Genomic DNA, 115343 nt, shown 5'->3' on the forward strand with positions numbered 1-115343 from the left:
GCGTGCACTGTGGCCTCGCCCTGGCCGTAGATCTTCTTGAGGTCGCGGACCTCGAGGACGGGCTTGTTCATCGGCCGCCACCGCCGCCCGGCATGCCGCCGCCGCCCACGTTGCCGCCTCCGCCACCGAAGCCGGTGCCGCCGCCGGGGAAGCCGCCCTGCTGGTTGCCGCTGGTGGTGGTGGAGGACGATGTCGTCTTCACGACGACCTGCTCACCGGCGGTCAGGCCGGAGGTGATCTCGGTGGCCGAGTCGCCTTCCAGGCCGATCTCCACCGAGCGGGTCTCCTGCACGCTGTTCGCGACCACGGTGACCGTGTGCCGGTTGCCGACCGTGGTGAGCGCGGCCGGGTTGACGTAGATCGCGTTCTCCTTGGAGCCGGTGGTGACCGAGACCGCGACGGTCTGCCCGACCTTCGCGCCGGTCGGCACCTTGTCCAGGGTCAGCGTGACGCCGTAGGTGACGACGCTGTTCGAGGTGGTCGCGGAGGGGTCGATCGCGGTGACCTTGGCGCTCTGCTCGACGCCGCTGAGTGCGTTCCAGGTGACCGTGGCGGCCTGCTTCTCCTTGAGGCTGGTCGCGTCGGCCTCGGCGAAGGCGGCGCTGACCTGCATCTTGGTCAGGTCGGCGATCTCGACGAATCCGGAGCTGGAGCTGGAGCTCGACGAGGAGCTGGAGGAGGAACCGCCGCCGGTGGAGCCACCGGAGGACGACGATCCTCCGGAGGAACTTCCCAGCGTCCCGCTCACCGCGGTGACCGTCCCGGCCATCGGCGCCTTCAGCACGGTCCCGTCGACGCCGGCCTCGGCCTCGTCGACGGCCAGCTCGGCGGTGTCCACCTGGTTCTCCGCCTCGGACGTGTCCGAACCGGCGTCCTCGGCGCGGTCGACGGCGTCCTGCGCCGCGTCCAGGTCGGCCTCGGCCGCGTCCAGGGTGCGCTGCGCGGCGGCCGGGTCGACCTTCGCGAGGACCTGCCCCTTCTTGACCTTGTCACCGACCTTCACGCTGATCGAGGTGACCGTGCCACTGGTCTCGAAGCTGGCGCTGGCGGTGCTGGCGCTCTCGAGGGTGCCGTCCGCCGTCGCGGTCTTGGTGACCGTTCCTTGCTGGACGGAGACCGTCCGCTCGGAGGCCACGGCGGCCGTCCCGTCGTCGGAATCGGAAAATGTCTCGTACACCGTGAATGCTCCGGCGACGAGCGCGACGCCGATCACGGCGTTGACCACCAGCGACGGGTGGCGGCTCAGACGTACCTTCATGGCTGCACACTTTCGAGGTTTGGGCTAGGAGGAGCTTCGGCGGAACCTGGGAGATAGCTCGGAACCTCACAGGGAGTCACTGACAGCGGGCAGCACGACCCGGAAACAGGCTCCGCCGCCGGGCCTGTCCACCAGTTCCACCCATCCGCCGTGGCTGTGCACGATCGCCGCGACGATGGCCAGGCCGAGCCCGGATCCACCGCCCTTGGTGCGGGAACGGCTGGAGTCGGCCCGATAGAGCCGCTCGAAGACACGATGCGCGTGCTCGGCCGGCACACCGGGCCCGTCGTCACTCACTTCGAGGAACGCCACCGGCACCTCGTCACCGATGGTGACCGGCCCGGAACGCACGGCTCTGTCGTGAGGGGTGAATCCATAACCCACGCGTACCGTCACGGTCGTGCCCACCGGGGTGTGGTTCAGCGCGTTCGCCACCAGGTTCGCGGCGACCTGACGCAGGCCGTGGTCGTCGCCGAGCACGGTGGCCGGCTCGAACTCGTCGGCGAACCGGATGATCCGCCCGGGCGCCCGGGCGTGCCCGTCCCGGATGCTGTCCGCGGCGATCTCCAGGAGGTCGACGCGGCGGATCTCCAGGGTGCGCTGGCGGTCGAGGCGGGCCAGCATCAGCAGGTCCTCGACGAGCACACCCATCCGGCCGGCCTCGCCCTCGATCCGGGCCATCGTCTCGTCGAGCTCGGCGGAGCTGTGGACCCCGCCCCGCCGGTACAGCTCGGCGAAACCGCGGATCGAGGTCAGCGGGGTACGCAACTCGTGCGAGGCGTCCGCGACGAACTGCCGGAGCCGCTGCTCGGACTGCGTACGCGCGTCGACCTCCGCCTCGATCCGGGTGAGCATCGCGTTGAGAGCCAGGCCGAGCCGCCCCGGTTCGGTATGCGGATCAGGATCGGGCACCCGGCCGGAGAGGCTGCCGGCCGAGATGTCGGCGGCCACCGACTCCATCTCGGTGAGCGGCCGCAGCCCGAGCCGGACCACGAACGCGGCGCCGGCCCCGAGGAGGCTGAGCAGCAGCACCATCACACCGGCATCGATGAGCAGGAGCCGTTCGGTGGTCTGTTCGACCTCGATGAGCGAGGAGCCGACGACGGCGTACCCACCGGTGTCGCCGACCGCGACCGCGATCATCCGCCAGTCGGCGCCGTCAGCGGTGGAGACGGTGTAAGGGCCTGTCCCCGCGAGTTTTGTGATCTCGCTGAGAGGTGACACCGCCGGCCGATCACCCGCTGTCGACGAGCTTCGCGTCGGGTCGAGGGTTCCGTCCGTACGGTAGAAGTAGTTGACCTGATCGGCGCCCACCCGGAAGCGGCCCGCGCGCGGCGCGAAGCCCTGCTGCCAGGGCGATATCTCCGACATCGGCCGAGAAATCCCGACCAGCTGCTCGTCGATCCGGTCCTGCAAGTAACTGCGGATCAACAGCAGGCCGGCCACGTTCGCCACGATCAGGGCGACCCCGGACAGCGCGGCGACGACCAGGACGAGGCGCGAGCGCAGCGTCCAGTGGCGCCAGCGCCTCACTCCTCCCCGCCGCGCGGCAATCGCAGCGCGTAACCCACCCCGCGGACCGTGTGGATCAGTGGCGGATCCGTCCGGTCGATCTTGCGGCGAAGGTAGTAGACGTAGGACTCCACGATGCGGCCGTCGCCACCGAAGTCGTATTTCCACACCCGGTCCAGAATCTGTGCCTTGCTCACCACCCGGCCCGCGTTCGTCATCAGATAGCGGAGCAGGTTGAACTCGGTCGGGGACAGTTCGATCAGCCGGCCGGCCCGCCGCACCTCGTGGGCGTGCTCGTCCATCTCCAAATCCGCGTAGCGCAGCACGCCAGTGTCCGGAAGGGGCTCGTCCGGCTGGCTGCGCCGCAGGATCGCGCGTATCCGTAGCACGACCTCCTCGAGACTGAACGGCTTGGTCACGTAGTCGTCGGCGCCGGCCGAGAGACCGAGGATCCGGTCCTCGACCGCGTCGCGGGCGGTGAGGAACAGGACGGGGACGCGGTGCCCGGCGGCACGCAGCCGCCGGGCCACCTCGAAGCCGTCCAGATCCGGGAGCATCACGTCGAGGACGATCAGGTCCGGTTCGAACTCCTGCACCGCGACCAGGGCGCCGTGGCCGGAGCCGGCGACACGAACGTCGTAGGCGACGAGCCGGAGCGTCGCGCTGAGCAGCGCGGAGATGTTCGGCTCGTCGTCGACGACGAGGACGCGAGCGGGTCGCGCCGCGGGGTCACTGACGGTGGCGGAAACACGGGTCTCGGATAGCACGGAGTTAGAAGTACCAACCGATTCTTTGAGCCAGCTATGAACTCACCATGATTTGGCGACCACTTCGCCCTCGGCCAGGCCCGACGTGATCTCGGTGTACTGATCGCCCCGCAGACCCAGCTTCACCTGCGTCGGGACGCCGTTCTTCGCCACGGTTCCGGTGGATCCGCTGACGTCGTGCACCGCCGTGCTGGGCACCCGCAGCACGTCCTCCTTGCTGCCGGTCGTCACCCGGACGTTCGCGCTCTGCCCCACCAGCAACTCCTCGGGGGCGTCGTCGAAGGAGAGCACCACGCCGAACCGGGTCAGCGTGCCGTCGCTGGTGCCGACCGGGTCGACCTGCACGACGGTCGCGTCGAAGTTCTGCCCGGCCTTGTCGGCGAGCGTGATCACAGCCTTCTGACTGACGTCCAGGTGGTCCGCGTCGGCCTCCGGGAAGTCCGCGCTGATCTGCATGTCGTACACGTCGGCCAGGCTGATGAACGCCGAACCGGAGCTGACCTGGCTGCCCACCTTGCCGCTCACCGAGAGGATCTTGCCGGCGATCGGCGCGGTGATGGTGGCGCCCTCCAGTGCCTCCTCGGCCTCCTCCAGGTTCACCTCGGCCTGGTTCACCCGCTGCTGCGCGGTGAGGATCGCGTCGCCGCTGGAGCTGCTGCCGCCCTGCTGGCCGCCGCTGCTGCCACTCCCGCTGCCACTTCCGCTCCCGCTCCCGGAGCTGCTGCCGCAGCTGCCGGAAGATCCTCCGGTGGTCCCGCCACTGCCTCCGGGGACCTTGGTGGTGGGAGACGCCGCCGCCTTCGAGGTACGCGTGGACGACGGCGATGTGGTGGCCGTAGCCGTGGCCGTGGCCGTAGCGATGGCCGTCGGAGAGGCCGTGGCCGACACGGACGGCGACGCCGTAGCGGTGGCCGACGCCGTGGCGGTGGTGGTGTACGCGGCGGCCACGTCACACCCGGTGGTCTCGGTCGACGTGGCCGACGACGCGTTCTCCTCGGCCTCGTCGAGGTTGTCCTGTGCCTCGTCCAGCGCGTCCTCGGCGTCGTCGACCGCCTCGGCGGCGTCCGTGTCGTCGACGGTCGCGAGGACCTGTCCCGCGGTCACCGTCGAGCCGGACCGGACCTTGATGGTCTCGACAGTGCCCTTGACCGAAAATGACAAGCTGCGCGTCTGTGCCGCCTGCAGCGTGCCGGTCGTGGCGACCTCGGTGGTCACCGCGCCCTTGTCGACCGTGGCGGTCTCGGCCGCCTTCGTCTTGTCGTCCGCGGCGCCCGCCGTCAGCGCACGCACCACGCCGAAGGCGATCAACGCGAGCACGACGGCCGCCACGAGGAGCCAGATCAATCGCCGGCGACCGGCCAGTGCAACACCCATGGCCGAGGAGTCTGGCGAGCCCAACTCGCCGGGGCCTCGGTCCCGCCTCGGAGTTCGCTAGGAGCCGTACCGGCCGCTCTTAGGTAATTCCTAGGGTCGTCCGACGTTGCGCACAGCTCCGGCCGCTTTCCTCTGATCCGGGCTTCCACCCACATTCTTGGCTTGCATCGACAGGAGACTCAACGTGCCGGTAGTCAGTTCGAAGACGCGTCTCCGCGCGGGCGCTCTGCTCGTGGCTTCCGTGGCCGTGCTGTTCACGGCGGCCTGCGGTGGCGGCTCGGACGACAGCAGCAGCACGAGTGGCACCAGCAGCGAGCAGGGTGGCGGCAACTCGGCGTTCGCCGCGTACATCAGCTGCCTGAACGAGAACGGCGTGACCATCACGATGCCGTCCGGCGGCGCCGGCATGGGCAACGGCGGCGCCCGGCCGTCCGGAGCACCCGGCGGCGTCATGCCGTCCGGCGGCCCCGGCGGCGGTGGCCAGCCCGGCGCGATGCCGTCCGGCCAGCCCCGGCCCTCCGGCAGCGCCGGCCAGCGCGGTGGCGGCGGTTTCCCCGGCGGCGGCGGCTTCTCGCAGCCCGAGGGCGTCGATGACGCGACCTGGGAGAAGGCACAGACCGCGTGCGCCTCGGTGCGGCCCAGCATGGGCGCCGGCCGCGGCAACGGTGGCGGCGGCAACAACGCCGGCGGCGGCGCGGACGCGGCGTACACCAACTGCCTCAAGGAGAACGGCGTCACCGACACCGCCAACCTCGACGAATCCAACGCGGCGACCAAGAAGGCCGTCGAGACCTGCTCGGTCCTGAAGCCGACGGCAGCCGCCACCTCGTAGGTAACCCCCGAAGTTTCCGTGCCGGCGTCGCGCTGCCCCCCGTTGTAGCGACGCCGGCACGGTTCTTTTTCAGCGCACCGCGGCTTCGGCGAGGATCTGTTCCATCAGGTCGACCGGCAGGTTGGGGTTCGCCGAGGCCGCGCTGGTGGTCTGCCGCTCCGCGAAGAGTTCGAGAGCCCGCTCCGGGGTCAGCCGCTCGTCGCCGGCCACCCATTTCCGCACCGCGGAGTCCTCGTCGTGACTGAGCCGCTCGATCAGCTCAGCCGGCGCGCGACGGTCGAGCACCACGATGGCCCGGGCGTTCCAGTCCGGCGAATCCGCGTAGCCGGTCAGGTCCGCACCGGCCAGCGCCGGGTGCCAGAGCAGGTCCGTACGGGTGATCACCTGAGCTTCCAGATAGGTGTCCACCACCAGCGCCGCGGGCACGCCCGCGTGCTGCTCGCAGAGCAGCAGCCGGACCGGGAAGTCGTCGTCCGCCCCGAGCAGTTCGATCTGCGCCGGCGTGAGCCGCTTGTTGCGGGCCGCGCTGCGACGCAGCCCCGGGTGGGCCGACCGAACGCAGCGATCCAGCAGGTCACCGCCGGCGTCGAGGACCCACCCGAGCAACGGTATCCGGTCATCCTCGGTCACCGTGCAGGCGATCGCGGCCCGCTCCGGCTCGGTCAGGCCCGGCCGCATCGACAGGTGCAGCCGGACGTCCGGATCGGGGTCCGCCGCCAGCGTGCCGATCCACCGGGCCGGGAGCCCCGGATGGCCGGCCGCCGCGCGGCGATCCCCCGCCGAAGCGCTGCTCGCGAGCCGGTCCAGGTCCACTGCCGGCGCCGCCGTCTCGCTTCCGGCGCCCGGCAGGAGCGGGTCACCGAGCTGCCGGAGCGCGTCGAGCACATCGGGCGGCAGGAGATCCGGCCGCTCGGCGAGGAACATCCGGACCAGCCGTCGCGGATCCCGGGCGAGCTTCCGGTACGCCCAGTCCGGCAACGTCGGCGCCCACCGCGCGTACGGCCCGTCGAGGAGCTCGATCACCACGGACGTGCTCGGGTCATCGATCAGACGGGCACGCTGCTCGGGCGCCGGGCCGGAGGTTCGTGCCAGGAACTGCCGGATCCTGGCGTCGGGGTGCGCCGCCAGGAAGTCGAACGTCTCGTCGGACCACCGCCGGCGTGTCAGGTCGAGTGGCCGGACGTCCGGATGGCCGATCACCCGCCGCAGGAGATCGAGCGGAAGTCCGGGGTTGCCGGCCAGGCCCCGAAGGCGGGAACGGTGGATCTCGTCGACGCGCAGGTTCACTCCTCGGTCCGGCATCGATGGCACGCACCGACCTTACGGACGCTGGGCCGGCGGTGTGATCACCGCCGGCCCAGCGTCATCTCACGGTCAGATCAGCGGGCAGCTGCTGCGGTAGTCCGAGATGGAGACGCTGCTCGGGCCCGGGCAGATGAACTGGTCGTACCGGGTGTCGTTGTCGACGAAGCGCTTCAGCCAGGACACCGCCTGCACCGCCGTCCACGTGTCGGTGCTCTGCGGGAAGAAGTGGCTGGCGTTGTTCAGCTCCACGTACGACTTCTCGGCCGACGCCGGGATGCTGTTGTAGAACGGGATCGAGTGTGACGCGACGGGCGCGATCGTGTCCGACTCGCCACCGATGATCAGGGTCGGGACCTGGAGCTCGGACCAGGTCTTGTCGGTGTTCCACGGCGCGAGCGGGATGGCCGCCTGCAGGGACGGCCGGTCGCTGGCCGCTTCCAGGCTGCCACCGCCGCCCATCGAGTGCCCGGCCACGGCGAGCCGGCTCGCGTCGATGCGGGTACGCACCGAGCTGGACCGGGTCAGGTAATCCAGCGCCGCCAGGAGCTGGGTGCCCCGCGACGCCGGCTGGTCGGCCGTGGTGTTCGTCTCGATCCCGATCACCACGAAGCCGTGCGACGCCAGGCGCGGACCGAGCCAGGAGATGCTGGACCAGTACGCGGTGAAGCCCGGCGAGATCGCGATCGCACCGAACGTGCCGGAGCTGGTCGACGTCGGATAGTAGATCTCGCCGCCGCCGAACCCGCTGGCCGCGAGCCGGGAGACCGAGGTCTGCGAGACGGCGAACGGGCCGCGGGAGGCCTGCAGCGCGCTGAGCGTCGGGGCCGGACCCCGCTCGTAGGGATTGTCGGCGGCCTGCGCGGCGGTCACGCCCAGCCCTGCGGTCAGGGCGAGGGTGGCGGCGGCGGTGAGCAGGAAACGTCGGGTGCGAGAGGGAACGGTTGACTTCACGTCGATTCTCCTTAGACCGGGGGAATGGATCGACGAGCGTCAGTCTCAGCCGGTCCGGGACGGTCAGGCATCGGCGAAATCACCGGTGTTGTCATCAGTCGGCAATGTCCCGGAAATTTCATCAACCGAAATGGCCCTTTCGCGAAGCCGTCCGGCAGGCCAAAATCGCCCCATGTTTGCTGCACCGTTAGTGCAAAAACTTCCGCCGGCCGTCGCGGGTCTGCTCGCCGCCGCCGAGGCCGGTCACCGTGGCGCGCTCGTCGTCCAGGGTCTTCCCGGCGCCGGCCGCACCACGCTCGCCGGCGCGGTGGCCCGCTCGGCGCACGACTGGACCGTCCTGTCCGCTCCGGGACATCAGGACGAGTCCGGTCTCGCGTACTCGGGCCTGCAACGTCTCCTGACCACCTCCGGTGACGTGACCGGAGAGCTGCAACGCGCTCTGCGCGGCGCGTCACCGCAGGTGGAGCGCCTTGCGCTCGGTCTTTCCCTTCACGATCACTTGGGTACGCTCAACGCACGGCAACCCCTGCTCTGCGTGATCGACGACGCGCACCTGATGGACGAGGCGTCCTGGCGGGCCGTGCTGTTCGCGGCGCGGCGGATGCCCCGGTTCGCGCTGCTGGCGACCATGCCGGCCGGCGCCGATCCGGGCGGGCTGCCGGTGTTCCACCTCGATCCGCTCCCCCGCGACACGGCTCGTGACCTGCTGGCCCGGCACGCACCGGACCTGGCCCGGGAGGTAGCCGACGCGGTGATCGACCTGGCCGGCGGCAACCCGGCCGCCCTGATCGAGCTGGCCGGGGCACTGACGCCGGAGCAGCGCCGGGGCTACGCGCCGCTGCCGGAGACGCTGCCGCCGGGGAGTCCGCTGCTGCTCCGGCACCGCGCGCTGGTGGAGTCGCTGCCGGCTGTGACGCGGGATCTGCTGCTGCTCGCGGCGGCCCGGCCGGCCGTGACCCTGCCCGATCTGCTGGCAGCGGGGCGCCCTGCCGCCCTGGATGACCTCGCACCTGCCGAACGGGCCGGGTTGATCACGATTGACGGAGCGGCTGTCCGTTTCGGATCACCACTGGCGCGCGATGGCGCGTACGCCGGGAATGTGGTGAGCCGCCGGCGAGCCGCCCACCTCGCGCTGGCGCGGGTTCTGGATGCCGGCGGTGACCGGCTGCCGGCGCTGCTGCACCGGGCCGCGGCCTCGATCGGGCCGGACCCCGCGCTGGCGCGTGACCTGACCTGGGCCGCGCGCACCGCCGAGCCGGAGGCCGCGGCCGAGGCGCGCCGATGGGCCGCCGAGCTGTACCGGGACCCGGGTGATCGTGGTGAGGCGCTGCTCGACGCGGCCCGGTTCGCCTGGCTGACCGGGCATCCGCACGACGCCGGCCTGATGATCCGCAGAATTCCGCGGGCCGCCGGCACCGCCCGGGTACGCGCCCGCGGCCTGACCGCCGAGATGGGCCTGCCGGACGGCCGGCCCGGCGCCCGCGACCTGCTGCTGGACGTCGCCACCGAGCTGGCCGACAGCGACACCCCCACCGCCCTGGAAGCTCTCGCCCTGGCCGGTGAGGCCGCCGCCCGGCCCGGCGAACAGGGCCGGTACGCCGGCGTCGCCCGCCGCGTCACCGCACGTCAGCGTGGCGACGAACCGGCCGCCGTGACCCTGGCGTTCCATCATGTCGCCGGATTGGCCCGGATGGCCGACGGGGACGAGCCGGCCGCGTTCGCCCGGTTCCGCCGCGCCCTCGACGCGGCCGACCGGGTCACCGACCCCGGATCACTGGTCCGCGCCGCCACGGCCGGCATCCTGGTCGGCGACGTCCGCCGGGCCGCCGCCGTCGCGGGGCGCGCCGCCGTCCTGGCCCGCGAGTCGGGCGCGACCGTCCTGGTACCGCAGGCCCTGGAGATGGCCGCCACCGCCGAGCTGGCCTCGGGCGCTTACGCGTCCGCGCACACGGCCGCGCTCGACGGCGCCGCGATGGCCCGCGCCACCGGGCAGCCCGCCCTGGCCGCCGTGCACAGCGCGGTGCTCGCCGTGCTGGCCGCGCTCGTCGGTGATCGGGAGACCGCGCTGACCCGGATCGCCGCGGCCGGCGGCGGACCCTCCCGGGCACTCTGCGACTGGGCGCTCGCCCTGCTGGATCTGGTGGACGGGCGCGCACCCGCCGCCGCCGAGCGGCTGGGCCGGGTGGTCACCGCCTCACCGGGGTACGGGTCGGCGTTGCTGCAGGTGGCGGTGGTCCCGCATCTGCTGGAGTCGGCCGCGCAGGCGGGTGCGGGTTCTTCTGGCGCGGGTTCGTCTTTCCAGGCGGGCGCCGGCTCGCTGGGGCTGGACGCTGTGGCGGCCGGTTTCGACCGCTGGGCCGGGCGCACCGGGCAACCCGTCTGGCTGGCGCTGCGGGATAGATGCCGGGCGCTGCGGGCCGACGACGCCGAGGCGGCCGAGATCCATTTCCGGGAGGCGTTGCGGCACACCGGCGAGGCCGGGTTCCCCCGGGCGCACACCGAGCTGCTGTTCGGCAGGCTGCTGCGCCGGCGGCGACGGCACGTCGAGGCGCGTACCCACCTGCGGCGGGCGGCGGAGACGTTCCGGATGCTGGATGCGGAACCGTGGGCGGCGCAGAGCGTTCGCGAGCTGCGCGCCGCCGGTGAACGCGTCGAATCCCGGAAGATGTCCCTGGACGGCCTGGAGCTGACCGCACAGCAGGAACGGATCGCGGCGCTGGTCGCGGGCGGTGCCACCAACCGGGAGGTGGCGCAGGAGCTGCACCTGAGCCCGCGGACCGTCGACCATCACCTGCGCAACGTCTTCGCCCGGCTGGGCGTGCGGTCGCGCACCGAGATGGCCCGGAAGCTCTTATAGAATGGCCTCGATGTGGTCCCAGCGCTCGGCCAGCTGGCGGCGGCGGACCGCCACCAGGTGGCCGGCCAGGATCGCCGGGTGGCCGCCGCGCACGCAGACGTCGGCCCCCGCGGTGAGCACGCCGGAGACCAGCTCCACCGCCGCCCAGTCGTCGATCAGCGCGACGATCCGGGTCTCGGACGGCAGCACCGCGCGGGCCACCCGCACGTCGTGCACGGTGGCGCCGCTGAGCACCACCAACTCGTCGGACCGGACGTCCTCCAGGCCGGGCGCCAGCCGCATCGACCAGCCCGACGGCAGGTGCTGCGGAAGGCTCGCCACCCGGCTCCGCTGCCCGAGCACAGCGACGACCGGGTGCGGCGCCGGAGCCGGCGCGGATTCTGGGTTGAGCTGCGTGAGCATGGTGGTCATCCCCTCATTGGGTCCCTCGTGTAAGTCCACGATTGGCCCCGCGCCTGTGGGTCACCATGTGCCGTGCCTGTGTGTTGGATGTCAGGCGTTCCAGGAGCTGATCACCGGGTCCACCGTGTGCTCGAAACCCAGGGTGGAAAGGGTGCCGGTGTCCAGTTTCAGCAGGCCACCGGCGCTCGGCGGCAGGCCGACCCAGCGCGCGCCGGTCACCCGCAGGGTGTGCCCGTGCGCGACCAGGGCGACGTCGCCGTCGTACTCCTTGGCTTTCGCCAGGACGCGATCGATCCGGACTTTCATCTGCTCCGGGGACTCACCGCCCGGGCAGCCGTCGGTCCAGAGCGACCAGCCCGGCCGGGTCTCGTGGATCCGCTTGGTGGTGATGCCCTCGTACTCGCCGTAATTCCACTCGGCCAGGTCCTCGGTCACCTCGGTCACCGTGAGACCGGCGAGCTCGGCGGTCCGCAGCGCCCGCTTGCGCGGGCTCGACAGCACCGCGGCGAAAGTGCGGCCGGCCAGGCGCTGGGCGACGGCCTGTGCCTGCCGCTCACCCTCCGCGGTCAATTCGAGATCCGTGTACGAGGTGTGGCGCCCGTTGGCACTCCACTCCGTCTGCCCGTGCCGGATCAGCACTATCTCCGCCATCGGCGCTCCCTGGTCATCACCTGATCTTTGTACCCGTGATCTTTCTACCCGGTGACGCCGGCCGATTTCCTTATTTACCGCTCTTTATGACCAAGCTCCCGGTCGGTCGTCCCAGCGCAGGGTGAGCGGGTGGCGTTCTTCGTCACGGGCCGCCAGGTTCTCCACGGCCCGCAGGTACTGCCGCTGGGAGATCTCTCCGCTCAGGAGCTGGCCGGCCAGGATGCCCTCCAGAGTGGCCGGTCCGGCGGACGGCTCGGCATGACTGCCGGGTGGCTTCACCGGCGCCGAGCCCCGGAATCTCTGTGGGGACCGCGGCTTCTCCGAGGAGAGCGGCCAGAGGGCGAGAATCGCGGCCAGGAGCAGGCCGATCACAGCCACGAACAGAACCATCATCACAACCACCCCCTGGGTGACATCTTCGCTACAAGCCCGGCTGATCACGAGTCGGCCGGGTGAAGTTTCGCCCTCGTCCCCAGCATGAGCAGGCCTTTTGATCGTGTCAGCGACCCGACTCAGTTCAGATGGCGCGAGATCGGCCACGCAACGTTTACGACTGCTCAATGACCGTCGATGCCTCATAGGACTTTCGGCCCGGGGACCGGTGTCCTCAGGCACCGGTGCGCGGCGCCCGCACGGCGAATAGTCATCGGTGAAGACACCACCTGAGGGAGGACCAGATGACCACCATCACCCACCTGGAGAGTGTGGAGGCGCCGGGCTCCATGCTGACTCACACCGCCGCTCGTTCGCTGGCGGTCCTCCGGATCGCCACCGGCTTCGTCTTCCTCTGGGCGTTCCTGGACAAGACCTTCGGCTTCGGATACGCCACCCCGTCCGCCCGCGCCTGGATCAACGGCGGCTCCCCGGCGAAGGGTTTCCTGGGTTCCCTGGAGACCGGCCCGTTCGCCGACGCTTTCCACAGCATGGCCGGCAACCCGGTTGTCGACTGGCTCTTCATGCTCGGCCTGCTCGGCATCGGCGCCGCCCTGATCGCCGGCATCGGCCTGCGCATCAGCGCGGTGGCGACAGCACTGATGATGGCCTTCATGTGGGTCGCCGAGTGGCCGCCGGCGTCCGGGTCGAGCAACCCGATCGTCGACTACCACGTGATCTACGCGCTGGCGGCGGCGGTGCTGGCCCTGACCTACGCCGGCCACACCTGGGGCCTGGGCCGCCGATGGGCCACACTCCCCCTGGTCCAGCACAACCCCTGGCTGCTCTGACCCACAACCGCCTCGGTTCCCCCGCTCCCCGGTTCCCCGGTTCCCCGGTTCCCCGTTCCCTGGTTCCCCCGCTCCCCGGTTCCCCGTTCCCTGGTTCCCCCGCTCCCCGGTTCCCCGTTCCCTGGTTCCCCGGTTCCCCGGTTCCGCCGCTTCCCGCTTAATCTCCGGTTCCCCCGTTCCCCGGCCTTCCCGCTTCCCCTGTTCCCCCGCTTCCCGCTTCCCGCCTCATCCCCGGTTCCCCCGGCTTTCCGGTTCTGCACGAACCACCCGCACCCGCTCCTTCCCACTCCCCCGCCCGGCCGGAACCCTCCGGCCGGGCCGCTCCATATCCCGGACCGTTCCCAGGCCCTCACCCCTTCACGCGATCTTGGCGACTCCCGCCCAGCCGGGTTTCGCCACGCTGGGGATCGGCAGAAGGTTCGGGCGGCGTGGTGGCTCTCGTTGCGAGGCGTCGTGCACAGATCTTGTGCGGTTCGGCCCTCTGCCCGACCACAAACGCACGAGTTTCCGGGCCGGCCGTCCGTGGCGTGTCGACTTCGGGTGGCCTGCGAGCGCCCTGATCACGCCCTGTCACCACAACGTCGGGCGGCCCCGGGACCGTGGAGACTTGTGGGGCACAGGGCACCTGCGAATATCCAAGGTCGGGCCGGCGACGACGGCATCCCTTGCCTGACGCTCGCCCTCCGTGACGACCGGTGAGACGAGAGCCCACATGGCAGCCGTTGCGTACCGAAGTCCGGTCGCAAGGCGGGCCGGGGCCGATGCAGCGCGGGGCCGGGCCGCCCAGAACGATGCAAACGCAGGGCAGGGCCGCCCGACCCTATGCAGCTCAGGGCCGAGCGGCCCGAAACCCGTGCAGCTCAGGGCCGAGCGGCCCGAAACCCGCGCAGCTCAGGGCCGAGCCGCCCGAAACCCGCGCAGCTCAGGGCCGAGCCGCCCGAAACCCGCGCGACTCACGGCCGAGCCGCCCGAAACCCGCGCGACTCACGGCCGAGCCGCCCGAAACCCGCGCGACTCACGGCCGGGCCGCCCGGTCCGGGCACGGCCGCTTACTCCGGGCGGAGCACGGCGACCAGGAAGTCGGCGTCCGGAGTCGACGGCCTCAGGTCCCAGGTGCTCAGCAGCAGGTCGGACCGCAGGCCCGCGCCGGACGAGTCCTTCAGGAAATCGTCGAACTCGTAGCCTCGGCCGGCACCGAAGCCCACGACGGCGCGCCCTCCGTCGGCGAGGTGCTCGCGGAAGCGGACGAGGATCTTCGCCCGGCTCGACGGACCGGCGAACGTCATCACGTTCCCGGCGCACACCACGACGTCGAAGGTCTCGCCCAGCGACAGCTCCGACAAGTCACCCACCTGCCAGCGAACGCCCGGATGGTTGCGCCGGGCCTCCTCGATCAGCTCCGGGTCAAGGTCGACGCCGGTGACGTCGTGCCCGCTCGCGGCGAGGCGGCCACCGACGCGGCCGGTGCCGCAACCGGCGTCGAGGATCCGAGCACCCCGGGGCACCATGGCGTCGATCATGCGGGCCTCGCCGCCCAGATCGTCACCCCGGGCGGCCATCTCCCGGAAGCGGTCGATGTACCACTGGGAGTGGCTCGGGTTTTCGGCGATCTGGCGAAGCCACAGGTTGTCGGTGCTCATCCGGCAACCTTACGAACCCCTGCCCGGACCCGCGCACGATCACCCCGCGAAGGAGACCTTCGCCGTCTCCGCGGTCCCAGCGGTACGCCCCGGCGCGCTCTGCCACTGCCAGTACAGATTCGTGTGGGCGATGACCTGCTCGGGGGCCGGCGCACCGTACGCCGAAAGGTCCTCGGTGGTGTGCGCGTCGGTGACCAGAGTGACGTCGTAACCCCGGACGAACCCGCCGTGCAGGGTCGACCTGATGCACGCGTCGGTCTGCGCCCCGGTGACCACGAGCCGGCCCACCTTGCGCTCTGCCAGCTGCTCCTCGAGATCGGTGGCCTCGAAGGAATCGCCGTAATTCTTGTGGATCAGCGGCTCGTCGTCGCGGCGTTTCAGCTCCGGAACGTATTGCCAGGCCTCGCTGTCCCGGGTGAGGCCGTCGTCGGAGTGCTGCACCCAGATCACCGGCACATCCTCGGAGCGCGCCCGGTCGAGCAGCGCGTTGATGTTCGTGATGACCTCGTCACGGTTCGGCGAGCCGGCCACCACACCGTTCTGCACGTCGATGATCAGCAACGCGGTGTGAGGCCGATCGGTCAATGTCGTCATGCTCCGCACAGTAGACCGGCCCCCTGACAAAAACTCGGCGGCGGAAATGTCGTACCCCGGGAGGAAGATGCGGAGCATGACAGCGAATCCCGCCCTCGCCGATGTGGCCCGCCGCGCCGGGGTCTCCACCGCGACCGCCTCCCGGGTGCTCTCCGGGCGGGGCCCTTCCTCGGCGACCAGCCGCGATGCGGTCCGCCAGGCGGCCATCGACCTGGGTTACGTGCCGCACCCGGTCGCTCGCAGGCTGGCCCGGCAGTCCGGCACCCGCATCGTGTTCGCGGTCCGTGACGAGCGGGCCGACATCCTGCGCGACCCGTTCGTCACCAGGGCGGCCTCCGCCATGGCCGCCGCGACCGAGCCGGAGGGCCTCGGCACGGCCCTGCTCCGGCTCCCGCTGCACGCCACCGCCGAGCTTGAGCGGCTGGCCGCCGACCGCAGTGTCGCCGCGCTGGTGCTGGCCGGCCACGACCGCGACCTCGTGCGCGGCCTGCCCGCCGGTCTGCGAGGCCGCACCGGCATGATCGGCGCGGGCGGCAGCGATGTCGACAGCGCCGCCGGTGTCGGGGCACTGATCCGGCAGCTCCATCGCACCGGGCGCCGCCGCATCGCTCTGGTCGCGGGTCCGCGCTGGCTGGCCGCCTCCCGGGCGCCGCTGGCGGCATATGCACGGTTGATGCGCGAGGCCGGCCTTCCGGTGCGGGTGGTGCACGGCGACTTCACGACGGCCCGGGGCAGGGCCGCCGCCCGCGAGATCCGCCGGCGATGGCCAGGCACCGACGCGATCGCCACCGTGAGCGATGCCATGGCGCTCGGTGTGTTGCAGGCCCTGGCTGCTGACGGTGTCCGCGTGCCGGACGACGTCGCCGTGACCGGCTTCGACGACAGCCCCATCGCCGACGTCGTGCACCCGGGCCTGACCTCGGCCACCCATCCGGTCGAGTTGATCGCGATCTCGGCCGTTCAGGCGGCGCTGGGCGTTCCGGCGGCGGGCCGCCTCTTCCCGAGCCGTCCGGTGCTGCGGAGGTCCTGCGGCAGCTCACCGTGACCACAGCAGCTCCTGCGGCAGCTCATCGTGACCACAGCAGCTCCTGCGGCAACGCGGCCGCGGCGGCCCGTCCTGGTTGGGTGCCCGTCCGTGAGGCTGTGCAGTGCTCACACCACAGGCAGGCGACGGCCCTGGGCGGGACCTCACCTGCGGGAGTTGATGCCTAGATAGGTGAGCGGGCCCGGGTCGGGGACCGGGAGTTCGGTGAAGCCGAGCCTGTCGTAAAAGGCTCTGGCCTCCACGTTCTCGGTCAGCATGCCCACGTGGACGCCCGGCGCCGGTACCACGGACAGGAACCGCTCGATGAGGCGGCGGCCGTGGCCCTGGCGCTGATACTGCGGCAACAGGTCGATGTGCAGGTGCGCCGGAAAGCCCTCCAGGCCCGCGACGATCATGCGCTCGGGATAGTGGTGCAGGGCGTGCATGTCCTGGTCGGCGGTGCGCGGCGGAGGCGGCGGGACCGGGTAACGATCGGCCAGAAGCGGGATCCACTCGTCCCGGTAACGGCGGGCGAATGCGGTCGTGTCGGCGGTACCGACGACGTAACCGACCGCCTCGCCCTCGTCCTCCAGCACGAACGCCAGCTCCGGCGCCAGGTGGACGTAAGGGGCGGCGAACAGGTCGCCCATCAGGGCATCGGTCGAGTAGTGACCACGGGCATCCCCACCGGCGGCCGCGGTGCGGACACAGATGTCGTAGAGCGCGGGCAGGTCAGCGGGCTGAAAAGCGCGGATCTCAGGCACGGCCGGACCCTAGAACGTGGAAGCGGTTCCACCGCAAGGATCACCCGAAAAGCGCCTGGCCGGCGTCGCGCTCGCTCTTGTACGATCGTACAAGTACGAACGTACAAGAAGGGTCCACCCGTGCCTTACGTCTACTTGTTCACCGCCATCGCGGCGGAGCTCATCGGCACCAGCCTCATGAAGGCGACCGAGGGCTTCACCCGCTTGTGGCCCACCGCCGCGTGCCTGATCGCCTACGGAGCGTCATTCGTGCTGCTCTCGCAGGCTGTGAAAGGCATTCCGGTGGGCATGGCCTATGCGATCTGGTCCGGGGTCGGGACGGCGGCGATCGTGGCGATCGGCGCGGTGTATCTCGGCGAACCGGTCACAGCGGCTAAAGTGGCCGGAATTTCGCTGATCATCGCCGGAGTCGTGATGCTGAATCTGAACAGCGGGACGGCGCATTGACCGGGCGCCGCACCCGCGATCCGGAAGCCCGGCGCGCCGCGCTCGCCGCCGCCACAATGGAGGTGATCGCGGAGGCCGGCGTCGGGCGGACCACGCACCGCGCGGTCGCCGCCAAAGCCGACCTGCCGCTGGGCGCGACCACCTACTATTTCCCGACTTTGGATGATTTGATCGCGGCCGGACTCCGGCACGCCGTCGAGACGCTGCAGACCGATCTGCATCAGTGGGAAGACCGGCTCCGGGACGCGCCCGACATGGCCGTGGCGCTCACCGAGCTGGTCCGCGACTACCTCACCGACCGCCGTCAGGTGCGCCTGGAGTACGAACTCTGCGTCGCCGCAGCTCGGGACGCCGCGCTGCGGCCGCTCGCCGACGTCTGGATGCGCGGGCTGCCGGAGATCCTCCAGCCGTACGTCGGCGCGGACGCCGGCCGCGACATCTGCGCACTGATCGACGGCATCATCCTGCTGGCCCTGACCACCGAGACCGATGTCGACGAGCCCGGCCTGACGTCGGCGATCCGGCGGCTAGCCCGCGACTAGGGCACGGACACCGTTCACGTATTGCGTCCGGTCCACGTTGCCGATCAGGATGCGCTGCAGGATGTAACCCTGGATCAGCCCGAACAGCGCGCCGCCCACACCGACCGGATCGGCGTCGGCGGAGAGCCGCCCGGCGGCCTGGGCGCGCTCCGCGATGTGCACGGCCCGTGACCGCACTCGCCCATAGATCTCGGCGACGATTGCGGCCACTTCCGGGTCGTGCACGGCCTCACCCCAGACCTGCACGGCGATCCGCACCGGCCCGCCACCGTCGATCGACCGGTCGACCAGCTCCAGAACCCGGTCGATGATCTCCGGCACCGGCGGCATCGGATCCGCTTCGAGGACCGCGTCGAGCACCGAGGTCACCTCGCCGATCTTCTCGCCGGCGATCGCGGTGATCAGCTCGTTCTTGCTCTTGAAGTACCGGTAGAAGGCGCCGACCGACAGGTCCGCCTCCTTGATCACGTCCTGCATCGAGGACTGATGGAACCCCTTGCGGACGAAGCACCGCACTGCGGCATCGATGATCTGCTGACGGCGGGCGGCGAGATGAGCTTCGGAAACGCGGGGCACACGCCCATCGTAAGTTTAGGATCAGCCCCCATGACGAACAGGCCGCCGCTGGCGGAGCAGCTGGACATGGAGCCGCACCCCGAGGGTGGCTGGTTCCGCGAGACGTGGAAGTCGCCGATCACGTTCGAACCGGACGGCTACGACGGTCCGCGCGCGTCGGCGACCGCGATCTACTTCGCGCTGCATCCGGGCGAGGAGTCGGCCTGGCACGTGGTGCGTTCGGACGAGCTGTGGTTCTGGCACTCCGGCGGCCCGATCGAGCTGCGACTGGGCAATCCCGGTCAGGAGACGTCGATCCTGCTGGGTGCGGACATCGCCGCCGGTCAACGTCCGCAGGTCCTGGTCCCGGCCGGCGTCTGGCAGACCGCACGCCCGGCCGGCGACGAACCGGCGCTGGTGAGCTGCGTGGTCGCGCCCGGTTTCGAATATGCCGACTGGCGGCTGCTCACCGAACCTGACGCAGCTGACCCGGCTGATAGGTGACCATGCCGGAGTCGTCCAGCTCGTAGGTCCCGGCCGGCCCATCGCCGGTCACCCGCAACCTGTTCGCGCTGACCAGGTGGCATGTGATCGGTCCCGTGGAGATCGCCAAGGACGGCACCGCCACCCGGATCGCGGTCACCCGCACCGGCCCCGACTCGATGGTCAGCCCGAGGTGCCGCACCGCCCAGAACAGGAAGATCGGCGACCCGGCGAGCAAGATCAATGCGGACGGATCCAGCTCGGCGGGCGGCGGCCCGGCTTCGCCGAGGCCTTCCCTGGTGGTCACCCATCCGTCGCCGGTGCGGCGCATTTCGAGGGTACGCGTCCAGCCGGCGCCCTTGCAGCTCGCGGCAAATTCGGTCACGGCCGAGTCGTCGTCGAGGCCGGCCCGCCAGTCGAGGGTGTACGGGTCAGCGCCGGTGACCACGGCGGTGCCGCCCGCACCCGCCGTCCCGGGGAACACCAGTTCGGTGCCGACCGCGCTCGTACGCTGCCAGGCCACCGGGCCGGTCAACGCGATCCCCGGCGCACGGGTACCGATTGTGGTCAAGACGCCTCCTTTGCCGCGTCTCATCCTGGCATCCCGTAAACGCCGTTACCACCCATTCGTCCGTACGCGGTGATCACATCCTTGTGCGTATCGCCCATCATGGGGCTGGTGACCGATCTTGAGCAGGCAGTGGCGAAGCTCGCGGCCCGGCGGCACGGCGTCGTGGTCGCGACGATCACCGGCGACCGGGTCGAGGTACGCGGGACGGCCGGCCTGGACGCGTCCACCCGGTTCGAGATCGGCTCGGTCACCAAGGTCTTCACCGCTCTGACCCTGGCGCGCCTTGTCGTCGCGGGCGCCGTCACGCTGGACGAGCCGCTGCGTGATTTCGGCTTCCCGGTGCCGACCCGGGGCGGCGCGCCGATCACGCTGCGGCACCTGGCGACGCATACGTCGGGACTCCCGCGGCTGCCCACCGGGATGCTGCTGGGTGCGCTGCTGCGTCCGTCGCAGCCTGACCCGTACGCAGGGTGTTCGTCCTTGATGTTGTCGAAGTCGCTGGAACGCACGCGCTTGAGCGCGGAGCCGGGGCGCAAGTTCCGGTATTCGAATTTCGGGGCCGGGCTTCTCGGCCTAGCGCTGTCCCGCCGGACCGGCCTGAATTACGAGGCGCTGGTGGCGCGAGAGATCAGCGGCGTACTGAGGTTGACGGCCACGTCGGTGGCCGGTGCTGTCACGCAGGGCTATCGGAAGGTCGGCCGGCCCGTTCCGCCGTGGAATCTCGCAGATCTGACCGGGGCCGGCGGTCTTCGTTCCACGGTCGCCGACCTGGCCGTTGTGGTGCGGGCGCAGTGGGACCCGGAGAGCGAGCTGGCGCCGGCGGCCGAGGCGGCGCTGGGCGTGGAGCACCGCGTCAACCCGTTCCTGACCGCGAGGCTGGGCTGGTTCTCACGGCGGGTGAAGGGCAGTTCCGAGCAGTTCTTCCACAACGGCGGGACCGGCGGTTTTGTTTCGTTTGTGGGGTTTGACCGCGAGAGGAGAGTGGGGGTGGTCGCGCTGAGCGACACACGACGGCCGGTGGACGGGGCCGCGTTCGAACTGCTGACCGCCCTCCCATCGGGTCGTTGAGGATCAGTCGTCCTCGAACATCCGCCGGATATGCGGTGGCGTGTTGATCGGAATGTCAAGCATCGGCGGATCGTCGGGCGGCGGTCCCCACGGTGTCGGCAGTGAACCCTCCCGCTGAAGCCGCCGGCTCTTCCGGCTGTTGTGATACTCCAGCGGAATCTCGCCGAGGTCGATCGGATCCCCTGTCGACCCGCGTTTGGCCGCGACAATGCCGACAAGGGGCCGGTGCTCGCCAGGTCCCGACGCGATCCACTGAGTCAGAGTCGGATGACCGTCGCCCCAGGGATGGGCAACCGTGACGATGATGTCGTCGTAATCCAAAGGATCGATCATGTCGCCGCCCAGGGTGCTGGTGGTAACGGGAACGGATTCGGCTGCGTGCTCACCATGTAATCCGCAAGATTCCGGCCGTCCATGCCGTCGAACAGTACTTCGCCCTCCATCCGGGACAGCTCGTTCTGCGGGTGAACGATCATCTCGTTCGGCACGCGGAAGAGGCTCAGGTCAGGCGCTCGACCGACGTTGGAGTGTCCCGGGAATCCGGTGGCGATGGTCGACAGCTGCGGTTCCGGGCTGGCGGCGGCGAGGTGCGGATCCGTCGTCAGGCTGAGGAATGGGCTGTGCTGGTTAGAGCCGGCGGCGTGCGACTCGGCGCGGCCGAGATAGTTCTCGCGGCTCGCGGTGGTGACGTCCATGACGTACTTCTGATCCTCGATCGAGTCCAGCGTAAGACTTGGCCGCAGGGATTGCGGGTCGGCCAGGGTATGGAAACGCCACAGGTGCGTCATCCCCTCGGCGGCGTCCCGGGCTCCCGGGCTACGGATGACGCCACCGCTGAGCAGGTCAGATGCCAACGCTTTCGGACTGAAGACATTCCCGCCGGTCAGGCCTCGGTCGATCCCGCCGCTCACGATGGACTCGGCGCCGTTGACGACGAGCTCCCGGACGAAGGGATTGGTACCCGCCAGACGGAACGAGCCGCCCACCGCAGCCGCGGTGCCCGCACCGGCGGCACCCGTCGCAGCGCCGATCAGGGCGGTCTTTCCAACTTCGGCCCAGTTCACCTCGCCGGTCGTGAACTTCTGGATGCCCGCACTCGCGCCGCCCGCGATCAACCCGCCGGACGCCGCCATCAGCGCGATCCCCGCCGGCCCACCCACCCCGGTGAACATCAGCGCCACCCCGCCGACCACCATCGCGCCCGCGGCCAGGTACTCCCAGTTCTCCCCCACCCAATCGGCCGCGTCCTCGAAGAACCCGCTGCCCATCCCATCCCGATAAGCAGCCATTTCCGCATCGGTGATCGGCCGCAACCCTGACGGATCCGCGCGCCCCAGCGGATCATTCCCCGCGTAGTGATACGGATTCCCCGACCACGCCGTCCCCGGCACGCTCGGCAATGGATCCGGGCTCAAGAAAGCCCGCGACGACGGGTCGTAAACCCGATTCCGCAACCAGGTCAGCCCGGCGAACTCCAGCTCACCGCCGAACCCGATCCCCGGCTCCACCAGCGCCGGCGCACCCCACTCGTCGCGCGCCGGGCCCGGCGTCCCCTGCCAGTCAGGTTCCAGCCGCGCCGCACCTGCCTGCCACGGCACGCCCGGTCCCGCCACCGCCTCGCCGCCCAGCCAGCACGGCGCACCGTCCCAGAGCACCGCCTGCCCGTCCACCTCGGCAAGCTCACCGGTCGCATCGACGCGGACCGAAACCCGCCGATCACCCACGCTCACCGCGGTGAGACGCCCAAACCCATCCCATTCGTACGCACGAACAGCGTCCCGAAGTCGCCGACCGGATCCGTCGTATTCAGCGTCGTCGAGCTGACCGGCCGCGTCGTAGCCGTAAGCCTCTGATCCATCCCGGACAAGCCGGCCGGCGGCGTCGTAGGCGAGCTCCCTGCCGCCGGCCGAGATCAGCTGACCGGCCGGGTCGTAGCCGAAGGACCGCTCCCCCACTGCCGTGATCCGGCCGCCGGCGTCGCGGGTCAGCCTGGTCGCACGGCCTCCGAACGAGTACTCGACGAGCCGCCCGTCCGAGTAATCCCAGGTGGCGCGCCTGCCGTCGGCCCCGTCGACGCTGACGATTCGTCCCAGCGCGTCCCGTGTGACAGCGAGATGACCGATCAGCGGGCTTGTCACACCGGACAAAAGCCCACCGGCGTCGTAGCTGTACGACGTCGTGGAACCGTCCGGCAGGATCAGCGCGGTCCGTTCACCGTCCGGGCCGTAGTCACGGCCCAGGACCAGCCCGTCGCGATCACGGGCAACGAGCCGGCCGGCCTGATCCCAGACCAGGCGTTGCCGGTACGGTCCGTCGTCGATCGCAACCGGACGGCCGAGCGTGTCCCGCCGGAACGCCACCGTCGAACCGTCACCCGCCGCCATCGTGACGACCCGCCCGGAGACGTCATAACGCCAGGTGACGGTACGCCCGGCACCGTCGGTACGGCTGATCAGACGACCCGAGGCGTCCCAGCTGAACGTGGTGGTCCGGCCCAGCGGATCGGTCTCCGCGACGACTCGTCCCACCTCGTCGTGACGGCGGGTGACCACGCCACCGAGCGGATCGGTGACCGTGGTGAGCCAGCCGCGCGGGTGGTACTCGTAGGCGGTCCGATGGCCGAGCGGGTCGACCGCCGCCACGACGCGGCCGGCGAGGTCACGCTCATAACGCCGGGTGCCGCCCGCCGGATCGGTGACCGCCACCAGGCGCCCGACCGGATCGTAGGAGTAGCGGGTGCCGTCCCGCTCCACCAGACGCCCGGCGTCGTCATAACGGAAGGCAACAAACTGACCCGCACCGCCAGAGTCCACGGCCTCGTGGAGCCGAGGGGGCGCCGCATCCGCGTCCGCCCGATCGGCCGCGCGTGGCTGCGCGGCAGGAGACGCGCCGGCAGGTGACGCATCGGCAGGTGACACTGCTCCGGCGGCGATCATCGCCCCGTCCGCGTCGTACCGGAACTCGATTCGCCGGCCCGCGCCGTCGATCCGGGCCACTCTGCGCCCCGCCGCGTCGTATTCGAAAACGGTCACCCGGCCGCCCGGGGAAACGAGGCGGCGGATCCGGCCGGCCGGGGTGTACGCGACCCGCGTCACCCCGCCGACCGGGTCGGTGATCGAGACCCGGCGGCCGCACCGGTCGTACCCGGCTCTGGCCTCCGTGCCGTCCGGGCGCAGGTGGGAGACCGTGCGGCCGAGCTGGTCGTACGCGAACGTGCTGCCGGTCAGGCCGTCGCTGAGCCCGGCGATCCGGCCGGTCTCATCGACGGTGACGGTGCGGTGGACGCCGGCCGGGTCGACGGTGCCGATCGGGTTGCCCTCGGCGTCGTACTCGCGCAGCCAGGTCGCGCCCGCCGGATCGGTCGTGCCGGTCAGCCGGGACAGCGCGTCATAGGTGAAGTCCCACTTCGCGCCGCCCGGGGCGATCAGCCGGACCAGGTTGCCGATGTCGTCGTAGCGACGGCCGGTGATCTCGCCGAGCGGTCCGGCCGTCTGCTCGACAGCGCCGTGCTCGCCGTAACTGGTCTCGCGACGCGCTCCGGCCGGATCAGTAACGGACACGATCCGGCCGCCCGGCGAGTAGGCGTAGCGCCACACCCCGCCGCCCGGGTCCTCTCGCTCGACCAGGCGGCCACTGCCGTCGTACCGGAAAAGGGTCTGCCGCCCGAGCGGCGTGACCGTCGCGACCAGCCTGCCCTCGTCGTCGCGCCGCAGCAGCGCGGTGTTGCCGAGCGCGTCGGTCGCCGAGATCAGGTCGCCGGCCCGGTCGAAGCCGAAGGTGATCGTGACCCCGTCAGGATCGGTCACCCGGTGAACCAGGCCGTCGCGCACGTCGAACCCGGTCACCCCGCCCTCGGCATCGATGATCTCGGCCGGTGTCCGCTCGTCACCGAGGTATCGATATCGGACAGTCGCGTCGCCCGCCGCGACTTCGAGGACGCGGCCGGCATCGTCGTAGCGGTAGTCGACGACCTCGCCGGCGGGCTGGGTCCGGCGCAGGAGCCGGCCGTGGTCGTCCCAGCGCGAGATGGTCACCGCACCCTTGCGGTCGGTCACCGTGACCGGATTTCCCCACTCGTCATAGGTACGGCTCAGCCGTTCCCCATGACCGTCGGTGACCGACAACAGCCGCCCATGCTGATCATGAACATAGGTGTTCGTGACGCCGGTGAAGTCCCCGTCGCCGACGACGGTGACCCGGCCGGGCAGATAGACGTACCGGGTGCGCCGGCCGAAGGACGACACCTGCTCGACCACCCGGCCGCTGGTGTCGTAGCTGTTCCGCGCCTCGGCCACCCCGTCGGCGTCGACCACGGCGACGACACGGGCGTGCTCGTCCACCTCATAGCGGTGATCACCGCCCGCGACCAGAACACCATCCGCATAAACGAAATCCACATCGCCGACCGCCACGATCCGATCGCCGGCCCAGGTGACCGTGACCGTGCGGCCGCCACGCGCGGTGACACTGCTCAGCAGGCCATCGGTGTAGCCGAACGTGAGCGTGTCCGCTTCCAGCAGCCGCCCCACCGCGTCGAAAACCCACACCCGGCCGTCAAACCACCGCAACTCCAGCCCACCGTCAGCGCCATCTCCGGCACCGCCGTCGCTGGCTTCGGCTCGCGGCACGACCTCGGCCGCGATCCCGACCACCCAGCCGTAACCCACGCCCTGCCGCGGGAACACCGCCCGCTGCCCATCCGGCCCGGCATAAACCGCACCCTCCGGCGACACCAGCAACCGGCAATCCGCCCACGACGACCAACCCAGACCGAACGCGCCCACCTCACCCGAGCGACTGTTGTAGACACGACGCCACTGACGAGAATCGGACACCGCGATCAAGAAATTGCCGGTGGCCGTGTTCACCGGATCATCGGCGAACCCACTGGTGGGCGGAAAACCGTACCCAATGGGATCGTCGAAAGTCACCGAAGAACGACCACCGCCCAAGCCCGCAGCCCGCAGGGATGCGCTGATCGCCGCATCCGGAAGCGTCGCAAGATCACCGTCGCCACCCGCCGCCCGGAACGCCTGCGAAATCCGCGCCACCCATCGGGAGTCGACCTCGTTGAGATCCAGATATTGACCCAGGGCATTGATCAGCGACGTAGCGTCCAGCCGGCCCCAGACGTTGCCGTCCTGAAACTCACCGTAAGCGGCCCGCAGCCTGGCGAGACGCCCGCGCAACTCGTCGTCGGCCGCGCGATTGCCACGGACGAACGCGTCCAGATCATCCGGCCGAGCCGAACTCGTCGCCACGTCACACCCGGCCAGACATATCGATCATCGCCATCCCCCGAATCTGGCAAGTGATTGCGATGATAGGCCGGATGTGCGGACAATGTCAGTCCAGAATGAGCTGCGCCGAATTCGATCAACGATTGCGGGGAATGGTCACGATGGCGGCACGGGTACTCTCGACCGATCAGGCGAAGACGTCGATTCAACAGGTCCAATCGATCATCAACGGCGGTCTCACCGACCAGATCGCCCAGCTCGACGCCCAGGGAAAAATGCTCTCCAACCCGGACGTGTGGGACGGTCCGCTGGCGCAACAATTCCGCGACCAGACCTGGCCGGAGACAAAGGCAGCCCTCGACAAGGCAAAACAGGAATTGGATCAATTGCGCGACCAGCTACAGAAGATCGCCGCCAACATCATGACCGCCGGCGGCGGCTACTGATCAGATACGGACGCCGGGGCCACCCACGGCCCCGGCATCCCGTTCACCGCGGCCGAATATAAATGATCTCCCAGTAGTCGCCGCCGTCAGCGTGCCGCCCCCGGTTCAACCGAATGTCCTCATCGGGCGGCGTGAAGCCGACCCGCTCCACCCACGCCTCAAACTCACGGATCATCTCGTCCCGTGTCCGCCCGGACGCCACCCGCTCCCAGCCGTCACCGCTCACGGCTCGACAATGAGGTAGGCCTCGTTCACGCCGGCCCACAGGTCACTGGAACTCTGCGTGACCGACTCGATGACGTTGTCCCGGATTGCGATGTCGTACAACCACTCGGGCTCGTCGCCACAGGCAGAACACAGTTCCGGGTATCCCATCACCCGGACCAGGTGCGCCGGCACACCCTCGTCGTTGACGCCCCACCGCAAGGTATCGCCGACCTCGTATTCGAAGGCTCGGCGCGCGCCGTACTTGAACTGCACCCGTCTGCGGATCTTGTTGCCGCAGTTCGGACACTTCTCGTCGGCCGGCACGGTGACGACGTTGAATGCGCTCATTAGAAGGGCTCCACCGAATAGGGGTACTGCTGAAGGAAATTGGTGAGCTGACGGTCATTGGTGATAAGCGGGACCCCGTCACGCATCGCTGATGCCGCCACCCGGGAATCTTCCTCGCCCAGTGCACGGGTGTTGCCGAACTGATCCGTCATCTGCGAGGCCCGTTCCTGCAGCGCTTTGGCCTCTTCCTCGGTCGCCGCGGCACCGATTCGGCCGTCCCTCGCCTCCATGAACGCGTCGAACCGAGCTTGGTCCCCACCGCGAAGATACTCGGACGCCGCCTGCGGCGACACGACTGGAGCGCGGCCGGCAAGGGCCGTGTCAAGGCGCGCGAGTTGTCCGTAGTCGAGTCCCTGAATGATGGGGTTCGCGTCCACGCCGACTTCGGGTGGCCGGGGCGGCGGCGGAAGATCAGGTGTGCCCAGGCGATTACCCGGAGCCGGAGCAGCGCCGCCAGTCAGAAGATCAGCGGCAAGCGCCTTGGGATTGAAGATGTCACCGCCGGTCAGGCCCCGTTCCAGGCCGCCGCTGACCAGTGCCTCCGCACCGTTCAACACCAGCTCGCGGGCGAACGGGTTTGTTGCTGCCAGGCGGGCTGTGCTGCCCAGGGCCGCAACCGTGCCGGCACCCGCTGCGCCGGTCACCGCGCCGACCAGGGCGTCCTTGCCCACCTGGCCCCAGTCGACCTCGCCGGTGGTGAATTTCTGGATGCCCGCGCTGGCGCCGCCCGCGATCAGGCCGCCGGACGCCGCCATCAGCGCGATCCCGGCCGGGCCGCCGACGCCGGTGAACATCAGCGCGACGCCGCCGACGATCATGGCGCCGGCGGCCAGGTACTCCCAGTTCTCACCGACCCAGTCGGCGGCGTCCTCGAAGGCGCCGCTGCTCATGTCGTCGCGGTAGGCGGCCAGCTCGCTGTCCGTTATCGGTCGCAGGCCCAGCGGGTCCGCGTGGCCTAGCGGGTCGTTGCCGGCGTAGTGGTACGGATTGCCCGACCATGCGGTCCCCGGCACGGCCGGCAGCGGGTCGGGGCTCAGGAAGGCACGGGACGACGGGTCGTAGACGCGGTTGCGCAGCCAGGTCAGCCCGGCGAACTCCAGCTCGCCGCTGAACCCGAGACCCGGATCGGTCAGCGCCGGTGCGCCCCACTCGTCGCGGCGGTCGCCGACGGTGCCCTGCCAGTCCGGCGTGAGCTGCGACGATCCGGCCTGCCAGGGCATACCGTGTGCCGCGATCGGGGTGTCCCCGATCAGACACGGCCGGCCGTCCCAGAGAACCGCCTGGCCGTCCACCTCGGCCAGTTCGCCCAGCGGATCAGTGCGCACGCTCATCACGCGGCCGCCGGCCGAGACCGCCTTCAGCCTTCCGAACCCATCCCATTCGTACGCACGAACGGCATCCCTGAGCCGCCGCCCGGAACCGTCGTACTCGTGGTCGGAATCGGACAGCTGGCCGGCGGCGTCGTAGATGAACGTGCGATCGCCGTCGCGGACCAGCCGACCGGCCGGGTCGTATTCCAACGTCTTGGCGTCCACCGTGACGAGCTGCCCGGCCGCGTCGTAGCCATAGGTGCGCGTCCCGTCCCCGGTGATCCGCCCACCCGCATCCCGGGTCAGCCGCGCGCGCCGGCCAGCCCGGCCAGCCCGGCCAGCCCGGTCAACCCGGTCAACCCGGTCAACCCGGTCAGCCCGGCCGACTCCGTCTGCTTCGTCGGCTTCGTCGGCGAGCGCATAGCCGGTTAGATGGCCGTCGGCGGCGTACTCCCAGGTGGCGCGGCGCCCGTCGGCCCCGTCCAGAGCGACGATTCGTCCCAGGGCGTCCCTTGTGACAGCGAGATGACCGGTCAGCGGGCCTGTCATGCCGGACAAAAGCCCGCCGCCGTCGTAGGTGTAGGACGTCGAGGAGCCGTCCGGCATGGTCAGCGCGGTGCGCTCACCATCCGGGCCGTAGCTGCGTCTCATCGCGAGGCCGCCGCGGCGCCGTTCGACCAGGCGTCCGGCCCGGTTCCAGCTGAGCGTCACCTCGAGGTCGCCCTCGCGCACCGCGACCGGCCGCCCGAGCAGATCACGGCGGAACGTGATCCGGGAACCGTCCCCGGCCTCGATCGAGACGACCCGCCCCGAGCCGTCGTACGCCCAGCGCACAGCTCGCCCGGCCCCGTCGACCCGCCCGATCACCCGCCCGGCCGGGTCGTAGCTGAACCTGGTCTGCCGGCCCAGCGGATCGATCGCCTCGACGACCCGCCCGGCCTCGTCGTGGCGGTAGCTCGTGGACGCGCCGAGCGGATCGGTGATCCGGGTGAGCCAGCCGCGCGGGTGGTACTCGTAGGTGCTGCGGTGGCCGAGCGGATCAACGGCGGCGACGACCCGCCCGGCCGCGTCACGCTCGAAACGGCGGGTGCCGCCGGCCGGGCCGGTGATCGCGACGACGCGGCCGGTGGCGTCGCGGGTGTACTGGATGCCGTCGCGGGAGGCGAGCCGGCCGGCCTCGTCGTACGTCATCCGGGCGAGCCCGGCCGTGACCATCGCGCCGTCGGCGTCGTAGGAGAACGCGGTGCGGCGGCCCGCGCCGTCCACACGGGCGGTGGTGCGGCCCGCCGCGTCGTGTTCGAAAACGGTCGCCCGGCCGCCCGGTGTGATCACCCGGCGGACCCGGCCGGCCGGGGTGTACTCGATCCGGGACCGGCCGCCCTCCGGGTTCTCGATCAGGGTGCGGCGGCCGCAGCGGTCGTACCCGGCGCGGGCGGCGGTGCCGTCCGGGCGCAGGTGGGCGAGGGTGCGGCCGAGCCGGTCGTACTCGAACGCGCTGCCGGTGACGCCGTCGCCGAGCCCGGTGACCCGGCCCTCGCGGCCGACCGTGGCGGTGTGCCGGGTGCCGACCGGGTCGGTCGCGGCGACCAGATTGCCCTCGGGGTCGTACTCACGCAGCCAGGTCGCGCCGGCCGGGTCGGTGGTGCTGGTCAGCCGGGACAGCGCGTCGTAGGTGAAGTCCCACTTGGCGCCGTCGGAAACGGTCAGCCGGGCGAGGTTGCCGAAGTCGTCCCAGCGCAGCGCCACCACGTTGCCGAGCGGATCGATCTTCGTTTCCGGCTCGCCGTGGTCGCCGTACCGGGTCTCCTGGCGGGCGCCGGCCGGATCAGTGACGGACAGCAGGCGGCCGGCGGGCGAGTACGCGTACCGCCACAGGCCGCCGCCCGGGTCCTCCCGCTCGACCAGGCGGCCACTCCCGTCGTACCGGAAGAGGGTCTGACGACCGAGTGGGGTGACCGTCGCGACCAGCCTGCCCTCGTCGTCGCGCCGCAGGCGTGCGGTGTTGCCGAGGCCGTCGGTGACCGAGGTGACCTCGCCCGCGGTGTCGAAGCCGAACGCGAGGCTGACGCCGTCAGGATCGGTCACCCGATGGACGAGGCCGTCGCGCACGTCGAGGCGGGTGACGCCGCCTTCCGGGTCGACGATCTCTTCCGGGATCCGCTCCTCGCCGGGGTATCGATATCGGACAGTCGCGTCGCCGGTGGCCACTTCCAGGACTCGGCCCGCGTCGTCGTAGCGGTAGTCGAAGGTCTCGCCGCCGGGCAGCATCCGGCGCAGCGGCCGGCCGTGGTCGTCCCACAGGGCGGTGCTGACGGCGCCCTTGCGGTCGGTGACCGTGACCGGATTTCCCCACTCGTCATAGGTACGGCTCAGCCGCTCTCCATGACCGTCGGTGACCGACAACAGCCGCCCATGCTGGTCGTGCACATAGGTGTTGGTGACGCCGGTGAAGCCGGCGTCGCCGGTGACCGTGACCCGGCCGGGCAGGTAGGCGTACCGAGTCGTCAGCCCGAAGCGCGACACCTGCGAGACGACCCGGCCGCTGGTGTCATAGCTGTTCCGCGCCTCGGCCACCCCGTCGGCGTCGACCACGGCGACGACACGGGCGTGCTCGTCCACCTCGTAGCGGTGATCACCGCCCGCGACCAGAACACCGTCCGCGTAAACGAAGTCCACATCGCCGACGGCCACGATCCGATCGCCGGCCCAGGTCACCGTGACCGTGCGGCCGCCACGGGCCGTCACACTGCTCAACAGGCCGTCGGTGTAGCCGAACGTGAGCGTGTCCGCTTTCAGCAGCCGCCCCACCGGGTCGTAGGTCCACACCCGGCCGTCGAACCAGCGCAGTTCCAGCCCGCCGTCGTCCAGCGGCACGACCTCGGCCGCGATCCCGACCACCCGGCCGTAACCCGCGCCCTGCCGCCGGAACACCGCCCGCTGCCCATCCGGCCCGGCATAAGCCGCACCCTCCGGCGACGCCAGCAACCGGCAATCCGCCCACGACGACCAACCCAGACCGAACGCGCCCACCTCACCCGAGCGACTGTTGTAGACACGACGCCACTGACGAGAATCGGACACCGCGATCAAGAAATTGCCGGTGGCCGTGTTCACCGGATCATCGGCGAACCCACTGGTGGGCGGAAACCCGTACCCAATGGGATCGTCGAAAGTCACCGAAGAACGACCCCCGCCCAGGCCCGCAGCCCGCAGGGATGCGGTTATCGCCGCGTCCGGGAGCGTGGCGAGATCACCGTCGCCGCCGGCCGCCCGGAAGGCTTGCGAAATCTGCGCGACCCATCGGGCGTCGACCTCGTTGAGGTCGAGGTATTGGCCGAATGCATTGATCAACGACGTAGCGTCGAGCCTGCCCCAGCGATTTCCGTCCTGGAATTCCCCATAGGCGGCTCGCAGCCTGGCAAGGCGCCCGCGCAACTCGTCGTCGGCCGCGCGATTGCCGCGGACGAATGCGTCCAGATCATCCGGTCGTGCCGAACTCGTCGCCATGTCATTCCCGGGCGGCCACGGCCGGGGGCGGCGCCGTGTAGACCGGAGGGGTGATCGGGTCCGGCACCGGCGGAAGGTCGTCCTCGCCGAAGAGGAAGTCGCCGATCTTGTTGAGGACGCTTTCCTCGTCCTGCTGGCGCTGCCATTCGCGCGCTTTCTCCCGGCGGGCCTGCTCCTCGCGGGCCAGCCGGGCCAGCTCGTCCACCTGGCTCGCCGCCTGCCGCATCGCGGTGGCGAGGCGCTGCGCGTCGGTGACGCAGATGCCCATCCGGGTGGCGAACTGACGTGCGTAAACACCGCGCCACTCGTCCGTCGCGACGGTGGCGGCCGCGGTGCGCCGGGGAATCACCCCCTCGCAGTCGTCAGCGCCGTCGCGCAACTGGGCAGCGAGCCGGGTGGCCGCGTCCCAGTCGAACGGAACGTCCTCGGAAATCCCCCGTAGATCGACCATCGCCATCCTCTGCGTTTGACACGCCGGTGAACCGAACTCGGCGTCGCGCGGTTTTCAGGTATGGAAGCAGCGGGCCGAGGCCCGGTCGACACGTTCATGGCGATGATAGGCCGCCGGCGCGGACAATGGCGGCCCGAGAAAGAGAGTGGACAGATGGCGGCACGCGTACTCTCTACGAATCAGGCGAAGACTCCCATTTGATCAATTGCGCGACCAGTTGCCGAAGAACGCCGCCACCATCATGACCGCCGACGGCGGAAACTGACGGATCGAGCTTGAGGAGGGCACGGGGCATGGCCGATCAAGAACCTCTCGGCCGGGAATACCTCCTGCACGAGGAGATCGGCCGGGGCGCCGTGGCAGTGGTGCGCCGGGCCACCCGGCGGACCGGCGGCGCCGAGGCGCTCGCCGCGAAATTGCTGCGCCCGGAGTACGCGTCCGACCGCCGCGTCCGCGAGCTGTTCCTCCGTGAGGAGGCCGCGCTGCGCGATCTGGACCATCCGAACATCGTGGGCCTGCGTGATCTGGTCGTCGAGGGCGAGACCCTCGCTCTGATCATGGATCTCGTGGACGGCCCGAACCTGCGGCGGTACCTGGAGTTCCGCGGTGGCCGCCTCCCGGCAGCCGAGGTCGCGGCGATCGCCGGGCAGACCGCCGCCGCGCTCGCCGCCGCCCACGCGCAGGGTGTGGTGCACCTCGATCTGAAGCCGGAGAACATACTGGTCGTGCCGGGTGCCGGGCCTCCGCGGGTGCGGATCACCGACTTCGGGGTGGCGGTGCTGCTGCACGACGCGGAGCGGCTGGCGCCGGGCGGTACGCCGGGATACACCGCGCCGGAGATCTTCATCGGCGGGCCGCCGACCGCGGCGGCCGATGTGTGGTCGCTCGGAGTGCTGATCGCGGAGTTGTCGACCGGGAGCCCGTCGTTCGATCCCGGGCTGCTGCCGCCGCACCTGGCGGCGGTCACCAGGGACTGCCTGGCGAGTGACCCGCGACAGCGGCCGCCGGCCCGGCGGGTGGCGGCCTACCTGCGCAACGCGGGTGGCAACGCCGGGGCAGAGCCCACGCCGATTGCCTCGGCTTTCTCTCCGCCGGCTCCGGTTGGGCTCAACGACACCCGGCTGCGGCCCGGGGTCACGCCGCCCGCTCCGCCCCCGCCGCCCGAGCCGGTCGCACCGCCCTCGCGCTGGCGGCGCGGGCCGCTGATCACGCTCGGCGCGGTGGCCCTGATCGCGGCGACCCTCGCCGGGATCAACGCGGCCGCCTCCGCCGGCGAGCGCGGCAGCCAGGCCATCCAGCAGATCAGCGTCCCACCCAAGATCACGCCGCAGACCACTGACGCCACCGTCGAGCCGACCGCCGGGATCACCACCACGCCGGTCGCCGAGCGGCTGCGGGTCACCCTGGCCGGGAAGGTCGAGGACGGCGCCGGGACCCTCGCCATCTCGATCCGGGACGGCAGGGCGATCGCCTACATCTGCGACGGCCAGCGGGTCGAGTCGTGGCTGCAGGGCACCGCGAAAGCCGGCAAGCTCGCACTCAAGGGCAAGGACGGAAGCACCATCACGGGTACGTTCGACGCCGACTCGGCCGAGGGCGACGTGACAGTGGCCGGCGACACCCACGCGTTCGAGGTCGGCAAGGTGAAGAAGGGCTCCGGCCTCTATCGCACCGCCGCCCGGGTTCGCGGCGCCGAGGTCGAAGGCTCGTGGATCGTGCTGGACGACGGCAGCCAGGTGGGCGTGCTGAGCCGTGACGGCGTACCGGGTCCGGCCCCGTCACTCGACGTCACCGGCGGCACGGTCACCATCGACGGCTCGACGCTCGGGACCACGTCGATCGACGTCGACTCCGGGGAGGGTTTTTGACCGTGCGAGCGGGCACGCTGCGGCGGCCCCACGTCTGGCTTCCCGTGGTGGCCGGCGTCGGGGTCGCTGTCGCGCTCGGCGTCTACGGCCGCCTGCACGACCCGGCCGGCACGTCCGGCATCGGCGACGCGCTGCGCCTGCAGTCCGGCAAGGTGTGGCTGGCCACGGCGGTCCTTCTCTTCGCCGTGGTCCAGCTGATCTCCGCGCTGTCGATGTACGGCGCCCTGCCCTCCGCACCGTGGATCGCCACCGTGCACCGATGGAGCGGCCGGGTCGCGGTGCTGCTGTCCCTGCCGATCGCGGTGCACTGCCTCTACGCGCTCGGCTTCAGCTCGGCCAGCCTGCGCGTTCTGGTCCACTCGGTGCTGGGCTGCGTGTTCTACGGCGCGTTCGTCACGAAGATGCTGCTGATCAGCCGGCCGGGCGACACCCGCGCCTGGGTGCTGCCACTCGTCGGCGGCCTGCTGCTGACCGCGATCACCGGACTGTGGCTGACATCGTCACTATGGTTCTTCGCCACCGTCGGTTTCTAAGGGCACTTCGCGACGGTGCGCAGACTCTTGATCTGCTCGGCCGGCAGCTGCGGCGCGAACGACTTCGTATCCGCCGGAACACACAGCGTGCGCCCGTCGGTCCAGGTCACCAGCAGCGACTTCGCCTGGCGCGGTGCGTACCAGGCGGTGCCTACGGCACCGATCAGCAAGATCAGAGCGATCAGCGCCAGCCACCGAGAAAACCGCAGCCTGTGTACGCTCGAACGACGCTCCACTTCGGTCCGTGCGGCGATCGCATCGGGTGTCGTCCACGTCGCCTCGATCCGGCCCTGTGCCGCGAGGGTGCCGTACGCCACCGCCGCCAGCACGGCGACCAGAGCCAGCAGCGCGAGCACGCCCACGGTGGCCCGCGCCCATGCCGGGATCGTGGTGAGATCCTCGGGTCCTTTGAAGAACGTGACGACACCGAAGAACCCGGTCACCGCGGTCAGCGTGGTCGTCCAGGCGAGAGCGGCGGCCCGGGTCCGCTCCAGCGCGCCCCGGCGGTACTGCTGGGCCTGCTGCTGCCAGTACCGGTCGTCATCGGTGACCGGGCGATCCAGCGGCGTCATCCGGGCCATCAGGGTGCTCCGTCCAGCGTCACCGTGAGCCACCCGCCACGTCCACATCCGGAGCGATCGGCGGGCCGGCCAGGATGCGGCGACGTGCACGAGCAGAGCACCAGCACGTCGAGCGTCGGGGACACCGCACCGCCCGGCCCCTTGACCCCGGTGGTCAGGTCCACCACGGTCACCGAGTCGCAGTCACACTTCGGGCAGCGCCCCCACAGCCGGATGCGCGTCGATGACTCGCTGATCTGCCAGGTCTCGGACACCTTCCGCGACCAGCCGGGTTCCCGCTCCTCGCTGTAGTCGACCACGGACCCTCCCCGTTGGACCATCCCGGAGTACAGTGACTCGGCGTAACGACAGGGTAGCCACAAACACGGGGTGCCGATGACCGGGGTCGAAGCGCGGCTGGCGCTGCTGGTGGGAATTCCTGAGTACCGGTCGCCGGACTTCCCGGCAATATCCACCGTGGACGCCGACCTGGTCCGCATGCGCACGGTTCTCGAGGCGTCCGGCTACCAGGTCGTCGAGGTCACCGATGCCGACACGACCCAGGGCTATCTGGACGGCCGGATCCGCACCTTCGTCGAGTCGGCGCCCGAGGACTCCACCGTGGTCGTGTACGTCAGCGGGCACGGTCTCGGCATCGGCGGCAGCGACTATCTCGTACCCAAGGATGCCTTTTCCCGGGAGCGGATGACCGGCAACCCGGCCGCGATGGTCGACCTGGACCTGACCGACGCGGTACGCCGTTCGAACGCCACAGCCGTGATCCTGCTGGCGGACTGCTGCCGGGAGCAGGCAGCGCCCGAGGCCAAGGCGACGATGAGACCGGCCTTCGGCGCCTCCCTCGGCCGGGCGAGAGAGCCGTCCCGCCTCGCGTCGGTCTTCGGCTGCCAGCCCGGCGAGTACTGCTATTACTCCGACGACGCCGGGTACAGCCTCTTCACCGAGGCGCTCGCCACCACGATGGCCCCCGATTCCGCGGAACGCACCGTCCGCGAGGTGGTCGAGGCGACCGATCGGGAGCTGCAGAAGCTGATCGCGCATCACCTCCCCGGCCGGCGTCAGCACGTCAACTCGGCGATCAACGACCTGGACGTGCTCGACCTGGTGATCTGCGAGGGCCGGCCGGACCGCTGGCGCCCGGTGGTGGCGCAGAGCAAGCTGTGGGCCCGGGTGGACGGCGAGGTCGACCCGCGGGTGGTCGCCGCCGTCGAGGAGATCGCCTCGGCGGCATGGGACCAGTTCCAGGCCGCGGCCGCCGCCCTACCGCACTTCCCGTGGGGGGACGCCGGCTTCCCGGAACGCTGTCTGCACCTGGTCGACGATCTGCTCGCTCCGGACGCCCGGCTCAGCGCCGCCGAGGTCGCGGTGCTGCTGGCAGCGCCGTTCCTGCGCGAGGCGGTGCTCTGCGCCGGCCTGACCGAACTCGCGCCGGACGCCCCGCTCGACCTGACCACTCCGGTCGGTCCGGAACTCGACGTGACGTTCCAGATGTATCCCCGCCTGGTCGCGAAAGCGCTGGCGCTTCCCGGTCCCGAACAGGCCGCGGTGGCCGGGTGGCTGCTGAACCGGCATCTGCTGCGCCGCGTCGAGTTGTGGAATCAGAACGTCGCCGGCGAACTCTGCCGGCAGCTGGCCCGCGCCCTGGTCGTCCCGGGCAGTGCCAACCAGGCAGCCCTGCAGATCCGGGCCGTGGCCGCCCACGTCGCCGCGGCCCGGGACGACTTCGACCGGGAGGCGGACAGCGACAAACCGCAGCTCCTCGACGAGGTCAGGTGGAACAGCCCAGGTCACCGGCAGGCGTACCCGGTCCGGCAGAGGCAGCTCGCGATGCTGCTCGCCGTCGCCGGGTCGATGGCGTTCGACCCCCGCCAGGCCGACGAGGCGATCGTCAACCACATCGGCATCCGCGACCGGATCCACCCGGTCGACGTGCTCAGCACCCTGGACGAGGCGAGCTGGACCATCGCCGAGGACCGGCAGATCGTCGAACTGGCCGTGGCGTGCCCGCACCCGGCGGTCGACCTCGCCTGGCAGAGCCAGGCGGCCCAGGTCGACGGCCTTCTCGGCCTGGGCGGTCCGGGCCTGCCCCGCCGGGTCTCCACCACCCGGGTCGAGCCGCAGTTCGACGACGAGGGCCAGGCCGGTTACGAGCGGCCACTGCTCGGCTTCCGCCTCGACCACGACGAGATCCGCGAGCTGCTCATGGGCGTCCGCCTGTACGGAGACCCCAACCTGGCCGTCCGCGAGCTCTACCAGAACGCCTTGGACGCCTGCCGGTACCGGCAGGCCCGGCACGCCTTCCTCGACGAGGAGTACCGGGGTCAGATCGTGCTGCGGCAAGGGGTGGCGGAGGACGGCCGCCCCTATCTGGAATGCGAGGACAACGGCGTCGGCATGGGGCGCCGGGAACTGGAGCAACTGTTCAGCCGTGCCGGCCGGCGATTCGTGACATCACCGGAATTTTTGTGGGAGCAGGCACGGTGGCGCACCGAGAAGCCGTCCGTCAAGCTCTGGCCCAACAGCCGCTTCGGCATCGGCGTCTTCTCATACTTCATGGTCGCGGACGAAATCACGATCACCTCGGCCCGGGTCGATCGGCGGACATTGGCGCCCGGCGAGGTCCTGCGGGTGGACATCTCCAGCAGCGGCAGCCTCTTCCGGATCCGGACAGCACCGGAGGTGACATCGCGCGGGGGCACGACGATTCGGCTCTACCTACGGAATACCGACGTATCAGCGCTGAGGACGCTCCGGTCGCTGCTGTGGTTCTCGGAGTTCAGTGTCACCTGCGTCGAAGACGACGAGCGAGAAACCTGGCCCGCTGTCGAGCTGCACACACCGACTGGTCCCGAGTCGCTCTCCGCCGGCCGCCCGGACGATCTCTGGTTCGTCGATGGTACAGGGCGCATCCTCGCGGACGGCATCGCGACCGACGAGGAACCTTTCGGCTACGTGGTCAATCTGGCTCGTGAACACGTCCCGGTGCTGTCCGTCGATCGCAACAGGCTCGAATCCTGGGATCGTGATTGGACACAGACCCGGTTGCTCGACGCGGCAAGGGAATTCGCGGTTCGGACAGAACCGAACCTCCGTTGGCTGTTCGAGATCGTAAGTACGAACCCAATTCTGGGCAACGCCATCTGGAAAACCCTCGCGGACCGTGACGCACACCTGACCACGCGTGGAGTGACAGCACGTCCCCTCTTCATCACCGATGAGGATACGCCAGCTCCGCAGCAACGTCTCGCGGTCCGGGAAATAGGCGCTTTCCCCTTCGACGCCGCAGTATTGGCGGACCAAATCTCTTTCACCGTCACCAGAGCGACAAGACTGGTAAAAGGTATTGATCTCGAATCCGTGGTACTGGCTCGCCTCGCCGTCTTAAAAGACCAGGGAGCCGAGGTGATACCTTTTGGTAGGGCTATCGCAAATGCCCGGGAAACTGAAGCTCTGCACCTTCGCGTGGAAGTGGAATACGCTACCTATCTTGACACGCCAGGAGCAATAGAAAACCTGCGACCCAAACACGTCGCTCAATTACCAGTATTCGACCCCATCATTCACGCCCTCATGTCCAGCGTTATCAATTCAGAGACCACTGAAAATCAGCGTTCGATCCAGCCATACAATACGGATCTCTCATTCCGGCCAAACTCACATATTCCCGCGTGGGCACAGCGAGTAAACGCGCTGGCCGCATCAACTGATTGGCCCATCGAGACCCTCCTTCAACGCGCTCGTTCTCTCGTCATCTTCGGCTTCCCGACCCCAGGACCTCAGCGGATTCCGCACGGAGCCGAAAATCCGCCATCATTCGATGATGACGAGATTTCGACCGCTTACAGAAACGTGGCGTCTCTTTTCATCGTCATGATGTCCGTCAGCAAACGCGAGCGTTCACCGCTCGGCGAAGTAAGCCGAGGTTTTGGTTTCCTGCATGACATTGGCTTGCCCTTGCCGAAATTCACTCTCCCCTCCGACCTGAACGACCATGTCTGCTCAACCGACATTGATGCCGAAGGTCAAAGACTTCCTTTACAGGAGCTATCCGAAACGGATCCGGCCTGGTTCAACCTCGTCCCTCTCGTGAAACTGGCCCACCAAACTGAGCAAGCCCTCGGAGCATCCATCCTCTTGCGACTCTTGAACCCTCCCACCGAAGCCCTCTCAAGAGCACGGGAATGCGTAACACGGAACGAGGATCTCACGGCACTTTCGATTAATCTGGACGGCAGTTGGCCGTGGATAAGTTCCGATGTATCCATCCCTCGAATAGGGTTCATCGCCTCACACCTAAGGCTGACCCCAAGACAAGTCATCAGCCACCTACGTCAATACGAAGCTGACTTCGAACTCCACCTTCCGGAGATCAGTGAGGTCAGTGGAATCGACGAGGTGCCACCCGAACTCCCCGATCGAGATCGCCGGAACGTCATTTACGGAGACTTTTCGTTTACGAACAACTTCAACTTTCCACCTCTCCTGGACAGAGATACCTACTTCTCCCCTGAAGATTACGAGACTCCGCTAACTGAATTGGACAGAATTCATCTATCCTCGGCAATTGGCCGAGACAACGGAGCGCTCCTTCGCCATATCGCACCTGGACATCTGGCGAGAGTGGCGTGCTTTCTGGACCAGACCATCGGACAGGTCCTCGGTCGCATGCGAGCACTGACGCAGGCCTTCCCCGTCACCGTCACTCCGATCGACGCCTCTGCCACGGATCTCAAACCGACCAGGGACGACCTCGCCGTTCTCTCCGTCGGGAACAACGGCCAGGCACCCTGGCTGGAAGTCGCCCCGTCACCCCTGCAGGTCGCCACCATGGCTGCCCGGACCCGCAAGCCCCTCGGCTGGGTGTGCCGGCGTCTCACTGAACTACGAGTGCTCGTCCCGGACTTCCCGCAGTTCGACGACCAGGTCATCGATTCACTTTCGTCAGTCGTCGCCGACGTACGTGATCTGCTGTGCCTCTCCGTCGACCTGCGCATCGGAGGCGTCTCGCTGGCCGGCGCGGTTTCGCCCCTGCATGTCGTCCGGGTCGCGGCCCGTCTGTCCACCGAGTGCTCCGAAGTCGTAGGCCGGCTTCGCCCTTACGCTGCCCTCGGTCTGGATCTCTCCGCCTTCCACGACGGGCCTTGGCTGGACCACGTCGCCACCTGGCATGACCTCATCCTGCTGACCGTTGAGTGCCGGGCTCAGGAAGCGCTCCCGCCCGGGCCCCTCCCCGAGCAGCACATCCAGTGGTCGGCTTGGAGCATCGGCGAGAGCGAGGACTTCGTTACCGAGCGGCTGCGGCTCTACCAGCCGCTGTTCGGTTACGTCCTGCCCTGAGGTTCGTTGATCACTGTGTGGTGACGGATTGGAAATTGATTCCCTGCCTGCTCTCGCTGCGGGGTGAACTCGATCGGCTCGCTCCCGGGCGGGACAAGCGGACGGACGGGGCGGTCGGCGACGCCGGGCACGCCTCGTCGAGTGATCACACGCCGGATGAGGACTCGACCGTTCTGCGGGACCGGGACTCCGACCGGGTCAACGAGGTGCACGCCGTCGACGTGGACTCGTCGGGGCCGTGGCCGGACGGGTGGTCGATGGAACGTGTGGTGGAGACCGTCGTGGGCCGGCACCGGGCCGGGCGCGACGATCGGCTGCAGAACGTCATCTACCGGCGGCGGATCTGGTCGCGGAGCTGGGGGTGGAGTGAACGGGCCTACACCGGGCCCAGCCCGCACACCGAGCACGCGCACTTCTCCGCCCGGTACACGACCGCCGCCGAGAACGACACCGGCCCGTGGGGCTTGCTGACCCCGACGGCCGAGAAGCAGGAGGACACGACGATGACCAAGGCCGAGTTCCTGGCGCTGCTGCGCGACCGGGACGTCCGGGCGGCGCTCTGCTCGGCGGTGCTCACCACCGACGACGTGATCACCGCGCCGCCGGGGATGCGGGAGAAGGACGGCTCGCCGAACACGCACTGGTCGGCCACGTCGTATCTCCAGCAGACGTACGGCGCGGCCCGCGCCGCCGGTAACCGGCCGGAGCCGGCGGTCCTCGCGCTGGCCGGCGGGATCGGCGCATCGGACGCCGAGCTGGCCGCCGCGCTGAGGGACGCCCTCGGCGAACGGGCCGCGGAGATCGGCCGGCTGCTCAGCGAGCCGAGCATCACGGCGCCGGCGCAGTTCACCGGCGCTCTTGGCTGAAGAGCGCAACCATGCACCGGTAGCGAAACGGGCGCAGCGGCCTGGTGTGGTGACCAGGCCGCTGCCGGACTCTCGGAGCACGTACGGTTACGCGTACCAAAAAGGTTTTAGAGGTTTTTGAGCATGTCCTCGAAGTTGCTGGTGAGGGCGAACGGGTCGGTGACCACCGCGGGTTCGCGGCGTTCGACCTCGCGGGCGAGTTCGGCGGCGGCGCGGTCGATGCGGCCGCGCAGGGGGCCTTCGACGGAGTTGGCGCCCCAGTCGTCGCTGGCGGCGAAGACGCCGGTGGGCAGGATCGACGCCCGCATGTAGGCGAACAGTGGCCGCAGCGCGTGCTCGATGACCAGCGAGTGGCGCGCGGTGCCGGCCGTTGCGGCGAGCAGGACCGGCTTGTCGACCAGGGCGTCCTTGTCGAGGACGTCGATGAAGGACTTGAACAGGCCGCTGTAACTGGCACTGAACACCGGTGTCACCACGATCAGGGCGTCCGCCGCGGTGACCGCTTCCTGCGACTGCTTGAGCGCGGCGGGAGCAAAACCGGTCAGCATGTTGTCGGTGATCTCGTGGGCCAGGTCGCGGAGTTCGATCACCTGGACGTCGAGGTTCACGCCGAGCCGGGCGGCGGCGCCGACCGCCGCCGCGGACAACTGGTCCGCGAGCAGGCGGGTCGACGACGGCTGGCTCAGGCCCGAGCTGATGACGACGAGCTTGCGGGGTTTCATGCGTTGACCTCGTCCTTCTTGCTGTCGCGAGCGGCCACCCGGGAAGCGTGCGTCGGCGCGTCCGGCACGTGGGCCGGCTTGAGGGCGGCGAACTCCTTGCGGAGCACCGGCACGACCTCGGAACCGAGCAGGTCGAGCTGCTCCAGGACCATCTTGAGCGGCAGGCCGGCGTGGTCCATCAGGAACAGCTGGCGCTGGTAGTCGCCGACGTACTCCCGGAAGCCGAGCGTGCGGTCGATGACCTGCTGCGGGCTGCCGACGGTCAGCGGCGTCTCGCGGGTGAAGTCCTCGAGGGTCGGGCCGTGGCCGTAGACGGGGGCGTTGTCGAAGTAGGGGCGGAACTGCTTGACCGCGTCCTGACTGTTCTTGTTCATGAAGACCTGGCCGCCGAGGCCGACGATGGCCTGGTCCGCGGAGCCGTGGCCGTAGTGCTCGAAGCGCTGGCGGTACAGCTGGACCATCCGCTGGGTGTGCGACGCCGGCCAGAAGATGTGGTTCGCGAAGAAGCCGTCGCCGTAGTAGGCGGCCTGCTCAGCGATCTCCGGGCTGCGGATTGAGCCGTGCCAGACGAACGGCGGCACCTCGTCGAGCGGACGCGGCGTCGAGGTGAAGCCCTGCAGCGGTGTGCGGAACTTGCCCTGCCAGTCGACGGTGTGCTCGCGCCACAGCTTGTTCAGCAGCGCGTAGTTCTCCAGCGCCAGCGGGATGCCGGCGCGGATGTCCTTGCCGAACCAGGGGTAGACCGGCCCGGTGTTTCCGCGACCCAGCGTGAGGTCGACGCGGCCGTCGGCGAGATGCTGCAGCATCGCGAAGTCCTCGGCGATCTTCACCGGGTCGTTCGTGGTGATCAGCGTGGTCGCCGTGCTGAGCTGCAGAGTCTTGGTCTGCGCGGCGATGTAGGCCAGCGTCGTGGTCGGCGAGGACGAGAAGAACGGCTCGTTGTGGTGCTCACCGAGCGCGAAGACGTCCAGCCCCACCTCCTCCGCGTGCTTCGCGATCGTGACGATGTCCTTGATGCGCTCGGCTTCGGTCGGGGTGTGCCCGGTGGTGGGGTCGGTGGTGATGTCTGAAACTGAGAAGATTCCGAACTGCATGACCCGCTCCTGGTGCTCTCCGGCCGGGGCTTTCATCGTCCCGATCTGACCTGCACAACTTCCTTGACGCCAAAACTATTTCAGATTCAAACAACTTCCGCTGCGGCGGGGGTCACACCTTTATCGGCTGCGGCTGAGCGGTGGTCAATCTTTCAGGATTTAGTACGATTCAAGAGGAGCAACCGTGCCAGTCCCCGCGACCTGACTGCCGGGTCGCGGCCGCAGGGCCGGCATCCGGCCATGCGCGGGGTTGCGCCAGGACGCCCCCTTGAAGGGCCTACGGCTGGTCGTCCTCGAAGAGCCCGCGCTCCCTGGAGGCCAACGCGTCACGCACCGCTTTCTCCCCGAAGTCCCGGACCTCAGCCGAGACCGCGTCCCAGCCGGCCCCGGAGGGGTCCCGGCCGGTGACGAGAAGAACCAGCGGCCGGCGGCCGGGTCCGCGCGGAGGCAGCCGGGTCCAGGGCGAGCGTCCGGATCAGCCGGGTGATGCCGCCGCCGACCTCTGCCAGGTGGGACTCCATCGCGGCCGACTCGTCGGCCTGGCCAGGCCGACGGTCGTCTCAGCGGCCTCGTAGAGCACCAGGCCGGCCGCCATCGTGACGGCCGTCCATTGGAGCCACTCGCGGTGGGTCCAGAAGCTCTCGTCGGGGAGATGAAGCTGGGCAAGGGCCACCACGGCTCCGGAGCACGCGAGGGCCGCCGCCCTCGCCAGCCGACCGATCAGCACCCCCGCATTATCGGACGCGGAGGGCTGCCACCAGGGGTGTGACCACTCGTTCGAGGAAGCCGGGGCTGTGGCCGCCGGGTTGCAGGTTGAGTTCGCCGATCGTGGCGCCGAAGAGGTCGGCGCTGCCGTAGGTGAGGCCTGCGGCTGTCAGGGCCTGCTCGGCGAGCTCTCGGGTGGCGGCCGGGAGGGACGCCACGTCGGCGGCCACCGACCAGCCGCCGTGGGCGCTGTTCGTGGGTGCGCGCCGCTCGTGGTGGAAGCGCCAGACCGCGTGGACCGCCCGCCCACCGACGACAGTGACCGACAGATCCGCTCGACCGGCGCGGGAGAGCGGGTGGATGTCCTCTTCGATCAGGCACAGACGGCCGTCGGGGGTGTCGCGCATCGCGGACCGCACCGGCTTGTCGATGCCCTCGCCGTGGGCTACGAAGTGGACGCCTCGGCCGTGGGTGTCGTTCGGGGATTTCACCCATACGTCGCCCTCGCTGACACCGTGCCTCACCAGCGACGGATCGTCGCCGGGGGTTGCCACGGCCCACCTCGGCTGTGGGAGGTGGCCGTCGAGCAGGTGGCGGGTCCGGTTTTTGAAGGTCACGTTCAGGACCGACTCCCAGGGGATGGTGCCCACCTGCCGGTACAGCCCTTCGAACTCCAGCCTCCGGTCGATGTCGATCGCGTCGATCAGGACAGCGTCGATCAAAACAGCGTCGATCAGGACAGCGTCCACCCGGACAGCGCCGGCCGCTCCCCCGCCGCCGGCCGTGATCAGCGGGACGGCGGTGGCCACTGCCACCGCGGGTGTGCCGTCCAGCAGCCGGTGGTGGCCCTCCAGGCGCGCGACGGTCTGGACCACGGCGCCCGGTGAGCACCGGACCGACCCGTCGGCATAGAAGCAGAGGCCGGCCCGGAACAGCTCCGCGTCGACAATGACCGGGGCGTGGCCGGCCTGCCGCAACGCACACGCGAACAGCGCCAGCTTCGCGCGCTCCTCGCCGTCCAGCCGGCCGATCACGGCGACCCTTGCCACGAAGGGAAGGTCAGGCCGGGACTGACGCCGCTATCCGCAACGCCTCGACCAGGCGGCGGTAGAGGTCGTCGGTGGCGTACAGCTCGGGGTGGGTTCCGGTCGCGCGGATGCGGCCGTTCTCCATGACCACGATGCGGTCGGCGTCCAGGACGGTGGACAGGCGGTGGGCGATCGTCACCACGGCGCCGGTCGAGGCCCGGGCGCGTACGCAATCCTGGACCGCCGCCTCGGTCAGGCCGTCGACCTGGGCGGTGGCCTCGTCCAGCAGCAGGACGTCAGGGGTACGGAGCAGGGCGCGGGCCAGGGCGATCCGTTGCCGCTGGCCGCCGGAGAGGTCCGTGGAGTTCAGGGACGTCTCCACCCCGTCCGGCAGCTCGTTGATCTTGTCGTCCAGGCGGACCGCGCGCAGGGCCGTGAGCAGCTCGTCGTCAGTGGCGTCCGGGTGGGTGTAGCGCAGGTTCTCGGCGATCGTGCCGGGGACCACCGGGGTCTCCTGCTCCACATAGGCCAGGCGGGCGCGGACCTGCTGGTGGGAGTAGTCCGCGTAGGGGCTGCCGTCCAGCAGGATCTCGCCGTTCACCGGTTCGAGGAAGCGCAGCAGCAGCGAGAACACTGTGGTCTTGCCGGCGCCGGACGGGCCGACGATCGCCAGGTGGCCACGGCGGGGGATCTCCAGGTCGATGCCGGTGACGGCCTGCGGGGCGTCCGGGCCGTAGCTCGCCGACACGTTGCGCAACTCGAGGACGGGGCCGTTCGTGCGTACCCCTGAAGGAGCCGGCGGCGAGTCGCCCTGCTCGGCCACGATGTCGTTGAGTTCGTTGATGCGGCCCGCGGCCGCGATCCCGGCCTGGAGGGCCGTCAGGTTCTGGGTGAGCTCGCTGATCGGGCCCATCAGCTGGAAGACGTAGAGCAGGAACGCCACCAGCGCGGACACCTGCAGCAGGCCTTCGCTGGCGCGCCAGGCGCCGACCGCGAGGATCAGGATGATCGCGAAGTTGATGCCGGACCAGGAGATCGTCCACACCGCGGCGGAGATCTTGGCGGCGCGGAAGCCGTGCTCGGCCGCGTCCTGGGCGTTGCCGACGATCCGGTCGCTCTGGCGCTGCTCCGCGCGGCTCGCCTTGACCGTGCGGATCGCGCGCAGGGCGCCTTCGAGGTTCGCGCCGAGCTGGCCGACCGACTCCTGCGCGGCGGTCTGTGCCGCACCGATCCGCGGCAGCAACCGGGTCATCAGGATCGCGACCACGATCACCGAGGCCAGGGTGCAGCCGAGCAGGGTCAGATCAAGAACACCCATGAGTACGATCGTGCCGGCCAGCCCGACACTCGCGTTGATCAGGCCGACGATGCTGCCGGACGCCTCGTGCAGCAGACCGGTGTCCGAGGTGACCCGGGTGACGAGCTCGCCGGTCGAGCGGCGCTGGATGTCGTGGATGCGGGCCTGGAAATAGCGCTTGATGATCGATGTGCGGGCGTCGAGCACGATGCGCTGCGCGAGCCGGCCCATCAGGATCCACTGCCAGAGCGTGATCACCGAGCCGGCGATCACCAGGACCAGCAGCGTGCCGATCGGGGCGCGCAGGTCGAGGCCGCCGCCGAACGAGTCGAGCACCCACTTGGTGACCAGCGGAGTGGCGAGGCCGGCCGCGTTACCGATCAGGCCGAGAACCAGGCCGAACAGCATGGTGCGGCGGTGCGGGCGCAGGTAGGCGAGGAGGGTACGCAGTCGGGTGGGCTCCGAGATGGCCACAATGGAACACTACTGTTCCCGCGCGACCCGGCGGCGCCCGGCGATCAACATCCACCTGAATGGATATCTCCGGTTAGCCTGGTCCTCACGACGAGGGCGGGGTGGTCGTGCACATCATCTTTGCGCCGGGTGGCGAGGCAGGCCCTCCGGGCCTTGCGGGGGTCGAGGTCGCGGTTCGCCCACGCAGCCGGGACGCCACCCTTGCGGACCTCTTTCGTACGCTCGGAGCACCCGACCCCGGGCTCGCGGTGATCGACGGGCGGCCGGTGGAGACGGTCACGCCGATCGCCGAGTCGGGGCTGCACGAGGGCGCCGTGCTCGGCGCGGCCTCCGGGCACCTCGCGCGGCAGGACCCGCCGGCGGACTTCACGGCGGTCACCGTCGCGGGGCTGAGCGCCGGGCGGGTGTTTCCGCTGCCGCCCGGGCAGTGGCTGGTGGGCCGGAGTCCGCAGGCCGCGATCCGCCTCGACGACGAGACCGTGTCGCGGGAACACTGTGTGCTCACCGTGGCGCCGGACGGCGTGACGGTCGGTGATCTGGGTGCCGCCAACGGCGTACACATCAATGGGGTGCGGGTGTCCGAACCCGCCTCGCTCGCGCCCGGTGACGTCGTCGAGGTCGGTGCCGTGGCGCTCGCGGTGCGCCGGGCCGGTGACGCGGACCGGCCGGCCGGGCTGGACCTGCGGCGGCATCTGGGCCGGGGCGGGACCGTGTCGTTCAACCGGCCACCGCGTACCGCACCGCCGCCGCTGCCCGCCGAGACGACCGCGCCGGCCGAGCCGAAGGAGCCGTCCAAGGCGCACTTCAGCGTGGCGTCGACGCTCGGGCCGCTGGTGATCGCGGTGCTGATGGTGGCGATCACCCGGGATCTGCGGTTCGGGCTGTTCGCGCTGCTGTCGCCGCTGATCGGGATCGGCACGTACCTGGAGTCGCGGCGGCGCAACCGCAAGGAGTCCGCCGAGGGGAAGAAGAAGTTCGCCGAGGGCCTCGACGAGCTCGACACCCGGATGGCCGACGCCGGGGCGGCCGAGCGCGACCGGCTGCGGCACATCCTGGCCGACCCCGCCGAGACGCTGCGCCGCGCCGAACTGCCCAGCACCCGGCTGTGGGAACGCCGCCCGCACCACGAGGACTACCTGCTGCTCAACGCCGGGATCGCCGCGCTGACGTGGAAGCCACCGGTACGCGCCGAGGGCGGCCCGATGCCGGAGGCGGTCACCGAACGGATCGACGCGGTACGCCTGCCGGCCGCCCCGGTCGAGGTCCGGCTGAACCATGGCGGGGTGGTCGGCATCGCCGGTGACCGGGCCGCCGCCCTCGCCGTGGCCCGCAGCCTGCTCTGCCAGGCGGCCGTCCACCACGGGCCGGCCGACCTGACGATCGGTGTCTTCGCCGACGACGGCCGCGAACCCGGATGGGATTGGTGCAAGTGGCTGCCGCACACCCGGCTCGGTGACGACAGCGGGCAGTGGCTGTCGCACCGGCGGGACCGCAGCGACGCCATGCTCCGGCAGCTGGCCGCCGGCGGCGCGGCCGGAACCGCCCTGGTCGTGCTCGACTCGGACGTGCTGACCGAGGGGGTGCACGCCCCGGGACGGGACCTGCTGAACGCGGCCCGCGTTCGCAAGACCAGCGTGTTCGGACAGGCCGATCCCCCGGTGCCGGTCGCCGGCATCGTGCTCGCGTCCACCCCGGACCGGCTGCCGGCCGCCTGCGACACGGTGATCGAGATCCTGGGTCCGGACGGCGACGCCACCGTACGCCGGCCGGCTGACGGCACCGCTGTGGAGAACGTGCTGCTCGCCGGGCTGTCCCCCGTCGAAGCTCGAGCCTGTGCGCGGCATCTGGCCCGGTTCGACGACCCGGAGTTGCGGCGTACCGGTGCCGGGATCCCCGACGGGGTGCGGCTGCTGCCGATGCTCGGGCTGGCCGGCATCGACGCGACGGCCATCCGGGAACGCTGGCAGCGCGCCGACCCGCTCGCCCTCGCCGCGCCGCTCGGCATGACCGATCGCGGCGTGTTCACCCTCGACCTGATCCGGGACGGGCCGCACGGCCTGATCGGCGGTACCACCGGCTCCGGCAAGAGCGAACTGCTGCGCAGCCTGGTCGCCGCGCTCGCCACCAACGCCGATCCGCAGCACCTCACGTTCGTGCTGATGGACTACAAGGGCGGGGCCGCGTTCGACGAGTGCTCACGCCTGCCGCACACCGTCGGCCTCGTCACCGACCTCGACGAACAGCTCGGCGAACGCGCGCTGCGCGCTCTGGAGGCGGAACTGCGGCGCCGCGAGCGCCGGCTGCGGGAGGTGCGCGCCGACAACCTCATCGAGTACGTCCGCAGCGGCGCCGCCGACACCGAGCCGATGCCCCGGCTCGTCGTGGTGATCGACGAGTTCGCCACGATGGCCAAGGAACTGCCGGACTTCCTCACCGCGCTGGTCGGGATCGCGCAACGCGGGCGGACGCTCGGCGTGCATCTGATCCTGGCCACCCAGCGGCCGTCCGGCGCGGTCAACGACAACATCAGAACCAATACCAACCTGCGGGTGGCGCTGCGGGTGCAGGACGCCGCCGACTCGGTCGACGTCATCGGGGTACGCGACGCCGCCGAGCTGAGCCGCCTGCTGCCCGGGCGGGCGTATGTGCGGCTCGGGCCCGGTGAGGTCGTGCCCATCCAGACGGCGCTGGTCACCACGGCGTCCGGCGGTGGGGACGACTCGCCCGTGTCGGTGGAGCCTTTTACGTTCGGGGAGAGTGCTGGTACGCGTACCCCTGAGGTGTCCGGAACGGACGCCGCCGCTGGCGCGGCAGCGGGATCGAGCCGCACGGACCTGGCGCGGCTGGTCGACGCCGTCGCGGAGGCGGCGAACGGGATGCCGGCACCGCACCGGCCGTGGCCGGAACCGCTCGGCGGTGACCTCGACCTGGCGACGCTGGTGCCGTCGGATGTGCGGGCTGTCGTAGCGCTCGCTGATGATCCGGACAACCAGCGGCAGGTTCCGGTCGGGTGGGATCCGGCGGCGGGGAATCTGCTGCTGTTCGGGATCACCGGTAGCGGGACCACGACGACGCTGATCGCGCTGGCGCTCAGCCTGGCGGTGGCGCGGGCGCCTGATGAACTGGAGATCTACGCGGTGGACTACGGGACCGGGGATCTCGCGGTTCTGGACACGCTTCCGCATGCCGGGGCGGTGATCGCGGCTGATGATCGGGAACGGCAGGTGCGGCTCGTCCGGCATCTGCGGGGTGAGCTGGATCTGCGGCGTTCGGGTGGGCCGCCGCGCCGCCCGTTGCTCGTGCTGATCGACAATCTGTCCGCGATGCGCGCCGAGTTCGACGACGTCGACGGGCTTGCGATCATGGATCTGGTCACCCGGTTGTACGCGGACGGGACCGCGGCGGGTATCTGGTTCGCGGTGACGGCTGATCGGTTCAGCAGCGTGCCGGCGGCGTGGACGTCGGTCACCACTCAGCGGTGGCTCTACCGGCTGCCGGATCCCTATGACTATGTGCAGGCCGGGCTGACGCGCAAGGATGTGCCGGCTCGGGTGCCGGGGCGGTTCGTGGCGTTGCCGTCAGGGTTGCAGGCGCAAGTCGGTAAGCCGTCGCCGTCGTCCGCGGGAATGGCGGGCCTGGTGGCCGCCAAGTACCCGGACGGGCCCCGGGTCGCGGCTCGGATCGGGGTGCTGCCGTCGTCGGTGGCGGTCGGTGATCTGCCTGATCCGGTCGTTGCCGGTGAGCCCTGGCGGTTGCCGATCGGGGTCCGGGAGTCGGATCTGGGGACGGCTTCGCTGGTGCTCTACGAGGGTGATCACGCGTTGATCGCGGGGCCGGCCCGGTGCGGGAAGAGTACGGCTCTGCTGGCGGTGGCCGAGGTTCTGCGGGGACGGGCTCACGTGGCGGGGATCGGCGGGCGGCGGTCGCCGTTGCGGGACTGCGGGTTGCTGGATGCGTTCGCCGTCGGTGGCGGGCCGGCGGCCGCTCTGCTGGCGTCGTTGCGGGGTGTTTCCGGGCCGGCGGTTCTGCTGGTCGACGATGCCGAGGGGTTCGACGACGCTGACGGGGCTCTGGGCGGGTTGCTCGGGGCTGGGCTGCCGGATCTGCATTTCGTGGTGGCGGGGCGGGCCGATGCTCTGCGGAGTTTGTACGGGCATTGGACTCAGGTGGTGCGGCGGTCCAAGGCGGGGTTGTTGCTGCGGCCGAATGTTGACCTGGACGGGGATCTGCTGGGGGTTACGTTGCCGCGGCGGGCGCCGGTGAGGATCGGGGTGGGGCGGGGATATCTGGTGCACAACGGGGAGTGGGATATCGCGCAGGTCGCGGGGGTCGCTTAGTGGGGAGGTCGTTGGTCGGGGTGGTGGTGAGGTCGTTGGTCGGGTGGTGGGGAGTCGTCGGCTGGATGGTCATCGCCGGGGCGGCTTTGGAGCCGTGACCGTGGAGTCGTTGGCGGGGCGACCGTGGAGTTGGCGGGTGGTAGCTCGCCGGACGGTCAGGCCGTCGCGATCTAGGTGACTTCAGCCTGTGTGACGGCTGTTAGATGCCTGGATCTCGGCGGTGGCGGTGGCTAGCACCGATCTTGTGCGGTTTGGCCGCCCGATCAACCGCAAAGTCACGAGTTGCCGGGAAGGCCGCCGGGCTGCGTGTCGAATTCGGGTGGACCGCGCGCCGCGGTGACGCGCTGCTACCACAAAGGTGCAGCGTGCTGGCTTTATGGAAACTTGTGGGGGTCAGAGCACCCACAGGTTTCCAAGATCCGGCCGCCAACGACAGCACACCTTGCCCGACACGCACCCTCCGTGACGGCGGTGCCGGCGTCGGCGGTCCGGGTGTCGGTGGTCCGGTGTCGGCGGTCCGGCGTCGGCGGTGCTGTGGCGGGCGGCTTGTCTGGGCGATGGGGCGGCGAAGGACTAGGGGCTTCGGCGGGCTACAGAGCGGTGGCGAGTGTCATCAGTGCTCCTCCGCAGAGGGCGAGCAGGGTGAGGAGCGCTGCGACGACGGCGACCGTGGGGCGCAGGTCCCGTCGGGATGCGGGACCGTACTCCAGCCCCGATGTAATGGGGACCGTTGGCCGTGGGTGGTGCGGGATCGGCACGGTGGGGCGGTTCAGGGTTGGCGGGCGTACTCGGGGCAGGAGGATGAGATGCCGCCGGGCGAGCTCCGGCGCGACGGGGTACGCGGGCACGCTGAGCAGCAGAGATGCGGCAAGCGGTTGCGGCACGGTGGACAGCGAGGACGCGGCGAGCAGCGGAGACACGGTAGACAGCGGCGACGCGGCGGGTGACTGAGACGCGGTGGACGGCTGCGGCGCGGTGGCGTGTGGGCGGCCGCGGGGCAGGGCCACCAGGTGGCGGCGGACCGGAAGTGGTCCGGGCGCGGGTGGCCGGGCTCCGGCTTCCGGTAGCGGCGGCGTCACCCGTCAACACTGACACGCTGAGTGGTCGAGGCGAAGCTCTCCGTGTGTCACATTGCCGCTTTCCCGTCGCGGGTGCCACCGCAGCGTGCAGGCGCGCCGAGCGTGTCGGGCCGGGACGCCGGGCGAACCAGAACCAGAACCAGAACCAGAAATCGACACGCGGGAACGGGCCACGCCCCACCGAACCGGAAAACGACACGCTAGGACGGGCCACGCCACCGGTTCTGGGGGCTTTGGTGGAGGCTGGAGGGCTTTGGGCGTACCCGAGGGGGAGCTTGGGCGGTGGGATCGGGGTGACCGGCGGCGGGGTTTTCAGCGTTGGAGGCGGTGGGCCAGCCATGTGACGGCCAGGGGGTAGCGGTAGTCGATGCCGCCGTGCGAGGCCGGGAACAGTTCGAAGTTGACGCGTTCCGGCGGGAGGCCAATGCGGTTCAGGCCGTCGTTGAAGGCTTCGGCGCCCAGGTCGAGGAACCATTCGTCGCGGGTTCCGGCGTCGATCCAGACGGCGCGCAGGGAGCGCAATTCGGCGGTGTAGCGGTCGATCATGCGGATCGGGTCCCAGGCCAGCCAGCGGTCCCAGAGTTCCGGGATGATCTGGCCGGAGCGCGGGTCGAACGGCAGGCGGGGTGTGCCGTCCGGGTCGGCGGAGAAGGCCGCCGTGCAGCCCAGGAGCAGCGTCAATGACATGTCGTGTTCTTTGGTGAGGGCGATCCGGGAACGGAAGTCGTCCCACCATTTCAGGATGTCGTGGTCGTATTCGCGCAGGGCTCGGGCGGATTTCGCGAATTCGTTGAGGTAACAGTATTCGTAAAGGGCGTCGCCGGCGTGGGTGGCGAGCGCGCCGAACAGATCGGGGCGCAGCATTGGGGTGATCATCGCGCCGAAGCCGCCGGAGGATTTGCCGGAGATGGCGCGGGATTCGCGGTCGGCGATCGTCCGGAAACGGGCGTCGACCCAGGGGACGACCTCGTCGCAGAGGTACGAGTGGTACTTCCCGGTGCCGGGCGAGTCGACGAACTGGGAGCCGCCGTACGCCGTCCACGCGTCGACGAAGACGAGAATGCAACCGGGCGCGTGGTCCTGGGCGAAGACCTGGTCGGCGGTGACCAGGAACGGCTGGCGGAACGCCTGGCGGTTGCCCCACATCTCGACCTGGCCGGAGTACCCCTGGATCACGTAGATCGCGGGATAACGCTCGTCGGTCGAGGCGTACCCAGGCGGGGTGTAGACCCAGAGCGGGCGGACGTGCGGGTCGCCGAGCGGGTTGTCCCTCAGCAGAACCGAGTCGATGGTCTCCTGGTGCAGAGTTCCGGCGAGTTCACTGAACATCATCCGAGTCAACCATTGCGGAGCAGCTTCGCGGCGGCCCGTTCGACAGCGCGCCGCCCGAACCGGTGCACCAGGGCCATGTATGCGACCACCGGCAGAGCAGGGACCAGGTCGCCGGTGCGGTGCCCGTCAGCGATGAACCGCAGCACCGGACCGATCTGGAACGGCACCATCCGCAGCTCTTCGCTCTCCCACTTGTCCGGCGCGCCCCGGGACCGGCGGGCGAGGAGTTCCTCGGCGGTCACCGACCGCAGCGACCCGACGAAGGCGCTGCCCCACTGCTGGAGTTCGGTGTCGATGAAGAACGAGAGCATTTCGAGCAGGTACTCGTCCGGTTCCAGGGCGAGTTCCTCGAGGATCCCGCGGCGCATGAGCCGGTACAGCTCGGGAGCGGACCGGCCGTCCGAGTCCAGGTTGCGGGACAGGGCCTCGGCCGCGGAGGGCCCCCACGCGCCGGGCCGGGTGCCGACGTCGGCGCTGCGGCGACCGAAGATCAGCTGGTCGTCCGCGGTGATCAGGGCGGCGTTGGCGCCGAAGCTGTTGCGCAGAAAAACCGGCGCGTCGTGCCCGTCGACGTATCGTCCGCGGAGCGTGCCGCCACCGGGCAGCGGGCGGTCGAGCTGCTGGGTGGCGAGGAACGTGAAGTAGTCGGACTCGCGGACCCGCAGGCAGATCTCCGGCTGCTCACTCAGCGGTGACCGGCCGATGGACAGGCCGTCGACCGCGTAGCGCGGGCCGTTCCAGAACGCCGGCTCGCCGCGCTGCCGCCGGACCTCCTGCAACGCCGCCACCTCGTCGATCCACGGCCGGATCTCGTCGGGCACCTCGACCGGCCGGTGGGTGACCATGACCCGGATCCGCTGCTCGTCGATGACCTGGGTGCCGTCGCCCTCGATGATGCGTACCGACGTGCGCAGCGGGCCGAGGGTGAACAGGTCGGCCTGCTCCGGAAGCGTGCGGCGGATCCTCGATCGGAGCACCCGGGCGCGCCGGGCGGTCCCCTGGCGGATCCTGAGCAGGCGGTCCTCGAACAGGACGGAGGCGACCACCCCGAACGCGGCGCCGACGATGATGCCCCACGGGCCGGATGAGGCGCTTTCGATCAACTCTTGCATCGATGGCACCTTAACGCCGCTGTCCATACAGGATCTATTTCGCCGATAGACTCGCCGCATGCCGGACACCACTCCGACCTCACGAAACGTCGAGGACGATGTCGTCCGGGGGCGGCAGCGCCTGATCTTCGTCCGTGACCAGGATCGCTACGTTCTGACCACACTCGGCGTCTACGCCGACGGCGTCGTCGCCTGGCGGTGGACGACGACCGATTTCGACGGTCTCGGTGCCGCATTCGGCGACGGCACCCTGACCCTGGCGCCGCCCGAGGGCGCGAGGATCATCATCGAGGGCACGGCTACTGGTCCGGCGCGGCTGGAGTCCTGGCTGACACCCGAGCTCGTGATCGGCGACCTCGCCGACGAGGTGGATCGCCTCAACGAGCGGCCGGACTCGTCACGCCGCGCCTACGAAGCCTTTCTGGATTACGCGGAGGCGCCGGCCGCGGCGGGGCTGGAAGCCGCGCGGGCGGCTTACCTGGCGATTCCCGAGCACCGGCGGATCTATTTCCTCGGCGACATGGACCACAACGACGTGCCGGCCCGGATTCTGCTCGCCGAGCCGGGTGAGCGGATCCCGGCCCGGCGTCCCGGCACCGAGCTGACGGTGACCGAGGCGAGCCGGGAGAGCGCCCTGGACTATTTCCGCAGGCAGCGGCCCGCGGAAGCGCAATGGGCGGCCCGGCAGAGCGCGGACGGTCCGGCGACGACACCGCCGATGACGGTGAGCCACACGGTGTATCCGCAGGGCTGGCCGGATCCGCCGGGCATCGAGGTGCTGCAGAACGACTACCCGGCGATCGTGGTGCATCGGGGGCGGGAGTACCCGAGCGTGACGCATGCCTACTGGGCGCTGTCCACCAGCGACGACGCGGCACACGACCGGATCGTCGCGGCCGGGCGAGGGCGGGATGCGGCCTCGCTCGGAGCGGAGGCCCCCAGGCGTGATGACTGGACGGCCGCGCGTCTCGCGGTGATGGGTGTCCTGCTACGGGACAAGTTCCGGCGGCATCCCGCGATCGCCGCGACTCTGCTCTCGACCGGGGAGCACCGGATCCTCTACGGCACGGGGGATGCGCGCTATTGGAGCCGGGGCGGCCGGTCCGGGACCAACTGGGTGGGCCGCCTGCTGGAGGTCATCCGATCCGAACTCGCCGCGGAGGCAGCCGGAATCCTGTGAAAAGGGCCGCCCCGGACGGTGGGGCGGCCCTTTTGATCGGAACCGGTCAGCGGCCCTGCAGCGCCTTCACGGTGTCGCCGAAGGTCCAGCCCTTCGAGCCGTCCCAGTTGATCGACCAGGTCATCAGGCCCTTGATGCCGGGAACGCTGTTGTACGCCTGGGTCACCAGCGCCGGCGTCATATATCCACCACCGGCACCGGACTGCGCCGGCAGACCCGGGACCTGCTTGTCGTACGGGATCTTGATGGTGGTGCCCTGGATGGTCAGGCCGTTGTTCAGGCACTGGGTCTGCACGGTGAAGCCCTGCACGGTTCCGGCGGCGTACGAGTCACCGGAGCAGCCGTACATCGACCCGTTGTAGTACTGCATGTTCAGCCACCAGAGACGGCCGTTGTCCAGGTACTTCTTGATGATCGGCAGGTAGGAGCCCCAGATCGAGCCGTACACCACGCTGCCACCGGTGACATACGCCGTCTCCGGCGCCATCGTCAGGCCGAAGTTCGACGGCATCGCGGCGAGCACCCCGTCGATGATCCGGATCAGGTTGGCCTGGGACGCCGACAGCGTGCCGATGCTGCCGCTGCCGGTCAGGCCGGTCTCGATGTCGATGTCGATGCCGTCGAAGTTGCCGGCTTTCAGGATCGGCACGATCGTGGCGACGAACTTGTCGGCGACGGCGCTGGAGCTCAGGTCGATGCCCGCGGCGGCACCACCGATCGACATCAGCACGGTGGCGCCGGCGGCTTTCGCGGCGCAGATCTCGGCGGGCGTCGGCACCTTCACGCCGGCGTCCATGCCGTTCTCCCAGAGGACCGTGCCGTCCGAGCGGATCACCGGGAACGCGGCCATCAGCACGTTGTAGCCGTGCGCCGTGATCCGGCTGTCGTTGATCGGGATCCAGCCGAGGCCGGGGTGCACGCCGTTGGAGGCGCCGTCCCAGTTCTCCCAGTAACCCTGCAGCACCTTGCCGGCCGGCCGGCCCTTGATCGCACAAGCGGGCTGCGAGGTGGAGGGCGAAGCAGACGGAGAAACAGAAGGCGATGACGAGGGAGAAGACGAAACAGAAGGCGACGGCGATGACGAGCCGCTGCAGGCTCCAAGATCCTTCCACAACGTCGGCGCCGCGACCGGGTTCCAACCCGTGCCCGCCCACGCCGTGTGCGTCACGAGAGCCTGATAGAGCCGCGACTGATAGGTGACCTGCTGCCCCGCCGTATACGAAACACCCTCCGCCCACACCGTCGAGGAGCAGGCCACAGCGGCCTGACCTGCGGGGGAATAGATCATCACCGCACCGAGCGCCACCCCCACTCCGGCAACCAGCGCGACCAGACCGCGACGAACACCCATAACGGCTCCCTGACACATGCGGACGTGTGCCACACATAGTGGCGTTCACATCCGTAAATATCAAGGGTTCTTAACTATTAACGGCAGCCCGAGATAACCCGCATATCCCTCCAGCGACGGACGGAACTCCTCAAGATCAAAATCCATGAGCTTCTGTACGCTCACCGACACCGCTTTCTTGCCCAGTGTCCGTTTCCACAGCCCGACAACCCGCCCGTCCGCCACCAGGGTCGACTGGAACACGCCGTTGTTGCCGGGCACGACTTTCGCCAGCTGATCGCGTGTCGCCATCAGCGACCGGTCCTTATAACCGAGCATGAACTCGTCGAACCCCGGCAGCGCCCACCGCCCGCGAACAGGGCCGGCATCAAGCAGCTCCGGGGAAGCCCACATCTCGGCACCGTCGACATCCACGGCGACGAGCCCCGCGCCGGAAATCCCGAGCCGCGCGTCGCGGACACCGAGACTCGTCCACCCCGCGAAGTCCTTCACCGTCGCCGGACCGTGCGACCGGAAGTATCGAGTGGCCAGCAGTGCGAGAGCCTCCTCCCGTGACGACGGGGTGAACCGGGACGGCACCCAGTCATCAAGCAGCACGAACGTCTGCTCGGCCCCGGAATTCGGTGCTATGGCTGTCAGTGAGCGCTGGGACGCGTACCAAAGAAGGTGGTAACCGCGCTGGCCGCTCACGTCGATGCCGCCCTCGGTGAGCGCGCCCAGGCACCCGGATCGCGTCAGGCGGCCGCCGGCGCTCGTCAGAGCGGCGGCGAGCAGTTCCATCGCGAGGTTCGCGGTTTTCTCGTCGAGGCCGAGGTAGTCCCAGCGGCTGGCGACGCCGGTGAGCTGGCGGACGCCGGTGAGGTCGAGCATCCAGTGCGCGTCGGCGGACGGGATGAGGTGGACGGTGCCGCGCATCGGCCAGGTGCGGACCACCGACCGGTCCTCGGTCGCGGTCACGATCGATGGCAACGACGAGCCGGGAAGACGCACACCGAGTGACCACAGGACGCTGTTGAGATCTTGGGCCTGCATGGCGCCGAACCACTCGACGACGTCATGCACCGTCGACTTCTCATGCGCGCCCAGCGCCAGACAGGAGAGGCGAAGGCTCAGTGCCGCAGATGCTTCCACGACACCGAGCCTAAAGACCCCCTACGACACTTTTTGACGAGGCACTGCTCAGCGACCGCGCGCCGCGCGGTACCGCTTGATCAGCACGTTCGTCGACGAGTCGGCGTCGTCGGCCGGTGCTTCCGCCGAGGTCAGCTTCGGTGCGAGCTGGTTCGCCATCACCTTGCCGAGCTCGACGCCCCACTGGTCGAAGGAGTTGATCTCCCAGACGATGCCCTGGGTGAACGTGATGTGCTCGTAGAGCGCCACCAGCTGCCCGAACGTCGCCGGCGTGAGCTTCTCCGCCAGGATCGTGGTGGTCGGGTGGTTGCCCTGCATGACCCGGTGCGGCGCCACCTTTTCCGAAGAACCCTCGGCGGTGACCTGCTCCAGCGTCTTGCCGAACGCCAGCGCACCCGTCTGCGCCAGGAAGTTCGACATGAAGAGGTCGTGCATCTCGCCGATGTCGTGGTTCGGCACGCTGAAGCCGATGAAGTCCGCCGGGATCAGCTTGGTGCCCTGGTGGATCAGCTGGTAGAACGCGTGCTGCCCGTTGGTGCCGGGCTCGCCCCAGAAGACCTCGCCGGTCTGGAAGTTCACCGGGTCGCCGTTGAGCCGGACCGACTTGCCGTTGCTCTCCATGGTGAGCTGCTGGAGGTACGCGGCGAAGCGGTGCAGGTACTGCGCGTACGGAAGAACCGCATGCGACTGCGCGCCGAGGAACGTGTCGTACCAGACGTTGATCAGGCCGAGCAGGGCCGGGACGTTCCGCTCGATCGGCGTGGTCCGGAAGTGCTCGTCGACGGCGTGGTATCCGCCGAGCATCTCGGCGAAGTTCTCCTTGCCGATGGTGATGAGCACGCTCAGGCCGACCGCGGACGGGAGCGAGTAGCGGCCGCCGACCCAGTCCCAGAAGCCGAACATGTTGTCGGTGTCGATACCGAAATCAGCCACTTTTTCGGCATTTGTCGACACGGCCACGAAGTGCTTGGCGACAGCGGAGTCGTCTCCCAGAGCGGACAAAAGCCACTTCCGGGCCTCGCGCGCGTTGGTGAGCGTCTCCTGAGTGGTGAACGTTTTGGAGACAATGATGAACAACGTCGATGCCGGGTCGAGATCGACGGTTTTTTCGTACAAATCCGTCGGATCGATGTTAGAGACGAAACGGGCGCTGATATCCCTCTGGGAGTACTCCTTCAGCGCCTCATACGCCATGACCGGACCGAGATCCGACCCACCGATCCCGATGTTCACGATCGTGGTGATCCGCTTCCCGGTGTGCCCGGTCCACTCCCCCGAGCGGACCTTGTCGGCGAACGCGCCCATCCGGTCCAGCACGCCGTGCACGTCGGCCACCACGTCCTGGCCGTCCACCACCAGCGACGCCGTCCGCGGCAGGCGCAGCGCGGTGTGCAGCACCGCCCGGTCCTCGGTCACGTTGATGTGCTCACCGGCGAACATCGCGGTGATCTTCTCGCTGAGCTTCGCCCGCTGCGCGACCGCGAACAGCGCGGTCAGCACCTCGTCGGTGACCAGGTTCTTGCTGTAGTCGACGTACAGATCGGCCACCTCGGCGGCGTAGCGCTCGCCGCGCTGCGGGTCGCTGCCGAACAGGTCGCGGAGGTGCACCGCTGAGAATTTCTCCGCGAGCCCCTGAAGGCTCTGCCACTCGGCGCTGTCGGAAACGTGTTCGCTCATCTCTCCCACTCCGGCCGTTTTAACTAGCACAACTCGGCCATCGTGGCACGGACTTCCGGCCGACGCTGGCGTTGTCCGCTCATAGAGGACCCACAGATTGATCACATAGCCGTCGTAGAACTGATGGCGACGTTTGTCCGTATGACGACGACCCCGCGCCGGCGCACCGGATTGGCGCTCCTGCTGGCCGCGACGGCAGCCCTGTATCTGTGGGACCTGAGCGCCTCGGGCTGGGGAAACAGCTTCTACGCGGCCGCCGCCCAGGCCGGCGCGCAGGACTGGAAGGCGTGGCTGTTCGGCTCGCTCGACGCCGGCAACGCGATCACCGTCGACAAGCCGCCCGCCGCCATGTGGGTGATGGGACTCTCTGCCCGGATCTTCGGGGTGAACAGCTGGGCGATCCTCGCGCCGCAGGCCCTGATGGGCGTGGCCAGTGTCGCGCTGCTCCACGCGGCGGTGCGGCGCTGGTTCGGGTACGCCGCCGGCATGCTCGCCGGCGCTGCCCTCGCGGTCACGCCGGTGGCCGTGCTGATGTTCCGTTACGACAACCCGGACGCGCTGCTGGTGCTGCTGATGACCGCGGCCGCGTACACGACGGTCCGGGCCACCGAGCGCGCGTCGGCGACGTGGCTGGCCTTGACCGGCGTGCTGCTCGGATTCGGGTTCCTCACCAAGATGATGCAGGCGTTCCTGGTGCTGCCCGCGTTCGCGCTGGTGTACCTGGTGGCCGCGCCGGCCACGCTGGGCAGGCGGATCAGGCATCTGCTGCTGGCCGGCGTCACCCTCATCGTTTCCGCCGGCTGGTATGTCGCGCTCGTCTCGCTCTGGCCGGCCTCCTCCCGGCCGTACATCGCCGGCTCGACGAACAACTCCCTCTGGGAGCTGGCCCTCGGCTACAACGGCCTGGGCCGCATCCTTGGTTCCTCCGCCGGCAGCGCTTCGTTCGGCGGCTCCGCCGGCATCGGACGCCTCTTCGGCGAATCCATGGGCACCGAGATCTCCTGGCTGCTCCCCGCCGCGCTGATCGCTCTCGTCACCGTCCTCGCCGTGAAGTGGACCGCGCCGCGCACCGACCGGGCCCGCGCCGGCATGCTCCTCTGGGGCGGCTGGTTGCTGGTCACCGGCGTCACGTTTTCTTTCATGAGCGGGACGATCCACCCGTACTACACCGTCGCCCTCGCCCCCTCGATCGCCGCGGTCACCGCGATCGGCGCGCGGGTACTGTGGCTTTACCGGACTCAGCTCTGGGCACGCCTCGTTCTCGCGACGATGGTTCTGTCCACCGCGGGCTGGGGGTTCGTCCTGCTGGGGCGTACCGAATGGATCCCCGCACTGCGCTGGGCCGCGCTCGCGGCCGGTCTGATCGCCGCGCTCGCGCTCGCCGCGCCTCTCGCCCACCTCCGGCGCCTGACGGTGGTCGCCATCATCGCCGCCCTCCTCTCCACCGGCCTCGGAACCGCGGCTTACGCCGCAGCCACGGTGACGGTCGCCCACACCGGCTCGCTCCCCGCTTCCGGCCCCGCAAGCTCCCTCTCGGGTACGCACCAAGGGCGCCCCAACCGCACCGGCGGGGCCGATCGAGAGTCCGGCGCCGCAGCCCCTCCCGCCGGCGCGCCAACCTCCGGCACCGGCGACACCTCAAGCTCAACCCCCAACTCCTCCGCTTCCTCCTCCACTGACTCCTCTACCTCCTCCGCCAATACCGACGGCGGAACCGGCGGCGGGACCGTCGACGGAGCCGGCGGCAGGCCTGGTGGGATGAGCGAGTCCAGCAACAACGCGGAGTTGAACACCCTCCTGAAAGCCGCCACCACCCGCTGGTCAGCGGCAGTCTCCGGCGCCACCTCGGCGGCCGACCTGGAACTCGCCACCGGCACCGCGGTGATCGCCCTGGGCGGCTGGAACGGCAGCGACCCGTCACCCACCCTTGAGGAATTCCAGATCTACGTGGCCCTCGGCGAGATCCACTACTACATCGCCGGAGGGGGCAGGGGCCAAGGCGGCGACACCTCCACCGAATCCAGCGAGATCGCCGCCTGGGTCTCGCAGAACTACACGGCCACCACAGTGGGCGGCACCACCGTCTACGACCTGACCACCCACGGTTGATCGACCAGGATTCCCTACAATCCGGCTATGATTCGCACGCTGTCCGAGGTGATCGCGCGCCACCGCCGACCGATTCTGATCGTCACGGCGGCGCTGGTGGCGACCACCCTGCTGGCCCGGGCTCTCGGCGCCAACCCGGACACCCTGGCACCGTGCCTGTTCCTGCCGTTCCTCACCGCCGACCTGCTCTATCTGCTGACCCTGGTGGCGCCCTCGACGCGCCGCCGGCCGGACGCGTTCGAGGTGGACGGTGCCGGATTCCACACCCCGCGTACCGGGGGCGTCACCCTGGTCGGCGTAGCCCACCTGTGCCTGGTGGGCGCGCTGGCCCTGGACCCGTCCGGAACCACCCCGATGGGCATCCCGTTCTCCTGGGCACTGGCAATCGGAGTGGCGTTGCTGGCCCTGTACCCCCGGGCCCTCTGGCACGGCGTCCGCCTGACGATCACTCCGGACGGCCTCCGCAACGACAAATACGCCGGAACCGTGACCATCCCCTGGCAATCGATCGCCGAAATCAACCCCACCGACAGCACCGACCAGCGCCTACGCCTCTCGCTGACCAGCCCGGACCAGGTCACGGTCACCGGCTGGACAACAAGCCGCCGCACCCTGGAGTTCAACGGCGCCGGCCTCCCCTTCGTAGCCGCCACGATCCGCCACTACCTGAACAACCCCGCCGACCGCCCCCACATAACCACCCCACCACCCTGACCCCAGCCAAGCCCGCCCGTGCGTGTCGAGTTGAGGCGCAATCCGCACCCAAAATCAACACACGGACCGCAACCCGCCCGCCAGCCCGTGTCGAATGGAGGTGCAATCCGCACCCGAAGTCGACACGCACTTGGTGGGCGGTCGCCGGCGTGACCGGGCGCTCGGGAGGCCGGCTCCAAGATTCGGTCCGGCTGGCTGTCACGGCTGTCTCACGGCCGCCGAGACCGCCAGCCAGAGCCAGCCGGCCGAACCAGCCAGCCAGAGCCAGCCGGCTGGACCAGCCGGGCGGGTGGGTCTGGTCATCCGGTGAGGATCGCGTGCAGGCGTTGTGCCTCCTTCACCACGCGGGTAGAGCCGGGGCGGGCGGCCACCTCACTCAAGCCCGGTACGAGGTCACCCTTCAGACCCAGCGCTACGGCCACCTGGCTGGCGATCTCCAGCAGGTCGGGGACTGTTCGCGCCGTCGTGGTCAGCAGTGGGGGCAGGGCCACCGCCAGCAACTCCCACACCGTCACCGACGCGCCGGCCCGGTGCAGGTCGGTGAGGGCGGGCAGTACCCGGGTCACCTTGATGGTGCCGTCGCTGCCCAGGTCGGCGAGGGCGGCGCCGAGCAGGCCCGCGAACGTCACATCGGAGGACAACGTCAGCACGGTGTCCACGGCTGCCGCACGGTCCGGTTCGTGTTTGGCGGCCAGGGCGTACGCGACGGCGTACGCCAATGCCGGGCCGGCCGGTCCGGTGCCGTCGGCGAGCAGCGGGAGCAGGTGGCGGGCGGTGTCGCGCTGGTTCTGGTCGGCCAGGGACGCGATGTCGCCGAGTGCCCAGGCCGCGGCGACCTCGCGGTGGTGAGGGAGCACCATCGCGAGGACGTCCTCGTTGCGTACGAAGTCGCCGGGCATGTAGACCGGGTGCTTCACCGGTGTCAGCGTCAGCAGCTGGCGTTCCAGCCGCAGGCCGCCGTCGCGGGCCGGGCGCAGGCTGGCCACCACCCGCCGGGGCACCGGGGCGGCCCAGGTCCAGCCGCCGTCCCGGCCCCGCTCGCCGGGCTGCGTGAACGGTTCGCTGACCGGGTCGGGCAGGCCGCCGCTGGTGAGCCACTGGGCGTACTGCCGGCCGGCCGGCGAGGTCAGCCGCGCGGCACGGGCGGTGACCAGGTCTCCGGGGTTGCGGGGTACGCGGAGCAGCGCCTGCTCGAAGTCGAACGGCCAGGGCTGCCAGCCTTCCGCCTCGGCGCGTTGCAAGCGTTCCAGCAGGGTGCCGGCGTCGATGCTGCCGTTCACATGGGTCGGCGTGGCGACGGTCATCGGAACCATCGTGCCGGTCAGGTGTACGGCGACCTCGGCGGCTCGCAGCGCGAGAACCCCGTCAGGCCGCATGGAGAACGGCGAACCGGCTCCCCGCCGCCCTTCCTGCCAGGCGGTCCGGACAGCCGCGGCGAGGGACTGCATGGCCGTGTTCAACGGAGTCCAGTCGTCGTTGGGGGCCCTCGGCACCGGCCGGGTGGCGAAGCGGATCGCCAGCCCGAGGCTGACGAAGGAGGAACCGGCATTCCACTGGTCAGGGTCGAACCAGCCGGAATAGCGCTCGACCACCGGCAGCAACGTGGCAGCCAATGACTCCCGGTCACCCGCCGCGTAGAGCGCCACCAGCCCGGCGAGCACCCGCTCCCACCCGATCGCCGTCGGCTCATGGACCAGAGCGGCCAACTCCTCCGCCAGCTCAGCCCCATCAGCAACCGGCGCCGGCATCTCCGCGACCACCGCCGCCGAAGCGACAGCAACGGCCGGCCCGGCATCGATCAGATGTGCGCCGAAAACCTCCGCCGCCCTCCCCGGCAAATTCCCGCCGAGCGCCGAAGCCGCCTCAGCAACCAACGCCAGATCGCCCGCCCCGAGCACTCCCCGATGCTTCAGCACCAGATCGAGGGCTCGCTCCTGCACATCCAGCGCGCCGTGCCTGAACGCCCCGGAAAGAGCCACCACCACCTGACCCGACCGAGCAGGATCGCGCCGCACCACCTTGTCCAGCCACGACAGCTGCGCCTTGACCAGCGTCTTCTCGGTCCGGAGCAGCGTCTCCTCACTCGCCGCCAGCAGCGTGTCCAGCTCAAGCCGGCCGGCGTCGTCCACCGCGCGCAGGCTGCGCTGCGCCAGAGTCGCGACCGAACCCGGCCCACCGGCGAGCAGCTGTGCGTAGTCCAGAACGTGCGTCGACAACTCATCCACCGTCGGCGCCAGCGCCTCGTGCAGCAGCACGAACGGCCGCAGATCGTTGGGCCGCCCGCCCCGCAGGAACCGGTCGGCCACCGCGCCCAGGATCGTCTTGCGCTCCAGCACACCCTCACCGGCCAGCGCCACGACCGCCGCCGGGAACCGTGGTTTCTCGCCGAAACCCACGGTCCCGCCGAAGTCCGCGCCCATCGTGTCGATCTCGAAGACCGACGGGAGCAGCACGTCACGCCACGGGTCCTGCCGCAGGCGCACGACGAGCGGCGGCACCGCCGTCCGGGGCCGCCACGGCCGGACGAACGCCCGCACCCAGCTGCGCACCACACCCTCGGTGACCGGTGGTGTCACCCCGCCGGCCCGCATCAGGGCGGCCGCGAAGAACCAGTCGTCCGGCCACGGATCACGGGCCGGCAGACGCTCCGCCAGCCGGGCGCCGAGCTCACCGATCCACGTCAGCTCCAGCGCGGACGCCAGGGCCAGGAAGATGTCGGCGGACTCCCAGTTCCACGTGCTGAGCGCGGCGCGGCGCAGCGACGGGAGGGCTTTCGCCGCGGTCGGTGCGGTGCCGACGACGGCGAGGGCGTAGACCGTCCGGGCGTCCATGTCGGGATCCCGCTCCAGCGCTTTGACCCCGGCGACCACCTCGGCGAAGGCAACCGTGCGCTCGGCCGCGGTCGCCGCGGCCAGCAGCCGGATCATCCCGGCCGCGTCGTTGCGCCGGGCCAGCGCGTCGATCTCCTCCCAGGTCAGGCTCATGCCGGCACCTCTGAAGACGAGACCGCGGCGGTGAGGATCATGCGAACGGCCAGGGCGTGTTTGCACGGCCCGCGTTCCCCTCGATGTTTCGCCCACCACGGACACGTGCAGGAGAACGACTCGTGCCGCACGTGATAGGTCTCGTCCCCGCTGCGCACCACCGACACGTCCGCCCCGGCGGTGACCGCGCCCGCGTCGGCCAGCGCCCGGGCGCTGACCAGGCGAGGGTTCAGTTTTGCCACGGCGTCCGCCGAGTAGGGCAGCGTGCGGTGGAAATAGCCCGCCTCGGCCACGTCGTATCCCACCCGGCCCGCCGTGCCGAGCTGGGTCAGCGCGTCACGCACCCGCCCGGCGTCCAGCCCGGACGAACTCGCCAAAGCGTCCACGTCGATGGTGGGGTCCCACGACAGCAGCGCGCTGATCAGGTCGGCGTCGTCGGCCGCCTCGTCGCTGGACAACGACTCCAGGACCGCGCCCTCACCGGAGAACCCGCGATAGGGCTCCGGCGACAGGGTCAGTGACAACCGCAGCCCGGGCAGGCTCAGCTCCCACGTGCTGGCGACCGGACCACTCCCGGACGCGACGGAGGGACCGTGAACGACAAGCGTTCGTGCGTACCGAAGGAAGGGTTTCAGAGCGACGAGGCGCCCGGCGCCCGGCAGGCAGACCGCGCCGGGCGCGGGCCGGGAGGTGAGCCGCAGCGTGCGGCCCGCCGGAACCGCCCAGAGCACCGATCTGTCCGATGCGGAGAGGCGTTGCAGCAGCGTGCGGGCGTCCGCGATGGTCAGCGACGCGCGCGGGTCGAACCGCGACGTCAGCACCTGCGCCTCGGCGAACCCGCGCAGCCAGCGCGACGGCAGCGGCACCTTGCGCTCCACCACCGGACCGTCGAACGTGGTCACCGTCAGATCATCGGGACCGACCGCGACGTGCAGCGGATCCACCCGGCCGACACGGGCCAGCGCGCGCTGCAGCGGCAGGTTGACGTCCACATTGGTGGTGCCGTGCGCGACGATCTCCCCGTCCAGCCCGGCGGGCAGCACGTCGAGCCGGGCATAAACGCCGCAGCACCCGGAGAACGACTCGAACCGCAACCGGTCCGACCCGGCGGTCACCACCGGGTCGAGGCTGGCCGGACTGACCGGCCGGAAATACCGGCTCCGGGCGACCTCCGCGACGGCGAGCAGACCGGTCGCCGCAGCGCCCGGGTCAGTGAGGAAACCGGTGAAGAAACGGGGGTGCGCCGCCGGACCGCCGGAGGTCTGGAGGGTGAGGCCGTCGTCCAGCGCCGACGAGCCGAGGTACGAGTACGCCGCGGAAACCATGCCCGAGAACCTAGGCAAGGGGTACGACAATTTCTCACCCAGGCCTTTTCATGGGTACGAGCCACGGGGCCGGAGCCGAACTACGCCACCTGGACTACCCCGCGACCACATGCGACGCAAGGCCGCTGCGCGCCTCTCGCTACCGGTGCATGGTCACCCCGCGGGCGCCCGCCCCCGACCCGGCGGTCAGCGGAGCGGGGCCGTCGACTCGCGGGTCAGCAGCCGCACCGGGAGGGTCTCCACGCCGGACACCGGGGTGCCGTCCATGGCCGCGGACAAACGCTGGGCGGCCGTCCGGCCCAGCTGTTCCAGATTCAGGTCGACGGTGGTCAGCGGCGGGCGGGCGTTCGCCGCGAGCACGTGCCAGTTGTCGAAGCCGATCACCGCCACCTGGGACGGGACGTCGATGCGTTCCTCGTGCAGGACGTCCAGCACGCCGCGGGCGATCTCGTCGGAGCCGGCGAAGATGGCGTCGACGTCGGGGCAGCGGTCGAGCAGCATGCGGGTGGCGCCGCGGCCCCACGCCTCGGACCACATGCCGAACCAGACCTCGCCGCCCGCCAGCGACAGACCCTCCTCGGCGAGGCGGTCCAGGGCGCCGCGGGCACGGTCCTGGGCGGCGCCGTACCCCGGATCGCCGGTGATGTGGGCGATCCTGCGGCGACCGCAGCGGATCAGGTGGTCGACGGCGAGCCGGCCGCCGCCGATGTTGTCGGTGACCAGGGAGAGGTCGGCGGGGTCGTCCGACGGGGCGTACGCGTAGATCACCGGGACCGGCAGCTCGCCCAGCGACGGCCGGGTGTCCGGGCGCGCGCCCACCACGATGAGGCCGTCGACGCGGCGGGACAGCAGCGCGCGCAGATGGTGCTTTTCGCGGATCGTGTCACCACGGGCGTCGCACAGGAAGACCGATGTCTGGTCGGATCCGAAGGCGTCCTCGGCTCCCATCAGGATCGGTATCGAGAACCGGCCCTCCAGGTCGGACGTCAGCAGGCCGACAGTGCCGCTGCGCTGGGTGATCAGACCCTGGGCGAGGGTGTTCGGTGAGAACGACAGCTGCTCGGCGGCCTTGACCACGCGCGCGCGTGTTTCCGCGCGGACCTGCGGCTGACCGTTCAGTGCCTTCGACGCCGTGGCGACCGAGACCCCGGCGAGCCGGGCGACGTCGCGCAGCGTGACGGCACGGTTGGCCGCTGCCCCCATGGTCTCCAAGCCTCGCCTCCGATCCGGACGATTGTCAGCCGGTGCATCGCCCACTGTCGAACCTCTTGACAAGAAAATCTCCACAGCATTACGTTTCTGAAAACCTTTTCGGTAGCCACGCCAGGCTGCCGCACCATCCGCTTTACCTGCTGATCTACCGCGTAGGGCCGCACTCAGCGTAGCCCATGCCGCGGCGACTCCGAAACATAAGTCCGAAACGCGGTTTCGAGGAGGAAACACAGTGAGGACACGCATAGCACGCGGCTACCGCCGAGCGGTCGCCACGATCGCGGCCCTGGGCCTGGTCGCCACCATGGCGGCCTGCGGATCGAGCGACGACGACACGAACAGCGCCTCCGCGGCGGTCACGGCCGAGGGCACCGACGACGGTTCCGAGCTCACCCTCTGGACCCGGGCACCCTTGGAGCTGCAGGCCAAGGCGCTCGTCGACGCGTACAACAAGTCGCACAAGAACCAGGTGAAGCTGACCATCGTCCCGAACGACGACTACGTGGCGAAGGTGGGCGCGGCGGCCGGCTCCGGTGATCTGCCGGACCTGTTCGCGGCGGACATCGTCTACGTGCCGAACTGGACGAAGGCCGGCCTGTTCAGCGACATGACCGAGCGGATCAAACTCCTTCCGTACGCCGACAAGATCAACCAGGGGCACATCAAGGCGGGCACCTTCGACGGCAAGGAGTACGTCCTGCCGTTCGTCCTGGACCTGTCGGTGATGTTCTGGAACAAGGCGCTGTACAAAGAAGCGGGCCTCGACCCGGAGAAGGGCCCGGCCACCCTCGACGAGTACAAGGCGCACGCCCTCGCCATCCAGAAACTGAACAAGAAGGACACGTACGGCACCTACTTCGGCGGCAACTGCGGTGGCTGCGGCGTCTTCACCTGGTTCCCGATGGTCTGGGCCAGCGGCGAGGAGGTCATGGACGCCGAGGGCACGAAGTCGCTGCTCGACGGCCCGGCCGCGCAGAAGGTCTACTCCACCTTCCGGGAGCTGCAGGACGCCGGTGCGATCGCGCCCGCCGCCAAGGACGACACCGGCGCCACCTGGGTCGCCGCGTTCCAGGAGGGCAAGATCGGCGTGATGCCGTACCCGGCCACCCTGCTGCCGACGGCCGCCAAGACCGTCGACGTGGGTGTCGCCCCGATTCCCGGGGTGAGCGCCGGCAGCGGTTCCACCTTCCTCGGCGGTGACGGCATCGGCATCTCCAAGGACTCCAAGCTCAGTGACCAGTCCTGGAACTTCCTCGCCTGGCTGACCAGCGAGGCCGCGCAGGTCGACGTGCTCGCCGCGAACAACAGCACGGTGGCCCGCACCGACCTGGCCGACAACCAGTACTCGGCGAAGGACCCGCGGGTCGTCACGGTGAACCAGGTCGCGGCGTCGCCGCAGAGCAAGACCCCGTTCGCGATCAACTTCCAGCAGGCGTTCAACGCCCCGGGCAGCCCCTGGGTGACCCTCTTCCGCAACCAGGTCTACGGCGACGCCGGCGCCCTCGCCGCCGACAACACGGCGGTCAGCGGAGTCCTGGGCCAGTGATTCGCGGGTCCCGGGACTGCCAGAAGGCTACGAAAGCCACAGCGGCCCCGGGACCCCGTACCCGAGAAAGAAGCGCAAGCGATGGCACCTGCAACGACCCTGGAAGCGCCGCCGGAAGGCGCGGTCGCGCCGCCCGGCGCGATCCGCAAGAGACGCAAACCGCAGCTCGCGGGGTGGGCTTACGCCGCGCCGACCGCGTTGTTCGTCCTGATCTTCTTCATCGTGCCGATCCTGCTCGTCGGGCAGATGTCGATCTCCGACTGGGGGCTGTTCGCCGGCAACCGCGGCATCAACGCGCCGGAGAACTTCACCAAGGTCATCGACGATCGGCTGTTCTGGCCGGCGGTGTGGTTCACGCTGAAGTACACGGTGGTGACCACCGTGATCCTTCTCGGTCTCGCGCTGGGGCTCGCGATGCTGGTCCAGGAGGCCAGCCGGTGGACCGGGTTCCTGCGGACCTCGTTCCTGGTGCCGAGCGCGCTGGGCCTGGCGTCGGCGTCGCTGCTGTTCTACGCGCTCTACTCGCCGCAGAGCACGCCGCTGAAGTTCCTCGGCATCGACTCGTTCCTCGGTACGCCCAGCGCGGCCCTCTGGTCGACAGTGGCACTCATCGTCTGGCGCTTCGCCGGCTTCTACATGCTGTTGCTGCTGGTCGGGCTGCAGGGGATCTCCGGTGACGTGTACGAGGCGGCGCGGCTCGACGGCGCCGGGCGCTGGCAGACGTTCCGGTACGTCACGCTGCCGCTGCTGCGGAGCTCGATCGCGCTCTGCACGATCCTCTGCGTCACCGGGTCGATGCTGGCGTTCGACCAGTTCTACATCCTGACCAAGGGCGGCCCGGACAACAGCACGATCACCATCGTGCAGCTCGTCTACAACATGGCCTTCTTCGGTCAGAACAACCTCGGCAAGGCCGCCGCGCTGTCCATTCTGGTGCTGGTCGCGCTGCTGGTCGTCAACGTGCTGCAGTTCCGCGGCCTGCGCGACAAGGAAAGCTGATGTCCTGGATAAAGACCCCGCAACACGTCCTCGCCGGCGGTCTCGCGCTGATCTTCCTGTTCCCGCTGGCCTGGGCCGCGGTCGCGAGCGTCAGCCCGCAGGGCGGCACCGCGCAGACCGACGGCTGGGGCTTCGGCAACTACGTCACTCTGGCGAACTATCAGGCCGGCATCGGGCAGTACCTGATCAACTCGATCGTGGTGTCGACACTGACGGTCGCGGTCACATTGGGAGTGAGCCTCCTCGGCGGCTACGCCTTCGCGATGTTCACCTTCCCCGGCCGCAACGCGCTGTTCCTGGTGACCCTCGCGATCCTGATGGTCCCGTACGCGACCCTGCTGATCCCGCTCTACGTCCTGCTCAACCAGCTCGGCCTGCAGAACTCGCTGATCGGCCTCTCGCTGGTGCTCGCCATGTTCCAGCTGCCGTTCGCGGTGTTCATGATGCGCATCTCGTTCGAGGCGATCCCCGCCGAGCTGCGTGAGGCCGCCCTGATCGACGGCTGCGGCTCGTTCCGGGCGCTGCGCCACATCCTGGTCCCGGCGGTCAAACCCGGCCTGATCACGGTGGGCCTGTTCGCCTTCCTGGCCGCGTGGAACGACTTCATCACGCCGCTCGTGCTGATCAGCGACTCCGACAAGGCGCCGCTGCCGCTCGCCGTCGCCAACATGCGCCAGCAGGTGATGGGCATCGTCGACTTCGGCGCGACGGAGGCCGGCGTGGTCGTGCTGGCGCTTCCCTGCGTGCTGCTCTTCCTCGCCCTCCAGCGGCACTACGTCCGCGGGTTCATGTCCGGCGCTCTCAAAGGGTGATCATCTCGTGACAAATCCTGTTTCTCCGAGCCATGGCAAACTGCGGCCGCTCGGCCTGAGCGAGGTGACCCTCAAGCCCGGTTTCTGGCAGCGCCGGCAGGACGTCAACTCCTCGGCCACCCTCTCCCACATCGAGTACTGGCTGGAGGAGGCCGGCTGGCTGCCCAACTTCGACGGCGCCGTCCGCAACGGACGCGAGTTCGCGGACAGCGAGATCTACAAATTCCTCGAAGCGATGGCGTGGCAGCTGGGCAACGGCCCGGACCCCGAGCTGGAGGAGCGGTTCCAGAAGATCGTCGCCCGGGTCGCCTCGGCCCAGGAACCGGACGGTTACCTCAACACCAACTTCGGCCGGCCCGGCCAGCAGCCCCGGTACAGCGACCTGGAGTGGGGCCACGAGCTCTACTGTTACGGCCACCTGATCCAGGCCGCGGTGGCCCGGGCCCGCACGGCCGGCCACGACCAGCTCGTCGACGTGGCGATCCGGGCCGCCGACCACGTCTGTGACGTCTTCGGACCGGACGGCCGCACCGCGGTCTGCGGGCACGCCGAGATCGAGCCGGCGCTCGTCGAGCTGTACCGGGTCACCGGCAACCGGCGCTATCTGGACCAGGCGAAACTGTTCGTGGACCGGCGCGGGCATCAGGTTCTCCAGGACATCGAGTTCGGTCGCGCGTACTTCCAGGACGACGTGCCGATCCGGGAAGCGCAGGTGTTGCGCGGGCACGCGGTCCGGGCCGCGTACCTGGCCGCGGGCGCCGTCGACGTCGCGGTGGAGACCGGCGACACCGCGCTGCTCGACGCGGTGGCCCGGCAGTGGCGCAACACCGTGGCCCGGCGTACCTATCTGACCGGCGGTTTCGGATCCCGTCATCAGGACGAGGCTTTCGGGGACGACTTCGTGCTGCCCCCGGATCGGGCGTACTCCGAGACGTGCGCGGGGATCGGCTCGGTGATGCTGGCCTGGCGGCTCCTGCTCGCCCAGGGCGATCCGGCGTACGCGGACCTGATCGAGCGGACGCTCTTCAACGTGATCGCGACGTCGCCGTCGGACGACGGGACGCGCTTCTTCTACACGAACACGCTGCACCAGCGGGTACTCGGCACCGAACCACCCGCCGATCAGGTCGTGCCGCGCGCGGCGTCGACGTTGCGGGCGCCATGGTTCTCGGTGTCCTGCTGCCCGACGAACCTGGCACGGACGTTCGCGGCGTTGTCCGCCTATATCGCGACAGTCAGCGATGAGGGTCTGCAGATCCACCAATATGCGGCTGCCTCGGTCCGCACGGGCGGCATCGCTCTGGAGATCGACACCGATTACCCCTCCGACGGCCGCGTCACGATCCGGATCACCGACTCCCCCGCCGACCCGTGGACCCTCACGCTGCGCATCCCGCACTGGGCCACCGAAGCGACCCTCGACGGCGAACCGGTGCGTCCCGGCCTCGCGCACCTGCACCGGCGTTTCACGCCGGGCGACACCGTCACCCTCGATCTGGCGGTCCGCCCCCGGCTCACCGCGCCCGACGCCCGGATCGATGCGGTACGCGGATGCGTGGCCGTCGAACGAGGCCCTGTCGTCTTCTGCCTGGAGTCCGTCGACCTCCCCTCTGGTCTCGGCCCCGACACCTTGCGGCTGGACGCCGAGGCCGCCCTGACCGACCGGGACGGCGGGGTGGGCATCACCTGCCGCGTGGTCGGTGAGGAGGACACGGCCTGGCCGTATTCACCCGGGCCCGCCGCCCGCCCGGCAGGAGACCCGATCGCGGTGACGCTGCGCCCGTACCACAACTGGGCCTCCCGGGGCCCGTCCACGATGCGGGTCTGGCTCCCCCTGGCCGGCTGATCTCAGGAGGTCGCGGCGGGATGTGGTCGCGCCGCGACCTTCAGGGATCGCCCGAACGTCAGTTCCCTGCCTGGTCGGTACGCGTCGTCGGCCGCCAGGACCGGCTCGTGCCGGGCGACCAGGTCCCGGGTGTGTGACGGCCGGGACGTCGCGGCCAGGCCCGCCCGGAGCAGCGCCTCCAGGTTCTCGCAGGCGAGCAGCCGGCGCTGGCCGGTGTGCTGGCGCCACCACCACTGGCCGTTCAGATATCGCATCAGCTCACCGGCGAGCAGCAGCGAATCGTCGAGGGGTTCGGTGACGCCCGGGGCGACGATCGCGCGTACCGCATCGGCCAGGCCGGCGGCGTCGAGCATGTGGGCGATCATCTCGGTGGTGCCGAACCCGGGGAGCTCGCGGCCGGTGGCGCGGACCGCGTCGAAGGCCAGCGGCGCGCCCAGCAGCGGGGAGAAGACCACCGGGGCGACGCCGACGTAGGCGAGCGCCGCGGTCTCGTGCGGCAGCGACGAACCGGTCAGCGCGACACCGTGCAGGACGGCCACGTCGTACAGGTCGGTGCGGACACCCTCCGAGTCGTGCATGACGCGCAGCTGGTCCTCGTCGAGCAGCAGCACGTGGACGTCGAGTTCGGTCGCGGCGGTACGGTCGTCGGCGAACAGGTCGGCGTACAGATAACCCTGGCTGGACAGGCCACCGGCGACCACGTCGAAACCGCGGATCCGGGCCGGCAGCACCGGGACGACAGTGCCGCGGCCGGGTGAGACGTACCGATAGTGGTCCATCTTGAGGCGCAGGGTCGCCGGGTTGCGGTTGCCGCCGTACGTCAGCACCGGGAAACGGTCCGCCGTCACCGGCAGCCCACGGGCGCGGAGCAGGTCGTCGAGGGGTTCACCGGCGTCGGCCAGGGTGAACGCCGGACCGTCCTGCGCCAGTCCGTGCACCTCGGCGTCGACCAGGACGAAAGGACCGTCCGGGTGGGCGCCGGGGTAGGTGAACGGATGGCTGCGTGCTGCCTCCCAGTAACTCATGAAGCGGACTGTGCCTCCTCCAGCGCGCGACGGCAATATCGATTGTCCGGATCTTCGGCGAGTCCTTCCCGCGCCACCTCGGCGGCCTCGTCCGGGTGACCGACCAGGATGAGCCGGCTGGCGAACTCGGCGCGCAGCCGGGCGCGGACCGCCGGAGCCGAGCCGTCCGCCACGGCCTGCCGGTGCGCCGCCCAGGCCTCGTCGTCGCGGCCGCCCAGTTCCAGCAGCACGCAGGCCAGCTCGTTCCAGCCCTGCGGGTACCGGCCGCCGTCGGCGGCCACGATCTCCAGGGCGCGCCGGTAACTCTGCTCGGCGGCGGCCGGGTTGCCGAGCAGCCGGTCGACGTTGCCCAGGTTGGCCCAGCCGAAGTGCAGCTCCGGATGCACCTCCAGGGAATCCACGAACAGCTTGCGGGCGGTCCGGTACGACGTGGCGTCCGAGCCCCGTTCCTTCAGCCCGGCCACGGTCATGTGCTGGTATCCGAGGTTGTTGTAGAGCACGGCCGGTACCGGGGCGCCCACGTCGAGCAGCGTGTTGATCGCGTCCTGGTAGATCGGGATCGAGGACCGCACGTCGTCCTCCTCCTCGGTGACGTGCTGGGCGAACGCCTGGGCGTACCGGGCCAGGGCGTAACCCTCCATGGCGTTGCGGTGGGTCCGCCGGGAGAGGCCGCCGCGCACGAGCCGTTCGCGGGTACGCGACACCGCGTTCGCGGCGGCGCTGCGGCCGGCCGCGAGCACGTCCGGGGTGTCCATGCCGAACCGGTGGTACAGCTGGCAGTTCGCCAGGGCGGTCCCGGTCAGGCAGAGCCCGACCAGGCCTTCCATGTCCGGGCCGAGCCGCACCGCGGCGACGTACGCGACTGCGAAGTACTCCCGGGACGCCTTCGTGGGCTCGCCGTCGTACTCGTTGTAGCCGAGCGCGCCGAGGGCGTAGTTGACGACCGGGCTGCGCCGGTCGGTCAGCCGCGCGGCGAGCAGGATCCGCCGGCACCGGTCGATCGCGGGGCGGCCCTCGGCGACCCAGAGCCGGTTGGCGGCGGTGACGCAGGCCCGGGCGTACCAGGGCGCGCCGTCGCGCGGGTCGGTCACGTCGAGGATCCGGGCCGCCACCTCGTCGATCGCGGTGAGCTCCAGGGCCGGGTCCGGGTCGCGGTCGAGGGGCACCGGCGGCAGGACGCAGGTCCGCCCGCGGAACGTCACGGTGGCGGTGATCGCCGCGTCGGTGACACCGACCCGGACGGTCGCGACCGACCGCAGACGTGGCGACACCCGGCCGAGGCTGATCCGCAGCGACCGGGGCGGCCGGACGGCGAGCGGCAGCGACATCCGCACCCCTTCGACGCGCCGGGACATGCTCTGTTGCCGGGCCAGCTCGCCGGCGATCTGCCGGACAGGTTCGGCGGCCCGGCTCGTGTCCGGCACCACGAGCACCCGGCGTACACCGGTCCATCCCTCGGCGGCGGTCTGCGGGACCGGGCCGGCCGGGGTGTCCTCCGGCCAGCGGGTGTGCGCATCGGAGCGGGCGCTGTCCCGCCCCTGCACCCCGGTCAGCCGCGCGCCGGTGAGGTCGGCACCGCGCAGGTCACAGCCGCCGAGCACCGCGCCGCTGAGGTCCGCGGACCGCACGATCGCGCCGGCGAGCCGGCATCCGGTCAGGTCGGCCCGGACCAGGGAGACGCCGGTCAGGTCGGCGCCGGAGAGGTCGGCGCGGATCAGGACCGCCTCGGTGAGGTTCGCGCCGATCAGCTGGGCGCCGGTCAGGTCGGCGCGGGCCAGGTGAGCACCGCCGAGGTCGGCGAAGTGCAGGGCGGCGCCGGGCAGCTTGGCACCGGCGAGCCGCACCGAGGCTGCCCGGACGTGGCCGAGCTGGGCGCCGTCGAGCTGGGCCTCGTCCAGGTTGGTGAACTCCAGCGACGCCCCGCCCAGGTCAGCGCCGCTGAGCTGGGCCCGGAAGACGTCGGCGCGGTCGAGGACCGCGCCCCGCAGCACCGCCCCGCGGAGATCCGCATCGGTCAGGTCGGCGTCGGTCAGCGTGCACGTGCTCATCCGGGCCCGGATGAGCTTCGCCGCTTTCATGGTGGCCCGGCTGAGATCGGCCCCGGTCAGGTTGGCCGCGGAGAAATTCGTTCCGTCGAGAACGGCGCCGGTCAGGTCGGCGCCGTTGAGGCGGGCCGATTCGAGGCTCTTGCCGCGCAGGTAGACCCCGGCGAGCGCGCGGTGCGACAGGTCGATGCCGGGCAGGTTGCTGCTGGACGTGAGCAGCAGCCGCAGGTCGACGTCCTTGTCCTGGAGCTGGTTGCGCTGGGCCATCGTGTACTGCACGAACGCGAAGACCAGGCCGATGATCGCGCCGCCGACCAGGCTCGCGCCGATGTCCGGCAGGATCGTGTTGCTCGGGTTCGCCAGCGCCAGGCTCGTACCGAAGATGAGCGGGACCAGCGCGAGCAGGAACACGGCGAACCATGGCGCGGGCCGTCCCCCGGTGAGAATCGATGATCGGATGTTGTCCGGCGTGCCCTGCGGGAACTGGCGTCTCCGCCTCATCCGCTCATTGAAGCGAAAAGATCAAGCCGGTGGGAGTCGTGTTCCTGACAGTGCGCCTTCGAGCCGGGCTTGAGCCAGCAGGTCTCGCAGGCGCTGCCGGCGGTGGCGGCGGAGTGCCCGGGAGCCGGCGAGCAGCGCGGCGACGGCGGCAACCAGGAGCAGTTGCGGCCAGGGCACGGTCCAGGTGGTGACGGTCGCGGTCGCGGGAGCCGCCGAGGTGAGATCCACTGTGGTCGTCACCGGGCCGAGTCCCCAGACGCCGTCGACGCGTGCGGAGACCGTGCGGTGACCGTCCGGCAGCAGCTCGCTCGCCACCACACCGGACGACGCCGAGGCCAGGCCGAGCAGCGAGGACGATCGCACCTTCTCCTCCACGTCCAGGCGGACGTTGCCGGTGTTGGCGACCTGATAGGTAACGGTCACGGCGCCCGGCGTGAACGGATTCCAGGAACGCTCGTGGACCGCCGACACGTCGCTGAGGGTCAGCCCCGGCGCCACCTCGCCGGCCGCGCGGAGCAGCACCCGGAAACCGACCCGGCTCTCCACCCGTACCGATCCCTGACGCCCGGCGACCGAGGCGGCGATGCCGGCCGGGTGATCACCCGGGGTCGCGTTCGCCGGAACGGTGATCGTGAACGGGACGACAGCGGTGCTTCCGGCGGCCACCGTCACGGACTCCCGGACGGCGATCCAGGTGCCCGCGCCGACCGATTCCTGGTCGGACGGCAGCATGTTGAAGCGGCCCTTGCCGGTGAGGTACCCGTCGGCGGCGGTCAGCGTGAACGAGGCCGGTGTCTCGCTGAAGTTGCGCACGGCCAGGTGTTCGGTGACGACAGTGCCCGGGTCGAGGGTGCGTTCCACCCAGCGCCGCCCGTCCGGCCCGGCGGCGGTGGCCGGCTGCACGGTCCAGGTGACAGTGGCGGGCGCGGCCTCCGCCGGCGTCGCGGGCACGACGAGAGCGAGAGCAGCGAAAACGACGGCTACACGACGCATGGCGACCTCCCAGGGGGAAGGCGGGGGCCTTACCGGCCCCCGCCACAAACCGGTTATTCGAAGAGGGACAGGGTCAGCGTCGCCTTGTAGGACCCCGCCGCGACGTCGGCCGGGGTGTGCAGGTTCAGGCCGGCGTTCACCGTGTAGGACCCGCCCGTCACCGTCTCCGCGTCGTAGGTGGACACCAGCAGCTCCTGGTCGACCAGGCCGACGTTGTTGCCCGGCTGCGTCGGCTCGTCTAGAACCGGCACCACCTCCTCACCCTCGGAGACCAGGCCGGTGTCGCCGCCGTCGATCAGCTTCGGCTTCCAGCCGAGGTGCGAGGCGTCGATCGGCGCCTTGCCGGCCGCGGTGAAGTCGCTGGAACTGCCGAGCACCGCCCACGCCGATCCGTCCGGGATCTCGTCGAGGGTGCGGGTGTCGGTCACGGTGACCGTCGGCAGCGTGCCGGTGAACCGCCGGATCAGCAGGTCCGAGCCGTTCTCCTGCAGGGTCGCGGCGCCGCCGGCGACGGTCAGGGCGAGCACGCCCGGCTCACGGATCTCGGTGATGTCGACGGTCACCTCGACCTGCGCCTCGTCCGGGTCGGCGAGCGCGGCCGCCGGGAACGCCGTCGCCCCGGCCAGGGCGCACACCAGCGCCACGGGAATTCGTGCCTTCATGTTGAGTTATCTCCTTAGCAGGTGAGAGCGGTGTAGGAAGCGGAGACGCCGTTGGCGGTCGCGGTACCGGCCGGCACCGCGGCGGCCCGGACCGGGAAGCTCTGATAGGCATTGCCGCCGGCTGCGACACGATCAAAAGCCTTTTTCCCGTACGCGGTGACAAGCTCGACGTCCATCGGAGCGGAGGCGTCGTTCCGGGCGTTCACGGCGACGTACGCCTTGCCGCCGATGCAGCGCGACTGTGCCGTGACGGTGACCGGCGCGGTGGCCGGCTCGTCCGCGAAGACCCGCCACTCGGTGATCGCCACCGCCGAATACGTGGTCCCGTTGGTGTTGGCGCTGACCGTGGCCCGCATCCGCGACGTGGTGACCGGATCGAACGTGACGGTGTTGAACGCCGTGGTGCTCGTCCCGTGAGCCGAAGCGCCGGTGACGTCCGCCCAGGCGGTCCCGTCCCAGTACTGCAGCTTCCAGCCGTCCGGTGCCGCGACGCCGTCACCGGTGCCGGGGTTGGAGTCCCGCCAGAACTTGATCGACGCGCTGGTGAGGCGGATCGGCCGGGACCAGTCGTACTGGACCCACTGGGTCGCCGGCCGGGTGCCGGACCAGGTGCCCCAGAGCTGCCCCTGCGCCGGGCTGGCCGGGTCGGCGTCGTCGTTCAGGGCCGCGACGCTGTTCCAGCCGGCCGTGTACGACGCGGTGGGCACCGCGATCGGCCCGACGTTGCCGGTCAGCGGCGCGGACAGGTCGGCCGGGATGACGATGGTGGCCGCCTGCGAGGTGTTGCCGGCCTTGTCGACGGCCCGGTAACCGACAGTGTGCTTCGCGGCGTCCGGCGCGGCGATCGGGCCGGTATAGGTCGTCCAGGCGCCGGTGCCGATCGCGTACTCGACGCGGTCGACGCCCGAGGTGGCGTCGGTCGCCGTGACGGTGACCCGCCGGTCGGCGAGGACGGCCGTGCTGGACGGGTTGGTGGCGTCGATGTTCACGTCGGCCCGCGCGGGCGCCGAGGTGTTGCCGGCCCGGTCGGTCGCCGTGGCGGTGACCGTGTGCCGGCCGTCGCCGGTGACCGCGATGTCGGCCCAACGGGCGTTCTCCGTGGTCACGGACGGGTTGTCGTCCACCTTCAGCGCGATCGACAGGCGTCCGCCCCGATCGTCGGTGCCGTCCGCCCGTACCCTCGCGGTGGACCGGAACCAACCGGCGGCGCCGGACGAACCGCTCAGGGTGAGCACGACGGAGGGTGGGGTTTGATCTCCCTCGGTGTCGCCCGGCGAGATCACCGTGACGGTGGCGCTGATCTTCCCGGCGGCGTGACCGAGAACGCTTCCCTCGACCGTGAACGTGCCGGGAGCGGCCACGTCGGCGGCGGTGATCGGGTCCCAGGAGACCGGAATGTGCAACGTCGCGGTGCCGAACGTGACCGGGACCGTGCCGGGCAGGTCGGTCTCGCCGACCTCAACGGTGATCGCCGGGTTGGCGATCGACGTGGCCTGCGCGGCCAGGACCTTCCACTCCTCGACGGCGACCGCCGAGTACGTGCTGCCGTTTGCCGACGCGTCGAACAGGGCCCTGACCTGGGTGGTCGTCACCGCGTCGAACGTCGTGTTCTGGAAGCCCTGCGTCCCGGTCGGATAGGCGCTCGGGTTCGGCACGTCCTTCCACTGGCCGTCCCAGTACTGGATCTTCCACGTGGCCGGTGCGGCGACGCCCACACCGGTGCCCTGCGGCTGGTCGTTCCAGAAGTCGATCTGCGAGCCGGAGATCCGCATCGGCTGATCCCAGGTGTACTGGACCCACTGCTGCGGCGGGTTCGTGCCGGTCCAGGTGCCCCACATGTCCGGCGGCAGCGGGTTGGCGCGGACAATCTCGTCGTTGAGCGACTTCGTCCAGTACTGGGTCGGCACCGGCTCGTTCGAGACGGTGACCTTCGCGGCCTGCGCGATGTTGGCACGCGGCGTCCGATCGGCCTGCCGCTCCGGGGTACGCACCACCTGCTTGATCCGCGGCGGCGACTGGGTGTCGTCCCACTCCACCGTGTCGATCGCGACCGACCTGCGGAAATGACCGCCGCCGACCGCGTCGGCGGTGTGATAGACGATCTGCCACTGCCCGTTGAACTCCAGGATGCCCGGGTGGCTCGTGGTCGACGAGACCGGGGTGAGCACTGTGCCGCGATACGTCCACGGGCCGGTCGGGCTGGTGGCGGTCGCGTACGCGATACACGCGTGATAGTTGGCCGGGGTGCAGGCCGAGGCGGGTCCGGCGTTGTTGCCGGCGTACGCCAGGTAGTAGGTGCTGCCGCGCTTGAACAGCCACGGCGCCTCGAAGTAACCGGTCAGCCCGGAGACGCTCTGCTGGGTGCCGACCGGCGTCTTCATGTCGGCCTGGAACTCGAGCATCCGCAGCTGGCCGAACGTTCCCCAGTAGACGAAGACCCGCTGCCCTTCGACCAGGATCGTCGGGTCGATGTTCTCGATGGTGTTCGCCGCAGGGGTGCGCTGCGAGATCAGCGGGCCGCCGATGTGGTCGGTCCACGGGCCGGTCGGTGAGGTCGAGACGGCCACGCCGATGGCGAACTTGTTGGCGGCGGTGGAGTCGCGTTCGCTGACCGGGACGTACCAGTAGTAGCGGCCGTCCGGGCCCTTCACGACCTGGCCGGCGTACGCACGACCGGGTGTCGCCCAGGTGAAGACGTTCTCCGGGCGCATGAGCGAGGGGTAGTGGGTCCAGTTTCCGGTGCTGGGATCAGCGGTTTTGAAGGCGCCCCACTCGTTCATGATGAAGTCGTTGACGGCCGGGCCGGCCTCGTCGTGGCCGGTGTAGATGTAGAGCTCGTCGCCTTTTTCTGGAGAAGAGACGACCAGGGGCGCCGGGTCAGCGGAGTAATAGGTGCCGTCGCCGAGGATCGGGTTCACCGTGTTGGTGAAGGTGTAGGAATCGGCCGCCCGGGCCGGTGCGGCGGGTGCTGTGACCAGCAGACCCGCCGCGACCAGTCCCGCGACCGCTGCGCGGAGCAGTCTCACGGTTCTCCTTGCGCTGTTGGGGGGTGCCGCCGGCGGCCTCGGTGGAAGCCGCCGGCGACAGGTCATCCGCAGGTGATCGCGGTGTACGGCGCCGTGATCTGCGTGCCGCCGGCCTTGACCGTGGCCTCACCGGCGGGGACGGAGACGGCCCGGCTGTTGAAGGTCTGGTAGGCGGACTTCCCGGGCGCGACGTTCGCGACCGTCTTCGAGCCGTACGCCGTGATCAGCTCGACGGTGACCGGCTCGTCACCGACGTTCTTGGCGGTCACCGCGACGTAGGCGTTCTTCCCGATGCACTGCGATTTCGCGGTGGCCTCGACGGTGATCGCCACCGCCGGAACGTCGTAGACCTCCCACTCCTGCACGCCGGGAGCGCCCTTGCCCTCCTCGGTGCCCCTGGCCGTGAGCAGCGCCCGCAGCTTGGTGGTGGTCACCTTGTCGAAGGTCACCGTGTTCCAGGCGGTGGCGGACGTTCCATACGCGCCGGGGTTCGCCACCTCTGCCCATGCGGTCCCGGTCCAGTACTGCAGCTTCCACGCCGACGGCGGCGCGACACCGGTGCCGGAGTCGTCGATGTCCTCGGCGAACCAGATCCGGCTGCGGTCGACGGTGACCGGCGATGCCCAGTCGAGCTGGATCCACTGCTCGCCGACCTGCGGCCAGGTGTTCCAGACATCGGTGTTCGGGCCGATCGGACCGGTCGGCGTGACACCGTCGGCGATATTGCCGGCGGTGAGCCAGCCCGGGGTGAACGACGCGGACGCGACGCCGGTCCGGGCCACGTTCGCCGGGGCCTGGCCGGCCGCGACGTCGATCGAGCCGGTGGTGGACGTGTTGCCGGCCCTGTCGACCGAGCGGAACTCGATCGTGGCAGCCGCGGATCCGACCGGGATCGCCCCGGCCGCCGTGGTCCAGGCGATGTCGCCGATGCGGTACTGCAGCGTCGCGATGCCGGAGAGCGCATCGGTGCCGCTCAGGGTGACAGTGCGGTCGTCCGCGTCGAAGGCCGCCTTGACCGTGGGTGCGGTGCGGTCGATGCCGACTGTCTTCTCGGTGACGGCGGAGACGTTGCCCGCCTTGTCGGTGGCCCGGGCCTTGATCGTCGTTTCGCCCTCGGCCGTGAGGGTGATCGGCGTCGTGTAATCCGCCCAGTCGTTGCCTGTCCGATTTATCTGGATTTTTGGCGAGGTATCGCGGTTGTCCGTCGCAGTGGCGGTCACCGTGACGTTCGCCGATGTCCACGGGTCAGCCGGTGCCGCCGTCAGCGTCGTCACCGGCGGCGCGGTGTCCGCCGGGCCACCCGCACCCACCGTCACCGTCGCGGTCGCCGTCTTGTCGGTGCCGGCGACCTGCCCGGACACCTCGAAGGTGCCCGCCGCGGCGTACTTCGCCGGGTCCACCGGGGACCAGGTCACCGCGATGCCGCTCTGCCGCGAGCCGTCGTTGTACCCGACGGTCACCCCTGCCGGGAGTGCCGGTGCGACACCGGCAGCGGTGGAGACGGCCACCGGGTCGACCGTGTTGATCTGCACCGGGTCCGGGCCACGCACCCAGACGCGGGCGGTCGCGGTCAGCGTGGTTCCGGCCACGAAACCGGTGACCGTGAAGTCGCCGATCCCGGCCACGTCACCGGCGCCGACCGTGCTCCACGCCACCGGGACCGGCAGCCGCACGCCGTCGGCATAGGTGACGTCCACCGTGGACGGCAGCACCGGGACCACTCCGACCTGGGTACGCACGTCGACACCCTGGATCGACGCCGCGGCGGCCGCGAACACCCGCCACTCGGAGACGCCGACGGCCGAGTACGCCGTACCCGCCGCGTTCGGCAGCGCGTTGAACGTCGCGCGCAGCCGGGTCGTGGTGACCGGGTCGAACGACACGGCGTTGGTACGCCCACGCACGGCCGGGTCGAAACCGGTCGCGCCGGTCACGTCCTGCCACGCGGTGCCGTCCCAGTACTGCACCTTCCAGGACTTCGGCACCGCGACACCGCTGCCACCGGTGGTGCTGTCCGACCAGAAGTCGGCGGAGGCACGGTCGACGCGGACCGCCGACGGGAAGTCGTACTGCAGCCAGCGGGTGGCCGGTTCGTTGCCGGACCAGGTGCCCCACAGGTCGGTCTGCACGCCACCGGCGAACAGGGCCGGTTTGCCGTCGTTGACGGCGTTCACCGTGTTCCAGCCGGCGGTGAAGCTGGCCGACGGGGTCGCCGTGGACGCCACGTTGATCTCGCCCTCGGTCAGGGCGCTGGCGGTGACCACCACGTCCTTCGTGGAGTCACCGACGGTCAGACGCAGTGTGTAGCGGCCGGACTTGGTGAACCGGGCGACAGTGCTCGGCGAGGTGACGGCGTCGAACGCCACCGAGCCTCCGTCCGGGGCGTCGGCCACCGACCAGCGGGCGGTCACCGGGGTTCCCGGGTTGCCGTCGTCCTGGGCCAGGCCGATCAGGCGTACCGAGCCGGCCGCGCTGTAGCTGGAGTCCAGCCAGGCGTCGGCGAGCGGCGGGGCGTTGACCGGATCCGGTGCGGTGACTCCCGTACCGAAGGCCTGAATCTCCTTGATGCCGGTCTTGAAGCCGGGCGCGTGCTGCACGGTGACGCGCAGTTTCTCCGCCGTGACCTCGTCGAATCTGACCTGGTTCAGGTTGCCGCGCGGATAGGCCGGTGACCGGCTCTGCCCCGGCACGGCCTTCCAGCCGTCACCGTTGTCGTACTCCACGGTGAACTGCGCGGGCGGCGCGTAACCCTGGACCGTCGCGGTCGTCGAGGTGTTGTAGAAGTAGACGCGGACGTCGTCGACGTCCTTCTTCCCACCGAGGTCGATGGTGAGCGAGTCCTGCGCGTCCGGCGAGCCCGCCGTGCCCCAGAACGGCTCGTTCACGGTCGTCCCGTTGACCGCGCCCGCCGCGCCCCGGCCGGAAGCCTCGAAACTGGCGGTGACCGGCCTCCGAGCAGCGACGTTGGCCGAGCCGGTGCTGGCCGGAGCGATGTCCGCGCCCGCCTTCGCCATCACGTCGACGACCCGGGCGCCGGCGCCGAACGAGACGTCCTGCGGCGACTTGACGCTCGTCGTGGCGACGTTGCCGACCGTGATCCCGGCCGCCGCCTGCACCTGGCCGGTCGCCGGGTCGTAGACCAGCTTGCCGAGCTTGTCCGCGGTGAACGCGAGCTCGCCGTCCAGGTAGACCGAGTAGCCCTCGGGGACATCAGACCCGTAGTAGCGGGTGCCACCGGGCGCGTCCCAGACGACAGTCAGGTCCTTGTCGCGGTACTTGATGTTGTTGGCGGTGAAGTGGTCCCAGCCCACGTCGATCGGGTCCAGCTCGATCTTCGCGTCGTCGCGGGGGCGCAGGCCCATCGCGTCCTCGATGACGGTGAAGTTCGTGGCGCCCAGGATCGTGTGGTGGATCCACGAGCGGTACCCGATGCTCTGGTTCGCGGCCGAGCCGTCCGCCCAGAACTCGTTCTGGTCGGGGTACCGGTTGTCGCCGTTGTTCTGGTAGTGCGCCCAGGCGTTCCAGTACAGCAGCTTCTTGTACCACTCGGCGTTGACGTACTGCGACGGGTAGTTCCGCAGCACCGACGAGAGCATCCGGAACGTCACCGTCGAGTTGATCACCGAGAAGTTGTTGCTGCCCGGGTCGCCCTGCGCCGCCGCGGCCGCCTTGTCGGCCTGGTTCGCCGTGGTGAACGGGAAGATCGGGTACTGGGTGTCGTCGGCGAACAGCCGCAGGCCCTCCCGGTACTCGGCCGTGTTCGGCATCAGCCCGACGGAGTACGGGTAGTAGTTGTTGATCTCTTTCCACGGGACCAGGCTGTTCGTGGCCACGTGCCGGTGCTTGAGCAGGTTGCCGGAGAGGCCCATCTCGTCCGGGGTGCTGCGGGCCGGCTCCCAGAGCACGTCCAGCACGGCGGTCTTGATCTGCTCGGCGAACGCCTCCATCTCCGCCGCTTTCGCGGCGTTCCCGGCGGTCCGGTACGCGGCCGCCGACGCCTTGGCGTTGGAGTACAGGTACGCGCTCTCGGTGCGGTCCATGTTGCCGGCCCGCCAGTCGAACGACACCGCGTCGGCGTCGTTGCCGGTCATCGCGCCCCAGCTGTACTCCAGCAGCCCGTTGCCGTCGAAGTCGTAGGCGTCCTGGACACCCTTGACGTCGTTCTCCGCGTACCCGGCGAGGTTCTCGGCGATCACTTTCGGTCCGCCGTGCAGCTGGTAGGACCGCCACGCCGCCTCGGAGATGTACTCGGTGTAGCTGTTCGACCAGTTCGCCGGGTCACCCGGGTTGTCCACGTACTTCGCGCTCTTCGCGACCTCACCGGCCGAGACCCACGATCCGTAGGAGTAGGCCGGGTCGCGGAAGTACTTCAGGTCGTCGACGAACATGCCGGTGGTCAGCACGATCGCGTTGTTGTAGCCGAGCACACCCTCCATCGCGGTCGGGAACTGGTAGTCGTTGCCCGGGATGTCCGCGTCGAGGAAGTTGAACCGCATCAGCCACCAGCGATAGAACAACGTCTTGTCGATGTTGTTCTCCGGCGTGTCCAGATAGGGCACGTTCTGCGCCCACCACCGGTTGTAGGCCGTCACGTGCTCCGTGAACGCGGCCGCCGGGCTCTTCTCGCGGACGTCCCGGTACTCCGTCGCCGACTCCGGGATCTCCTTCGTGACGAACCCCAGCTGCACCTTCGTGCGTACCGAACCGCTCGCCGGCACCGCGACGGTCTGCCGCAGGGTTCCGTCGACCGGCGCGAAGCCGTCCCCGCTGAAGCGGGGGAACAGGTTGGTCAGCTTGTTGAAAGCGCGGGTCGAGCCGGTCAGTTCGCCGCCGGCTCCTTCTTGGGTACGCGCGAACGGGCTGCTCGCGGTGAACTGGACGTTCGTGGCCGACCCGGTGGTGCTGGACACCTCGAGGCTCGTCACCGCCACGTTCGCGTCGGTGATCCACTTCGTCTGCACCACCCGCAGGCCGGCCGCGGTGCTGGTGAAGACGCTGCGCCAGTAACTCGGCGTCTGCTTGCGCGCGGCGGCGTCCTCGGTGAGCGTGATGTCCGCACCGTTCACCGACGCGGTGATCGTGTACGCGCCCTGGCCGCCGGCGATCGACTCGATGTACGCGACCTCGCCGCCGAACCCGAGCGTGCCCGGCGTGTGGGTCTTCATGAAGACGGCCCGGCCCCGGCTGAACAGGAACTGGTTGGCGTCGCCGTTCGACCCGCCCGGCGTGTTGCCGGTGCGGGCCAGCATCCGGTCGATCCAGAAGTCGTTGTCCGTGCTGCTCCCGGCCCCGGCCGCGACGTCGGCGTCGAAGATGGACTGGAGCTGGTTACGGGCGTGGTACCCGGTGCGCTCGTCGGGCACCGGGTTCGCGCTGCCGGTGAAGACCGGGTACGGCGTGGTCGCGTTCGGTGCCGCCTGCGCGGCGGCGGGGACGGAGAGCAGCCCGGCGAGGAGCACGCCGGTGGTGAGAGCGGTTCGGTGGACTTTCGGTCTCGCTGGCGATGTCACAAGCGGACGCCTTTCGCCTGATGGCCTTTCGTTTCAAGGCAGGGCACACCCTCGGCGCGGGTGGCTGCGCCGAGAAGACCCGAAAACCTTTTCGGGAATGGTTGCAGCACGTTGCGATCGTGTCAACGGGTTGGTTTCCGCAGGTCTTCGCGTCGTCCACAGTGATTGTCCGGCTTACCCGGACAACGCCGCCGAAATCCGAAAGTGCGCTGTTAGCCCGTACCCAGGGAGGGTTTTGATCTTGGGCTTGGTCTTGGGCATGCGAAAAAGCGCCGCCCGGCAGATGCCGGGCGGCGCTTCTCAGTGGGTGGTGTCAGCCGATCTTGACGTTGAAGACCGGGTGGGCGGCCAGCTTCTTGAACGCGGCGAGGCTGGCCGGGGTGCTGTCGATGCTGATGTCGCGGTCGCCCTGGTCGTCCTTCTTCGTGTCGAAGTGGACGATCGCCTTGATGGCCGGACGCTTGGCGAGCTCGGGCAGGACGTCGTTGTAGACGGCGTTCTTGTCGGCGTACTTACCGACGCGGTGGTAACCGCCCCACTCGGCGACCATGAACGGCTTGCCCGGCGCCTTGGCGACGGCCCAGTCGTAGAAGCCCAGGCCACCGTTCTTCGGCTTACGGTCCAGCAGGTCACCGAAGTCACCGAAGTGGTAGTAGCCCTTCTCGACCGAGACGTAGGAGTCCAGGCCCATCCAGTCCACGACGTCGTTGCCCGGGTAGAGGTCGGCCCACCAGGACTGCGCCATCCACTTCTCGTTGCCCATGTACGCCATCACGTTGATCGAGTTGGTGACACCCTTGGCGCGCAGACGCTCGATGGTGTGGCGGTACATCGCGGCGAAGTCCTTCGCCTCCCAGCCGGAACCGGCCTTCGCGATGACGTCGTTCTCCGGCTCGTGGTTCAGCACGAGGAAGAACTTCTTGTTGAACGCCTTGGCACGGGCGGCGAACGCGTCGATCCGGGCGTCCTGCTCGCCCTTGGCGACCTTCGACCAGTCCGAGCCGTACGCGATCTTCCAGTTGAGCAGCAGGACCCGCGGGTTGGCCGGGTCGTTCGTCATGGCGATCTCGGACTTGGTCGGGAAGACCTCGTCACCCTTGTGGTACTGGTGGAAGATCGACGCGGTACGGCCGCTGAGCTTCTCCCAGTCCTTCAGCGCGATGTCACGCGGCGTGTTGGTGAAGCCGCCGGCCGCGCCACCCCAGAGCACGCCGCAGGACGGGACGAGCTTGGCGTCGGTCTTGCAGTCGGTGCCCACCTTGGGGGCTCCCGTCGGGTTCTTCGTCTCCGTCTGCGCGGCCGGGGCCGACGTCGTCGTGAAGGTCAGCTCCGGGCCGCCCTTCGCGGCGTTCTCGGCCGACTGGAAACGGACCGTCTCGGTCGCGGACACCGCGAACGAGTAGGTGCCGGCGCCGTAGACCTCGGAGCTCAGGTCGAAGCCGACCCGGGTGTCGGTCGTCTTCGGGGACACGCTCGCGATGGCGAGACCCAGCTTCGGCGCGTTGCCGGAGGTCAGCTTGCCCTCGGTCCACGAGTTGTCGAGGACGCGGTTGACGCTGATCTTGCCGGACGGCTTGCCCAGCGGGCTCAGGAACAGCTTCGCGGCGGTCACATCGGTGCCGGCCGGGATCGTGAACTTCAGGAACGAGGTCTTCAGGTCGGTGCCGATCTTGCCGGCGACCAGCTTGTCCTCGACGCCGAAGTTCGCCGACTTACGCGTCGAGGAGGTGTAGGCGTCGTCGCCGGCCTGAACCGACATCTCCTTGGTGCCCTTGGTGTTCGTCTTGACGACGACCGCCTGAGCGGCGGACATCGGCATCAACGCGGCGGTGGCGCCCGCGAAAACGGCGGTCAGAGCTGTCAGTGACTTAGGCAGCTTGGCACGTCGCATTCGAATCTCCCCCGTTTTGTCCAGCGGATGTCCGCCGGGCATGTAGAGAAGATTGCGGGTCGTGGGTTGCGGGTCGAGTACCCGAAAAGGTGCGGAGAGGTTGCGGAGATTCCGGCTCCGGTTCTCTTATGTCGGCGAGCGCGGGGCCGACCCTTCTGGTCGCTGCCGCACGGCTTTCCCCGGCTGGGTGGTGGTGGTGGTCCCGCCGGCTCTCCCCCGTGCCGGCGGGGCCCCGGCTCCCCTGTTTCGTCCGCTATGTTCGCCCTCCTTCTCTGTGCGATCTTGGCGAGTTCCGCCCGGATTTCGGCTGAACCTTGCCCCGATCACCAGGAATCCGGTAGCCAGGGAGCATGACGCTGATCATCGACGGCCACAACGACCTGCCGATGCGGTTGCGTGGCTGGCACGGTTCGAGCGTGGCCGGCCTCGACCAGCCGCGCCCGCCACTGCACACCGACCTGCCACGGCTACGCGCCGGCGGGGTGGGTGGCCAGTTCTGGTCCGTCTACGTGCCGTCCGACCTCCCCGAGCCGGTCGCCCTCGCGGCCACGCTGGAGCAGATCGACCTGGTGCACCGGATGGTCGCCGCCTATCCGGACGAGCTGGAGATCGCGTACACCGCCGCCGGCACGGAACGGATCATGGCGGCGGGGCGGATCGCCTCACTGATCGGCGTCGAGGGCGGGCACTGCCTCGCCGGGTCGACGGCTGTGCTGCGTTCGCTCGCGCGATTGGGCGTACGGTATGTGACTTTGACCCATAACCACCACACCGCGTGGGCGGATTCCGCGGCGCAAGCGCCGGCGGTGGGCGGCCTCACGGCCGAAGGGCAAGCGATCGTACGCGAGATGCAGCGCATCGGCGTCCTCGTGGACCTCTCACACGTGGCGCCGGTGACCATGCACGCCGCCCTGGACGTGGCAACCGCGCCGGTGATCTTCTCGCACTCAGGCGCCCGCGCGGTCACCGACCACGTCCGCAACGTCCCCGACGACGTGCTGACCAGGCTCTCCGCGAACGGCGGGGTGGTGCAGCTGACCTTCGTCGCGTACTTCGTCTCCCCCGCGGCCCGCGACTGGGCTGCGGCGGCCGACGCGGAGTGGGAACGCCTCGGCCTGCCACCCATGGCCTCGGCCGAGGAATGGCCCCGCTCCCCGCGCCCGGGCGAATCGTCAGTGCCGGCGACACCCGTCTTCGATCCGGCCGCCGAGCCGGCCTTCCGCACCTGGCTGGCCGCCCACCCCAAACCGGCAGCCACAATCGCCCAGGTAGCCGACCACGTGGACCACGCCCGAGCGGTAGCCGGCGTAGACCACGTAGGCCTGGGCGGCGACTTCGACGGAACCCCCGAGGTACCGGCGGGCTTGTCGGACGTGTCGGGCTATCCGCGCTTGCTGGACGAACTCCGGGGCCGAGGCTGGTCCGAGGCCGACCTGGCGAAGCTCGGCTCGGACAACATCGTGCGGGTGATGCGCGAGGCCGAGGAGTCAGCGGAGGAGCTGCTCTGGCCCCCGAACCACTGACCGCACCGCGCTATCCGGCGCAGTCCGGTGCCGGCGCAGTCCGGTGCCGGTGCGCTGTGCTGCGGCGCGCCGTGCCGCGCTGTCCTGCCCAGCTGTCCCTGATTAGTCCTCCTGCCGATCGGCGTCAGCAGCGCCCGGAGTCTCCGGACGCCGGCTGCGCGGTGAACGCTGTCGCGGCGTCCCCGGGGCATTCGGCCGAGGTGCGTCAGTACCGGCCTCCGCCACATCCTCGGCGGGCGTCACGACAGTCGGCTCCGAGGTCTCCTCAGTAGCAGGGCTCTCCGTTGCGGCCGGGTTCTCCGCTGCAGCCGGGCTCTCCGTGGCAGCCGGGCTTCCCGCTGCGGCCGGCTCGGCTGAAGCTCCCTCCAGCGACGCCGACCCAGAACCAGCCGCCGAGGACGCGTTCGCGGCGGTTCCCTCTTCCGGCGCGCGCCGCGCACGCGGGACCCGCCGCGGAGGCGCGGTCCGCCCAGGCGCGGCCGAGGCGCCGTTCACCGGAGGTGTCTCCGCGGACTCAGCAAGCAGCCGCGAATCGTCCGAGAAATCAGCCGGCCGCGCAGGGGTCCGGCTCGCCGCCGTCCGCTTGCGAGGACTGGGCACCCGCGGAGCCGGCGACTCACCTTCTTCCGCCGGGCCAACCGTCTCGCCGGCCACCGTCGGCACAGGGCCGGCGGGCTCACTTCCAGCAGTTGACGCCCCCTGCACTGCGGGACCAACCGGCTCAGCGCCAACCGCCGAACTCACCACATCAGCGGGCGCGGTCGTGTCCGCCTGATCACCGGCAGGAGCTGGCGCAGCGGTCGGGGAAGAGTCCGCCACATCAGTCGAGGCATCATCCGACGCGGCGTCACGGGTGTTCTCCCCGGTCCCGGCGTCCTCCAGAGTCTCAGTGCCCCCCGCGGCCCCAGTGCCCCCCGCGGCCACGGCGCTCTCCGGAGTCTCCGTGCTTTCCCACTGCTCCGCCTCGTCCGCCGGCGGGTCTTCCTCTGCGCCACCCGCGACCGGCGCGGACGGCGGTTGTCCGGTACCGATCACCGCGTACACCTCGGGGCGCTCGCGCCGCAGCTTTCTCCCCCAGCGCACGCCCCCGATGAAGAGCAGCAGGAACGCAAGCGGCGGCGACCACACCTTCAGCAGATTGTCCGAATCCAGCAGGATGCCGAACGACACCACCGTGAGCAGCAGAATGATGCCGAGGAAGACCGCCGCCACCCACGGCGCGATGGAGCGGCGCCAGCGGGTCTCGCCATGATCACCACGCCGGAAGTACCGGACCACGGCGATCGACGCGATCAACATCAGCACCAGGACGCCGAGGCCGCCAGAAACCGTGCCGAAGAAGAAGAGGTCGGTGGTCGGGTTCAAGGTCAAGAGCGCAAACAGCAAGAGTACGCCGAGAGCCAGGCTGGACTGGGCGAACGACGCGGTGACCGGCACGTCGTTGCGGGTACGGGCCAGTGACGACGGCAAGACGCCCTCGCGAGCGACGGTCAACGCGTACCGGGCGACGGTGTGGTGGAAGGCCAGCATCGCGGCGAACAGGCTGGTCGCGAAGAAGATCCGGCCGAGGTCGATGATCACGGCCGGCAGGTAGGGCTCAGGCAGGAAGAAGAACAGGTCGTCGAGGTGGTCGGCGGCGACCGCGACGATCTGGTCGGGCCCGGCGACGACCGACATCACCCAGGCGGTGCCGCCGTAAAGGACCGCGGCGACCAGCAGGGTGAGCGCGATCGCCCGGGAAACGGTCCGGCGCGGGTCGCGGGCCTCCGCCGCGTACACCAGCGGGGCCTCGAAACCGACCATGCCGGCCACCGCGGCCACCAGCAGCGCCACTCCCCCGGCGCTGGCGATCAGCGCGGGGTTGAGGGTGGCGAAGGAAACCGTGCCGCCCGCCGGGTTGCGGAGCATGGCGGCATCGAAGATCAGCACGATCAGCACTTCAGCGCAGACCAGGACGGTCAGGATACGAGCGTTCAAATCGATGTTCAACCGACCCAGAACGGCGATCAGCGCCCACCCGAGCAACGCCCAGATCACCCAGGTGATCTCGATTCCAAAGATCGCCATCGCGTTGTGCGCGGCCACACCGAAGGCGCCGTAGAGGCCGATCTGCATGGCGTTGTAGGCGAGAAGCGCGACAAATGCCGTACCGACACCGGCCGGTCGGGACAACCCCGCCGCGGCGTACGCGTAGAACGCACCCCTGTTCGGAACGTGCCGTGCCATCGCGGCAAGCCCGACCGCGAAGACGCCCAGCACCGCCGCGACCAGGATGTACGCGACCGGGATGCCTTTCTCCTCCACCTGCCCGTACCCGAGCGGCAGCGCTCCGGCGACGACGGTGAGTGGTGTCATGGCGGAGACCGCGATGACGAAGATCGGCCACGTGCCGAGACGGCGCTCGGCGACCGGCTGTGGCATGGCGCCTCCTAATCAACGGTATGACCGTCTCCCATCATCGCGTCCACAACGGATCAGCGATATAGAAAGTTCTCGATCATGAAGGGTCAAGTTTCGGCACCTCCACCGATGGGTAGGCTCCCGGCATGCCGATCGGACCGCAGCCCCGGGGACGTCGCGGCACCGTCGAGGAGCCGTACAGCCCGTTGAATCTGCGACTGGCTCTGGCCACGTTCGGCCTGGTCGTCTGCGTTGTTCTGTCGATCCTGTTGTTCCGCACCGGCTGGACCCTCCCCGGATGGTTGCTGGCCGCCTGGGCCGTGTTCGCCGTGATCGACATCGTGGTGGTGCAGATGCGCCGCCAGGCCCGCAAGCGCACTGAGGGCGACCGCGACCACTCGCTCTTCGAGTGACCCGCCTCGTGAGCGACCGACCTTTCGAGTGACCCGCCAGCCCGCATGACCAGCCCGCCCGAATAGCCGGCCCGCCCGAGTGCTCGACCCGCCCGAGTGCTCGACCCGCCCGAGTGCTCGACCCGCCCGAGTGCTCGACCCGCGCGAGCGACTGGCCCGCGCGAGTGGCCGGCTTGCACGGGTCACCGCCCCGCGCGAGTGACCGACCCGCGCGAGTGACCGACCCGCGCGAGTGACCGACCCGCGCGAGTGACCGGCTTGCGCGAGTGACCGGCTTGCACGGGTCACCGCCCCGCGCGGGTGGCCGGCCGCATCTCGTTGAGTCAGCGCGAACCGGGCGAATCAGGCCAGGCCGGCGTCGTGCACCAAAAGTGCCACCTGCACCCGGTTGTTCAGGTCCAGCTTTGTAAGCACCCGGGACACGTGCGCTTTCACCGTCGCGACCGACATGTGCAGCTCCACGGAGATCTCGGCATTCGATTTGCCCTGCGCCACCAGCAGAGCCACCTCTCTTTCCCGGGCGCTGAGCCGTCCGAGTCGCTCCTCCGCCCCGGTGCGGTCCGGCCGGGAATCGGCCGCCACATGGGCGATCAGTTGCCGGGTGACGCTCGGCGACAGCGTGGCCTCGCCCTGTGCCACCCGGAGCACGGCCGCCTTGATCTGACCCGGCGGTGTGTCCTTGAGCAGGAACCCGCTCGCCCCGGCCCGCAACGCACCCAGCACGAACTCATCCGCGTCGAACGTCGTCAGCACCAGCACCTCGGGCGCCTCCGGCCGTCGCCGCAGCAGCTCGGTCGCGGTCAGCCCGTCGACACCGGGCATCCGGATGTCCATGAGCACCACGTCGGGCCGATGCTCGGCGACCGCCGCCGGCACCTCGCCCCCGTCGGACGCCTGCCCGACGATCTGCACCTCGGCATCGCCCGACAGAATCATCGACAGTCCGGCACGCACCAGCGGGTCGTCGTCGACGATCAAAACCCGGACCGGTTTCACGGCGCCCACGGCAGCCACGCGGAGAGAACGAACTCGTTGCCGTGCCGGCCGTGCGCGAGCCTGCCACCGGCGAGCGTGGCGCGCTCGGCGAGACCGATCAGGCCCATCCCGGTGCCGGGCACCGAACCGCCAGCCATCAAACCGCTCAGCTCTGAACCGCTGAGACCTGAACCACCAGCGCCCGGCCCTCGATGGCTCGAACCGCTGGAGATCGCGGCTCCGGGGCCACCCACGGCAGCCTTGGGTGCGCCGGGCAACACCGTCGGCATCGGGTTGCGAACCTCTACGGTCAGACCCTCGGCCGCCGCTCCGCGGACGGCCACCGACACGGAGACCCCCGGGGCATGCTTGCGCGCGTTCGTCAGACCTTCTTGGATGATGCGGTACGCGGCTCGCCCGGTCGCCACCGGCACCGCGTCGGGTTCGGCCGTCACGTTAAGCCGTACCTTGACTCCCGCCGACCGGGACTCGTCGGCGAGCGCGGGCAGCGCGCTCAGCGTGGGTTGCGGCCGCTCCGGGGCTTGATCGTCGGCGCTGTTCGTCGTCCGCAGCACCCCGATCACCGCGCGCAGGTCCTGCATCGCCTGGTTGGCGCTGGCACGGACCACCGCGGCCGCTCCGGCTATCTCGTCAGGTGGCGCGTCCGGGCGGAACTCGAGCGCGCCGGCGTGCAGGCTGAGCAGCGAGATCCGGTGAGCGAGGACATCGTGCATCTCGCGGGCGATGCGGGTGCGTTCCAAAACCCGTGCCTGCGCGACACGCAGCTGCTGCTCCGCCTCGGCGCGCTCGGCCCGCTCGCGCCAGGAGACGATCAGCTGGCGCCGGGATCGGACCAGCATGCCCCAGAGCGCCACGATCACCAGGCCGGTCGTGCCCCACCCGAACGTTTCCCAGAACCCGGCCCCGGTCTCCGGCCGCACCATCGAGAAGATGGCGTTGGTGCCGATCGTCGCGGCGACATAGGCCGCCAGAATCGCGAACCGCTGGTGCACCGCGATGGTGAACAGCACGATCGACAGAGTGAACCCGCTCGCGAGCGAGAACGGCGCGATCGCCAGTGCGAACAGGGCCAGCGGCAGCAAGAAGCGGCGCCGCCACCAGAGCCCGATCGCGGCGATGACGCTCAGCACGCCGTCGAGCACAATCACCCACGACGGCACCGATGACCAGCCGGCCATCACGGCCGGATCGGGCCGGAGCAGATCGCCCGTGACGAGCAGGGTGAAGCCGAACCCGATCAGGAAACAGAGGGTGTCGACCGCCCAGTCCCTGGTCGAGCGCCGGCCCGCGACAGGACCGGCCGGGTCCGCTACCAGCGCGGACGGCCACAACCAGCGGTACTCGGTCAACGATGCCCCCACAGGATCGACTCTACGGGCGGGCGCCGGGCGCCGATACCGACCAAAGTTGTAACCAAAGTATCGACAAAGGTTCGCGGCCATCGACCGTTGGCCGACGCGGTGGACCGACCACGGACAGCACGCTGGTCGCATGATTACGGTCGAGAACCTCACCAGGACGTACGGTGCACACCGCGCCGTGGACGACGTGTCGTTCACCTGCGAGCCCGGCACCGTGACCGGATTCCTCGGTCCGAACGGTGCCGGCAAATCCACCACGCTGCGGATGATCTGCGGCCTCACCCCGCCCACCAGCGGCCGGTCCACCGTCTGCGGCGTGCCGTACCGGCAGCTCGGCAACCCTGGACGACGTGTGGGCGTGCTCCTCGACGCCTCCGCGCAGCACGCCGGCCGCACCGGCCGGGAGACGCTGGCTCTCGCGGCGATGACCATGGGGCTGGACGCCGGCCGGGTGCCCGAGCGGCTCGCCCAGGTCGGGCTGGACAAGACCGCGGCCAAGCGGCGGGTCCGGGCGTACTCGCTCGGCATGCGGCAGCGGCTGGGCCTGGCGTACGCGATGCTCGGCGACCCGGCCGTGCTGATCCTCGACGAGCCGGCGAACGGGCTCGACCCGGAGGGCATCTTCTGGATGCGCGGCCTGCTCCGCGATTTCGCCGACCGGGGCGGCACCGTGCTGCTCTCCTCGCACCTGCTGCGGGAGGTGGAGGCGGTCGCCGACCAGCTCGTCGTGATCGGGCAGGGCCGGATCCTGGCCCAGGGTGACAAGGACGACCTGCTCAGCACCGCCGGCACCGTGGCACGCGCCACCGACCCTGCCGCGCTGGAGGCGCTGCTCGACCGGATGGGCGTGACCTCGTCACGGTCCGCCGACGGCGGCTTCCTGGTGCCCACCGACGCGCAGACCCTCGCCCAGGCGGCAGCCGGTGCGGGCGTCGTGCTGCTGGAGCTGCGCCCGGCCGGCTCCGGTGGCCTTGAAGAGATGTTCCTGCGACTCACCGCCACCACAGGCCTCGAGGAGATCAGCCGATGACCGCCGTCGCCACCCCGTCCCCCACGCGAACCGACACCCTGCCGATGACCCGGCTCATCGCGGTCGAACTGCGGAAACTGGCCGACACCCGGGCCGGCCTCTGGCTGCTGATCATCATCGGCCTGGTCACGGCGGGCACCTCCGCGATCCAGCTCGGCTGGGCTGACGACGAGAGCCAGACGTTCGCCGCGTTCTACACCTTCGGGCTGTTGCCCTCGGCGGTGCTGCTGCCGGTGCTCGGCATCCTGTCGGTCACCAGCGAGTGGTCGCAACGGACCGTGCTGTCCACCTTCACCCTGGTCCCGGCGCGGGGCCGGGTGCTGATGGCGAAACTCGCTGCCGGCACGCTGATCGCGATCGCCGCCACAGCCACGACCGCCGTGCTGGCCGCCCTCGCCAATCTGATCGCCGGCCCGCTCGGCGGCGACGCGTCGTGGTCCCTGGACAGCAGCCTGATCTGGCAGAGTCTCCTTCTCCAGGTGATCTTCGTGCTGATGGGGATCGGGTTCGGCGCGCTTCTGCTGAACACACCGCTGGCGATCGTCATCTACTTCGCCCTGCCGACGGTCTGGACAGTGCTCGGCGGGGCCATCAGCGGCCTGCGCACCGCCTCGGAGTGGCTGGACCTCAATGCGACCTCGCAGGCCATGACCGAGCCGGACATGACCGGCGGCGAATGGTCCCGGCTGGCGGTCTCGGCAGCGGTCTGGGTCGCGCTTCCCCTGCTCCTCGGGGCGATTCGTGTGCTCCGTCGGGAGGTTTCCTGATCCACAACGCCGGGTGTTGGCGTCACGATCTCGCGATCGCGGGTAGCGTCGCGAGACGTGACGCGTACCCTTTTTGCGAGCTTCGCGACTATTGCGGTTACTATCCCCATCTTCGCCGCTCCAGCAACCGCGATTGAGGCTTCCGCCGCGCCACCGCCGTCTCCACTGTCCACCGCACCCGCCGTGGACTCCCGCGAACTCACGCCGCCGACCCGGCTGACTCTGGACGGCGAGCCGTTGCCGCCGGCCACCTATCAGCCGGCGCCGTCGGGCCGCCGCGCCGCGGCCGACACCCCGCCGGTCGGTACCGTCCGCAAGTGGGCCGGGCTGAACGAGGTCGAGGGGGACGTCTACCGCAAGGATTACGTGCTGCGGGCCGCCGGCAAGAACATCGAGGTGTGGGTGGCGAAGGATCTCGCCTTCCCTGCCGGTGACTGCCGCGGCGCGAAGGCCACCGAGATCACCGACGCCCAGGTCGCCGGCCTGGTACGAGAGTTCGACGAGAACATCTATCCCAAGGAGACGGCCGCTTTCAGCACGCCGCCGGACCGCAGCGGGGTGAACCCGGGAATCGACGGCGATTTCACCGGCGCCGGGAACCGCACCGTCACGCTGATCGACAACGTCCGCGACGACAACTACTTCAGTTACCCGGAACGCCCCACGTACATCTCGGGGTTCTTCTCCGAGCAACTCAACGAACTCTTCGATCGCAACGTGATGACCATCGACGCGTTCGACTGGGCTCACCGGTCGGGCGCGAACCCGGCGAACGAGCCGACCGCCGACCTGTGCAGCAGCCGCCCCGCACGACCCTGGATGTACGAGTCGACGTTCGCCCACGAGTGGCACCACCTGCTCAGCTATTACACCGACCCGGAGGAGACGACCTGGGTCGACGAGGGCCTCAGCGATTACGCGCAGACCCTGACCGGTTACGTCGACTCCCGCCTCGGCGTGTACCACCGCGGCTTCGACAACCACCTCTCCTGTTACCAAGGATTCGGTGTGGTGAAGACCGCGTTCAACCCGAATCCGCGCGACTGCGACGGGCCGGCGAACTCGCTGAACCTGTGGGGTGAGGGCGGCGCCGACGCGGTCCTCGCCGATTACGGCATCACCTATCAGCTCATGCTGTATCTGCACGACCGGTTCGGCCCGAAGGTCCTCTCCGGACTGCACCGGGACTCGGTGCACCACGGCCTGGAGGCCCTCGCCGCCGTGCTGCCGAAGAAGACGCCGCTTTACGACGTCCTGCACGATTTTCAGACGATGACGCTGGTGGACAAGCCAGCCGACGAGCCGGGCAGCATGATCAAGGGCGCGAGCAGGGAGCGAGTCACCGCGCGCAGCCTGCGTTCCACCGTCAACCTCAGCAGCCCGGGCGCTCACGGCAGCCCCGGAGCGCCGCCGAACGGCGCCGATTACGTCCGGCTGCCGACCGAGCTGCGATCGGTCAGTTTCCAGGGCGCCGCGTCGCTGCCGCCGATCCCGCTGAAGTGGACGCTCGACGACGGGAAGCTCTTCTCGGGCAACACCCCCGACACCGATGCCGCGGCGGTCCGGCCGGCCGACGTCCCGACGACGGACCCGATCCTGCGTTTCACCACGTCGTACGAATTGGAACAGGACTTCGACTACGGGTATGTGACCGTCTCCGCCGACGGCGGGCGGACGTATCAGATGGTCGCCGGCGACCAGACGGTCACCGGCCCGCTCGGCGCGGCGATCACCGGCCAGGCCACCGACGTCACCCTGAAGTTCGACCTCTCCGCGTACGCCGGCAAGCGTGTCTTCCTCGGTTTCCGCTATGTCAGCGACAGCGCCGTCAATCTGGGTGGCTGGCACGTCGGCGACCTCTCGATCGGCACCCAGAAGATCGACAACGTCTCGCTGGGCACCTGGAAGTCGCCCACCCAGGTCCGGCCGACGCCCGTGCACAACTGGCACGTGACGCTGGTCGGACTGGGGCGGGCACGGGCCAAAATCGTGCCCCTCGAGGATTTCGACCGGCTCAACGATTACCCCAAGGTCGCCGCGATTGTCGCTTACGACGAACCGACCGGCACGGTCAAGCAATACGCCCCGTACACCCTCGTCGTGAACGGCAGGCCCCTGCCCGTGCAGGAGCAGACTCAGCCGTAGATCGGCCCCACCTCGCTCGGCCCTGTCCGGAACCTCTGCCCGCCGCGGCGCACCTGAGTGCCCGCGGCGGGCACCTCTTTTACTGCCCCTGCGTTTCGCCGTCATCGCGCCACCACCGTTCCCCCGAATCGGCCGCCCTTCCGGCGCCTCCGATATTGACAGTGTCACGATGACAGTGTCAAACTTTCTGGCATGTGGACGATGGAGCAGTTGGTCGAGCGGGCTCACGCGGCTCTCGCCGCGGAATACCCCGGCGCACCCAACGGACGCGTCCGCGACCTGCCCGACCGCAGGTCGATCAGGTGGTATTCGACGATCGGCCTGGTCGACCGGCCGCTCGGCACCCGCGGGCGCACGGCCCTCTACGGGCCACGCCACCTGATGCAACTGGTCGCGATCAAGCGACGCCAAGCGTCCGGGCAGACCCTTGCCGAGATCCAGGCGGAGCTCGCGGGCGCCTCCGACGAAACCCTGGCGGCCGCTTCTCGCGTACCCGATGGGCTCCTGACCACCGATGAGCCGGCGGCGGAGGACGCAGCCCGGCCACCGTTCTGGAAACACGCGCCGGCGGCGGGCGACACGTCGGCCGCCGGCGAAACGGGGGCGGACGCCGGATCGCCCGTGCTCCGCACGGCATTGCCATCGATCGACTGGCAAAAGGCACCGCCGGGTTTCGCCAGTTTTGACCACGACATCACGCCTGCCGCACATCAGGCCTCCGACGAGCCACTGATCACCGGTTTTCCGCTCGGCGGCGGCGTGATTCTGCTGGTTCCCGATCCCCCGGCCGGGCTCGGCCGTGACGAGATCGCCGCGGCCGCTCGTCCTCTGCTCGAACTGCTCGCGTCCCGTGGGCTGACCAATGGGAGAAACGAATGACCATTTCCGTCAATCCGATGGGTCCGGCGGAGCTGGAGCGGCTCCGGGAACTGCCCGACGCCGGCCTCGGCAGCCTCCGCACCGACCGCGGCAACCTGCCGCTGGACGTTCTCGACGTGCGCGCCTCGATCAGCGGCCTGCTCGTGCGCACCGAGCTGACCACCGAGTTCGTCAACACGCACGACACCGCGCTCGAGGCGACCTATGTCTTCCCCCTGCCGGACCGCGCGGCCGTCACCGGCATGACGATGACCGCCGCCGACCGGACCGTCGTCGCCGAGCTGCATGAGCGCAGCGAGGCCCGCGAGGAGTACGACCGAGCTATCGCCGCAGGTCAGCGCGCCTCCATCGCCGAGGAGGAACGACCCGACGTCTTCACCATGCGGGTCGGCAACATCCTGCCGGGCGAGCGCGTGGCGGTCCGGCTGCGGCTGGTCGGCCCCCTTCCGTACGAGGACGGCGCGGCCACCTTCCGGTTCCCTCTGGTGGTGGCGCCGCGATACGTGCCGGGCACGCCGTTGCCGGGGCCTTCCGCGGGCGACGGCCAGCAGCAGGACACCGACGCCGCCCCCGACGCGTCGCGCATCTCCCCGCCGGTGCTGCTGCCCGGTTTCCCCAACCCGCTGAAGCTGTCGATCGGTGTCGACCTCGACCCGGCCGGGCTGGAGCTCGGCGAGGTTCGATCCAGTCTGCACACCGTCACCGAGCACGACGGGACTCTGCGCATCGCACCGGGCGAGCGGGCGAACCGCGACTTCGTGCTCCGGCTGGCTTACGCACCCGGCGGTGAGTCCGCCGTCGCCGTGCCCGACGGTGACAGTGCCGACAACAGCGGTGATCCGGGTGACGGCGACGGCACCTACCAGCTCGTCGTCCTTCCGCCCGACACCACGACGCCGCCCCGGCCGAAAGATGTGGTCCTGCTGCTCGACCGCTCCGGCAGCATGGGTGGCTGGAAAATGGTGGCCGCCCGGCGGGCCGCCGCGCGAGTCATCGACACGCTGACCAGCGCCGACCGGTTCGCCGTTCTCACCTTCGATCATCACATCGAGCGCCCGGCCGGGCTCGATGACGGGTTGTCCGAGGCCTCCGACCGCAATCGCTACCGCGCGGTCGAGCATCTGGCTCGCGCCGACGCGCGCGGCGGCACCGAGTTGCTGTCGCCGTTGAGCACCGGCCTGGCCCTGCTGTCCGACAGCGCCGGGCGTGACCGGGTGCTGGTGCTGGTCACCGACGGTCAGGTGGGCAACGAGGACCAGATCGTGCAGGAGGTGCGGCCGCTCATCGGTTCCACGCGGGTGCACACCGTCGGCATCGACCGGGCGGTCAACGCCGGGTTCCTGGGTCGGCTCGCCGCACTCGGCGCGGGACGATCCGAGCTGGTGGAGAGCGAGGACCGGCTCGACGAGGCGATGGAGCACATCCACCGCCGGATCGGCGCGCCCGTCGTGACCGGCCTGACGATCACCGGTGACGGCATCACCATGTCCGGGGGGAGCCGCAGTCCCGCACGGCTGCCCGGCCTCTACCCGGGCGTCCCGCTGGTGGTGACCGGGCGCTATTCGGGCGCGTCCGGCGGCACCCTCACGATCACCGGACGCACCCGCGACGACCAGGACTTCCGGACCGCTGTCACGGTCCAGCAACGCTCCGAGCCCGCGGTCACCTCACTCTGGGCGCGGGCCCGGCTCCGAGACCTCGAGGATGCGTACGCGGCCGGCGACCACGATGTCGAGCAGGAGATCGTGCGGACCTCGCTACGGTTCGGCGTGCTGTGCCGCTTCACCGCCTACGTGGCAGTGGACCAGCGTGTGGTGAACGAGGGCGGCCAGGGCAAACGGGTTACCCAGCCGGTCGAGTTGCCGTCGGGCTGGGAGATGCCGGCTCCTGCGTCCGCGGCACCGAGCTTCCTCGGCGTGTCGGCATCCCCGTTCGGAGCGCCTGACGCGATGTCATCGATGCCTCTCGCCGCTCCCCCGGCGCCTCCCGCACCGGCACCCAGCCGTCCGGGATTCAGCCCGGTGCGCGCGAAAACCGGCGGTGTCCAAGCCGACGGAACCCAATCCAGCGGCAGTTTCCGAGGCGGCGGAGCCCAATCCAGCGGCGGCCATGGCGGCGGCGCTCCCGGCGGCGGCTTGCCGGGAACACAGCCCGGGGGCAAACAGGCCGGGGGCACACAAGCCGGGGGCGCACAGGCTGGAAGCGCACCGATCGGAGGCGCACCCGCGGGGGCTGCTCCGCGCGGCTTCCTTGCTCCCGCCGCGGCCCGATCTCGGCGGACCGGAGCGTTGCCGATCGCCGACGTCGAGACGACCATCGCCGAGATCCGGGAGCTCGCCGCGGTGGAGGCCGACCGCCTCCGTGACGGCGCCGGTCTGCCCGCAGCGGATCGCCGCGACCAGCTCGACGACCTCGCCAGCCGTTTGGAGGTGCTGATCAGTTCCGTCGTCAGCAGCGAGGTGGAGGAGCTTCGGAAGCTCATCACACTCCTACGTGGAGACACCCCGCTCGACGAGAAATGGCCGGCGGCCCTGCACATCCTCGGCGACTTCAGCACCGCCACATCAAGCACCGCCACATCAAGCACCGCCACATCAAGCACCGCCACATCAAGCACCGCCACATCAAGCACCGGCACGTCCAAAGCAGGCGACTCCGGTAGCGCAACCAGCGGACCAGCACCGGCCCCGAAGCAGAAAAAGCCGTTCTGGAAGCGCTGAGCCGCCCGACTCCGGACACACCCACTGTCCAACCCAACAGGACAAACCAACATCAAACAGCACCGATGGCAGGGATCGACCGAACGGCTTCCCCACGCTGCCTTGCCCGGCCCGGTAAGTTGGTTCACCGATGTGCCTGACCGGGGGGTGGCGTAAGTAGTGGGTTCAACAGGCGAGGACGGCGGCGACACCAGGGAACCACTCCTGGTTCGGCCGTTCGTGCTCCAGGACGACGGCCCACAAGAGACCGAGCCGTCCACAGCGACCTGGCCGGCCGACCCGACGCGGGAGATTCCGACCCAGTTGCTTCCGACGGTGCCGAGCCCCGCGCCGGGTGGCCCCAAGCCACCCGGCCACCGCCGGCGCCGCCCCATGCTGCTGGTCGGAGCGGGCGCGGCCGCGGTCCTCGCCATCGCCGGTTACGCCTTGCTGCGCCCGGTCATCCAGCCCGCGGTGTCAACGTCTCTGCCCGGCCAGGGCCTGCCCGTGGTGACCGGTCCGGCCCCGTCCACCGAGGCGACCGCCGATCCCGCGGCGGGCGGCATCGGCGACGGCACGGCGGGCGGGAACGGTACAACGGACGGGAACGGCACGGCGGGAAACGGCCAGGGCGACGGCGGCGCACAGGCCGGGCAGACCGGCGCCGCCGGCACGACCGGCACTGCCGGAACCCAGACCACGTCGCCACCGACCACTACCCCAACGGCCGCGCCGACTGCTGCCACTACGGCGACGACCACCGCCCCGGCAGCGACGACCACCACGATCCCGCCGGCCGAGCTGGTTCCGGCGGACCCGCTGCTGACCGCCCAGGGCGCGCTGACCAGCCGCAACGGCCTCTGCCTCGACCTGCGCGGCGGCGACGCGGCGGAGGGCCGCGAAGTGCACGTCGACGACTGCAACGGCACCAGCCCGCAACGCTGGCGGCTGAACGCCGACAAGACTCTTGAAGTGCTGGACATGTGCGCCTACCTGGTCGGCGACGGCACCGTCGAGCTGACCGGCTGCGACACCCGCACCACCGCCCAATGGGCGCTCGACGAGAACGGCCGGCTCACCAACGCGGCGAACGGCCAGTGCCTCACCGACCCGTACTTCGGCGCCCGCCCCGGCAAACAGGTCACCGTCACCCGATGCACCGGCGCCAACAACCAGCAATGGTCCTTCCGTTGACCGCCCCGCGCTTCTGTGACCTTGCCCCATTGTGTGCAGCCTTGCACAGACGGATTTTCTAGGCGCGGCTTTGCTGGAGGAATGAATGCCCATCGTGTTCGCGCACAGTCCGGCTCCGACCATGATCTGACAATCGGCCTCCACACCATCACGGAGACCAACCAGTCCATCCGATACGCCGACGCGAAGGCCGGAGCACTCGCCGCACTCCAGGCCCTCGCCGTCAGTGTCCTGGCCGCGCGAGCTGTCCACATCGTCAGTCGTCAGGCGCTCGTCCTGCTCTTCTGCTTCTGTCTGACGACAGTTCTTTTGTCGATCACTCTCCTCGCTATGACGCAGATGCCGCGGATTCGCAGATTGGGAGGACCGTCTGGCCCGAACCGCATTTCTTTCCCCTCCCTTGCCCTGATGTCCGCCGATGAGGTGCTCTGTACCCGATCCTCGGACCGGCAGATCGCGGACGTCTGGCAGCAGGCAGCGCGGCTATCAGAGATCGCCGTGGAGAAGTACCGGTGGTTGCGCAGAGCGATGTTCAGCAGTCTCGTGACAATGACGTCGACGCTGCTCTGGCTGGCCCTGTCCGCCTGGGCGGGTTAGACATCCTTGATGATCCGCTCTTTCTCGATCAATGACTGTCGCTCCCGTTCAATCATGACCCGTCGCTGCGGGGACGCGATGTCCAACGCGGTCCGCAACTGGTTGATCGCATCCTCACGCAGCGGGTCCATGTCGGCGGCGTTGACCAGGTTCCCCTTCAGGAGGTCCGTGATTACCATCCGGGCCTTGTCGAAGAAACGTTCCTTGCCACTGTTGAGCATTTCCACGACACCGGTGATGTCCTCCGGATGCTCGATCAGTTGAAGAACCACGAAATCGTAGTTGTCGCCGCGCAGCGCCGTGCGATAGAAGTCGGCACGCTGACTCTTCAGGGCGATCTCGTGGTCGGCCCTGGCTCTTTCCAGCCTGCCGCTCAGCTCGTTCAGTTCGTGAACGTGCCCTTCCCGCAGCATCTGGAGCCGGTGTTCGTCCCGCGCGAGTTCCCCGGCCCGGCGTGATCCCTCACGCTCGGCGAGATATCGTTCGGCCGCGCTGTCCGGCCGGACATTGACCGACAGGAAGACCATTCGCAGACCGTACTTGATGTCACCTGTCTCCTTTTCGAGCGCCTTGACCATGTCAGCCTCGGCCTGCCCGCTGTCTTCGATGGAGTGCTGGCGGCTGACCGCTCGCAGCACGGGATCGAGGGTTCCCCAGATGATCGGCTTGACGTCACGAACGCCACTGCGCACGAGTTCGACCGCATCGGACACCGCCCAGACCAGCGCCACCATGACCGTGAAGAAGAAAGCTTCCTCCTTGGCAGGCAACCGCAGCGTCATGGGGATTGGATGGTTGGCGGAGTCCACCTCGTACTGCCAGATGGCCGTCCGGAGCCGCGTTCCGAACGATGGCACACTCCTACGCGGCGTCTCATTCCCGGCACAGCGGTAAACAATGACGACGTTGCCCCTGCTTGTCGGCTCCGTTCCGAAGGAAAGGACCGGCGTCAAGGTCTCGCGGATGATGGGATCGAAACTCGGCTGCCCGTTCACACCGAAACCTCACACTCGTCGAGTCGTGCGGCTATCCGCTTGACGACCGCAGGCGCGGGCCCGTCCGGATCACCCCAATGGCGTACCTCGTAGCGAAGCGTGTTGAGCTCACGCCGTGTTCGCGGGACTCTCCCGACGAGCCAGACGAGTTCGTCGAGGCCCTCTCCGCTGTCAGGAACGTTGTTGGACAGCGTGCGGAACGCCTGGACCGAAGTCCCAGCCATCGTCGGGTGGTTGAGCGCGACCCGCCACAGATCCGCGACCAGTACCAGGCGGTCCTCACCTGCGGCGACAGCGCGGAGTACGGACGGCGCCCGGTGCTCCTCCGGCGGTTTGGAGAACAACGCGATCAGCGCGAGCACAGCGGCGTCCCGTTGTCCCGCTTCGGGCCACGCCGCCCAATCGGCCATGTGGCGGAGTACCGCTTCCCCGGCATCGGTGCTGCCGTCACCGAATAGTTCGGCGACGGTGTAGGCGACCGCGTTCCACAGCCGCTCCACGTAATCACCCGGCCGACGCTCCAGAAGCTTCCGTCCGATCACGTCGAGGGCGCGCGGAACATCGGTTACGCCGACGGGACCGCCCAGGGCCGCGGCAGCAGTGATCCGGCGCCGCTGGTCGCCAGTGGTGTCCCCCGGCGACGACCAGTGTTCCAGCAGGTCCCAGACGTTCTGATGCAGGCGGCGGCCGAGCACCGGCACCCGCAATGCCGTACCGACCGCGCGGCGTTCCGTCCAGCGATCGCTCGCGGACCAGTTGAGCAGGAGCCGGCGGCATACGTATTCGAAGTCCTTGTCCGCGAACGTTCCGGCGGCAAAGGCAGCCCGCTCGCGAACGTAGGGGTCCGCGCCCTTAACCAACTCGTCGAGCCACTCCAAATAGATGTCCTGCAGGTAGGGATAGTCCTCCCACAGCACAGAAAGCATGCGCCGCGAATAGTCGTCACGTCTCGAGACCAGTTCCTCCGTCGGTACGACGCCGTAGGCGGTCTCCCTAGTTCCTGGACGGCGAACGGCATCGACCGCTCGGAGCAGCTGACGCGCGGGTCGATCGAAAGGTCGGATGCACGACCGGTTCTCCCGGTCCTCGCTTCGTTGTATCCGCTCGTCGAGCGTCCGCGCACCCGACACCACCACCGGATACGGCAACCCGTTCAGAGTGGCGAGTGCCAACGCGAAAACCCGATCCGTGCGGTTCTCAAGGTCGATGAACCAGTCCGCGGCGGAGCGGGTGCTGGCGGCGGCGGTTTCGAGTGCCTCTTCGACTTCGCTACGGCCAAGGACAACCTCACGCAGAGCTCTGCCTAGTGCGGCGGCTCCATCGGCGGCACTGATCCTGGCGCTCGCAGCAACAACCCGTGCGTCGTTCAACAGGTCCTCGGCTTGCCCTTCGAGTTCGCTACCGATGCCATGTCTCAGGTGCCGCGAAAGGATCTCCTCGAATGGCGGGAACTCAGTGAGGTCGCAGTAGTGGCCGGCCATAGCGTGTTCCCACACGGCGTCGCGGGGCCAGATGAGAACCATTCGGCACGCTCGCTCATGGACGAGGTCGCGAACCCGTTCCAGCTGTCGCGTGCCGACGCCGTCCGCGGTCAGACCCGTCCATATGTATCCATACCCGGGTGTCAGATCGTCAGCGCGCAGGTCTGCCGGCCGCCCACCGGTGAGCCTGCACACCCGTGCCTCGCAGAACGCGTCGAGCAGGTGGGTGGCGGCGCACTCCCGGCCGAATCCGGGCCGGCCCCGGAGAAGGATCAGGTCCTGGTCCAGCATCCGGTCCCAGGCCAAAGCAAAGCCACCCGGCCTCACGAAGGTGTCTCGTGCACCGGTCAGGGTCGCCTCCGACAATCGCTCCTGAGGGACGTCGCCGGGAGCAACGAGACCCCCAGAGATGTTGAACTGTTGATTGACCTGTAGGCCGAAGGCGCGGGTAGCGTCGTCCAGGGCTCGGCCCAACGTTGCCACATCACGCACGTCACGCACGATGTTCTCGGCGAGGCCTCGGCTGTCGTACGGCTCGCCGTCATCGGTATCAGGGGCGGCCGGCGCTCCCTCGTCAAACTTGTTGACACCCTTCGAGGCCTGTTGAGAGTCCAGCTGAGGATTGGGCTTCGAGTCCTGGCCGACCTCGTTCATCGGCCGGCCGGATCCGCGCCGAAGTTGGCGTCGCCATGGACGTTGCCTGCTACGCGGGCATGGGCGCCGTTGACCTCCCACTGCTGCCCACCGTTGTGGACTGTCATGTCAGGTCCGTGCGCTCGTGCCCTCGAGGAGCTCGCCGGCAGCGTCTCGTTCCCCGGAATCGCCGGCTGGATCTCCGTTCCGGTAGCGGTCACCCAGACCCGCTGGACTCCGTCCTTGGTCTTGAGGTCTCGCAGACGGAAGGCTGTGGGATCGGGTGACGTGTGGCCCCGAACTACGCTCCGGTAGAGGTCGTCGTCGATGGCCACCACCATCCTGGCCGACGGACTCACCGCCAGGGTCTGCTTGAGTACGGAGGCATCGAGAACGGCGAAGGCCGCGTCGACCGCCGGACCCATAGATCCATAACGATCAATTGCTACCTCACCGCTACTCACCACGACTCGCAGGCGAAGCCTCACCGCACCGACACGGCGGTCCGCGAGGGTCTCGTCGAGCAGGTCCAGGAACGGGCCGACGATTCTCCTCTTCGGCACGTCGGCGGAGACCAGTAGGTAGACGCCGTCGCCGCGGTCTTCCTGGGTCACCGCGTCGGCCGAGATGTTGCTCGCCAGGCAGGCACCCCGCAACATGGCGTAGATCTCCTCGCGTACCTGCCCCTTCTCCGGGACTGACATCTGCCCTGATTTCTCCACGTCGAGGACGACGATGGAGGAATGACGTTGTTCGTCCACGTGACAACTCCTTCAAAGGCGGGACTCCGCCATGCCTACCGAAGGAAGGGCCACGCCGTCTGTGTACGAGTACCGGTTCAGAGCAACCGATTCAGGAAGCCCGCATGTGCAGCGCCTGCCGGTTCAAGATGACAATGCGCTGCCGCGCGGTGGCCACCGCGCCAATGGCCCGGAGCCTGCGGAATGCCTTGGCCACCGCCTCCCTTGACGCGCCAGTGGCACCGGCGATCTCCTCCTGGGACAGCGGAAGCGCAATTGATACCGAACCGTCAGCCGCTGTCTCGCCGTGCGTTCGGGCCAGCTCAGCGAGGAGCATGCTCACGCGTTCGAGAACGTCGGAACCGGTGAATTCCAGTCGTCGCCGATCAGATTCTCGCAACCTCGCGATGACCGCGCCCAGGACGGCGAGCATGGCGTCCGGATGGTCGAGCAGGCAGCGCTGGAACGTGGAGGCCGGGATTAGCCGGACCTGGACCAGGTTGAGCGCCCACACGCTCGCGGCCCTCGGGCTGCCGTAGATCGCCCCCAGTTCGCCGACAATCTCTCCCATGCCGCGAAGACCCAGCAGAGCCTCTCGGCCGTTCGCGGTAGCAGCAGTGATCTTGACAACGCCGCGGAGGACGATGGCGATGCGATCCGACGGGTCACCCTCGCCGAAGATCTTGCCGCGAGGCCGGTAACTCACCACACGGCCGCCCGGCAGCAGCTCAGATACTCGCGACCGTAATTCGGTAGGCAGCAGGGACGGTGTCAGACCGATGGTGGATCACCCCACGGAGTCGAACCGGCGTGCCACCATTGTCACCGAAAGACATCGATAGGTCACGTTGCGCCGAAACACGACAGCGCCGACCGGCCAAAGCCGGTCGGCGCTGTGCAGAAGCCGCAAGCGAACCAAACGCTACCGACGAGCTACTTCGAGCGGCGCTTGTTCATGATGTCGAAAGCGACCGCCGCGATCAGCACCAGACCCTTGAAAGCCTGCTGCCACGCAGCGTCCACCGCCATGATCGACAGCCCGATGTTCAGCACGCCCATGATCAGCGCGCCGATGATCGCGCCGGTCACCTTGCCGACGCCACCGTTGACCGCCGTACCGCCGATGAACGCCGCCGCGATCGCGTCGAGCTCGAAGTTGGTGCCGGCCGCCGCGACGGCCGAGCCCGCCCGGGACGTCGTGATGACAGCGGCGACACCCGCGAGCATGCCCATGTTCACGAAGAGCATGAAGTTGACCCGCTTGGTCTTCACACCGCTGAGCATCGCGGCGGGCAGGTTGCCGCCCATCGCGTACACGTGGCGGCCGAAGACCGTGTTGTTCATGACGAACGTGTAGATGAGCACCAGGGCGCCGACGATGATCAGCACGATCGGGGTACCGCCGGCGCTGGAGGCCAGCAGGTAGGTGATGTAACCGACCACGATGATCGAGACGACGAGCTTGCCGATGAACGCGGCGAACGGCTCGGCGCGCAGGTCGTTCTTGACCAGTTCCCGGCGGGTGCGGATCTGGCTGATCACGATGCCGGCGGCCGCGAGGACGCCGATCAGCACGGTGAGGCCGTCGAGGTTGCCCAGGTACCCGAGGGCGGCCGGCAGCGAACCGTTGCTGATGTCGTTGAAGCCGCTCGGCAGGCCGGCGACCGTGGTGCCGACCAGGACGATCGCCAGACCACGGAAGATCAGCATGCCGCCGAGGGTCACGATGAACGCGGGGATGCCGACGTACGCGACCCAGAAGCCCTGCCAGGCGCCGACCACACCGCCGAGCACGACGGCGAGGACGACCGCGAGCAGCCACGGAATGTCATGATCCGTGATCATCAGCGCGGTGACGCCGCCGACGAAGGCGACCACCGAACCGACCGACAGGTCGATGTGACCCGCCACGATGATCATCACCATGCCGATGGTGAGGATGAAGACGTACGCGTTCTGCTGGATCAGCGAAGCGACGTTGTTCGGCAGCAGCAGCTTGCCGTCGGTGAAGATCTGGAACAGCACCACGATGACGACGAGCGCGCCGATCATGCTGTACTGCCGCAGGTTCTGGCCGAGGTAGCTCTTCAGGGACCCGCCGTCGTTCTTCTTGCTGGGGTCCGGCGCTGCCGACGGCTGCGCCAGAGTGGTGGAAGCGCTCACCGCGTTGCTCCGCTCTTCTCCTGGGTCATGAAACGCATGAGGCTCTCCTGGTTGGCCTCCGCGCGGGGGATCTGTCCGGTGACGCGACCCTGGCTCATCGCGTAGATCCGGTCACAGATGCCGAGCAGTTCGGGCAGCTCGGAAGAGATCACGATGACTGCCTTGCCGGCGTCGGCGAGCTTGTTGATGATCTCGTAGATCTCGTACTTGGCGCCGACGTCGATACCTCGGGTCGGCTCGTCGAGGATCAGCACCTCGGGCTCGGTGAAGAGCCACTTGCTGAGCACGACCTTCTGCTGGTTACCGCCGGACAGCTTGCCCACGATGGCGTCGACGCTGCCCGCCTTGGTCTTCATGTCCTTACGGAACCGCTCGGCCCAGGTGATCTCCTCGGAGGCGTTGACCACGCCCAGCTTGGAGATCCGCTTGAGGTTGGCCGAGGTGGTGTTGCGCTTGATGTCCTCGATCAGGTTCAGGCCGAAGTGCTTGCGGTCCTCGGTCGCGTACGCGAGACCGTGCTGAATAGCCGCGTCGACAGTCTTGAGCGAGACTTCCTTGCCGTGCAGGAAGACCTTGCCGGAGATGTTCGTGCCGTAGCTGCGGCCGAAAACGCTCATCGCGAGCTCGGTCCGGCCGGCGCCCATCAGTCCGGCGATGCCGACGATCTCGCCGCCGCGCACGTTGATGCTGGCGTGGTCGACAACGACCCGGGAGGAGTCGTTCGGGTGGTGCACGGTCCAGTCCTCGATCCGCAGCACCTCCTCGCCGATCTTCGGCGTGTGGTCCGGGTACCGGTGGGCCAGGTCGCGGCCGACCATGCCCCGGATGATGCGGTCCTCGGTGATCGGCTCGGCGCCGTGCATGTCGAGGGTCTCGATGCTCTGACCGTCACGAATGATCGTGGTGTTGTCGGAGATCGCCGCGATCTCGTTCAGCTTGTGCGAGATGATGATGGACGTGATGCCCTGATCCCGCAGGTGCCGCAGCAGGTCCAGCAGGTGCGCGCTGTCCTCGTCGTTGAGAGCCGCCGTGGGCTCGTCGAGGATGAGCAGCTTGACCTTCTTGGAGAGCGCCTTGGCGATCTCCACGAGCTGCTGCTTGCCGACACCGATGTCCATGATCTTGGTGTCCGGGGCCTCGCTGAGGCCTACCCGGGCGAGCAGTTCGGACGCCTGCCGGTTGGTCTGCGCCCAGTTGATGACGCCGCCCTTGGCCCGCTCGTTGCCGAGGAAGATGTTCTCGGCGATCGAGAGGTACGGGCTCAGCGCCAGTTCCTGGTGGATGATGACGATGCCGAGCTCTTCGGAGTCACGGACCGTCTTGAAACGGCTGACCTCGCCCTCGAAGACGATGTCGCCGTCGTAGGTGCCGTACGGGTAGACACCGCTGAGCACCTTCATCAGGGTCGACTTACCCGCGCCGTTCTCGCCACAAATGGCGTGGACCTCCCCGCGGCTCACGCTCAGCGTGACGTCCGAGAGCGCCTTGACGCCCGGGAAGGTCTTGGTGATACCCCGCATTTCCAAAATCGGGGTGTTGTCGTTGGCCATCACAACTCGCTTGCTGTAGGGGGTCGGACCGGGGCCTTGGCCGGCCGGATCTTCCAAGATCAAAACGCAAGATCAAAACGCAAGATCAAAACTGCGAGATCGAAGCTGCGAGATCACAGAAAACCCAGCCGGCCGGTCCCAGCAAGAGCTGAGGGGCGTTACAGACCGAGCTTGTCGGCGGTGTAGAAGCCGGAGTCGACGAGCTTCGTCTTCACGTCGTCCTTGGTGACGACGACCGGCGGGAGCAGGTACGACGGGACGACCTTGACACCGTTGTTGTAGGTCTCGGTGTCGTTCGTCTCGACGGTCTCGCCCTTGATGATCTGGTCGACCATCTTGGAGACCTGCTCACCCAGGGTGCGGGTGTCCTTCCAGACCGTCATCGACTGCTTGTCGGCCAGGATGTTCTTGACGTTCGCCAGGTCGGCGTCCTGACCGGTGATGATCGGCCAGTCGGTGCCCGGCTTGTAGCCCTGCGACTCGAGCGACTGCTCGATGCCCAGCGCCAGCGAGTCGTTCGGGGAGAGAACGACGTCGACCTTCTTGCCGCCGGTGTAGAACGAGTTCAGGCGGTTGTCCATCTCGGACTGGGCCTTCTGCGACGTCCAGCCGTCGATCGCGACGTTCTTCCAGTCGTCGTTCGACGCCAGCTTCTTGCCGGACGGGATGACCAGCTTCTTGCTGTCCACGTACGGCTTGAGGACGTCCCACGCGCCGGAGAAGAAGAACTTGGCGTTGTTGTCGTCCGACGAACCGGCGAAGGGCTCGAGGTTGAACGGGCCCTTGCCGTCGGCCAGGCCGAGCTTGTCGACGATGAACTCGCCCTGAAGCTTGCCGACCTGGTAGTTGTCGAAGGTCGCGTAGTAGTCGACGTTCGCGGTCGAGTTGATCAGGCGGTCGTACGCGATGACCTTGATCTTCTGCGCCGCGGCCTTCTCGAGGACCGGGCCGAGCGCGGTGCCGTCGATGGAGGCGACAACCAGAACCTTCGGGTTCAGGTTGATCATGTTCTGCAGCTGGGTGATCTGCTGGTCGACCTTGTTGTCGGCGTACTGGAGCGAGGTCTCGTAGCCGGCCTTCTTCAGCAGCGCGTCAAGGTTGGCGCCGTCGTTGTTCCAGCGCTCGAGGCTCTTGGTGGGCATCGCGATGCCGACCAGGTTGCTGGAGCTGCTCGAGCTGGAACTGTCGTCGCTATCGCGGCTGCTGCTGCAACCCGACGCCGCGGCCAGAGTCGCGGCCAGGGTGACCGCCGCGAGAACCCGGAAGTTCTTGGACACCTCGACGTCTCCTTTCCCTATCGGGCCCGCAGCTCTGCGGGCCGACTTCAAGACCGGCAACCGATAGCTGCCGGAGTCTATTTGTTGGTTCACACAACATACGCCTCAGCGAACGTCGTGCACGTGGTGATCCGTAACGGCTCCGTAACACTGCCTGTGAGCGCCGCCTCAAATCTAGACCCGTGATCAAGGTACTGAACTGGATAAATACCTGGGGCTCTGCACAGCCCGACAGCACGGCCCGTGACGAGGTGCGGGCCATAGTATTTGTTGTCGACTCCGACTAATGCGCCGAGGGGTGTCCACGCACGGACCGCTATCGTGACGACACGAAGCGCGAGAGGAGCTGCGATGCCAGCCGCGGCCAACGGGCACCAGGCAACCGCGACCAACGGGCACCAGGCAACCGCGACAAAAGCCGCGCAGGCCACGACGACCAAGGTCGTCAAGCGCGGCGTCAACCCCCGGGCCGCCCACCTCGCCCTCGCCCTGCGCAACGTCGCCGAGAACGACGGCGAGATCTCCCGCGCCGGCATCTCCACAGCGACCGGCCTGAACCGCTCGACCGCCTGCTCGCTCATCGAGGAGCTGATGGCCGGCGGCCTCGTCCGGGAAGTCAAGGAGGCCCGGAAGAACACCAGGGCCGGCCGCCCCGGAACCGCCCTCGGCCTGCGCTCCGACGGCCCGGCCGGTCTCGGCATCGACGTCAACGTCGACTACACCGCGGTCTGCGTCGTCGACCTCACCGGCGCGGTCCGCTACAAGCACGTGGTCGCCGAGGACCAGCGCGGACAGAACACCCGCGAGGTGCTCGACCGGATCGCCCGGCTCGCCCGCGGCGCGCAGAACGCCGCCGAGTCCTTCGGGCTCACCCTCTGCGGCAGCGCGGTCGCGGTCCCCGGCATCGTCGATCGTCGCGGCGCCACCGTGACCCTCGCGCCGAACCTCGGCTGGCACGACCTCGACGTGGCCGAGGTCCTCCCGGCCGACGTGCACGGCGAGCGCGCCACGCTCGACAACGAGGCGAACTTCGCGGCGCTCTCCGAGGAGGACCTGCTCCGCTCGGGCGCCAGCTATCTGTACGTCAGTGGCCAGATCGGCGTCGGCGCCGGCATCGTGCTCGACGGCACGCTGTACCGCGGATCGCACGGCTGGAGCGGCGAGATCGGCCACCTCACGATCGACCGCGACGGCCCCGAATGTCCGTGCGGCCGGCGTGGCTGCCTCGAACGTTACGCCGGGCACGAAGCCATCCTGCGAGCCACCAACA

The 115343-nt window shown here is 69.5% G+C and carries 85 protein-coding genes (2 of these 85 cut by a window edge); 31 read left to right on the forward strand and 54 right to left on the reverse strand.

Features of this window, described 5'->3' with window-relative positions; translation table 11 throughout:
- The 5 genes from B0I29_RS37645 to B0I29_RS37665 form a co-directional block, all read right to left on the reverse strand.
- Positions 1–71 carry the 5' portion of an ABC transporter ATP-binding protein gene (locus tag B0I29_RS37645; protein WP_111653949.1) on the reverse strand. 670 nt of this gene lie to the left of the window's left edge, so the window shows 71 of its 741 coding nt (coding positions 1–71); the start codon lies at positions 69–71; the stop codon falls past the left edge of the window.
- Positions 68–1258 (reverse strand): efflux RND transporter periplasmic adaptor subunit, encoded by a 1191-nt coding sequence (locus tag B0I29_RS37650; RefSeq protein ID WP_111653950.1) that lies wholly within the window; start codon positions 1256–1258, stop codon positions 68–70. The genes B0I29_RS37645 and B0I29_RS37650 overlap by 4 nt, the downstream gene beginning before the upstream one ends.
- A 66-nt stretch (positions 1259–1324) precedes the next feature.
- Positions 1325–2791: a sensor histidine kinase gene (locus B0I29_RS37655; protein WP_181558178.1), complete on the reverse strand. Its 1467-nt coding sequence runs from the start codon at positions 2789–2791 to the stop codon at positions 1325–1327.
- Positions 2788–3537, reverse strand: coding sequence for a response regulator transcription factor (locus B0I29_RS37660; protein WP_111653951.1), 750 nt, complete (start codon positions 3535–3537; stop codon positions 2788–2790). Before B0I29_RS37660 ends, B0I29_RS37655 begins: the two co-directional genes overlap by 4 nt.
- A 42-nt stretch (positions 3538–3579) precedes the next feature.
- Positions 3580–4911 carry an efflux RND transporter periplasmic adaptor subunit gene (locus tag B0I29_RS37665; RefSeq protein ID WP_111653952.1) on the reverse strand — a complete coding sequence of 444 codons (1332 nt, stop codon included), beginning with the start codon at positions 4909–4911 and terminating at the stop codon, positions 3580–3582.
- Positions 4912–5095: 184 nt separating this feature from the next.
- Between B0I29_RS37665 and B0I29_RS37670 the strand changes: the two genes are divergently transcribed.
- A complete protein-coding gene (locus B0I29_RS37670) occupies positions 5096–5743 on the forward strand; it encodes a hypothetical protein (protein ID WP_245973083.1) in 648 nt (215 codons plus the stop codon).
- A gap of 69 nt (positions 5744–5812) precedes the next feature.
- Here the strand turns inward: B0I29_RS37670 and B0I29_RS37675 are convergent, their stop codons facing one another.
- Positions 5813–7054, reverse strand: coding sequence for a hypothetical protein (locus B0I29_RS37675; RefSeq protein ID WP_111653954.1), 1242 nt, complete (start codon positions 7052–7054; stop codon positions 5813–5815).
- Between the two features lie 63 nt (positions 7055–7117).
- Positions 7118–7999 carry an alpha/beta hydrolase family protein gene (locus B0I29_RS37680; protein WP_111653955.1) on the reverse strand — a complete coding sequence of 294 codons (882 nt, stop codon included), beginning with the start codon at positions 7997–7999 and terminating at the stop codon, positions 7118–7120.
- 172 nt (positions 8000–8171) lie between these two features.
- On the opposite strand from B0I29_RS37680, the gene B0I29_RS37685 reads away from it, so the two are divergent.
- Positions 8172–10856, forward strand: coding sequence for a helix-turn-helix transcriptional regulator (locus B0I29_RS37685; protein ID WP_181558179.1), 2685 nt, complete (start codon positions 8172–8174; stop codon positions 10854–10856).
- On the opposite strand, the gene B0I29_RS37690 is transcribed toward B0I29_RS37685, so the two are convergent.
- The 3 genes from B0I29_RS37690 to B0I29_RS37700 form a co-directional block, all read right to left on the reverse strand.
- Positions 10851–11267, reverse strand: coding sequence for a hypothetical protein (locus B0I29_RS37690; protein WP_111653957.1), 417 nt, complete (start codon positions 11265–11267; stop codon positions 10851–10853). The two genes, B0I29_RS37685 and B0I29_RS37690, sit on opposite strands and share 6 nt — an antisense overlap.
- An 81-nt stretch (positions 11268–11348) precedes the next feature.
- Entirely contained in the window at positions 11349–11909 is a 561-nt protein-coding gene (locus tag B0I29_RS37695) for a histidine phosphatase family protein (RefSeq protein WP_111653958.1), read from the reverse strand.
- Positions 11910–11993: 84 nt separating this feature from the next.
- Complete coding sequence (locus tag B0I29_RS37700) at positions 11994–12302, reverse strand: hypothetical protein (protein ID WP_146617027.1); 309 nt, start codon at positions 12300–12302, stop codon at positions 11994–11996.
- 284 nt (positions 12303–12586) lie between these two features.
- Here B0I29_RS37700 and B0I29_RS37705 point away from each other — a divergent pair, with 284 nt between their 5' ends.
- Positions 12587–13132, forward strand: coding sequence for a hypothetical protein (locus tag B0I29_RS37705; RefSeq protein WP_111653960.1), 546 nt, complete (start codon positions 12587–12589; stop codon positions 13130–13132).
- A 1049-nt stretch (positions 13133–14181) separates the two neighbouring features.
- Here B0I29_RS37705 and B0I29_RS37710 read toward each other — a convergent pair.
- Positions 14182–14772, reverse strand: a complete 591-nt coding sequence (locus tag B0I29_RS37710; protein ID WP_111653961.1) for a class I SAM-dependent methyltransferase — start codon at positions 14770–14772, stop codon at positions 14182–14184.
- A 39-nt stretch (positions 14773–14811) separates the two neighbouring features.
- Complete coding sequence (locus B0I29_RS37715; RefSeq protein ID WP_111653962.1) at positions 14812–15366, reverse strand: cysteine hydrolase family protein; 555 nt, start codon at positions 15364–15366, stop codon at positions 14812–14814.
- Positions 15367–15442: 76 nt separating this feature from the next.
- Between B0I29_RS37715 and B0I29_RS37720 the strand changes: the two genes are divergently transcribed.
- Positions 15443–16411: a LacI family DNA-binding transcriptional regulator gene (locus B0I29_RS37720; RefSeq protein WP_111653963.1), complete on the forward strand. Its 969-nt coding sequence runs from the start codon at positions 15443–15445 to the stop codon at positions 16409–16411.
- Positions 16412–16554: 143 nt separating this feature from the next.
- Here the strand turns inward: B0I29_RS37720 and B0I29_RS37725 are convergent, their stop codons facing one another.
- The gene (locus B0I29_RS37725) at positions 16555–17154 is read right to left on the reverse strand and encodes a GNAT family N-acetyltransferase (RefSeq protein ID WP_245973086.1); all 600 of its coding nucleotides are present in this window, start codon (positions 17152–17154) and stop codon (positions 16555–16557) included.
- A 135-nt stretch (positions 17155–17289) separates the two neighbouring features.
- Here B0I29_RS37725 and B0I29_RS37730 point away from each other — a divergent pair, with 135 nt between their 5' ends.
- Together B0I29_RS37730 and B0I29_RS37735 are read left to right on the forward strand one after the other, a co-directional pair.
- Positions 17290–17601, forward strand: a complete 312-nt coding sequence (locus tag B0I29_RS37730) for a DMT family transporter (RefSeq protein WP_221402272.1) — start codon at positions 17290–17292, stop codon at positions 17599–17601.
- The gene (locus B0I29_RS37735) at positions 17598–18143 is read left to right on the forward strand and encodes a TetR/AcrR family transcriptional regulator (RefSeq protein WP_111653965.1); all 546 of its coding nucleotides are present in this window, start codon (positions 17598–17600) and stop codon (positions 18141–18143) included. Before B0I29_RS37730 ends, B0I29_RS37735 begins: the two co-directional genes overlap by 4 nt.
- Here the strand turns inward: B0I29_RS37735 and B0I29_RS37740 are convergent.
- Complete coding sequence (locus tag B0I29_RS37740; RefSeq protein ID WP_111653966.1) at positions 18129–18719, reverse strand: TetR/AcrR family transcriptional regulator; 591 nt, start codon at positions 18717–18719, stop codon at positions 18129–18131. The genes B0I29_RS37735 and B0I29_RS37740 overlap by 15 nt on opposite strands.
- A gap of 30 nt (positions 18720–18749) precedes the next feature.
- Between B0I29_RS37740 and B0I29_RS37745 the strand changes: the two genes are divergently transcribed.
- Entirely contained in the window at positions 18750–19202 is a 453-nt protein-coding gene (locus B0I29_RS37745; RefSeq protein WP_111653967.1) for a cupin domain-containing protein, read from the forward strand.
- Here the strand turns inward: B0I29_RS37745 and B0I29_RS37750 are convergent.
- Positions 19165–19752, reverse strand: coding sequence for a putative glycolipid-binding domain-containing protein (locus B0I29_RS37750; protein ID WP_181558180.1), 588 nt, complete (start codon positions 19750–19752; stop codon positions 19165–19167). The two genes, B0I29_RS37745 and B0I29_RS37750, sit on opposite strands and share 38 nt — an antisense overlap.
- Before the next feature lie 108 nt (positions 19753–19860).
- Between B0I29_RS37750 and B0I29_RS37755 the strand changes: the two genes are divergently transcribed.
- Positions 19861–20820, forward strand: coding sequence for a serine hydrolase domain-containing protein (locus B0I29_RS37755; protein WP_181558181.1), 960 nt, complete (start codon positions 19861–19863; stop codon positions 20818–20820).
- Between the two features lie 3 nt (positions 20821–20823).
- On the opposite strand, the gene B0I29_RS37760 is transcribed toward B0I29_RS37755, so the two are convergent.
- Both B0I29_RS37760 and B0I29_RS37765 read right to left on the reverse strand, forming a co-directional pair.
- Positions 20824–21153, reverse strand: a complete 330-nt coding sequence (locus B0I29_RS37760; RefSeq protein WP_146617028.1) for a hypothetical protein — start codon at positions 21151–21153, stop codon at positions 20824–20826.
- Complete coding sequence (locus B0I29_RS37765) at positions 21150–26081, reverse strand: DUF6531 domain-containing protein (RefSeq protein ID WP_111653971.1); 4932 nt, start codon at positions 26079–26081, stop codon at positions 21150–21152. The genes B0I29_RS37760 and B0I29_RS37765 overlap by 4 nt, the downstream gene beginning before the upstream one ends.
- A 131-nt stretch (positions 26082–26212) precedes the next feature.
- Here B0I29_RS37765 and B0I29_RS37770 point away from each other — a divergent pair, with 131 nt between their 5' ends.
- Positions 26213–26506 carry a pyrophosphorylase gene (locus B0I29_RS37770; RefSeq protein ID WP_245973088.1) on the forward strand — a complete coding sequence of 98 codons (294 nt, stop codon included), beginning with the start codon at positions 26213–26215 and terminating at the stop codon, positions 26504–26506.
- Positions 26507–26549: 43 nt separating this feature from the next.
- Here the strand turns inward: B0I29_RS37770 and B0I29_RS37775 are convergent, their stop codons facing one another.
- From B0I29_RS37775 to B0I29_RS37790, 4 genes are read right to left on the reverse strand one after another with little or no spacing between them, the layout of a single operon-like run.
- Positions 26550–26732 carry a hypothetical protein gene (locus B0I29_RS37775; RefSeq protein ID WP_111653972.1) on the reverse strand — a complete coding sequence of 61 codons (183 nt, stop codon included), beginning with the start codon at positions 26730–26732 and terminating at the stop codon, positions 26550–26552.
- A complete protein-coding gene (locus B0I29_RS37780) occupies positions 26729–27061 on the reverse strand; it encodes a hypothetical protein (protein ID WP_111653973.1) in 333 nt (110 codons plus the stop codon). Before B0I29_RS37780 ends, B0I29_RS37775 begins: the two co-directional genes overlap by 4 nt.
- Positions 27061–31878: a DUF6531 domain-containing protein gene (locus B0I29_RS47620; RefSeq protein WP_146617029.1), complete on the reverse strand. Its 4818-nt coding sequence runs from the start codon at positions 31876–31878 to the stop codon at positions 27061–27063. The genes B0I29_RS37780 and B0I29_RS47620 overlap by 1 nt, the downstream gene beginning before the upstream one ends.
- A gap of 1 nt (position 31879) precedes the next feature.
- On the reverse strand, positions 31880–32329 hold the full coding sequence (locus B0I29_RS37790; RefSeq protein WP_111653975.1) for a hypothetical protein: 450 nt from the start codon (positions 32327–32329) through the stop codon (positions 31880–31882).
- A gap of 293 nt (positions 32330–32622) precedes the next feature.
- Here B0I29_RS37790 and B0I29_RS37795 point away from each other — a divergent pair, with 293 nt between their 5' ends.
- Both B0I29_RS37795 and B0I29_RS37800 read left to right on the forward strand, forming a co-directional pair.
- Complete coding sequence (locus B0I29_RS37795) at positions 32623–34197, forward strand: serine/threonine-protein kinase (RefSeq protein WP_111653976.1); 1575 nt, start codon at positions 32623–32625, stop codon at positions 34195–34197.
- 2 nt (positions 34198–34199) lie between these two features.
- Positions 34200–34730 (forward strand): DUF6529 family protein, encoded by a 531-nt coding sequence (locus B0I29_RS37800; protein ID WP_111653977.1) that lies wholly within the window; start codon positions 34200–34202, stop codon positions 34728–34730.
- Here the strand turns inward: B0I29_RS37800 and B0I29_RS37805 are convergent.
- Positions 34727–35311: a hypothetical protein gene (locus B0I29_RS37805; protein WP_146617030.1), complete on the reverse strand. Its 585-nt coding sequence runs from the start codon at positions 35309–35311 to the stop codon at positions 34727–34729. The genes B0I29_RS37800 and B0I29_RS37805 overlap by 4 nt on opposite strands.
- Positions 35311–35610, reverse strand: a complete 300-nt coding sequence (locus tag B0I29_RS45415; protein WP_146617031.1) for a hypothetical protein — start codon at positions 35608–35610, stop codon at positions 35311–35313. Before B0I29_RS45415 ends, B0I29_RS37805 begins: the two co-directional genes overlap by 1 nt.
- A gap of 76 nt (positions 35611–35686) precedes the next feature.
- Here B0I29_RS45415 and B0I29_RS47625 point away from each other — a divergent pair, with 76 nt between their 5' ends.
- Positions 35687–40645: a wHTH domain-containing protein gene (locus B0I29_RS47625; protein ID WP_111653980.1), complete on the forward strand. Its 4959-nt coding sequence runs from the start codon at positions 35687–35689 to the stop codon at positions 40643–40645.
- Between the two features lie 20 nt (positions 40646–40665).
- The gene (locus B0I29_RS37820; protein ID WP_111653981.1) at positions 40666–41511 is read left to right on the forward strand and encodes a hypothetical protein; all 846 of its coding nucleotides are present in this window, start codon (positions 40666–40668) and stop codon (positions 41509–41511) included.
- Positions 41512–41618: 107 nt separating this feature from the next.
- Here B0I29_RS37820 and B0I29_RS37825 read toward each other — a convergent pair whose 3' ends face one another.
- The 5 genes from B0I29_RS37825 to B0I29_RS37845 all read right to left on the reverse strand — a co-directional run bounded on the left by B0I29_RS37825 (position 41619) and on the right by B0I29_RS37845 (position 46831).
- Entirely contained in the window at positions 41619–42233 is a 615-nt protein-coding gene (locus B0I29_RS37825) for an FMN reductase (RefSeq protein ID WP_111653982.1), read from the reverse strand.
- Positions 42230–43327 (reverse strand): LLM class flavin-dependent oxidoreductase, encoded by a 1098-nt coding sequence (locus B0I29_RS37830; protein ID WP_111654059.1) that lies wholly within the window; start codon positions 43325–43327, stop codon positions 42230–42232. The genes B0I29_RS37825 and B0I29_RS37830 overlap by 4 nt, the downstream gene beginning before the upstream one ends.
- Positions 43328–43802: 475 nt before the next feature.
- A complete protein-coding gene (locus tag B0I29_RS37835; protein ID WP_111653983.1) occupies positions 43803–44054 on the reverse strand; it encodes a hypothetical protein in 252 nt (83 codons plus the stop codon).
- A gap of 7 nt (positions 44055–44061) precedes the next feature.
- Positions 44062–45081 carry an ATP-grasp domain-containing protein gene (locus B0I29_RS37840; protein ID WP_111653984.1) on the reverse strand — a complete coding sequence of 340 codons (1020 nt, stop codon included), beginning with the start codon at positions 45079–45081 and terminating at the stop codon, positions 44062–44064.
- 10 nt (positions 45082–45091) lie between these two features.
- Complete coding sequence (locus tag B0I29_RS37845; protein ID WP_245973089.1) at positions 45092–46831, reverse strand: ABC transporter ATP-binding protein; 1740 nt, start codon at positions 46829–46831, stop codon at positions 45092–45094.
- Between the two features lie 107 nt (positions 46832–46938).
- On the opposite strand from B0I29_RS37845, the gene B0I29_RS37850 reads away from it, so the two are divergent.
- Positions 46939–51168 carry a type VII secretion EssC family protein gene (locus tag B0I29_RS37850; RefSeq protein ID WP_181558182.1) on the forward strand — a complete coding sequence of 1410 codons (4230 nt, stop codon included), beginning with the start codon at positions 46939–46941 and terminating at the stop codon, positions 51166–51168.
- A 590-nt stretch (positions 51169–51758) separates the two neighbouring features.
- Here B0I29_RS37850 and B0I29_RS45420 read toward each other — a convergent pair.
- From B0I29_RS45420 to B0I29_RS37860, 3 genes are all read right to left on the reverse strand, one after another.
- Positions 51759–52247 carry a hypothetical protein gene (locus B0I29_RS45420; RefSeq protein WP_146617032.1) on the reverse strand — a complete coding sequence of 163 codons (489 nt, stop codon included), beginning with the start codon at positions 52245–52247 and terminating at the stop codon, positions 51759–51761.
- A 312-nt stretch (positions 52248–52559) separates the two neighbouring features.
- Entirely contained in the window at positions 52560–53579 is a 1020-nt protein-coding gene (locus B0I29_RS37855; protein WP_181558183.1) for an alpha/beta hydrolase-fold protein, read from the reverse strand.
- Positions 53580–53584: 5 nt separating this feature from the next.
- Positions 53585–54691 (reverse strand): hypothetical protein, encoded by a 1107-nt coding sequence (locus B0I29_RS37860; protein WP_146617033.1) that lies wholly within the window; start codon positions 54689–54691, stop codon positions 53585–53587.
- Between the two features lie 58 nt (positions 54692–54749).
- Between B0I29_RS37860 and B0I29_RS37865 the strand changes: the two genes are divergently transcribed.
- Complete coding sequence (locus B0I29_RS37865) at positions 54750–55871, forward strand: NADAR family protein (RefSeq protein WP_111653987.1); 1122 nt, start codon at positions 54750–54752, stop codon at positions 55869–55871.
- A 46-nt stretch (positions 55872–55917) separates the two neighbouring features.
- On the opposite strand, the gene B0I29_RS37870 is transcribed toward B0I29_RS37865, so the two are convergent.
- Genes B0I29_RS37870 through pgi form a run of 3 tightly spaced genes read right to left on the reverse strand, consistent with a single transcriptional unit; the run spans position 55918 to position 60030 of the window.
- Complete coding sequence (locus tag B0I29_RS37870; protein ID WP_111653988.1) at positions 55918–57222, reverse strand: carbohydrate-binding protein; 1305 nt, start codon at positions 57220–57222, stop codon at positions 55918–55920.
- Positions 57223–57282: 60 nt separating this feature from the next.
- Complete coding sequence (locus tag B0I29_RS37875) at positions 57283–58353, reverse strand: winged helix DNA-binding domain-containing protein (protein WP_111653989.1); 1071 nt, start codon at positions 58351–58353, stop codon at positions 57283–57285.
- Between the two features lie 48 nt (positions 58354–58401).
- Positions 58402–60030, reverse strand: coding sequence for a glucose-6-phosphate isomerase (gene pgi, locus B0I29_RS37880; protein WP_111654062.1), 1629 nt, complete (start codon positions 60028–60030; stop codon positions 58402–58404).
- 141 nt (positions 60031–60171) lie between these two features.
- Between pgi and B0I29_RS37885 the strand changes: the two genes are divergently transcribed.
- A complete protein-coding gene (locus tag B0I29_RS37885; protein WP_245973090.1) occupies positions 60172–62139 on the forward strand; it encodes a glycosyltransferase family 39 protein in 1968 nt (655 codons plus the stop codon).
- 27 nt (positions 62140–62166) lie between these two features.
- A complete protein-coding gene (locus tag B0I29_RS37890) occupies positions 62167–62853 on the forward strand; it encodes a PH domain-containing protein (RefSeq protein ID WP_111653991.1) in 687 nt (228 codons plus the stop codon).
- Between the two features lie 299 nt (positions 62854–63152).
- Here B0I29_RS37890 and B0I29_RS37895 read toward each other — a convergent pair whose 3' ends face one another.
- The 3 genes from B0I29_RS37895 to B0I29_RS37905 all read right to left on the reverse strand — a co-directional run bounded on the left by B0I29_RS37895 (position 63153) and on the right by B0I29_RS37905 (position 68365).
- Complete coding sequence (locus B0I29_RS37895; RefSeq protein WP_111653992.1) at positions 63153–65837, reverse strand: DUF6493 family protein; 2685 nt, start codon at positions 65835–65837, stop codon at positions 63153–63155.
- Entirely contained in the window at positions 65834–67162 is a 1329-nt protein-coding gene (locus tag B0I29_RS37900) for a DprA-like winged helix domain-containing protein (protein WP_111653993.1), read from the reverse strand. The genes B0I29_RS37895 and B0I29_RS37900 overlap by 4 nt, the downstream gene beginning before the upstream one ends.
- A gap of 186 nt (positions 67163–67348) precedes the next feature.
- On the reverse strand, positions 67349–68365 hold the full coding sequence (locus B0I29_RS37905; protein ID WP_111653994.1) for a LacI family DNA-binding transcriptional regulator: 1017 nt from the start codon (positions 68363–68365) through the stop codon (positions 67349–67351).
- Between the two features lie 241 nt (positions 68366–68606).
- On the opposite strand from B0I29_RS37905, the gene B0I29_RS37910 reads away from it, so the two are divergent.
- From B0I29_RS37910 to B0I29_RS37925, 4 genes are all read left to right on the forward strand, one after another.
- A complete protein-coding gene (locus B0I29_RS37910; protein ID WP_245973091.1) occupies positions 68607–69920 on the forward strand; it encodes an ABC transporter substrate-binding protein in 1314 nt (437 codons plus the stop codon).
- Between the two features lie 81 nt (positions 69921–70001).
- Positions 70002–70919, forward strand: coding sequence for a carbohydrate ABC transporter permease (locus B0I29_RS37915; protein WP_111653996.1), 918 nt, complete (start codon positions 70002–70004; stop codon positions 70917–70919).
- Positions 70919–71731 carry a carbohydrate ABC transporter permease gene (locus B0I29_RS37920; RefSeq protein WP_181558184.1) on the forward strand — a complete coding sequence of 271 codons (813 nt, stop codon included), beginning with the start codon at positions 70919–70921 and terminating at the stop codon, positions 71729–71731. Before B0I29_RS37915 ends, B0I29_RS37920 begins: the two co-directional genes overlap by 1 nt.
- Before the next feature lie 7 nt (positions 71732–71738).
- Complete coding sequence (locus B0I29_RS37925; protein ID WP_111653998.1) at positions 71739–73577, forward strand: glycoside hydrolase family 127 protein; 1839 nt, start codon at positions 71739–71741, stop codon at positions 73575–73577.
- A gap of 2 nt (positions 73578–73579) precedes the next feature.
- Here the strand turns inward: B0I29_RS37925 and B0I29_RS37930 are convergent, their stop codons facing one another.
- The 7 genes from B0I29_RS37930 to B0I29_RS37960 all read right to left on the reverse strand — a co-directional run bounded on the left by B0I29_RS37930 (position 73580) and on the right by B0I29_RS37960 (position 89230).
- Positions 73580–74602: a hypothetical protein gene (locus B0I29_RS37930; protein WP_111653999.1), complete on the reverse strand. Its 1023-nt coding sequence runs from the start codon at positions 74600–74602 to the stop codon at positions 73580–73582.
- On the reverse strand, positions 74599–77148 hold the full coding sequence (locus B0I29_RS37935) for a pentapeptide repeat-containing protein (protein ID WP_111654000.1): 2550 nt from the start codon (positions 77146–77148) through the stop codon (positions 74599–74601). The genes B0I29_RS37930 and B0I29_RS37935 overlap by 4 nt, the downstream gene beginning before the upstream one ends.
- A gap of 21 nt (positions 77149–77169) precedes the next feature.
- The gene (locus B0I29_RS37940) at positions 77170–78141 is read right to left on the reverse strand and encodes a hypothetical protein (RefSeq protein WP_111654001.1); all 972 of its coding nucleotides are present in this window, start codon (positions 78139–78141) and stop codon (positions 77170–77172) included.
- 53 nt (positions 78142–78194) lie between these two features.
- On the reverse strand, positions 78195–78803 hold the full coding sequence (locus B0I29_RS37945; protein WP_111654002.1) for a hypothetical protein: 609 nt from the start codon (positions 78801–78803) through the stop codon (positions 78195–78197).
- 14 nt (positions 78804–78817) lie between these two features.
- On the reverse strand, positions 78818–81829 hold the full coding sequence (locus B0I29_RS37950) for an OmpL47-type beta-barrel domain-containing protein (protein WP_245973092.1): 3012 nt from the start codon (positions 81827–81829) through the stop codon (positions 78818–78820).
- A 62-nt stretch (positions 81830–81891) separates the two neighbouring features.
- A complete protein-coding gene (locus B0I29_RS37955) occupies positions 81892–87339 on the reverse strand; it encodes an OmpL47-type beta-barrel domain-containing protein (protein ID WP_245973094.1) in 5448 nt (1815 codons plus the stop codon).
- 313 nt (positions 87340–87652) lie between these two features.
- A complete protein-coding gene (locus B0I29_RS37960; protein WP_111654005.1) occupies positions 87653–89230 on the reverse strand; it encodes a CBM96 family carbohydrate-binding protein in 1578 nt (525 codons plus the stop codon).
- 350 nt (positions 89231–89580) lie between these two features.
- Here B0I29_RS37960 and B0I29_RS37965 point away from each other — a divergent pair, with 350 nt between their 5' ends.
- Entirely contained in the window at positions 89581–90753 is a 1173-nt protein-coding gene (locus B0I29_RS37965) for a dipeptidase (RefSeq protein WP_111654006.1), read from the forward strand.
- A gap of 102 nt (positions 90754–90855) precedes the next feature.
- On the opposite strand, the gene B0I29_RS37970 is transcribed toward B0I29_RS37965, so the two are convergent.
- Positions 90856–93174, reverse strand: coding sequence for an amino acid permease (locus B0I29_RS37970; RefSeq protein ID WP_181558185.1), 2319 nt, complete (start codon positions 93172–93174; stop codon positions 90856–90858).
- Positions 93175–93299: 125 nt separating this feature from the next.
- Between B0I29_RS37970 and B0I29_RS37975 the strand changes: the two genes are divergently transcribed.
- A complete protein-coding gene (locus tag B0I29_RS37975; protein WP_111654007.1) occupies positions 93300–93566 on the forward strand; it encodes a hypothetical protein in 267 nt (88 codons plus the stop codon).
- Between the two features lie 342 nt (positions 93567–93908).
- Here the strand turns inward: B0I29_RS37975 and B0I29_RS37980 are convergent, their stop codons facing one another.
- Positions 93909–94562: a response regulator gene (locus B0I29_RS37980; protein WP_111654063.1), complete on the reverse strand. Its 654-nt coding sequence runs from the start codon at positions 94560–94562 to the stop codon at positions 93909–93911.
- A complete protein-coding gene (locus B0I29_RS37985) occupies positions 94559–95923 on the reverse strand; it encodes a sensor histidine kinase (protein ID WP_245973095.1) in 1365 nt (454 codons plus the stop codon). The genes B0I29_RS37980 and B0I29_RS37985 overlap by 4 nt, the downstream gene beginning before the upstream one ends.
- A gap of 130 nt (positions 95924–96053) precedes the next feature.
- On the opposite strand from B0I29_RS37985, the gene B0I29_RS37990 reads away from it, so the two are divergent.
- The 7 genes from B0I29_RS37990 to B0I29_RS46435 all read left to right on the forward strand — a co-directional run bounded on the left by B0I29_RS37990 (position 96054) and on the right by B0I29_RS46435 (position 105234).
- Positions 96054–96953: an ABC transporter ATP-binding protein gene (locus B0I29_RS37990; RefSeq protein WP_111654009.1), complete on the forward strand. Its 900-nt coding sequence runs from the start codon at positions 96054–96056 to the stop codon at positions 96951–96953.
- Complete coding sequence (locus B0I29_RS37995) at positions 96950–97720, forward strand: ABC transporter permease (RefSeq protein ID WP_111654010.1); 771 nt, start codon at positions 96950–96952, stop codon at positions 97718–97720. The genes B0I29_RS37990 and B0I29_RS37995 overlap by 4 nt, the downstream gene beginning before the upstream one ends.
- A 183-nt stretch (positions 97721–97903) precedes the next feature.
- Positions 97904–99865, forward strand: coding sequence for a M6 family metallopeptidase (locus B0I29_RS38000; RefSeq protein WP_245973096.1), 1962 nt, complete (start codon positions 97904–97906; stop codon positions 99863–99865).
- Between the two features lie 201 nt (positions 99866–100066).
- On the forward strand, positions 100067–100744 hold the full coding sequence (locus B0I29_RS38005; RefSeq protein ID WP_245973099.1) for a MerR family transcriptional regulator: 678 nt from the start codon (positions 100067–100069) through the stop codon (positions 100742–100744).
- A complete protein-coding gene (locus B0I29_RS38010) occupies positions 100741–103464 on the forward strand; it encodes a VIT domain-containing protein (protein WP_111654013.1) in 2724 nt (907 codons plus the stop codon). Before B0I29_RS38005 ends, B0I29_RS38010 begins: the two co-directional genes overlap by 4 nt.
- 159 nt (positions 103465–103623) lie before the next feature.
- Positions 103624–104637 (forward strand): RICIN domain-containing protein, encoded by a 1014-nt coding sequence (locus B0I29_RS38015; protein WP_111654014.1) that lies wholly within the window; start codon positions 103624–103626, stop codon positions 104635–104637.
- 81 nt (positions 104638–104718) lie between these two features.
- A complete protein-coding gene (locus tag B0I29_RS46435) occupies positions 104719–105234 on the forward strand; it encodes a Pycsar system effector family protein (RefSeq protein WP_111654015.1) in 516 nt (171 codons plus the stop codon).
- Here B0I29_RS46435 and B0I29_RS38025 read toward each other — a convergent pair.
- From B0I29_RS38025 to chvE, 7 genes are all read right to left on the reverse strand, one after another.
- Entirely contained in the window at positions 105231–106229 is a 999-nt protein-coding gene (locus tag B0I29_RS38025) for a hypothetical protein (RefSeq protein ID WP_146617035.1), read from the reverse strand. The genes B0I29_RS46435 and B0I29_RS38025 overlap by 4 nt on opposite strands.
- Entirely contained in the window at positions 106226–108364 is a 2139-nt protein-coding gene (locus B0I29_RS38030) for a hypothetical protein (RefSeq protein ID WP_111654017.1), read from the reverse strand. The genes B0I29_RS38025 and B0I29_RS38030 overlap by 4 nt, the downstream gene beginning before the upstream one ends.
- The gene (locus B0I29_RS38035; RefSeq protein WP_111654018.1) at positions 108361–109104 is read right to left on the reverse strand and encodes a hypothetical protein; all 744 of its coding nucleotides are present in this window, start codon (positions 109102–109104) and stop codon (positions 108361–108363) included. Before B0I29_RS38035 ends, B0I29_RS38030 begins: the two co-directional genes overlap by 4 nt.
- A gap of 91 nt (positions 109105–109195) precedes the next feature.
- A complete protein-coding gene (locus B0I29_RS38040) occupies positions 109196–109789 on the reverse strand; it encodes a Crp/Fnr family transcriptional regulator (protein WP_146617036.1) in 594 nt (197 codons plus the stop codon).
- A 227-nt stretch (positions 109790–110016) separates the two neighbouring features.
- Positions 110017–111246, reverse strand: coding sequence for a multiple monosaccharide ABC transporter permease (gene mmsB, locus B0I29_RS38045; RefSeq protein WP_181558186.1), 1230 nt, complete (start codon positions 111244–111246; stop codon positions 110017–110019).
- Positions 111243–112796 (reverse strand): multiple monosaccharide ABC transporter ATP-binding protein, encoded by a 1554-nt coding sequence (gene mmsA, locus B0I29_RS38050; protein WP_111654020.1) that lies wholly within the window; start codon positions 112794–112796, stop codon positions 111243–111245. Before mmsA ends, mmsB begins: the two co-directional genes overlap by 4 nt.
- A 158-nt stretch (positions 112797–112954) precedes the next feature.
- Positions 112955–114073, reverse strand: a complete 1119-nt coding sequence (gene chvE / locus B0I29_RS38055) for a multiple monosaccharide ABC transporter substrate-binding protein (protein WP_111654021.1) — start codon at positions 114071–114073, stop codon at positions 112955–112957.
- A 351-nt stretch (positions 114074–114424) separates the two neighbouring features.
- Between chvE and B0I29_RS38060 the strand changes: the two genes are divergently transcribed.
- Positions 114425–115343, forward strand: partial view of an ROK family transcriptional regulator gene (locus B0I29_RS38060; RefSeq protein WP_111654022.1) — the 5' portion only. It continues 374 nt past the right edge of the window; 919 of the gene's 1293 nt are visible here — the first part of the coding sequence; its start codon is at positions 114425–114427; its stop codon lies beyond the right edge, outside the window.

The sequence above is a fragment of the Actinoplanes lutulentus genome (genome assembly GCF_003259845.1).
Classification (GTDB): Bacteria; Actinomycetota; Actinomycetes; order Mycobacteriales; family Micromonosporaceae; genus Actinoplanes; species Actinoplanes lutulentus.

Bases quoted from the DNA above. Each gene is read 5' to 3' on its own strand.
- B0I29_RS37940 (WP_111654001.1), bottom strand. From the start codon at position 78,141: ATGCGTCGTGTAGCCGTCGTTTTCGCTGCTCTCGCTCTCGTCGTGCCC.
- B0I29_RS37915 (WP_111653996.1), top strand. From the start codon at position 70,002: ATGGCACCTGCAACGACCCTGGAAGCGCCGCCGGAAGGCGCGGTCGCG.
- B0I29_RS37885 (WP_245973090.1), top strand. From the start codon at position 60,172: ATGACGACGACCCCGCGCCGGCGCACCGGATTGGCGCTCCTGCTGGCC.
- B0I29_RS38005 (WP_245973099.1), top strand. From the start codon at position 100,067: ATGGAGCAGTTGGTCGAGCGGGCTCACGCGGCTCTCGCCGCGGAATAC.
- B0I29_RS37665 (WP_111653952.1), bottom strand. From the start codon at position 4,911: ATGGGTGTTGCACTGGCCGGTCGCCGGCGATTGATCTGGCTCCTCGTG.
- B0I29_RS47625 (WP_111653980.1), top strand. From the start codon at position 35,687: ATGACCGGGGTCGAAGCGCGGCTGGCGCTGCTGGTGGGAATTCCTGAG.
- B0I29_RS37900 (WP_111653993.1), bottom strand. From the start codon at position 67,162: ATGGTTTCCGCGGCGTACTCGTACCTCGGCTCGTCGGCGCTGGACGAC.
- B0I29_RS37855 (WP_181558183.1), bottom strand. From the start codon at position 53,579: ATGATGTTCAGTGAACTCGCCGGAACTCTGCACCAGGAGACCATCGAC.
- B0I29_RS37685 (WP_181558179.1), top strand. From the start codon at position 8,172: ATGTTTGCTGCACCGTTAGTGCAAAAACTTCCGCCGGCCGTCGCGGGT.
- B0I29_RS37745 (WP_111653967.1), top strand. From the start codon at position 18,750: ATGACGAACAGGCCGCCGCTGGCGGAGCAGCTGGACATGGAGCCGCAC.
- B0I29_RS37930 (WP_111653999.1), bottom strand. From the start codon at position 74,602: ATGAGTTACTGGGAGGCAGCACGCAGCCATCCGTTCACCTACCCCGGC.
- B0I29_RS37770 (WP_245973088.1), top strand. From the start codon at position 26,213: ATGGTCACGATGGCGGCACGGGTACTCTCGACCGATCAGGCGAAGACG.
- B0I29_RS37995 (WP_111654010.1), top strand. From the start codon at position 96,950: ATGACCGCCGTCGCCACCCCGTCCCCCACGCGAACCGACACCCTGCCG.
- B0I29_RS37990 (WP_111654009.1), top strand. From the start codon at position 96,054: ATGATTACGGTCGAGAACCTCACCAGGACGTACGGTGCACACCGCGCC.
- B0I29_RS37650 (WP_111653950.1), bottom strand. From the start codon at position 1,258: ATGAAGGTACGTCTGAGCCGCCACCCGTCGCTGGTGGTCAACGCCGTG.
- B0I29_RS37905 (WP_111653994.1), bottom strand. From the start codon at position 68,365: ATGGGGGCAGCGGCCAACCGTGCCGTCACGCTGCGCGACGTCGCCCGG.
- B0I29_RS37700 (WP_146617027.1), bottom strand. From the start codon at position 12,302: ATGATGGTTCTGTTCGTGGCTGTGATCGGCCTGCTCCTGGCCGCGATT.
- B0I29_RS37760 (WP_146617028.1), bottom strand. From the start codon at position 21,153: ATGATCGATCCTTTGGATTACGACGACATCATCGTCACGGTTGCCCAT.
- B0I29_RS37780 (WP_111653973.1), bottom strand. From the start codon at position 27,061: ATGAGCGCATTCAACGTCGTCACCGTGCCGGCCGACGAGAAGTGTCCG.
- B0I29_RS37975 (WP_111654007.1), top strand. From the start codon at position 93,300: ATGCCGATCGGACCGCAGCCCCGGGGACGTCGCGGCACCGTCGAGGAG.
- B0I29_RS37945 (WP_111654002.1), bottom strand. From the start codon at position 78,803: ATGAAGGCACGAATTCCCGTGGCGCTGGTGTGCGCCCTGGCCGGGGCG.
- B0I29_RS38010 (WP_111654013.1), top strand. From the start codon at position 100,741: ATGACCATTTCCGTCAATCCGATGGGTCCGGCGGAGCTGGAGCGGCTC.
- B0I29_RS37970 (WP_181558185.1), bottom strand. From the start codon at position 93,174: ATGCCACAGCCGGTCGCCGAGCGCCGTCTCGGCACGTGGCCGATCTTC.
- B0I29_RS37690 (WP_111653957.1), bottom strand. From the start codon at position 11,267: ATGACCACCATGCTCACGCAGCTCAACCCAGAATCCGCGCCGGCTCCG.
- B0I29_RS37790 (WP_111653975.1), bottom strand. From the start codon at position 32,329: ATGGTCGATCTACGGGGGATTTCCGAGGACGTTCCGTTCGACTGGGAC.
- B0I29_RS37860 (WP_146617033.1), bottom strand. From the start codon at position 54,691: ATGCAAGAGTTGATCGAAAGCGCCTCATCCGGCCCGTGGGGCATCATC.
- B0I29_RS37865 (WP_111653987.1), top strand. From the start codon at position 54,750: ATGCCGGACACCACTCCGACCTCACGAAACGTCGAGGACGATGTCGTC.
- B0I29_RS38030 (WP_111654017.1), bottom strand. From the start codon at position 108,364: ATGAACGAGGTCGGCCAGGACTCGAAGCCCAATCCTCAGCTGGACTCT.
- B0I29_RS46435 (WP_111654015.1), top strand. From the start codon at position 104,719: ATGAATGCCCATCGTGTTCGCGCACAGTCCGGCTCCGACCATGATCTG.
- B0I29_RS37895 (WP_111653992.1), bottom strand. From the start codon at position 65,837: ATGAGCCTGACCTGGGAGGAGATCGACGCGCTGGCCCGGCGCAACGAC.
- B0I29_RS47620 (WP_146617029.1), bottom strand. From the start codon at position 31,878: ATGGCGACGAGTTCGGCACGACCGGATGATCTGGACGCATTCGTCCGC.
- B0I29_RS37870 (WP_111653988.1), bottom strand. From the start codon at position 57,222: ATGGGTGTTCGTCGCGGTCTGGTCGCGCTGGTTGCCGGAGTGGGGGTG.
- pgi (WP_111654062.1), bottom strand. From the start codon at position 60,030: ATGAGCGAACACGTTTCCGACAGCGCCGAGTGGCAGAGCCTTCAGGGG.
- B0I29_RS37965 (WP_111654006.1), top strand. From the start codon at position 89,581: ATGACGCTGATCATCGACGGCCACAACGACCTGCCGATGCGGTTGCGT.
- B0I29_RS37825 (WP_111653982.1), bottom strand. From the start codon at position 42,233: ATGAAACCCCGCAAGCTCGTCGTCATCAGCTCGGGCCTGAGCCAGCCG.
- B0I29_RS37920 (WP_181558184.1), top strand. From the start codon at position 70,919: ATGTCCTGGATAAAGACCCCGCAACACGTCCTCGCCGGCGGTCTCGCG.
- B0I29_RS37830 (WP_111654059.1), bottom strand. From the start codon at position 43,327: ATGCAGTTCGGAATCTTCTCAGTTTCAGACATCACCACCGACCCCACC.
- B0I29_RS37890 (WP_111653991.1), top strand. From the start codon at position 62,167: ATGATTCGCACGCTGTCCGAGGTGATCGCGCGCCACCGCCGACCGATT.
- B0I29_RS37805 (WP_146617030.1), bottom strand. From the start codon at position 35,311: ATGGCCCGGATGACGCCGCTGGATCGCCCGGTCACCGATGACGACCGG.
- B0I29_RS37695 (WP_111653958.1), bottom strand. From the start codon at position 11,909: ATGGCGGAGATAGTGCTGATCCGGCACGGGCAGACGGAGTGGAGTGCC.
- B0I29_RS37795 (WP_111653976.1), top strand. From the start codon at position 32,623: ATGGCCGATCAAGAACCTCTCGGCCGGGAATACCTCCTGCACGAGGAG.
- B0I29_RS37960 (WP_111654005.1), bottom strand. From the start codon at position 89,230: ATGCGACGTGCCAAGCTGCCTAAGTCACTGACAGCTCTGACCGCCGTT.
- B0I29_RS37715 (WP_111653962.1), bottom strand. From the start codon at position 15,366: ATGACGACATTGACCGATCGGCCTCACACCGCGTTGCTGATCATCGAC.
- B0I29_RS37710 (WP_111653961.1), bottom strand. From the start codon at position 14,772: ATGAGCACCGACAACCTGTGGCTTCGCCAGATCGCCGAAAACCCGAGC.
- B0I29_RS37705 (WP_111653960.1), top strand. From the start codon at position 12,587: ATGACCACCATCACCCACCTGGAGAGTGTGGAGGCGCCGGGCTCCATG.
- B0I29_RS37935 (WP_111654000.1), bottom strand. From the start codon at position 77,148: ATGAGGCGGAGACGCCAGTTCCCGCAGGGCACGCCGGACAACATCCGA.
- B0I29_RS37720 (WP_111653963.1), top strand. From the start codon at position 15,443: ATGACAGCGAATCCCGCCCTCGCCGATGTGGCCCGCCGCGCCGGGGTC.
- mmsA (WP_111654020.1), bottom strand. From the start codon at position 112,796: ATGGCCAACGACAACACCCCGATTTTGGAAATGCGGGGTATCACCAAG.